The organism is Actinoallomurus vinaceus (assembly GCF_039542055.1).
GTDB lineage: Bacteria > Actinomycetota > Actinomycetes > Streptosporangiales > Streptosporangiaceae > Actinoallomurus > Actinoallomurus vinaceus.
The window spans coordinates 223,630-338,972 of record NZ_BAABHK010000001.1; the positions used below are offsets into that span (position 1 = coordinate 223,630).

97 protein-coding genes and 2 pseudogenes (2 of these 99 only partly in view) are annotated in these 115,343 nt (G+C 69.7%); 52 read left to right on the forward strand and 47 right to left on the reverse strand.

Features of this window, described 5'->3' with window-relative positions:
- From ABEA24_RS01055 to ABEA24_RS01065, 3 genes are all read right to left on the reverse strand, one after another.
- Positions 1-351, reverse strand: partial view of a WD40 repeat domain-containing protein gene (locus tag ABEA24_RS01055; protein ID WP_345428373.1) — the 5' portion only. The gene continues 1,032 nt to the left of window position 1, outside the view; only the first 351 of its 1,383 coding nucleotides appear in the window; its start codon is at positions 349-351; its stop codon lies off the left edge, out of view.
- A gap of 134 nt (positions 352-485) precedes the next feature.
- Positions 486-653 (reverse strand): hypothetical protein, encoded by a 168-nt coding sequence (locus tag ABEA24_RS01060; RefSeq protein ID WP_345428375.1) that lies wholly within the window; start codon positions 651-653, stop codon positions 486-488.
- A gap of 286 nt (positions 654-939) precedes the next feature.
- Positions 940-1,854: a cupin domain-containing protein gene (locus ABEA24_RS01065; protein ID WP_345428377.1), complete on the reverse strand. Its 915-nt coding sequence runs from the start codon at positions 1,852-1,854 to the stop codon at positions 940-942.
- A gap of 66 nt (positions 1,855-1,920) precedes the next feature.
- Between ABEA24_RS01065 and ABEA24_RS01070 the strand changes: the two genes are divergently transcribed.
- Positions 1,921-2,487, forward strand: coding sequence for a TetR/AcrR family transcriptional regulator (locus tag ABEA24_RS01070; RefSeq protein ID WP_345428379.1), 567 nt, complete (start codon positions 1,921-1,923; stop codon positions 2,485-2,487).
- A 499-nt stretch (positions 2,488-2,986) separates the two neighbouring features.
- Positions 2,987-3,409: a spore-associated protein A gene (locus ABEA24_RS01075; RefSeq protein ID WP_345428382.1), complete on the forward strand. Its 423-nt coding sequence runs from the start codon at positions 2,987-2,989 to the stop codon at positions 3,407-3,409.
- Positions 3,410-4,313: 904 nt separating this feature from the next.
- On the opposite strand, the gene ABEA24_RS01080 is transcribed toward ABEA24_RS01075, so the two are convergent.
- Complete coding sequence (locus tag ABEA24_RS01080) at positions 4,314-4,709, reverse strand: hypothetical protein (RefSeq protein WP_345428384.1); 396 nt, start codon at positions 4,707-4,709, stop codon at positions 4,314-4,316.
- A gap of 27 nt (positions 4,710-4,736) precedes the next feature.
- Positions 4,737-5,201 carry a DNA-processing protein DprA gene (locus tag ABEA24_RS01085; RefSeq protein WP_345428386.1) on the reverse strand — a complete coding sequence of 155 codons (465 nt, stop codon included), beginning with the start codon at positions 5,199-5,201 and terminating at the stop codon, positions 4,737-4,739.
- 108 nt (positions 5,202-5,309) lie between these two features.
- Here ABEA24_RS01085 and ABEA24_RS53370 point away from each other — a divergent pair.
- Positions 5,310-5,498 (forward strand): annotated as a pseudogene (locus ABEA24_RS53370) (helix-turn-helix domain-containing protein); the annotation flags it as partial.
- Positions 5,499-5,807: 309 nt separating this feature from the next.
- On the forward strand, positions 5,808-6,545 hold the full coding sequence (locus tag ABEA24_RS01090) for a hypothetical protein (RefSeq protein WP_345428389.1): 738 nt from the start codon (positions 5,808-5,810) through the stop codon (positions 6,543-6,545).
- Between the two features lie 139 nt (positions 6,546-6,684).
- On the opposite strand, the gene ABEA24_RS01095 is transcribed toward ABEA24_RS01090, so the two are convergent.
- Entirely contained in the window at positions 6,685-6,900 is a 216-nt protein-coding gene (locus ABEA24_RS01095) for a hypothetical protein (protein WP_345428390.1), read from the reverse strand.
- Between the two features lie 469 nt (positions 6,901-7,369).
- Between ABEA24_RS01095 and ABEA24_RS01100 the strand changes: the two genes are divergently transcribed.
- Together ABEA24_RS01100 and ABEA24_RS01105 are read left to right on the forward strand one after the other, a co-directional pair.
- Positions 7,370-7,498, forward strand: coding sequence for a hypothetical protein (locus ABEA24_RS01100; protein WP_345428392.1), 129 nt, complete (start codon positions 7,370-7,372; stop codon positions 7,496-7,498).
- A gap of 3 nt (positions 7,499-7,501) precedes the next feature.
- Entirely contained in the window at positions 7,502-8,674 is a 1,173-nt protein-coding gene (locus ABEA24_RS01105; protein WP_345428395.1) for a methyltransferase domain-containing protein, read from the forward strand.
- A 93-nt stretch (positions 8,675-8,767) separates the two neighbouring features.
- On the opposite strand, the gene ABEA24_RS01110 is transcribed toward ABEA24_RS01105, so the two are convergent.
- Positions 8,768-9,367, reverse strand: a complete 600-nt coding sequence (locus ABEA24_RS01110; RefSeq protein ID WP_345428396.1) for a hypothetical protein — start codon at positions 9,365-9,367, stop codon at positions 8,768-8,770.
- 257 nt (positions 9,368-9,624) lie between these two features.
- Here ABEA24_RS01110 and ABEA24_RS01115 point away from each other — a divergent pair, with 257 nt between their 5' ends.
- Positions 9,625-10,788 carry an acyl-CoA dehydrogenase family protein gene (locus ABEA24_RS01115; RefSeq protein WP_345428397.1) on the forward strand — a complete coding sequence of 388 codons (1,164 nt, stop codon included), beginning with the start codon at positions 9,625-9,627 and terminating at the stop codon, positions 10,786-10,788.
- 49 nt (positions 10,789-10,837) lie between these two features.
- On the opposite strand, the gene ABEA24_RS01120 is transcribed toward ABEA24_RS01115, so the two are convergent.
- The 3 genes from ABEA24_RS01120 to ABEA24_RS01130 all read right to left on the reverse strand — a co-directional run bounded on the left by ABEA24_RS01120 (position 10,838) and on the right by ABEA24_RS01130 (position 12,405).
- The gene (locus ABEA24_RS01120; protein ID WP_345428399.1) at positions 10,838-11,092 is read right to left on the reverse strand and encodes a hypothetical protein; all 255 of its coding nucleotides are present in this window, start codon (positions 11,090-11,092) and stop codon (positions 10,838-10,840) included.
- Positions 11,093-11,204: 112 nt separating this feature from the next.
- Positions 11,205-11,693 (reverse strand): hypothetical protein, encoded by a 489-nt coding sequence (locus ABEA24_RS01125; protein WP_345428400.1) that lies wholly within the window; start codon positions 11,691-11,693, stop codon positions 11,205-11,207.
- Positions 11,694-11,733: 40 nt separating this feature from the next.
- A complete protein-coding gene (locus tag ABEA24_RS01130) occupies positions 11,734-12,405 on the reverse strand; it encodes a DJ-1/PfpI family protein (RefSeq protein WP_345428402.1) in 672 nt (223 codons plus the stop codon).
- Between the two features lie 185 nt (positions 12,406-12,590).
- Between ABEA24_RS01130 and ABEA24_RS01135 the strand changes: the two genes are divergently transcribed.
- On the forward strand, positions 12,591-13,538 hold the full coding sequence (locus tag ABEA24_RS01135; RefSeq protein WP_345428405.1) for a GlxA family transcriptional regulator: 948 nt from the start codon (positions 12,591-12,593) through the stop codon (positions 13,536-13,538).
- A gap of 156 nt (positions 13,539-13,694) precedes the next feature.
- Here ABEA24_RS01135 and ABEA24_RS01140 read toward each other — a convergent pair whose 3' ends face one another.
- Entirely contained in the window at positions 13,695-16,403 is a 2,709-nt protein-coding gene (locus ABEA24_RS01140; RefSeq protein WP_345428407.1) for a D-alanyl-D-alanine carboxypeptidase, read from the reverse strand.
- Positions 16,404-16,626: 223 nt separating this feature from the next.
- Between ABEA24_RS01140 and ABEA24_RS01145 the strand changes: the two genes are divergently transcribed.
- A complete protein-coding gene (locus ABEA24_RS01145; RefSeq protein WP_345428409.1) occupies positions 16,627-19,422 on the forward strand; it encodes a SpoIIE family protein phosphatase in 2,796 nt (931 codons plus the stop codon).
- A gap of 21 nt (positions 19,423-19,443) precedes the next feature.
- On the opposite strand, the gene ABEA24_RS01150 is transcribed toward ABEA24_RS01145, so the two are convergent.
- The 7 genes from ABEA24_RS01150 to ABEA24_RS01180 form a co-directional block, all read right to left on the reverse strand.
- On the reverse strand, positions 19,444-20,199 hold the full coding sequence (locus ABEA24_RS01150) for a hypothetical protein (RefSeq protein WP_345428411.1): 756 nt from the start codon (positions 20,197-20,199) through the stop codon (positions 19,444-19,446).
- 198 nt (positions 20,200-20,397) lie between these two features.
- Positions 20,398-22,557 (reverse strand): glycoside hydrolase family 65 protein, encoded by a 2,160-nt coding sequence (locus ABEA24_RS01155; protein ID WP_345428414.1) that lies wholly within the window; start codon positions 22,555-22,557, stop codon positions 20,398-20,400.
- A 204-nt stretch (positions 22,558-22,761) separates the two neighbouring features.
- Positions 22,762-23,445 (reverse strand): response regulator transcription factor, encoded by a 684-nt coding sequence (locus ABEA24_RS01160; protein ID WP_345428416.1) that lies wholly within the window; start codon positions 23,443-23,445, stop codon positions 22,762-22,764.
- Positions 23,442-24,689, reverse strand: coding sequence for a sensor histidine kinase (locus ABEA24_RS01165; protein ID WP_345428418.1), 1,248 nt, complete (start codon positions 24,687-24,689; stop codon positions 23,442-23,444). The genes ABEA24_RS01160 and ABEA24_RS01165 overlap by 4 nt, the downstream gene beginning before the upstream one ends.
- 103 nt (positions 24,690-24,792) lie before the next feature.
- Entirely contained in the window at positions 24,793-26,994 is a 2,202-nt protein-coding gene (locus tag ABEA24_RS01170; protein WP_345428421.1) for an MMPL family transporter, read from the reverse strand.
- Positions 26,995-27,177: 183 nt separating this feature from the next.
- Entirely contained in the window at positions 27,178-27,387 is a 210-nt protein-coding gene (locus ABEA24_RS01175; protein WP_345428423.1) for a hypothetical protein, read from the reverse strand.
- Between the two features lie 184 nt (positions 27,388-27,571).
- Positions 27,572-27,775 (reverse strand): cold-shock protein, encoded by a 204-nt coding sequence (locus ABEA24_RS01180; RefSeq protein ID WP_345428425.1) that lies wholly within the window; start codon positions 27,773-27,775, stop codon positions 27,572-27,574.
- A gap of 598 nt (positions 27,776-28,373) precedes the next feature.
- On the opposite strand from ABEA24_RS01180, the gene ABEA24_RS01185 reads away from it, so the two are divergent.
- Positions 28,374-28,754 (forward strand): STAS domain-containing protein, encoded by a 381-nt coding sequence (locus ABEA24_RS01185; RefSeq protein WP_345428427.1) that lies wholly within the window; start codon positions 28,374-28,376, stop codon positions 28,752-28,754.
- 103 nt (positions 28,755-28,857) lie between these two features.
- On the opposite strand, the gene ABEA24_RS01190 is transcribed toward ABEA24_RS01185, so the two are convergent.
- From ABEA24_RS01190 to ABEA24_RS01210, 5 genes are all read right to left on the reverse strand, one after another.
- Positions 28,858-29,676, reverse strand: a complete 819-nt coding sequence (locus tag ABEA24_RS01190; protein WP_345428428.1) for a dienelactone hydrolase family protein — start codon at positions 29,674-29,676, stop codon at positions 28,858-28,860.
- 170 nt (positions 29,677-29,846) lie between these two features.
- On the reverse strand, positions 29,847-31,262 hold the full coding sequence (locus tag ABEA24_RS01195) for an FG-GAP repeat domain-containing protein (RefSeq protein WP_345428429.1): 1,416 nt from the start codon (positions 31,260-31,262) through the stop codon (positions 29,847-29,849).
- 81 nt (positions 31,263-31,343) lie between these two features.
- Positions 31,344-31,979, reverse strand: a complete 636-nt coding sequence (locus tag ABEA24_RS01200; protein WP_345428431.1) for a DUF1579 family protein — start codon at positions 31,977-31,979, stop codon at positions 31,344-31,346.
- 29 nt (positions 31,980-32,008) lie between these two features.
- Positions 32,009-32,836 (reverse strand): NAD(P)H-binding protein, encoded by an 828-nt coding sequence (locus tag ABEA24_RS01205; protein ID WP_345428432.1) that lies wholly within the window; start codon positions 32,834-32,836, stop codon positions 32,009-32,011.
- An 8-nt stretch (positions 32,837-32,844) separates the two neighbouring features.
- Entirely contained in the window at positions 32,845-33,249 is a 405-nt protein-coding gene (locus ABEA24_RS01210; protein ID WP_345428433.1) for a hypothetical protein, read from the reverse strand.
- A 302-nt stretch (positions 33,250-33,551) separates the two neighbouring features.
- Here ABEA24_RS01210 and ABEA24_RS01215 point away from each other — a divergent pair, with 302 nt between their 5' ends.
- The 15 genes from ABEA24_RS01215 to ABEA24_RS01285 all read left to right on the forward strand — a co-directional run bounded on the left by ABEA24_RS01215 (position 33,552) and on the right by ABEA24_RS01285 (position 48,371).
- Positions 33,552-35,228 (forward strand): helicase-related protein, encoded by a 1,677-nt coding sequence (locus ABEA24_RS01215; protein WP_345428435.1) that lies wholly within the window; start codon positions 33,552-33,554, stop codon positions 35,226-35,228.
- A 65-nt stretch (positions 35,229-35,293) separates the two neighbouring features.
- Entirely contained in the window at positions 35,294-35,857 is a 564-nt protein-coding gene (locus tag ABEA24_RS01220; protein WP_345428436.1) for an RrF2 family transcriptional regulator, read from the forward strand.
- Entirely contained in the window at positions 35,857-36,279 is a 423-nt protein-coding gene (locus ABEA24_RS01225) for a cupin domain-containing protein (protein ID WP_345428438.1), read from the forward strand. Before ABEA24_RS01220 ends, ABEA24_RS01225 begins: the two co-directional genes overlap by 1 nt.
- Positions 36,276-37,163, forward strand: a complete 888-nt coding sequence (locus ABEA24_RS01230) for a DsbA family oxidoreductase (protein WP_345428439.1) — start codon at positions 36,276-36,278, stop codon at positions 37,161-37,163. Before ABEA24_RS01225 ends, ABEA24_RS01230 begins: the two co-directional genes overlap by 4 nt.
- A gap of 387 nt (positions 37,164-37,550) precedes the next feature.
- Positions 37,551-39,089 carry an ABC transporter substrate-binding protein gene (locus ABEA24_RS01235; RefSeq protein ID WP_345428441.1) on the forward strand — a complete coding sequence of 513 codons (1,539 nt, stop codon included), beginning with the start codon at positions 37,551-37,553 and terminating at the stop codon, positions 39,087-39,089.
- A gap of 43 nt (positions 39,090-39,132) precedes the next feature.
- A complete protein-coding gene (locus tag ABEA24_RS01240; RefSeq protein ID WP_345428442.1) occupies positions 39,133-40,140 on the forward strand; it encodes an ABC transporter permease in 1,008 nt (335 codons plus the stop codon).
- Between the two features lie 2 nt (positions 40,141-40,142).
- The gene (locus ABEA24_RS01245) at positions 40,143-41,030 is read left to right on the forward strand and encodes an ABC transporter permease (protein ID WP_345428443.1); all 888 of its coding nucleotides are present in this window, start codon (positions 40,143-40,145) and stop codon (positions 41,028-41,030) included.
- Positions 41,008-42,021, forward strand: coding sequence for an ABC transporter ATP-binding protein (locus tag ABEA24_RS01250; protein WP_345428445.1), 1,014 nt, complete (start codon positions 41,008-41,010; stop codon positions 42,019-42,021). The genes ABEA24_RS01245 and ABEA24_RS01250 overlap by 23 nt, the downstream gene beginning before the upstream one ends.
- Complete coding sequence (locus ABEA24_RS01255) at positions 42,018-43,004, forward strand: ABC transporter ATP-binding protein (RefSeq protein WP_345428446.1); 987 nt, start codon at positions 42,018-42,020, stop codon at positions 43,002-43,004. The genes ABEA24_RS01250 and ABEA24_RS01255 overlap by 4 nt, the downstream gene beginning before the upstream one ends.
- The gene (locus ABEA24_RS01260) at positions 43,001-44,077 is read left to right on the forward strand and encodes an LLM class flavin-dependent oxidoreductase (protein ID WP_345428448.1); all 1,077 of its coding nucleotides are present in this window, start codon (positions 43,001-43,003) and stop codon (positions 44,075-44,077) included. Before ABEA24_RS01255 ends, ABEA24_RS01260 begins: the two co-directional genes overlap by 4 nt.
- 16 nt (positions 44,078-44,093) lie before the next feature.
- Positions 44,094-45,158, forward strand: a complete 1,065-nt coding sequence (locus ABEA24_RS01265; RefSeq protein ID WP_345428449.1) for an LLM class flavin-dependent oxidoreductase — start codon at positions 44,094-44,096, stop codon at positions 45,156-45,158.
- Positions 45,159-45,210: 52 nt separating this feature from the next.
- Complete coding sequence (locus ABEA24_RS01270; RefSeq protein ID WP_345428450.1) at positions 45,211-45,360, forward strand: hypothetical protein; 150 nt, start codon at positions 45,211-45,213, stop codon at positions 45,358-45,360.
- Between the two features lie 17 nt (positions 45,361-45,377).
- The gene (locus tag ABEA24_RS01275; RefSeq protein ID WP_345428452.1) at positions 45,378-46,115 is read left to right on the forward strand and encodes an alpha/beta hydrolase; all 738 of its coding nucleotides are present in this window, start codon (positions 45,378-45,380) and stop codon (positions 46,113-46,115) included.
- 43 nt (positions 46,116-46,158) lie between these two features.
- Positions 46,159-46,713, forward strand: coding sequence for an NADPH-dependent FMN reductase (ssuE, locus tag ABEA24_RS01280; protein WP_345428453.1), 555 nt, complete (start codon positions 46,159-46,161; stop codon positions 46,711-46,713).
- Between the two features lie 206 nt (positions 46,714-46,919).
- Positions 46,920-48,371, forward strand: a complete 1,452-nt coding sequence (locus ABEA24_RS01285; RefSeq protein ID WP_345428454.1) for a WGR domain-containing protein — start codon at positions 46,920-46,922, stop codon at positions 48,369-48,371.
- A 107-nt stretch (positions 48,372-48,478) separates the two neighbouring features.
- Here the strand turns inward: ABEA24_RS01285 and ABEA24_RS01290 are convergent, their stop codons facing one another.
- From ABEA24_RS01290 to ABEA24_RS01300, 3 genes are read right to left on the reverse strand one after another with little or no spacing between them, the layout of a single operon-like run.
- A complete protein-coding gene (locus tag ABEA24_RS01290) occupies positions 48,479-51,127 on the reverse strand; it encodes a hypothetical protein (RefSeq protein ID WP_345428456.1) in 2,649 nt (882 codons plus the stop codon).
- Between the two features lie 16 nt (positions 51,128-51,143).
- Positions 51,144-52,205 carry a hypothetical protein gene (locus ABEA24_RS01295; RefSeq protein WP_345428457.1) on the reverse strand — a complete coding sequence of 354 codons (1,062 nt, stop codon included), beginning with the start codon at positions 52,203-52,205 and terminating at the stop codon, positions 51,144-51,146.
- Positions 52,192-53,742, reverse strand: coding sequence for a hypothetical protein (locus tag ABEA24_RS01300; RefSeq protein WP_345428459.1), 1,551 nt, complete (start codon positions 53,740-53,742; stop codon positions 52,192-52,194). The genes ABEA24_RS01295 and ABEA24_RS01300 overlap by 14 nt, the downstream gene beginning before the upstream one ends.
- Before the next feature lie 474 nt (positions 53,743-54,216).
- On the opposite strand from ABEA24_RS01300, the gene ABEA24_RS01305 reads away from it, so the two are divergent.
- Positions 54,217-55,758 (forward strand): DUF4407 domain-containing protein, encoded by a 1,542-nt coding sequence (locus ABEA24_RS01305; protein ID WP_345428460.1) that lies wholly within the window; start codon positions 54,217-54,219, stop codon positions 55,756-55,758.
- Complete coding sequence (locus ABEA24_RS01310; protein ID WP_345428462.1) at positions 55,755-57,446, forward strand: protein kinase domain-containing protein; 1,692 nt, start codon at positions 55,755-55,757, stop codon at positions 57,444-57,446. Before ABEA24_RS01305 ends, ABEA24_RS01310 begins: the two co-directional genes overlap by 4 nt.
- Positions 57,447-57,474: 28 nt before the next feature.
- On the opposite strand, the gene ABEA24_RS01315 is transcribed toward ABEA24_RS01310, so the two are convergent.
- The gene (locus tag ABEA24_RS01315; protein ID WP_345428464.1) at positions 57,475-58,227 is read right to left on the reverse strand and encodes an SDR family NAD(P)-dependent oxidoreductase; all 753 of its coding nucleotides are present in this window, start codon (positions 58,225-58,227) and stop codon (positions 57,475-57,477) included.
- Positions 58,228-58,584: 357 nt separating this feature from the next.
- Here ABEA24_RS01315 and ABEA24_RS01320 point away from each other — a divergent pair, with 357 nt between their 5' ends.
- Positions 58,585-59,478: a LysR family transcriptional regulator gene (locus ABEA24_RS01320; protein WP_345429599.1), complete on the forward strand. Its 894-nt coding sequence runs from the start codon at positions 58,585-58,587 to the stop codon at positions 59,476-59,478.
- 15 nt (positions 59,479-59,493) lie between these two features.
- On the opposite strand, the gene ABEA24_RS01325 is transcribed toward ABEA24_RS01320, so the two are convergent.
- Entirely contained in the window at positions 59,494-59,616 is a 123-nt protein-coding gene (locus ABEA24_RS01325; protein WP_345428465.1) for a hypothetical protein, read from the reverse strand.
- 492 nt (positions 59,617-60,108) lie between these two features.
- Here ABEA24_RS01325 and ABEA24_RS01330 point away from each other — a divergent pair, with 492 nt between their 5' ends.
- Positions 60,109-60,834, forward strand: a complete 726-nt coding sequence (locus ABEA24_RS01330; protein WP_345428466.1) for an SDR family NAD(P)-dependent oxidoreductase — start codon at positions 60,109-60,111, stop codon at positions 60,832-60,834.
- Between the two features lie 79 nt (positions 60,835-60,913).
- Here the strand turns inward: ABEA24_RS01330 and asnB are convergent, their stop codons facing one another.
- Both asnB and ABEA24_RS01340 read right to left on the reverse strand, forming a co-directional pair.
- On the reverse strand, positions 60,914-62,749 hold the full coding sequence (asnB, locus tag ABEA24_RS01335; RefSeq protein WP_345428468.1) for an asparagine synthase (glutamine-hydrolyzing): 1,836 nt from the start codon (positions 62,747-62,749) through the stop codon (positions 60,914-60,916).
- Positions 62,750-62,886: 137 nt separating this feature from the next.
- Complete coding sequence (locus ABEA24_RS01340; protein ID WP_345428469.1) at positions 62,887-64,116, reverse strand: carotenoid oxygenase family protein; 1,230 nt, start codon at positions 64,114-64,116, stop codon at positions 62,887-62,889.
- Between the two features lie 313 nt (positions 64,117-64,429).
- Here ABEA24_RS01340 and ABEA24_RS01345 point away from each other — a divergent pair, with 313 nt between their 5' ends.
- Both ABEA24_RS01345 and ABEA24_RS01350 read left to right on the forward strand, forming a co-directional pair.
- Entirely contained in the window at positions 64,430-65,137 is a 708-nt protein-coding gene (locus tag ABEA24_RS01345) for a TetR/AcrR family transcriptional regulator (RefSeq protein ID WP_345428471.1), read from the forward strand.
- Positions 65,128-66,054 carry a helix-turn-helix domain-containing protein gene (locus ABEA24_RS01350; protein WP_345428472.1) on the forward strand — a complete coding sequence of 309 codons (927 nt, stop codon included), beginning with the start codon at positions 65,128-65,130 and terminating at the stop codon, positions 66,052-66,054. Before ABEA24_RS01345 ends, ABEA24_RS01350 begins: the two co-directional genes overlap by 10 nt.
- 261 nt (positions 66,055-66,315) lie before the next feature.
- On the opposite strand, the gene ABEA24_RS01355 is transcribed toward ABEA24_RS01350, so the two are convergent.
- Positions 66,316-66,453, reverse strand: a complete 138-nt coding sequence (locus ABEA24_RS01355) for a hypothetical protein (protein WP_345428474.1) — start codon at positions 66,451-66,453, stop codon at positions 66,316-66,318.
- 315 nt (positions 66,454-66,768) lie between these two features.
- Here ABEA24_RS01355 and ABEA24_RS01360 point away from each other — a divergent pair, with 315 nt between their 5' ends.
- Genes ABEA24_RS01360 through ABEA24_RS01370 form a run of 3 tightly spaced genes read left to right on the forward strand, consistent with a single transcriptional unit; the run spans position 66,769 to position 73,709 of the window.
- Entirely contained in the window at positions 66,769-72,666 is a 5,898-nt protein-coding gene (locus tag ABEA24_RS01360; RefSeq protein ID WP_345428475.1) for a type I polyketide synthase, read from the forward strand.
- Positions 72,663-73,145, forward strand: coding sequence for an acyl-CoA thioesterase (locus ABEA24_RS01365; RefSeq protein ID WP_345428477.1), 483 nt, complete (start codon positions 72,663-72,665; stop codon positions 73,143-73,145). The genes ABEA24_RS01360 and ABEA24_RS01365 overlap by 4 nt, the downstream gene beginning before the upstream one ends.
- Before the next feature lie 6 nt (positions 73,146-73,151).
- Entirely contained in the window at positions 73,152-73,709 is a 558-nt protein-coding gene (locus ABEA24_RS01370) for a flavin reductase family protein (RefSeq protein ID WP_345428478.1), read from the forward strand.
- Between the two features lie 18 nt (positions 73,710-73,727).
- Here the strand turns inward: ABEA24_RS01370 and ABEA24_RS01375 are convergent, their stop codons facing one another.
- Positions 73,728-79,190, reverse strand: a complete 5,463-nt coding sequence (locus tag ABEA24_RS01375) for an ATP-binding protein (protein ID WP_345428480.1) — start codon at positions 79,188-79,190, stop codon at positions 73,728-73,730.
- Positions 79,191-79,470: 280 nt separating this feature from the next.
- On the opposite strand from ABEA24_RS01375, the gene ABEA24_RS01380 reads away from it, so the two are divergent.
- A complete protein-coding gene (locus ABEA24_RS01380) occupies positions 79,471-80,787 on the forward strand; it encodes an ABC1 kinase family protein (RefSeq protein ID WP_345428482.1) in 1,317 nt (438 codons plus the stop codon).
- 53 nt (positions 80,788-80,840) lie between these two features.
- On the opposite strand, the gene ABEA24_RS01385 is transcribed toward ABEA24_RS01380, so the two are convergent.
- The 3 genes from ABEA24_RS01385 to ABEA24_RS01395 form a co-directional block, all read right to left on the reverse strand.
- Positions 80,841-81,713, reverse strand: coding sequence for a DinB family protein (locus ABEA24_RS01385; RefSeq protein ID WP_345428483.1), 873 nt, complete (start codon positions 81,711-81,713; stop codon positions 80,841-80,843).
- Positions 81,710-82,552 (reverse strand): SDR family NAD(P)-dependent oxidoreductase, encoded by an 843-nt coding sequence (locus tag ABEA24_RS01390; protein WP_345428485.1) that lies wholly within the window; start codon positions 82,550-82,552, stop codon positions 81,710-81,712. The genes ABEA24_RS01385 and ABEA24_RS01390 overlap by 4 nt, the downstream gene beginning before the upstream one ends.
- A gap of 223 nt (positions 82,553-82,775) precedes the next feature.
- A complete protein-coding gene (locus tag ABEA24_RS01395; protein ID WP_345428486.1) occupies positions 82,776-83,777 on the reverse strand; it encodes an NADPH:quinone oxidoreductase family protein in 1,002 nt (333 codons plus the stop codon).
- 110 nt (positions 83,778-83,887) lie between these two features.
- Between ABEA24_RS01395 and ABEA24_RS01400 the strand changes: the two genes are divergently transcribed.
- The 7 genes from ABEA24_RS01400 (at position 83,888) to ABEA24_RS01430 (ending at position 90,419) form a co-directional block, all read left to right on the forward strand.
- A complete protein-coding gene (locus tag ABEA24_RS01400; RefSeq protein ID WP_345428488.1) occupies positions 83,888-84,514 on the forward strand; it encodes a TetR/AcrR family transcriptional regulator in 627 nt (208 codons plus the stop codon).
- A 96-nt stretch (positions 84,515-84,610) separates the two neighbouring features.
- Positions 84,611-85,246, forward strand: coding sequence for a carboxymuconolactone decarboxylase family protein (locus ABEA24_RS01405; protein WP_345428490.1), 636 nt, complete (start codon positions 84,611-84,613; stop codon positions 85,244-85,246).
- A gap of 14 nt (positions 85,247-85,260) precedes the next feature.
- Positions 85,261-86,136: an SDR family NAD(P)-dependent oxidoreductase gene (locus ABEA24_RS01410; protein ID WP_345428491.1), complete on the forward strand. Its 876-nt coding sequence runs from the start codon at positions 85,261-85,263 to the stop codon at positions 86,134-86,136.
- A gap of 160 nt (positions 86,137-86,296) precedes the next feature.
- The gene (locus ABEA24_RS01415; protein ID WP_345428493.1) at positions 86,297-87,553 is read left to right on the forward strand and encodes a styrene monooxygenase/indole monooxygenase family protein; all 1,257 of its coding nucleotides are present in this window, start codon (positions 86,297-86,299) and stop codon (positions 87,551-87,553) included.
- 103 nt (positions 87,554-87,656) lie between these two features.
- Positions 87,657-88,295, forward strand: coding sequence for a winged helix-turn-helix transcriptional regulator (locus tag ABEA24_RS01420; protein WP_345428495.1), 639 nt, complete (start codon positions 87,657-87,659; stop codon positions 88,293-88,295).
- A gap of 172 nt (positions 88,296-88,467) precedes the next feature.
- On the forward strand, positions 88,468-89,916 hold the full coding sequence (locus tag ABEA24_RS01425) for an MFS transporter (protein ID WP_345428496.1): 1,449 nt from the start codon (positions 88,468-88,470) through the stop codon (positions 89,914-89,916).
- An 86-nt stretch (positions 89,917-90,002) separates the two neighbouring features.
- Positions 90,003-90,419: an SgcJ/EcaC family oxidoreductase gene (locus tag ABEA24_RS01430; protein ID WP_345428498.1), complete on the forward strand. Its 417-nt coding sequence runs from the start codon at positions 90,003-90,005 to the stop codon at positions 90,417-90,419.
- Between the two features lie 61 nt (positions 90,420-90,480).
- Here the strand turns inward: ABEA24_RS01430 and ABEA24_RS01435 are convergent, their stop codons facing one another.
- Positions 90,481-92,028: a GMC family oxidoreductase gene (locus tag ABEA24_RS01435; RefSeq protein WP_345428499.1), complete on the reverse strand. Its 1,548-nt coding sequence runs from the start codon at positions 92,026-92,028 to the stop codon at positions 90,481-90,483.
- Between the two features lie 9 nt (positions 92,029-92,037).
- Positions 92,038-92,874: an SAM-dependent methyltransferase gene (locus tag ABEA24_RS01440; RefSeq protein WP_345428501.1), complete on the reverse strand. Its 837-nt coding sequence runs from the start codon at positions 92,872-92,874 to the stop codon at positions 92,038-92,040.
- Between the two features lie 247 nt (positions 92,875-93,121).
- Between ABEA24_RS01440 and ABEA24_RS01445 the strand changes: the two genes are divergently transcribed.
- The gene (locus tag ABEA24_RS01445; protein ID WP_345428502.1) at positions 93,122-94,666 is read left to right on the forward strand and encodes a GMC family oxidoreductase; all 1,545 of its coding nucleotides are present in this window, start codon (positions 93,122-93,124) and stop codon (positions 94,664-94,666) included.
- 67 nt (positions 94,667-94,733) lie between these two features.
- Here the strand turns inward: ABEA24_RS01445 and ABEA24_RS01450 are convergent, their stop codons facing one another.
- The 3 genes from ABEA24_RS01450 to ABEA24_RS01460 all read right to left on the reverse strand — a co-directional run bounded on the left by ABEA24_RS01450 (position 94,734) and on the right by ABEA24_RS01460 (position 98,075).
- Positions 94,734-96,101, reverse strand: coding sequence for a cytochrome P450 (locus ABEA24_RS01450; protein ID WP_345428504.1), 1,368 nt, complete (start codon positions 96,099-96,101; stop codon positions 94,734-94,736).
- Positions 96,098-97,078 (reverse strand): DUF1702 family protein, encoded by a 981-nt coding sequence (locus tag ABEA24_RS01455; protein ID WP_345428505.1) that lies wholly within the window; start codon positions 97,076-97,078, stop codon positions 96,098-96,100. The genes ABEA24_RS01450 and ABEA24_RS01455 overlap by 4 nt, the downstream gene beginning before the upstream one ends.
- A gap of 106 nt (positions 97,079-97,184) precedes the next feature.
- The gene (locus tag ABEA24_RS01460; RefSeq protein ID WP_345429600.1) at positions 97,185-98,075 is read right to left on the reverse strand and encodes a helix-turn-helix transcriptional regulator; all 891 of its coding nucleotides are present in this window, start codon (positions 98,073-98,075) and stop codon (positions 97,185-97,187) included.
- A gap of 263 nt (positions 98,076-98,338) precedes the next feature.
- Here ABEA24_RS01460 and ABEA24_RS01465 point away from each other — a divergent pair, with 263 nt between their 5' ends.
- The 4 genes from ABEA24_RS01465 (at position 98,339) to ABEA24_RS01480 (ending at position 105,311) form a co-directional block, all read left to right on the forward strand.
- Positions 98,339-100,252 (forward strand): NAD(P)/FAD-dependent oxidoreductase, encoded by a 1,914-nt coding sequence (locus tag ABEA24_RS01465; RefSeq protein ID WP_345428507.1) that lies wholly within the window; start codon positions 98,339-98,341, stop codon positions 100,250-100,252.
- 141 nt (positions 100,253-100,393) lie between these two features.
- Positions 100,394-102,376 carry a CRTAC1 family protein gene (locus tag ABEA24_RS01470; protein ID WP_345428508.1) on the forward strand — a complete coding sequence of 661 codons (1,983 nt, stop codon included), beginning with the start codon at positions 100,394-100,396 and terminating at the stop codon, positions 102,374-102,376.
- Entirely contained in the window at positions 102,373-103,398 is a 1,026-nt protein-coding gene (locus tag ABEA24_RS01475) for an enediyne biosynthesis protein (RefSeq protein ID WP_345428510.1), read from the forward strand. The genes ABEA24_RS01470 and ABEA24_RS01475 overlap by 4 nt, the downstream gene beginning before the upstream one ends.
- A 305-nt stretch (positions 103,399-103,703) precedes the next feature.
- Entirely contained in the window at positions 103,704-105,311 is a 1,608-nt protein-coding gene (locus ABEA24_RS01480; protein ID WP_345428511.1) for an FAD-binding oxidoreductase, read from the forward strand.
- Between the two features lie 48 nt (positions 105,312-105,359).
- On the opposite strand, the gene ABEA24_RS01485 is transcribed toward ABEA24_RS01480, so the two are convergent.
- Positions 105,360-106,112 (reverse strand): PP2C family protein-serine/threonine phosphatase, encoded by a 753-nt coding sequence (locus ABEA24_RS01485; RefSeq protein WP_345428513.1) that lies wholly within the window; start codon positions 106,110-106,112, stop codon positions 105,360-105,362.
- 403 nt (positions 106,113-106,515) lie between these two features.
- Between ABEA24_RS01485 and tatA the strand changes: the two genes are divergently transcribed.
- The 5 genes and pseudogenes from tatA (at position 106,516) to ABEA24_RS01510 (ending at position 110,634) form a co-directional block, all read left to right on the forward strand.
- On the forward strand, positions 106,516-106,764 hold the full coding sequence (gene tatA / locus ABEA24_RS01490) for a Sec-independent protein translocase subunit TatA (RefSeq protein WP_345428515.1): 249 nt from the start codon (positions 106,516-106,518) through the stop codon (positions 106,762-106,764).
- A gap of 85 nt (positions 106,765-106,849) precedes the next feature.
- On the forward strand, positions 106,850-107,170 hold the full coding sequence (locus ABEA24_RS01495) for a sec-independent translocase (RefSeq protein ID WP_345428516.1): 321 nt from the start codon (positions 106,850-106,852) through the stop codon (positions 107,168-107,170).
- A 269-nt stretch (positions 107,171-107,439) separates the two neighbouring features.
- Positions 107,440-107,616, forward strand: a pseudogene (locus tag ABEA24_RS01500) (DUF5999 family protein); the annotation flags it as partial.
- 104 nt (positions 107,617-107,720) lie between these two features.
- Entirely contained in the window at positions 107,721-109,652 is a 1,932-nt protein-coding gene (locus tag ABEA24_RS01505; protein ID WP_345428518.1) for a glycoside hydrolase family 15 protein, read from the forward strand.
- 193 nt (positions 109,653-109,845) lie between these two features.
- Complete coding sequence (locus ABEA24_RS01510) at positions 109,846-110,634, forward strand: polysaccharide deacetylase family protein (protein WP_345428519.1); 789 nt, start codon at positions 109,846-109,848, stop codon at positions 110,632-110,634.
- A 299-nt stretch (positions 110,635-110,933) separates the two neighbouring features.
- Here the strand turns inward: ABEA24_RS01510 and ABEA24_RS01515 are convergent, their stop codons facing one another.
- The 6 genes from ABEA24_RS01515 to ABEA24_RS01540 form a co-directional block, all read right to left on the reverse strand.
- Positions 110,934-111,320: an SCO5389 family protein gene (locus tag ABEA24_RS01515; protein ID WP_345428521.1), complete on the reverse strand. Its 387-nt coding sequence runs from the start codon at positions 111,318-111,320 to the stop codon at positions 110,934-110,936.
- A 74-nt stretch (positions 111,321-111,394) separates the two neighbouring features.
- Entirely contained in the window at positions 111,395-112,225 is an 831-nt protein-coding gene (locus ABEA24_RS01520) for a metal ABC transporter permease (RefSeq protein WP_345428522.1), read from the reverse strand.
- Positions 112,222-113,100 (reverse strand): metal ABC transporter permease, encoded by an 879-nt coding sequence (locus ABEA24_RS01525; protein WP_345428524.1) that lies wholly within the window; start codon positions 113,098-113,100, stop codon positions 112,222-112,224. Before ABEA24_RS01525 ends, ABEA24_RS01520 begins: the two co-directional genes overlap by 4 nt.
- Positions 113,097-113,975 (reverse strand): metal ABC transporter permease, encoded by an 879-nt coding sequence (locus ABEA24_RS01530; RefSeq protein ID WP_345428525.1) that lies wholly within the window; start codon positions 113,973-113,975, stop codon positions 113,097-113,099. The genes ABEA24_RS01525 and ABEA24_RS01530 overlap by 4 nt, the downstream gene beginning before the upstream one ends.
- A 10-nt stretch (positions 113,976-113,985) precedes the next feature.
- Entirely contained in the window at positions 113,986-114,753 is a 768-nt protein-coding gene (locus ABEA24_RS01535) for a metal ABC transporter ATP-binding protein (RefSeq protein WP_345428527.1), read from the reverse strand.
- A gap of 2 nt (positions 114,754-114,755) precedes the next feature.
- Positions 114,756-115,343, reverse strand: the 3' portion of a protein-coding gene (locus ABEA24_RS01540; RefSeq protein ID WP_345428529.1) for a metal ABC transporter substrate-binding protein. 363 nt of this gene lie beyond the right edge of the window; 588 of the gene's 951 nt are visible here — the last part of the coding sequence; the start codon falls outside the window, past its right edge — the gene reads right to left on this strand; it ends in the stop codon at positions 114,756-114,758.

Sequence of the window (115,343 nt, forward strand, 5' to 3'; positions counted from 1 at the left end):
GCCGTCGCGCAGGTGGTAGAACATCCCCAGTTCGTCCCACTGCTCATCCGTCATCGGATGGTTGCGCGTGGCCACCCGCTCCACGCCCTCAATGAACCACCGGGCGTTGGCCGCCACCCAAGCCTCGTCCATCAACGGCTTGTAGTCGAAGACCCGCGCCAGCGGGCGCGGGCGGCCGTACTCCCTGTCCGCGAAATCCCACAGCAGCCGCAGGAAGAACACGGCGTCCTCGGGCAGCGGGAAGCCTCCCTCGATCGAGGGCTCGTAGTAAACGACGAACACCCGCAACCGAAGGCTCCGCCGGTCGCCGGCGATGCCGAGCACGCGGGCACCATACAGGTCGGTGGACATAGGAACTCCCAGTTCACGCTCGGGATCGGTGCCGGAAGGCGCAGGGTCAAGCTTGGCGGCAGGCACCGACATTCCGCCCGGAAACGATCACGTTGGACGGGAGCACGACGGGTCGCGGTTCCCGGCCGAAGACCTCAGATCTGTTCCGGTCCGCCGAAGAGGGGGAGCGTGGAGCGGTACGACCTCACCGCGTGACCGCCTCGGCCACTCAGAAGAAACCACTCCCGTCGTCGTTTCTTGCCCTGGCTGCCGCAGCGCATCGCATCGCCGACGAACTCACCACAGACGAACTGCGGCAGCATCCCGCCGCACGGTTCCTGTTCCAAGCCCGTAACGGCCGGCTCGACCAGAACGGCCTGGCCAGGCAGACAGCGACCATTCCGACTCCGTACCCCTGGTCACATCTCTCCGGCACCGGCCCAAGGATCCACATCCGTCGAGCAAAACCATGCCCACCCTGACGACAAGTAACGACAAATGCGGCTATTTCGGACGTCCACGTCGTGGGCATGCTCAATAACGTGATCACGGCCCGTCACACCACTGCTCAAAAACGTGATCGCCGACCGTGCTCAATTAGCTGATCACCTACAGCCGAGGCCGCTCTTCGTACGTGATGCCGTACTTGGCGGCGATGGGGTTCAGGCTGCGCGCGTCGAGCTCCCCGTCGGTGGTGATGTGCCGCCTGGCCTCGATCAGGTCCTCGATGAAGCACTCCCAGCCGCCGGGCGAGGAGATCTGAAGCACCCGCGGCGGCCGGCCGGAGCCGGGACGCATGGTGTGCGGGACGCCATACGGCAGCAGCACGAACTGCCCCGGCGTGGCCCGGTACGTCCGGTCGACGAACTCGACGACCAGTTCACCGTCGAGGACGAAGATGCCCTCGTCCGCCCGGTGATGGACATGGCGTGGGATCTGCTGGGCGACCACCATCTCCAGCAGCGACAGCCGGTCATCGGTGTCGGTCGAGCGGACCTTGGAAGCGAACGCGGGCGGCACCCGCAGTCGGCCGGGTCGTACGTCGCCCTTGCCCAGAAGGTAGAAGCGGCTCTTGTCGCCCTTCTCCTCGACCTCGCCGTTCAGGGCGGTGAACTCGTCGACCTGCACCCGGTCCCGGGCGCCGTCCTCGGCCGGCAGGGCGTGCCCGGCCTCGGCGTCCCCTGGGCTGCCTGGCGAGGACAGGCACAGCACGTGCACGGGCGTGTCGGACAGGCCGCGCATGGCGTGAGTGACGCCGCTGGGCAGGAACGCGCACATGCCCTCGGTGAGCCGGTGCGTCTCGCCGTCGAAGTCGATGCCCAGTTCGCCGTCGAGCACATAGACGAACGCGTCGGAGGTGCCATGGACGTGGGGCGGGAGGCCGCCCCGGCCGCGGTACTCCATCAGCGTGAAACGGCCCTCGGTGTCGTCGACGCCCGCCTTGACGGTCGTCCCCGGCGGAAGCGAGACGCGGGTGGGCCGGGACGCGTCGGCGTCGAGCAGGATGAAGCGATCTTCGGACATGAGCTATCCTCCGATATACGGATTCGGATTCCGATTCCGCTTAGTCTAGGTAAGGGAACGTTCCGGATGTCAAACGCCGCGTCCCGCAGGCCCCGCACCGACGCCGAACGCAACCGTGGCCGTGTGCTGCACGCCGCCACCGAACTGTTCGCCCAGCACGGCGATCAGGTGCAGATGGCGGACGTGGCCAAAGCGGCGGGCGTGGGCGTCGGCACCGTCTACCGGCACTTTCCGACACGCCAGGCGCTCATCGAGGCGGTGGCCGAGCAGCGCTTCGCCGAGATCCTGCGGTACGCACGCGAGGAATGCCTGGCGCGCTCCGACACGCGCCAGGCCCTGGCCTGCTTCTTCGCCCGCATCGGCCGGGTGCACGAAGAAGGCCGCGGGGTGTCCGGCGCCATCGAGGCCGCCCTCGGGGACACCGAGCCGCGTGGCCAGGTCGGCGCGGACCTCCTCGCCATCGGCGAGGAAATGCTCGACCGCGGCCGGTCCGACGGAACGCTGCGCGCCGACGTCAAGGTCGCCGACCTGTACATGATCGCCGGTGCGGTCGCCGCGATCAGCCGCAACGCCGTGGGCGACTGGCACCGCTTCATCGACATCGCCCTCGACGGCCTCCAGCCTCGCCCGTGACCCCCGGGCATCGTCCTAGGTGGTCTTACGAACGGTTCTCGGCCCCACCCGGCGAGCTGGGTTCGGCCCCATCGTGTAGCCGGGCGGTTACGGTTTAGCGAGTTTTGGCCCCATCTGAGGTGTTTGCAGCTCGCCCGGACCCGCAGGCCGCGTCCGCCGCTTGGGCCGATCGGCCTGCGGTCCATCACCGAGAGGAAGGTCCTGGCTGGTCATCGCCTCTCTGCTCGTTGCCCATTCTCTCCCCGCTCGCGCCAATTAGAGAAATTAATCCTCTTGTGTCCCATTTCGGCTTGACGTGGAGGGGTCTGCGGGTCGGTCACCGCAGGGACTTCAACGGCTGTGGGGCGGGAAGAGTGATCATGATCACGCCCCATTCCGGAACGCCTTCGGTGTTCAATGCGTCAATCTTGGCGTTCACAGTTCCCGGCTGGAACGGCAGGGGCGTGTCCCTAGCACCCCCTTGCCAGTCGCTGCCCCGACATCACTTGGAAGGAATCTCTTGCGCAAGTCTGCACAGCGAGCAGTACTCGCCCTCAGCGCGGCCACCGCGGTCGCCGGATCCGTGTTCATCAGCAGCCCGGCGATGGCGGCGTCGTCACCGATCGCGGCATGCGGCGGCGGCAAGTACCACGTTGTCGGCCATCACGATTTCAAGAAGAAGGGCAAGAAGGTGGCGACCACCTTCCTGCTGTATAACGGCAAGACCAACTGCGTGATCACGTGGAAGGCGCACCCGGACAAGAAATATGTCTCTGCAGGAATCGCCAAGTACGGTGACAAGAACTGGACGTGGCAGCACGGCCACTTCTCCACCTACGCAGGCCCGGTGAAGCGCTCGGCTCGCGGAGCGTGCATCGTCTGGGGCGGCGACTACGACCACAGCCGCCGCTGGACGCTGAAGTGGGGACACTGCGGCAAGTGACCTGCGCCTGAGCTGAAGGGGCGTGGTGGGGCGAGAAGGACGTCGACCCGCGACGGCCAACCCACCCGCCCCTACGCCGCATGCCCGACCCGGGCGGGCCCGCAGGGCGGGCACTTCAGTGAGATCACCAAGACAGCCACGATTGCGCCGGACCTCGGCGCGAACGGCGAGAAGCTCGACGAGTTCAAGGCCGACTTGCGCACACAGGCCACGAACTGACCCGGCCGGCACGGGAAACTTGTGATGTCACGGCCCTTTCAACGGGCGGACCGTCAGCCCATCCGCCCACGCTCCGTTCGGCATTCTGGTTCTACGGACACGTGCCGGTCGAAAAGCTCTGCGAACTTCTCATATTCGCTCCACGACTGCTCGATCAGAACTGCATCGGCCGCTGTTCCTGGCGGATCGGCGTGCAGTAAGGGGGAGGCGGTCAAATCCAGCTCCGTCCAGGTCGGCATTCTCTGGCGTCAGCCAAGGCGCGTGACATGGTTACCCCTACTACCCGAAGCCTCGCGGACGGTTCTCGGGACCTGCGCCACGGCGCCTCTACGGCCCCGCACTCCTATCTCGACCGCACCAAGGCGACGGACGCTGAAACTTCGCGTTAGCGCAGGTCGGCGATATCCGTTGGTTTTTCCGCCAGGACTACCGGGACCCCGACGAGGAGCAGGTCAGCGTGGAGCGCCCGGAGCGAAGCGAGGACGAACGACGTTGACGGGCGACGAGCGGAGGCCATCCTCGGCGACGAGGTGGGGCCAGAAGGCGCCCGGCTAGGCTCCAGCGATCAGAGCGTTGTGCATGTGGTCGTCCAACTCGGCTACGAACCGCTCGTTACGCCAGGCACTGAGAGCAAGGCGCGCCTCGCGTATTCGCTGGGCGGGTACCCGTCCGCGTGTGCTCGCCGTCAGGTCCACGCGCTCGTGGAGCTGGTACCGCTCGTCAGCGCGCCGGCCACCAGATTACGAAGCTCCGACATCCGTGCTGCCTCGATCCCGTACAGGGCGAACACGGTCATGAGTTGATCGAAATCCGAACCGGGGCCGAGGGCCGTCGTCCCGCCCTGATCGGCATAGACGCGGGCCAGCAGGAGTTGATAGCGCTCGCCAGGACGTACCGCCTCGTTCTCCCAGCGCGCGATGGTTCGCTGAATGGTGCTTAGACGGGCCTGGGCGACGGTGGGCATACGAAGGCGGCGGGCGGCATCCCTTAACGCGCGAGCCTGGTCGAGCAGGGACCAGCCTCTGCCCAGACGCAAGGTACGCAGGCGCTGGGCGGCTCGCGTCCTCTCCGGTGACGTCACGGCACCAGTACAACATGTAACTGTCGGTTAGACAGGCACAATGAGGCGAGGCTTTCCCTGCTCGGCTGCGTAGTTCGCCGTGTACCAGGTTCCGCGCGTTTGATCCACGCCATGCGGGAACGCGATCACGAACTCACTACGGTCCACCATCCAACGATTCCGGTGGTGATAAGCCTCGGCCGAGGGATGTCCCGGGTGCCGTAGCTCGATCAATTCGCTTAGCCGTCCCTTGTCCTGCGCGGTCGCTATCGCCTGGCGCGCTTCGGGGGGCTGATCAGCGGCCGTACCGGGCACTGCCACCGTGATCTTTGACCTTGCCTCGCTCACGAGCCAGAGAAGGGCAAGGGAGTCGATGCCGATTGCGCCTCCGAGGTAGAAGTGCGCTGCCTGGTCGGCGAATGGCGCAAGGTACTCAGCGAATACCGCGTTGTACTCACCGAGCGGCCGGTGTCCCGTCGCGCGGGTGCCAGTGATCGTGATCGCTGCTGGCATGCCATGCCCTTCTGTCTAGTCGCTTGAGACAGGTTCCGAGCAGCGGTCTTTTCCGTCTGCGCGGCGTACTCTGGCCGCAGGGTCACCGCTACTCGTTGGGAGTCCCCCGTGTCCGAGACTCTTCCCCCTGAGCTGACGCCTGGCGAACGTATCCGTGTCCTCCGTGAGCGTCGGGGCCTGTCCCGCCCGGTGCTCGCCAATCTGGTCGGCCGTGGTCCGGATTGGCTCAAGAAGATCGAGAGGGGCGAACGGGAGCTACGCGATTACACGCTCCTCGTGCGGCTCGCCACAGCTCTCCGAGTCAGTGATCTGTCCGTCATCACCGGTGGAACGACGCCGGTTCCGGTCGACGTCGCCTCGCGTCTCGTGCTGCCGTTCGTCGGTGAGATCCGCGATGCCGTGCGGGGCTCGTTGTTCTCGTCTCCGTCACAGGACGATCCGCCGTCCGTGGACGTACTCCGAGGGCGGGTGTCGGAGCTGTGGCGGCTGTGGCATTCCTCGCGTTTCCAGCGCTCGGAGGTCGGCCGGATGCTGCCTTCTCTCATCCGGGATGCTCAAGCGTCAACGCGCCACTTCGACGGGCCGGAGCGACGTAAGGCGTACGCGGTGCTCGCTGACGTCTACCACCTGGCGCAACAGGCGCTCGCCTACGCCTGTGAGCCGGAGCTGTATTGGATCATCGTCGACCGTGGCCGTTTCGCCGCACAGGAGGCCGACGATCCGGTGAGCCTTGGCGGGGCCGCGTGGACGTTCGGCAACGGGCTCCGAGAGACCGGGTATGCCGAGGAGGCCATACGCGAGGTGGAGATGGCCGCGAATGGACTCGCCCCTCTTCTGGAGGACGGCTCCAATGACCTGCGGGCCATGTACGGTGCGCTGCATCTGCACGCTGCGATCACCTACGCGCGGGAGGGAAGGGACGGCGACGCGTGGCGTCACTGGGACGAAGCCAATCGGGCCGTCGAGCGGCTTCCCGCTAACTACGCGCATGCTTGGACCGTCTTCGGGCGGGCGAACGTCGACATTCACGGCATCTCCATAGGAGTGGACCTCCGCACGCCCGGTGCGGCTCTCCAACGGTCTGAGGAGATGGATCTAGACACCGTTCCATCTGTTGAGCGGCGGTCGCGTGTCCTCGTCGAACTCGCTCGGGCACAGCACCAACGCCACGACCACGCGGGCACTCTCCACTACATGAACCGTGCGCACACAGCGTCGCCGGAGTGTGTCCGTTATACGCCTCTTGCCCGAGGACTCGTGTCGGACCTGGTACGAGAGGCACGAGGACCGCTGAAGAGCGACGCGGTCGCACTCGCTGACGCCGTCGGGGTCCTCGCGGGCTAGGGGTACAGCGTGTCCCCCTCTGGTCACTCTGTGCTTCCTACTGTTCCGGACCATGACAGGAGAGGGAACACGGCCAGAAGCTCCGGGGGACGCGCACACGGTCGCTGACGGTCTGGCGCGGGCCTGCCGGACGGAGAGGTTAAGCGCCGAAGCGCTCAGCCCAACGCGGGAACAGCACGAGCGCGAGATACGTCTCCTGACCGATCTGGTCCGGGAACTGGTCGGCTTCGGGTTCCAGGTCGGGATGAGTGACGCGGGTCCCGCTGTGTTCATCCGCTCGGCCACGGGGCGGCTCGTCGTCGTGATCGCGGTGAGCGGTGACTACTTCGAGTGGAAGTCGGGCGATGACGGTCACCTGGTGACGGATCCGGCTGGTGCGGCTGCTGCCATTGCCGCACAGGTCTGGACACGGGCAGGTGAGGCATGCGCGGCCCGACGGCCTGGGAGTCCGGGCGGTGCGCCGTGAACCTCCTGACCTCCAATCCCGCGGCGGTGGCGATCTTGACGCACCGCTTCCCGGGGGTGCCGCTCTGGTTCGGTGAGGCAACCAGATCCTGGTGGGCGCTCGCGCGAGTGTCGTGGGGCTGGCGCTTGGTAGAGGCGGCGGATGTGGAGGAGCTGACGCGGGCGATCATTCAGGCGGATACCTGGCCGCGCCCGCCCGTCCACCCTCGGCAGACGGTCCGTTACCTGGCGCGCGGTTTTCATCTCCCGCCGGACGCCGAGTCGACCCGGGCTGACCTTCCTGCGCTGAGGTGGCCTTAACGGCCATCGATCCGTACCAGCGCCTCAAAGGCGCAACGAATCGGAGATGGGAGGTGAGCATGGGCAGACACGGTGGAGGCAACAGCGACAGCAACACGCCGACGGACGGCAACAACCCGCAGGGCGGCAAGCGCGGCACCGGCGGCGACACCAACGACAACCCGAGCGACGGCAAGAGAGGTAAGTGAGCGATGACATCCCCTGACCCGCGTGCACGCGCCGAAACCCTCGCTGACCTGCTCGCGGGTCAAGGGGACCTCACCGATGAGCGGTGGCGGCAAGCGCTGGTGGAGGTGCCCCGGCACCTGTTCGTGCCCGATGTCGCCTGGGCGAATCCGGATGGTCCTGCCCCTGGATACCCGGTCGACCGGACCGGTGACGAAACGACCTGGTGGGAGGCCGTTTACTCCGATGCGTCGTTGGTGACACAACGCGACGACGGTGGCTCCGACGTGCTGGGCGACGGGCTGGCCAGCTCGTCCTGTTCGGCTCCGGGAGCGGTCTTCGCGTTCCTGGAGTCGCTCATGGTCAAGGATCACGATCGGGTCCTGGAGATCGGCACGGGAACCGGCTGGACGGCGGCGCTGTTGTCGCATCGCATCGGCGACCGGAACGTGACCACCATCGAAATCGATCCGGTGCTGGCGGAACAGGCGGCGGCGAACCTCAAGGCGGCCGGATACGCGCCTCGCCTGGTCGTCGGTGACGGTGCCGACGGGTGGCCGGACGGTGCGCCCTTCGACCGTGTCCACGTGACATGTGCGGTCGCGACGATCCCGTACGTCTGGGTGGAGCAGACCCGTCCGGGTGGGCTGATCCTCACCCCGTACAGTCCCGGCTACGGGTACGGCTGGCTGGCTCGCCTGGCCGTCATCGGCGACGGAACGGCAGTCGGGCGGTTTCCGAGTTCAGCCGGGTACATGCTGATGCGCTCGCAGCGCCCGGCACGCGGGGCCGCGTTCGACTGGGTGCACGAGTCGGATGACCGGGCCGAGTCGACGACCCGCCTCGACCCGCGACAGCTGCACGACGACACCGACGCGGACCTGTTCATCTGCGTCGGCGTTCCCGGCGTGCACAAACGCCTCTACTACGACGAGGAGACGGACTCCGGGGAAGCGACATTCTGGGTGCTCGACAACGCCGGGCACCACGGGTCCTGGGCGTCGGTGGACTACGTGCCCGGAAAGACGGAGTTCCTGGTCCAACAGTATGGGCCGCGCCGCCTGTGGGACGAAGTCTCCGAGGCGTACCTCCGGTGGCTGTCCCTCGGACGTCCGGCCCGCGATCGGTTCGGGCTGACGGTCTCACCGGAAGGCGAACGCGTGTGGCTTGATGACCCGATCGACCTGGTCGGAACGTAGTGGGGGCACCTTCCACGGAGGGGTGGGCGGGATCTTTCGCCTGTGTCCTGCCTTGGAGCGGGATCCGCCCACCTCACCCGCGCGTACCGGCGCTCAGAACCCTGGGCTGATCCAGTGCGCCATGACTACGGTGCGTCCGTCGTCGTTGCTGGCGACGGATGCGTGGCCGGCCTGCCCGATGCGGGACGCGTGGAGCGTCAGGACGTCCCCGGCGGCGAAGATGTGCGCGAACGTCTGCCCGGCGCTGGCCTGGAGTAGCTGATTCGGGCCGGCGATGCCGGTCACTGCCTCACTGCTGGGGATACGCGCGCCGTTCCTGAACAACGCTGTGCGGACGTACAGCGGCGCGTTCGTCGTGGGTTGAATGATCGGGCGGGCGTGATAGGAGACCTCCCACACGCCGGGAAAGGGAATCTTGAGTGCCGGGACCTCGGAGATGTGCTCGTCGGCGCGGTCGGCACCGGTGAGGGCGTGGTTGAAGGTGAGCGGGTCGGTCTGGATCCATGCCGAGCCTCCCGATTGGAAGGTCGCGGTGGCCGTGGATGTGCGGGCTTTGCGGTAGACGTTCGGCGTTCCGCCGGCGTGGGCCGGTGCGGCCATGAGGGCCGTCAACAGGGCGCTGCCGACGGCCGCGTTGACGACGGCGATCGACCGTCTGGATCGAGAGTGGGTTCGTGTGGTTGCTGCTCGCATGGAGATCTCCATATCTGTCTGCGCCGACGAACCCGGCGTACGTCTGCCGGATACTCTGCGTACTGGATCATCTACCATCCGTAACTGAGTGTGTCGATCACCAGGCCCATGTCGGTGCGGCGTTGACCCAGAAACGTTGCTGCTGGAGTGCTGCCGCCCGCCTTGGGACACCTGAACGATGCTGACCCGTCCGACTCCCGCAACGGCTGCCATGCTTGCGGCTCGGTAGGCGCTGAGGCCGAGCGAGGAGAAGGGGCATGAGCACTGTGGAGCTTCTGCCGGAGGACGAGCGGTTCATCGTCGGCACCGTGCGCGACTTCGTCGACCGGGACGTCAAGCCGGTCGTCCGGGAGCTCGAGCACACGAACACCTACCCCGAAGCCCTGATCGAGCAGATGAAGCGGCTCGGCGTCTTCGGCCTGGCCATCCCCGACGAGTACGGCGGCACCCCGGTCTCCACGCCGTGCTACGTGTTCATCACCGAAGAGCTCGCACGCGGGTGGATGAGCCTGGCCGGCGCGATGGGCGGGCACACCGTGGTCGCCAAGCTGCTCCTGCACTTCGGCACCGAGGAGCAGAAGCGGCGCTACCTGCCGAGGATGGCCACCGGCGAGGTCCGGGCGACCATGGCCCTGACCGAACCCGGCGGCGGCTCGGACCTGCAGGCCATGCGCACCGTCGCCCGCAAGGACACCGGCGGCTACCTGGTCAACGGGTCCAAGACCTGGATCACGAACTCGCGCCGGTCACAGCTGATCGCCCTGCTGTGCAAGACCGACCCGGACGCCGAACCCGCCCACATGGGCATCTCGATCCTCCTCGTCGAGCACGGCCCCGGGCTCACCGTCTCCCGCGACCTGCCCAAACTCGGCTACAAGGGCGTCGAGAGCTGCGAACTGGTCTTCGAGGACCATCGCGCGGGCCCCGACGCCGTCCTCGGCGGCGTCGAGGGCCGTGGGTTCGCGCAGATGATGAAAGGACTGGAGACGGGACGACTCCAGGTCGCCGCTCGCGCCCTGGGGGTGGCCCGGGCCGCGCTGGAGGACTCCCTCGCCTACGCCCAGGAGCGCGAGGCGTTCGGCAAGCCGATCTGGCAGCACGAGTCGATCGGCAACTATCTCGCCGACATGGCCACCTCCCTGTCGGCGGCGCGGCAGCTCACCCTGCACGCCGCCCGCGAGGCCGACGCCGGACGCCGCGTCGACATGGAGGCGGGCATGGCCAAGCTCTTCGCGTCCGAGACCGCCATGCGGATCGCGCTGGACGCCGTCCGCATCCACGGCGGATACGGGTACTCCACCGAGTTCGACGTCGAGCGCTACTTCCGCGACGCGCCGTTGATGATCGTCGGCGAGGGCACCAACGAGATCCAGCGCAACGTCATCGTCCGCCAGCTCATCGCCCGCGGCGGCCTGGACTGACGAACGACTCGCCAGGGCTTTTCGTCGGTAAGCCGTGCCGGACGGGTTCTCAGCGGGCGAGGTCGTCATGGATGCCTTCGTGCGGAGCGAAGTCCGCAGGATCTGCCGGCGTACTCGGCTTCGGAGGATGTACGTCGGTGCGGCCCAGGGCGCGGAGTGCGAGCATGCCGCCGATGCCGGGGATGACGGCAAGCACCGTGATTCCGGTGGTCCGGTTCGGGTCGCGCCAGGTGGCGACGATGCCGAAGAGCCAGGCGATGCCGTGGATGGGGCCGACCATCGCGGCGATCCCGTGAACGTCCACGGTCGCCATGTTGCCGAGCAGGATGGCGAGGCTGACCAGTTCGACGGTCGCGGAGACGCGCAGCGGCGTGCGCGTAGGCCGTGGTGTCGGTGTGGTGGTCGCGGCGATGGGGTCACGCTCCCGTGGTGGAGCCGGGGCGGACGATCATCAGGATGGTGACCGTGGCCCACAGCAGGTTGAAGGCGCCGGTCAGCATGGCCAGCCGCCGGATCTGGGCGGGCTCGAGGCGTGTCGCCGCCGTCTCGGTATCGGCGCCGCTGCCGCTCAGGCCGGCGATGGCGATCTCCTGAGCCGGAAGGACCAGCAGCGCGAGTACGAGCGCGGCGACGCCGGTCAGGACGATGGAGACGATCAACCAGGGGCTGCCCAGGACGTGCATGCTGCTCGCGGTCGCGAAGCCGAAGACGGGGACGGCCAGGCCGACGAGGGCGTAGACGCGGCAGATCTGGTGCAGCAGCCGTACGGCGGCGACCGGTTCAGGCCTGTCGGGTGCCGCGGCGGCCCTGCGGACGGCAGAGGGGAACATGCTGCCCGCGACCGTGACCGGGCCCACGGCGATGACCGCCGCGAGTACGTGGAGGATAAGGAGGATCTTGCTCATCGCCGGGTGCGCGCTTTCGTCGAAGGGACGGGGGAACGGGTCAGGCGCTGACCGGGGCGGGCCCGTGGTCGCGCCAGGCGACGCCGCGGCGCTCGTGTTCGAACAGCTGCTCCACGGCGAGTGCGACCTTCGGCCCCACTTCCCGTTCCAGCAGGTACAGGCCCAGGTCCAGGCCGGAGGTGACGCCGCCGGCGGTGACCAGGTCGCCGTCGTCCACGACGCGGGCCCGGGTGACGTTGACGCCGCCCATGCCGAGCACCTCCAGGCCCTGGTGGTGAGTGGTGGCGCTGCGGCCGTCGATGAGCCCGGCCATCGAGAGGATCAGCGAGCCGCCGCAGACCGTGGCCACCGTGGTGCCGGGCGCGGCCAGGGCCTTGGCCAGCAGCCCCGGGAGCCCGGTGGTCAGGGTCCGGCCGAGGATGGCGGGGATCGTGGCCTCCCGCTCCGCGTCGCTGAGGTCGCTCTCGCCCTGGGGGAGCGACCTGCCGGCGGCGCCGGGGACGACGATCAGGTCCGCGCGGTCCGGGTCCAGGTCGGCGGTGGCCGTCAGGGAGACGGCGGGGATCCCGCTGCGGACCTCGCCCGGGCCGTCGGCGGTGACCAGTTCGACGCTCACCAGGTCGGTGAATGCCTTCGCGGCGCTGAAGACCTCGAACGGGGCGACGACATCCAGCGGGTCGAAGCCATCGAAGAGGACAAACTGGGCGAGCATCGGTGCCTCACATCCGTTGTTCCGTCACGGCCACGCTCACGTTAGGAGACGTGGCGGGTGCGGGCCATTGGCTGAATCGACATATTCCAACGGGTTCTCGCCAACGCGCTGACCTGGTCGATCATGCATACCGCTGAGATAGCGCACGACTACGCATTGGCCGGAACTCGGCGTACGCTGCGTTCGTGCATACGGTGGCGATCCTGGTGCTGGATCAGACGGTTGTCTACGACATGGCCATTCCGGTCGAGGTGTTCGGCCGTGTCCGCCTGCCGGACGGGCGCCGTCCGTACCGGGTGCGGACGTGCGGGCCGCAGCCGGAGGTGCCGACCGAGACCTTCACCATTCACACCCCGTGGGGGTTGGAAGCCCTCGCGGACGCCGACACGATCATCGTGCCGGGCCGCAGTGAGACCGCCGGCCCGCCGCCTGTCGAGGCCCTGGAGGCGCTGCGTGACGCGGCCGCGCACGGCACGCGGATCGCCTCGATCTGCGGCGGTGCCTTCATCCTGGCCGCCACCGGTCTGCTGGACGGTCTGGCCGCGACCACGCACTGGATCGCCGCGCAGCAATTCGCCGAGATGTTCCCGAAGGTCGACGTACGGCCCGACGTGCTGTACGTGGACAACGGGCAGTTGCTCACCTCGGCCGGCGCGTCGTCGGGACTGGACCTGTGCCTGCACATGGTCCGTCGCGACCTGGGCTCGGCCGTCGCAGCCGATGCCGCCCGGCTGGCCGTCGCCCCCCTGGAGCGTGAGGGCGGCCAGGCCCAGTACATCGCCCACGAGCAACCGCCGGTGCCCCGCGGCTCGCTACTGGAGCCGACGCTGACCTGGATCGAGGACCACCTGAAGGACGACCTCACCCTCGAGGACATGGCCGCCCGCTGCGGCATGAGCACCCGCACCTTCAGCCGCCGCTTCCGCGAGCACACCGGCACCACACCGCTGCAGTGGCTGCTGCGCGCTCGGGTCAGGCGGGCGCAGTACCTGCTCGAGCACACCGACCACTCCGTGGAGCGGATCGCCACCCAGGCCGGCTTCGGATCCGCGACGGCCTTCCGCGAACGCTTCAAGCGCGTCGCCGGCACGACCCCGCAGGCCTACCGAGCCGCCTTCCGCGGCTCCCGCTGAACGACCACGCCCCCGATCAGGCGAGAGCAGGCACGATCCGCCTCGTGGCTGCGGTGATCAGGGACATGGTGGCCGTTGTCGTCGTCGTCCGGGAACGTGGTTGCCGTAGGCCGACGCCGTGATCGGGACGGCCGCGCGGCCGGCCGGGGAAGTGGCCTAGCGAAGGCGCAGCAGCCGCTTGAGGATGGACGGTGGCTTCAGTTCGCGGTCGAGGGCCAGGGGGATGGTCGCGCTGCCCGCCGTCACGGCGCCGAGCCGCGTGCCGCCGGAGGCGTGGCGCGGCGGATCCCCGGTGACGCGGACCGGCACGGTGAGCCCGCCCCAGCCGACCACCGTGACGGGGGCGGTCGCGCGTAGCGGAGTGCGCCCGCCCAGACCGTCGTCGACCAGTCCGACCCGCGCGCCCGTCGGGGCCAGCGTGACCGAGGTCAGAGCGTTCTCGGCGGCGACGATCAGCGGCTGCGCGGCCTCGATCGCGCCCATCGCGCTGGGGGACTGCTGGCCCATGACCGCACCGACGATCAAGGTGGTGACGTGTCCCGTCCGCTTGCGGGCGGCGAAGACGAAGTTGCCGCCCGCCGCGTCGGTGTAGCCGGTCTTACCGCCGACCACTCCATGGTGCCCGACCAGGACGTTGCCGGCGGTACGCGGCGGCCGCCCGTCGTTGGGTACGTAGGAGCGGAGGCTCACGGCCTCGGCGAAGGCCGGGATCTTCATCGCCGCGGTCAGCAGCTTGACCTGGTCGGCGGCGGTGCTGACGGTGCGCGAGTCGTACCCGCTGGGATCGGTGTACGTGGTGTTGGTCATCCCCAGCGATCGCGCGGCAGCGTTCATCTTCTCGACGAACGCCTGCTCATTGCCCACGTCCCAGCGGGCCAGCTCGTGCGCGACGTTGTTCGCCGACACGAGCAGGAGCGCCTCCAGCGCCTTGTGCTCGGTGAACGCCTGCCCCGCGACGACCTCGACGAGCGACTCGCCCCGCTCCTTGCGCATCGGAAGCCGGGCGGCCTCCTGCCGGGAGATCCGGTACGTGGGGCCGTCCGCGCCCCGCTGCAGCGGATGGTCGCGCAGGAAGACGTACGCGGTCATCACCTTCGCCACGCTGGCGGTCGGGGTGGGCGCCTCCCCGCCGGACGACCCCATGGACCCCAGCCCGTCCACGTACAGGGTCGCCTGCCCCTGCCCCGGCCACGGGAGGGCGGGAGCGGCACCGTCGAAGGTGTGCCGGGTGGCCGTCAGCGTGAGACGGACCGTCGGCTTGGGCATCGGCCGTACGAGCTGGCCGGTCACCACCCCTGCCAGCAGCACCATCACCACCACGGCGACGATCCAGCCGGTACGCCGCCGCTTGCGCCGCGGCTCCTCAGCGGGCGCCTCCGCCGGAGCCCAGGCAGGCGCCTGCGCGGGCGCCTCAGCCGGGGCCCAGGCGGGAGTCCGCGTGGGCGCCTCCGCCATGGGCGGCCGGACGGTCGCAGGCGGGGGCATCACGGTGGCGGGGGGCATCGTCAGTGGCGGTGCCTCCGCCATGGGCGGCCGGGCCGTCTCAGGCCGCGGTGTCGCGATGGTGGGTGGGATCGTCAGCTGCGGCACCTCTGCCACGGGCGGCTGGGTGCTCTCGGTCGGGGGCTTCGTGATGGTGGGTGGCATCACCGGCGGCGGTGTGGCCCTGTACGCCGTCGTCGCCGCCGGGGGCGGCGAGACGATCGGCAGGCCGTCCCGCTGCGTCGTACTCGCCAATCCGCCGCCGCTGATCGGACGGATCTCGGGGAGCGCCTCTTCGACCGTCTGGGGAGGCGGCGGGTACGCATTCGCGGGCGGGTGTTCCGGGCGGCTGAACCACGAGGAGGGCTCCGGTGCTCCGCGGTCCGGGGCGGGAGGAGCGCTCGTGGTGTCCGCGGCGGGCGATGGCGCGATCGGCTCCGTCTCGCCCTTGGTGCCTCCCGAACTCGACCATGGGTCCCATTCCGGGGCGGACCGCGTGGGCTGCGGCTCTTCCGCGGAGGGACGGTGAGGCGCGGGCGGCCCGGCTTCCGTGCCGGCCGGCCGTTTCTTGGGAAACGCCGAACGGGGCAGGTCCGAGACCGTGATGTCGGACGCGGCGGGCAGGTGCAGCTTGGGAGGAAGCCGGAATTCGGCGGTGACCGCCCGTCCGTCCTCCTGGTCCTCCTCGCCCGAGCCGGGCCCGCCCTCCTCGGTGCCGGGTTCGGGCTCTTCCGGCTCGGACTCCGGCTCGGGCGTCGCGTCGTCGGAGGGCGCCGTGGCGTCCTCAGGGCTCGCGGGCTCTGGCGCCGGGGCGTCCTCAGGGAGCGCGGTGTCGCCGGTGGTCGCCGTGTCCTCGGTGTCAGGGGAGGCCGGGGCGTCCTCAGGGACGTCCGTGTCGTCGTCGCCGTCGGAGGCGGCGTCGGCCGGGGCGACTTCGGCGGAAGCGGGTTCAGCCGCGCCTTCATCCGGATCCGGTTCAGTGCGTTCGTCCGGTTCAACGCCTTCATCCGGTTCGGCGCGCTCAGCTGGTTCCGCCGGCTCAGCGCGTTCGGCGGACGGCTCGGGACGTTCCTGGTCCTCCTGCTGCTCGTCTTCGGCCTCCGCCGTCTCGTCCTCTTCTTCCTCGGCCCTGGACGCCTCGGACGGACGGTCCGGCTCCGCCTCCGCTTCGGCCGCCGTCTCGGCCTCGGACTCGGGGGCGCGCTCCGAGGATTCCTCCTGGTCGGAGGCGGGCTCGACCCGTGCGCCGGAGTCGGTGTCCGTGCCTTCCTCGGCACCGGCCTCCGTCGGGGATTCGGGGCCGGGCGCGGGATCGTCCTGCGGGGGCGTCCCGGAGGTCTCGTGCTGTGCGTCGTTGTCCGGCTCACGTGACGCACCGTTCACGGCGCGACCTCCTCGACTTCATGACCAGGCAGGTGGACGAGACGACCGGGCCGGCGGTCGCAGACGATCTCACCGACGCCCCTCGTACGCCTGTGAAGATGCGCGGCTCGGCGAAAAGGTTCACGACCTAAAGCGATCTTGATCTGATCGTTGGACGGGGCCGGTCTCCCGGAATCCGGAGCGGGTACGTCTGGGCAGGTAGAGCGGGTGTTATGAAGGGGACATGAAGGCATCTCTCCGGCGATACCGGACGCCACCCGGCCGTCCGTTCGCCGGACGCCCACCTGATCACCGTGTGGCCCTGCTGAACCCGCGCAGTGTCGCCGGGCAGGTGTTCCTTCTCCAGGCCCTGATCGTCGTACTGCTGGTCGCGGCCGCGGTGACGATGGAGCTTCTCCAGTCGGCGTACGACGCCCTGCGGCAGGGGCGTCGAGAGTCGGTCGTCGCGGCCCAGGCGTTCGCGAACGCGCCCGGCCTGGTCCAGGCGCTGCGCAGCCGGAACCCGACGGCGGTGCTGCAGCCCCGCGCCGAAGCGGCCCGGAAGAGGGCGGGCGTGGACTTCATCGTCGTCATGAACACCCAGGGGATCCGCTACACGTACCCCTACCCGGAGTACATCGGGAAGAAGTTCGTCGGCGACATCCGGCCGTCGCTGCAGGGCCGCACCCTCATCGAGCAGGCAGGCGGGCCACCCCTGCCGGCGGGCCGGGGAACGGACGTCCAGGCGGTGGTGCCGGTGACCGATGACAGGGGCGCGGTCGTCGGCGTGGTGTCCGCCGGGCTCACGGCCAAGAACGTGGCGAGACAGTGGTTGCCGCAGGTGCCGATCACCCTCGTCAGCGGTGCGGCCGCGCTGGCGATGGCCGCCGGCGGGACGGCGCTGGTGTCCCGGCGGCTCCGGCGGCAGACGCACGGCCTGGAGCCGGCGGAGATGACGCGGATGTACGAGCACCACGACGCGGTCCTGCACGCGGTGCGGGAAGGGGTGCTGATCATCGACGCCGACCGGAGGCTGGTGCTGGCCAACGACGAGGCGAGACGGCTGCTGGGCCTGCCCGCGGATTCGGAGGGACGGCAGGTGCGGGAGCTGGGGCTGCCGGACCAGATATCGCGCTTGCTGGTGTCGGGAGAGCCGGTCACGGATCAGGTGCATCTGGCGGACGACCGGTTGCTGGCGGTGAACAAGCGGCCGACGTTCCTGAACGGTGTTCCGGGGCACAGCGTGGTGACGTTGCGGGACACGACCGAACTGGCGGCGGTGTCCGGGCGGGCGGAAGTGGCGCGTGAGCGTCTGAAGCTGCTGTACGAGGCGGGGATACGCATCGGAACGACGCTGGACATGGTGCGTGAGGCCCAGGAGCTGGCTCAGGTGGCCGTACCGCTGTTCGCCGACGTCGTCACGGTGGACCTGCTGGACGCGGTGATGCGAGGGGAGGAGCCGACGGCGGAGGGACGGCGGCGGCTGCGGCGTGCGGCGACCACCGGTGAGCTGCCGATGCTGCGCTCAGTGGGCCAACAGATCGCGTTCTCGTCGGCGGCGCCGCAGGCACGAGCGTTGCAGCAGGGCCACGGGCTGCTGAGCGCGGACCTGCGGCAGGAGCGGGGGTGGCAGGAGCAGGATCCGGACCGTGTCGGAAGGGCGCTGGAGCAGGGGGCGCACTCGCTGGTGAGCGTGCCGCTGCAGGCGAGGGACGTGCCGCTGGGCGTGGTGAGCTTCTACCGGGTGGGGGACACGCCGGCGTTCGAGCACGAGGACCTGCTGGTCGCGGAGGAGCTGGCGGCGCGGGCGGCGGTGGCCATCGACAACGCGCGCCGCTTCACCCGGGAGCACGCGATGGCGGTCACGCTGCAGCGGAGTCTGCTGCCGCGGGGGCAGCCGGAGCAGGACGCGCTGGAGGTGGCCTGGCGGTATCTGCCCGCGGAGGCGGCAGTGGGCGGGGACTGGTTCGATCTCATCCCGCTGCCAGGGGCGCGAGTGGCGCTGGCGATGGGCGACGTCGTCGGTCACGGACTGCACGCGGCGGTGACGATGGGGCGGCTGCGCACCGCGGCGCACAACTTCGCCGCGCTCGACCTCCCGGTGGACGAGGTCCTCGCGCACCTGGACGAACTCGTCGCGCGTATAGACAGCGAGGAGAGCACCGACGACACAGCGGAAGGTCACCGCGGATACGAGGTGACGGGAGCGACGTGTCTGTACGCGATCTACGACCCGGCGACAGGGGTGTGCACGATCGCCCGTGCGGGACACCCCGACCCGGTGGTCGTGGACCCGAACGGAACGGCCACCTGCCCGGACGTCCCGGCCTCGCCCCCGCTCGGACTCGGCGGATACCCCTTCGAAACCGCCGAGCTGCGCCTGCCGGAGGGCTCCCGACTGGTGCTGTACACCGACGGGCTGGTCGAGGACCGGACCCGCGACCTCGACAGCAGGCTGGCCGAGCTGCGCCGGACGCTGGAGCGGACCGCGGGACGTACTCCGGAGGAGACGTGCCGGACGGTGATCGACACGATCGTGCCGGCGCATCCCGTCGATGACATAGCGCTGCTGGTGGCGCGGACCCGGTTGCTCCCGCGGTCGCGCGTGGCCGAATGGGACGTGCCGGCCGAGGCGGCGGCGGTCGGCACGGTGCGGGCGCGCTGCGTGGAGACGTTGCGCGAGTGGGGCCTGGAGGAGATCGCCTTCACGACGGAACTGATCCTTAGCGAGCTGGTCACGAACGCGATCCGGTACGGATCTCCGCCGATCAGGGTGCGGCTGCTGCACGGCCGCCATCTGACCTGCGAGGTGTCGGACCGCAGCAGCACCTCACCGCGGCTGCGGCGCGCGGCGACCATGGACGAAGGCGGGCGGGGGCTGTTCCTCGTGGCGCAACTGGCCCAGCGATGGGGGACGCGGTACACCGCCGGTGGCAAGGTCATCTGGGCCGAACAGACCCTTGACGACGACGCGTCCACCGCCACGGGCGGCACGCTGGCCGACGTTCTCCTCGAGCAGTTCGACGATGCCGCTCACTGAGCGGCGGATGGCGGCGCGGGCCTACCGCTTGAACACGTTGGTCGGCACGGCGACCTGGAACGGCTGGTCGTACTCCGTGAAGTTCAGGGTTCCGGTGCCCTTCTTCGTCGGCGCGAGGCGCAACGGGTACGGCTTGCCCGTGGTCGCCACGTACAGCCAGCCGCTCTGATCGCGGATGCCGATGGCCGGCCGGCCCGCGATGGTCGTCGGCTTGCCTTTGACGAGCCGCCCCGACGGCTTGATGATCTTGGCGAACCCGGCCGGAGTGAAGTCCAGTCCGTGCGCGGACGCCTCGCTGGCCGAGCCGAGCGGAATCCATTTGCCGCCGACCGCCGAGGCCGCGCTCGACCCGACCGTGGCCTGGACGAGCTGCCGGCCCTTGCCGTAGACCTTGCCGCCGGCCCGCAGCACCGTGAACGCCACCGTACGGCCGCCGCCGATCGGGCCGCGCATGTTGCCCTTGAACCCGACGGGTCCGGTCCGCATGTCGATGGTGACCAGATCCGTGCCGCTGCGCACCTTGCCCTTGAGATGAACGGACTTTGCGGCGCGGAGCGCGGCGAGCGAATCGGACACGATCCGCGACGCCGACTTCGCCGCCACGCCGTTGTTCGCGGGCGCCGAGGAATGAGCGGGCGATGAGGGAGGAACCGCGGGACGGCTGGACGAGGCCGAGCCTTTGTCCGACCCCATCGGGTTGTTGCACGCTCCGGTCAGCATGACGGCCGACGTCGCGGCCAACGCGACGCCCCGTCGACCAGGGGATGTCCTCGGCACGGCCACTCCATCGGTAAGAGATCGTCTTCCGTGAAATACGCCAGGGAAGCCTAGTGATCGACGGAGTACTACATCAGGAAATGCCGAGAATGTCGCAAAAGATAGTTGAGCTGGTCGCGTGAACAGTTTCAGCATCTATTGGAAAACACCGTTCACGACGAGCCCGGGCGGGGGGAGAGCCCGCCCGGGCCCTTCTCTTCAGATCGCCCGGCTGAGGCCCTCCCAGCGCACCCGCCAGCCGTCGGCGGGGAAACCCGGAGCGTTCCGATCGGCTCCGCCGTCCCATCCCGCGCACATCAGCGCGACGGCGTACAGCAGTCCGCCCGCGCTGGGGAAGTACGGCGAGGGCACCCCGCTCCTGCCGCTGGCCGGCAGCCCCTGCTCGGTGAAGCCGAACTTGGGATGCAGCAGGAAGTCGACCGCGCGGCCGGGGTCGCCCAGCCGGGCGGCGTTCATCGCCAGCAGCGGGAAGTCCCAGGCGTACAGGTCGTCGACCGGCCAGCTCCGGTACATCTGCTGCGCCGTCGCCCGCATCGTGGGCACGTCGACGCCGTCGCCGGGCAACATCGCGTACGGGGCGATCGGGTCCGGGTGGTCGGTCGCGTGTTCGGTCCACATGTCCTGGACGCCCTCGTACAGCACGTACTTGCCGTCCTGGACCGGGAGGGGCGCGAGCCCGGCCAGGACGTCCGCCCACTCCTTCCGGGGAGGGAGGCCCAGCCGCCTGCGCCAGACCCCGGCGACCCGCAGCCCGAAGCGCCAGTAGGAGGTCTCCACGATCGGGTTCTTGGTGACCAGAGGGTCGGAGTGCTCGTTGGCGGGGATCGCCGGCGGTCCGAGGATGTACCGGCCGCTCACCGGGTCGCGGAAGGCGAAGGAGGCCAGGAAGTCGGCGGTGGCGAAGACGATGTCGCGCCACTTGCGCAATGTCGCGCGGTTCGGATGCGCCCGGTAGTCCAGCTCCGCGAAGAAGATCGGGTGCGGCTGCTGCCACAGCAGCAGCCCGTTCTGCAGGCCGGGGGACTCCCGCCCCTCGGGCCCGGTCATCTTGGGCCAGCGGGCGCCGCCGAAGCCCTGTTGCCGGGCCCGCTCCAGCGCGGACGGCAGGAAGTCCCGGTAGACGTCGAGGCTGCGTTCCAGCAGCGGCCAGCGGTTCCACAGCGCCAGGTGCGCGCTGTGCCACACCACCATCTCCAGGTGGAACTTGCCGTACCAGCCGTTGTTGACCAGCCCGGACTCCTGCGGCGGGTACTGCCCGCTCTCGTTGACCGCCAGGGAGTACTGGCTGCGTACGATGCGGCGCTCCAGCTCCTCCCAGCGGGGGTCATCGCTGCCGGACAGGTCGACGGCGCCGCCCGAGCGCCAGAAGGCCGGCCACCACGCGGAGGCGACCTTCGCCACCGCCTCCGGCGGCGGGGCGACCGCGCGCGCGTCCTCCGGCGTGAACAGGCAGGTCAGCTCCAGCTGTCGGCCTCGGGCGCCGGTGAGGGTGTAGCGGTGGACTCCGCCGTCGCCGCGCCGCAGCTCGCCGCCCTCCCGGTTCCAGGTCAGCGCCGTGTGGTACGTGGTGGCGTCCATGCGGTGCGTGATGCGCGCCCGCGACGGCCCCTGGACGCTCAGCTCGGTGACGTGCGCGTCCGGGCGGTCCCAGGTCCCGACGAAGGGCGCGCTGAACTTGCCCTGCCCCTTGGCGGTGGCGTAGGGGAAGTCCACGTACACCGTCAGCCGCCCGGTCTGGACCAGCGGGGAGTCGACGCGTACGGCGATCGCGTCCAGCGTGGGGTGGCAGGTCGTCTCGACCGTGACGGGAGCGCCGTCGAAGGTGAACCGGCTGTGGAGCGTTCCCGTCCACAGGTCGAGTCGCTGGCGCCGGTCGGTGAGGTCGGCCTCGGTCGCCTCGCGCCCGGCGGCGGTGCGCAGCGACAGGCCGATACGGGCGAGGTTGATCTTGTGTGGGTTCTCCCTGAGCCAGTTGTACAGCTCCGGCTGCCCCGCCTGGTCGGTCCAGTAGGAGACCTGGCGGCCGTGGGTGTCCCACGGCGTGCCCTTGTAGTCCTCCAGTTTCCTGCCCTCGGGCAGGGCGTCCTCATGCCAGCCCCACTGGGCCATCGTGGCGAACGGCAGGAACGTCTGCAGGCCCGTGATGTCGGCTCCGAACGCGAGGTTGCCGTTGCCGACCTGGAGCGGCAGTTCCGGATCGCTGGAGGTGCGCTCGATGGCGTGCCGTGCCACCAGCGCCTCGCGGTCGATGGGTCCGCCGTGTGAGGCCTGGGCGGCTCGTGCCGCCGGGTCGCCGAGGAACATCGACGTGGCGGCGGTGCCGACCGCTCCCTTGAGTACCGTCCTGCGCTTGATCAACGAGTCCTCCCTCGGCGGGCCGGGCCTGCCCGGCATTCGGCTCTGTGGACATCTGGATCCGGGACGACGGACCGCCCTCCGGGGCGGGGAAAACCTTTTCCCATCTTGCCAACGGACACGACAACGAACTTGGTGGTCATCGTAGACCGAGAAACCGCTTTCTGAAACCGCTTTCTCGGGGGCTTCTCGCGAAGCCCGGACGGTTCAGCCGGTGCCGTCGGGCGCGGTGCGGACGAGGCCGGACTGGTAGGCGATGACGACCAGTTGCGCGCGGTCGCGGGCGTGCAGTTTGGCCATGGCCCGGTGGACGTGGGTGCGTACGGTCAGGGGGCTGACGACGAGCTTCCCGGCGATCTCCTCGTTGGACAGCCCCTGGGCGGCCAACGCCATCACCTCGCGTTCGCGGTCGGTGAGGGCGACCAGGCGTTCGGGCGGTGCCAGGTGGGCATCGGGCTCGGGGGCGGCCAGGAAGCGGGTGATGAGCGCGCGGGTCGCCGCCGGGGAGAGAAGGGCCTCGCCGGCGGCCACCGTGCGGATGGCGGCGAGAAGATCCGCGGCGGCGGCGTCCTTGCCGAGGAAGCCGCTGGCGCCGGCGCGCAGTGCCTGGGCGACGTACTCGTCGATCTCGAAGGTGGTGAGGATGAGGACGCGCGTTCCGGCCATGTCCTGGTCGTCGCAGATGGCGGCGGTGGCGGTCAGGCCGTCGGTGCCGGGCATGCGGATGTCCATGACGACGACGTCGGGGCGGTGGGCGCGGGTCTGTTCGACCGCCTCCGCGCCGTCGGCGGCCTCGGCGACCACCGTCATGTCGGTGCACGAGTCGATCAGGATGCGGAAGGTCTGCCGCAGCAGGGCCTGGTCGTCGGCGAGCAGCACGCGGATGGTCATGGGATGCGTTCTTCTTCCCGTGGTGCGGGGAGCAGCGGGAGCTCGGCGGTGACCTGGAAGCCGCCCTCGGGACGGGGGCCCGCCCGCAGACGTCCGCCGACGGACACGGCGCGCTCGCGCATGCCGATGAGGCCGAAGCCGCGACCCGAGGCCGGCGCGACGCCCGCCGCGCCGCCGCCGTCGTCGGTGACCGTAATGGTCACCTGGTCGCGAGCGTACTCGAGCCGTACGCGCGCCGCCCGGGTGGCCGCGTGCTTCGTGACGTTGGTGAGGGCCTCCTGCACGATCCGGAACGCGGTGAGGTCCACTCCCGGTGAGAGCGGCAGGCGTTCGCCCTCGGTGTCGAGGGTGACGTCGAGGCCGGCGGACCGGAAGGACTCGGTCAGATCGGGCAGCTGCGCGAGTCCGGGGGCCGGGTCCACGGGTGCCTCCGGGTCATCGGCCTGGCGCAGGAGGCCGACGGTGGCCTTCAGCTCGCGTACCGCCGACGTGGTCGTGACGGACAGCTCGGCGAGGATCTTCTCGACCTGCTCGGGATGGGTGCGCAGCAGGTGCGCGGCGGTTCCGGCCTGCATGTTCGCCAGGACGAGGTGATGGGCGACGACGTCGTGCAGTTCGCGGGCGATGCGCATGCGCTCCTCGGTGACCCGGTGCCGTGCCACCTCCTCGCGGGTGCGCTCGGCGTGCTCGGCGCGGGCCTTGACCTCCTCCAGGTAGGCGCGCCGCAGCCGTACCGCGCTGCCGAGCACCGGCGGCAGCAGCACCCAGGCGGCGGGGCCGATGCCCTTCAGCAGCAGGATGGACATACCGCCGGCCGCCGGCGCGTCCAGCGGCCGGCCGTAGGGGCCCAGGAAGAGGTCGGCGGCCACCAGTGGCCCGGCGGACAGCAGGGCGTAGACCCGGGTCGTGACCCGGTCGGTGCGGACGGCCAGCGAGTACAGCGCGACCATGACCGGCCCCAGCAGCAGGACGGTCATCAGATAGCCCAGCAGCGCCATGACCACGGCGCAGACGGTGGTCACCGCCACCGTGGCACGAGGACGGCTGCGGTGCCACAGCAGGGCGGTGCAGGAGACGCCCGCCAACAGCACCCCGGGCCACCAGGAGACCGGCACGTGGTGGCCGAGGGGGCCGAGCAGGCTCCCGGGAAAGGAGCACGCGAACAACAGCAGAGACGCCACCACGTCCACGGATCGGACGTCGGCGCGCAGGGATCCCAGGTGTCGGCGGCGGCTGATGAGCATGATCGAGTTCCTGTTCGGGTGCTCTGACCAGGGTGGACGATAATTCGAAAGGAGCCAAATGCCGCGCACGGCCACCTTCCGGAGGTGGCCGTGCGTTCGTGCGTCAGGGCACGAGTGCGGGCTGCGGATCGGCCGGCTCGGGGGCGGGGACCCGGTGCGCCAGAGCCTCGCCCTCCACGTCCAGGCGGGGCAGCAGCCGGTCCAGCCAACGCGGCATCCACCAGGCCTTGTCACCGAGCAGGGCCAGGACGGCGGGCACGATGGCCATCCGGACGACGAAGGCGTCGAACAGGACCGCGATCGCCAGGCCGAAGCCGATCATCTTGATCATGGATTCGGTGGCGCCGACGAACCCGGCGAAGACCGCCATCATGATCAGCGCGGCGGCGCCGACCACGCGGGCGCTGTGCCGGAACCCCGAGACGATCGCCGGGCGGGAGCCCTCCCCGTGGACGTACGCCTCCCGCATCCGCGAGACCAGGAACACTTCGTAGTCCATGGCCAGGCCGAAGACGATGCCCACCAGGAAGATCGGCATCAGGCTCATGATCGGGCCGGTCTGCTGGACACCGAGGAGACCGGCGCCATGGCCGTCCTGAAAGACCGTGACGACCGCGCCGAGGGACGCCAGCACCGACAGCAGGAAGCCCAGCGCCGCCTTCACCGGCACCAGCAGCGACCGGAAGACCACCATCAGGAGGACGAACGCCAGTCCGACCACGACGGCCAGGTAGGGGATCAGCGCGTCCTGGACCTTCTGGGCGACGTCGATGTTGAGCGCGGTCGTGCCGGTGACCTCGAAGTTCGCCCCGGCCTGGGACTCGACCGCGGGCCGTTCGGCGCGGATGGTGTGGACCAGATCCTTGGTCCTGGCGTCGGTGGGGCTGGTGGCCGGGACGGCGGAGAAGATCGCCGTGTCATGGGCGGGGTTGAACCGGGCCGGGGAGACGGAGACGACCCCGTCGGTGGACGCGATCCGCTCGGAGACGGTGGTCACGGCGGCCGCCGGGTCCTTGGCGCCCTTGGCGTCCACGACGACGACCAGCGGACCGTTGAACCCGGGCCCGAAGCCCTCGGCGAGCGCGTCGTAGGCGCGTCGCTCGGTGGCGGAGGTGGGCTTGGACTCGTCGCCCGGCATGCCCAGCTGCAGGTGCCTCATCGGCAGCGCGAGCACCACCAGACCCGCGACGCCGACCAGCAGCACCGGGACGGGCAGGCGCAGCACCAGCCGTGCCCAGCGGCTGCCGCCGTTGTTCTCCGTGCTCTTCTGAGCGTGCCTGGAACCCTTCCGGACGCCGCGCGAGAGCACGGCGTCGGGCCACAGGCCCAGGATGGCCGGGACGAGGGTCAGCGAGATGAGCACGGCGACGACGACCGCGCCGGCGGCGGCCAGGCCCATCTTGGTCAGCATCGGGATGCCCACGATCGACAGGCCGGCCAGCGCGATGACGACGGTCAGCCCGGCGAACACGACCGCCGACCCGGCGGTGCCGGTCGCCAGCCCCGCCGCCTCGCGGGGCGGATGTCCCTTGGCGCGCTCCTCGCGGTAGCGGGACACCACGAACAGGGCGTAGTCGATGCCGCAGGCGAGCCCGAGCATCATGGCCAGAGTGCCGGTCGTCTCCGACAGCCCGAACGTGCTGCCCAGGGCCAGGATCGACGCCATGGACACGCCGACGCCGAGGATCGCGGTCAGCAGCGGCAGCCCGGCGGCGGCCAGCGAACCGAAGGTGATCAGCAGCACGAGCGCGGCGACGGCGATGCCGATGCCTTCGGACGGCCCGCCCGCGGCCGGCTTGGTCGCCAGCACGTTCCCGCCGACCTCCACGGTCAGGCCCGCGGCCCGCGCCTGATCGACGGCGTGCTCCAGGGACTTCTTACTGGCATCGGTGAGGTCGTCGGCCTTCACCTTGTACGAGACGGTCGCGTACGCGGTCGAGGCGTCCCGGCTGACGGCGTGGGCCTGGAACGGGGAGACCGCGCCGGCCACCTGCGCGTCATCGGCCGCCGCGGCCACGACTCCGTCGATCGTCTTTCGGTTGCCGGCCGCGGTGACCGTCTGCCCGTGCGGGGCGACGAACACGATCCGGGCGGTGGCCGCGTCGGCCGCCGAATCCGGAAAGCGCTGTTGCATCAGATCGAACGCCTTCTGGGATTCGATGCCCGGCATGGACCCGTCGTCGGGCGCCTGGGACGCCTGGGTGGCGCCGAACCCGATGGCGCCCAGCACCGCCACCCACAACACGACGACCGGCCAACGTCCTCGAAAGGCCAGACGGCCTAGCCGGTACAGGAAAGTAGCCACAGCGGACCTCCGCATCTGATCTCGGATACCGCCATAGCCTGGCCAAACGACCCCCCGCCCGTCGTCGTGCGGCTGCCGACACTTCGACTACTGAGATCGCAGTACGCCCGCCCGCGCGCCTAATGCCGACGCAGACGCCCGCCCTTTAAAAGGCGCCTCTCCCGCCGGATCGTCTTCGTCTACTCAGAAGGTGACACCTCTACCGCGTGTGGTGGCCACGACGCGGGCGGCGACGACGAGAGAGAAGTTGACGAGCAGCGTGTGGGGTTCATTGCTTCCCTGCTCGACGACCAGAAGCCGGGCGACGGCTCCGTTCTGCATCCACGTCGCCAGCTGATCTTCGGAGGGCGGCTCGTCCTGGAGCAGCAGCTTCCAGTCCATGGTCTGCCCCACAACCCGAAGATGAAGTTCGGCCGAGAGCTTCGAGTCACGCATCTCGATCCCTGCTCTGGGCGATTGAATCGAAACGATCACTACTTGACAGTCTATGACCCGTACACGAAGGCAGGGCCGTCCGTCGAACGGCCGACGGGGCTCGCGTCTCGGACGCGAGCCCCGTGACAGACTGCGGTGATGCTCAGGCGGGAATGATGTTCTCCGCCTGCGGGCCCCTCTCACCCTGCGTGACGTCGAACTCCACCTTCTGGCCCTCCTTGAGCTCACGGAAGCCCTGGGCGGTGATGTTGGAGTAGTGGGCGAAGACATCGGTGCCGCCGTCGTCCGGCTGGATGAAGCCGAAGCCCTTATCCGCGTTGAACCATTTAACGGTGCCTTTGGCCATTATCTTGTCCTTTTTGGGGTGCCGTCAGAGCCTGCGCCGTGCGGGCTCCACGTCGCCGAAATCGCCCCCGACCGGATAAGCCCGGAAAACAAAAATGCGCCTGAGGTCAGAGCCGGCAGGCGCACATAGAGTCTATGGGAACCACAACTGCAACTGCTCAGGACGCTACCACGGAAATAGTGTCGGTAGTTTACGGCAGATGCAAGAATTCATCCTTCGCGAAGAATTTCTCGGTCACCCTCCGGTACATGGAGTATGGTCGGTGGTAGCCGTGGAGTGTTCGACGTCGGCAGTCGAGTCGGCGTCACCCCGGTGTCTCACAGCTTGGGCCCCTCGTACGGGCCAAGACAGGTCGGCGAGCATGACGCCTCACCTCACCGCGGGTTGTTCCGCCATGGCGGTCCGGCCCCAGCGGTTCGGCCCCGGCGCGCGCTCTCAGGAGAATCGACTCGCCCGCGATCCGGCTGCCTAGCCGTCATCCAGCCGACCCCAGCGCGATCAGCGCTACACCTCGAGCTCTCGACGAGGAGCCAGACCGCCTGGTCACTCACTCTCGTTACGGCCGAATTCGGCCGCACCTCGGATCGGAGATCCACCCATGGATCACAACAACGTACGTGTCAGGCTGGTCAGCCGCCGGCTGCCCGGCCATACCGTCATCGCGGTACGCGGAGACCTCGACATCGCGACCACCGCGACCGTCCGCGACCGGATCCTCACCCTCCTGGAGGACACGACGACGCCGCTGGTCATCGACCTGTCAGGCGTGTCCTTCTGTGATGCCTCCGGACTGGCGATGCTCGTCGGCACGAAACGCCGTGCGGGGTCGCAGGGACTCACCGTCTCCCTCGTCGCGCCCTGTCCCACCGTGCGCAAGCTGCTGCGCATCACCGGCCTGGACCGCGCCTTCGCCATCCATCCCACTCTCGCGTCCGCGCAGGTGGGCCGTGCGCAGCCGGATCACATCAGCGCGGCATGACCCGTGGCCGGCCTGCCGGAAATACGTCCATTGCCGGCAGGACCGCCGGGCTCACGGCCGGTCTACGGATGCTCACCATGAAGGCACGCCCATGGCCCGGCGGTCACTCGCTGAGCAGGCGTGCTCTGAACAGTTCGAGTACCTGGTCGAGCGCTTGCCGGGTCGGTTGGCCGGGTTCGTCGATGAGATGCTCCGTGAGCACCGAGTGCGGTCTCATCAGCCCGTCCGGGCTGGCGTCGGCGTCGCCGAGTTCGACGGCGACGAAGGCGTCGCCGAGTTCGCGGCGCAGAAAGTCGAAGCGCTCGTCGGGGACCAACCGGTCGCTCCGGAAACGCAGCCCGAGGACCTGGAGTCCGGCCGCGCAGCGGTCCTTCACGATCTGGAGATCGTCGGGTGAGATGTCGATCGCGGCGCGTTTCCTGCGGGTGATCGGCAGTGGCAGTGAGGGCTGTGAGAGCACCGGGGCGAGAAGCCGGTCGTCGGTGGCCATGGCCAGCGCGAACCCTCCGGTGAAGCACATCCCGACGGCGCCCACCCCCGGTCCGCCGCAGCTGTCGTGCTCGTGCGCCGCCAGTGCGCGGAGCCAGGTGATGATCCGTGAGGTCCTGCCCGTCGCGAGGATGACGAACTCACGGCGTACGCACAGCGGGAGCATCGCTCGCGCGGCGGTGCGCGCGGTACCGAGCCGGCCGTGCGCGTCCGGGCTCGGGTCACGGCCGGCGACCCCGAACAGATCCGGCAGGACGACGGTCAGGCCGAGATCACGGACTCGCCGGGCGAACGCGGCGACCTTCGGCGTGATGCCGGGGATCTCCGCGAGCACGATCACCGCCGGGCCGGTCCCCGACCGCCATACGTCGAACGTTAGATCACCATGGGTGAAGGAATCGCGGGCGAAATCGACCAGATCGTCATCGGGCATCGTCAGTCCCTTACTCCGGTCTCGATTCCTCACCTGGTCAGAGCGACGCTATGGAAAATGACCGCCTGACACAACACGAGATGGCCGATACCGGAACGAAAAGGCGCCGTGACAAGTGCCGCCCGGCGCCGATGCCGGGCGGCAGGCCGACCGCGATCGGTCGCGGTGGGTCAGTAGTCGAGCAGATACTCGCCGAACTCGTGCAGCTCGCGGCCGGTGATGCCGAGCTGGTCGGTGTCGACGCGCTGGCCGCCCTGGAGGGAGACGCCCGAAGAGGTGCCGCGCAGCAGGTGGATCCGGCCGGCCGAGGCCTGCTCGCTCAGGTTGTCGTACGGGAAGCCGATCAGGAGGTCGGCCCGCCGGTCGCCGGTGAAGTCCGCGAGCTTCAGACCATCACCGAAGGTGTCGCCGTTGAACCTGGACGGGATCGCGTAGCCGAGGCTCTGGCGCGTGATGCTGGGGCCGCTCTTCGGGCTGAGGCCCTTCGCGGTGCCCGGACGAACGCTGAGGGTCCCGATTTTGTAGTTCCCGTCCTTGTCCTCGTGCCGGTCGATGCCGACGACGTCGGCCTTGCCGTCGCCGTTGAGGTCCCCGACGGCCCGCGGCATCCAGCGGTCGTTGTACGTTTTGGCGGCGCCTAGGCCGGTCTTGGTGCCGAGGAGCACGTTGTAGCCCTTGGGCCCCTTGTCGTCGAGCGAGCCCCGCTGGACGATCAGGTCGGCCTTGTGGTCGCCGTTGACGTCGCCGACCAGGCCGAGGTCCTGGCCGGCCCAGCCCTTGCCGAAGACCTTCTTGGCGCCGAGCCCCTTGCGGGTGCCGAGGCGCAGCTCGGCCCACAGGGCCACCGGGTCGTCGTCCGGGCCTTCGGCGTCCACGAAGACCGCGAGGTCGGTGCGGTGGTCGCCGTTGAAGTCGCCCGCCGCCGTCTTGATCTGCCGGTAGGTGCCGGCACCCGTCACCGCGGTGGTTGTACCGGCGACCGCGCGTTTCCGGACGTTTCGGAAGGTGACGAAGCCGCTGCCGGCCGGGGTCACCAGATCGGTGACGCCGTTGGCGTCGAAGTCGCCGAGGGTGATCTGGCTGGCGAACCAGCCGGCGCCGCGTGCCTTGAGGAAGATCGTGCGGGACGAGAGCCCGCGTTCGCTGCCGTAGACGATCACGATGCCGTTGTGCCCGTGGGTGGTCGCGGCGAGGTCGGCGTAGCCGTCCTGGTCGAAGTCGGCGGAGGCGATCGCCATGCCGAACAGGTCACCGCTCTTGGCGGCCCCCGGGACCCCGGCGCTGTTCTCCGAGATGATCTGCTTCTTCTTCGGGTCGAGCCCCTTCGTGCCGCCATAGACGACGGAGATGAAGCCGGCCTGCTGCGTGTCGCCCACGTTTCCCTCGGGGCTGGCGGCGACGAGGTCGCGGCGGCCGTCGCCGTTGAAGTCGCCGGCCACGGCAGGCCGCTTCGGCTTGGCAGCGGCGGACGCGGTGGCGGGCGACGCGTTCGCGGCGGTCTCCTGGGCGACAGCGAGAGCCGTGACGGTGCCGAGCACGGTGATGGCGGCCAGGGCACCGGTGAGTGGCTTGAATGGGATCTTCACGGGACCTCTAATCGGGCCGGGAATGTCACATTCTGGACGCTCCAAGATCATCACCGGTTTACCCGAGTGTCATCGCCGGGCCTACTTGAGCCTTCGGGTGTAGACGACGCGGTCGACGAGGCGTTCGGGCTGGCCGGGCGGGGTGAAGTAGAGGTCGAACGTGGGCTTGCCGCTGAGGGTGACGACGGTGCGCATCGGGATGGTCTTGCCGAGGTAGTCGGGGCCGAGGACGCCCGGGTCGGTGAACTCGCCGGGGATGGACAGCACCGACGTGACCGCGGTGACGGGGGCGCCGCGGTAGGTCATGGCGGTGGGGGTGACGCTGTCGAAGGTCGTCCACTCATAGCGCCGGTCGATGGTGGAGAAGCCGAGGATTCCCAGCCGGTAGTAGCGCTTCCCGGCGAGGGTGCCGTCGGTCTTCTCCTGCAGGAAGCGCCCGCCGGTCTTGCTGATCCAGTTCACCTTGACGGTGATGTCGCGGGAGACGACCGGCTTGCCGCCGGTCCCCAGAAGGTAGTTGGTCTTGACCGCCTTCCAGGTGCCGACCAGCGGGTTCAGCGCGCGGTGATACGGCCCGGGGTTGAGGTTGTCCGCGGGGGAGGACGCGGCGGGTCTCGGAGCGCTCGCGACGCCGGTCGTACCAGCCGCACCGGCCACGCCGGTCAGGCCGAGGACGGCGGCGGCCGCGATGACCGGCAGCGAGATCTTCTTGATCAAGGTTGTTCCCATCGACGAGTGGGGGCTTGTCAGCGAAAGTCGTCGGCGTGCGCGTACGCCCAGTCTTCGAAGGTGCGGGGCGCGCGGCCGGTGACCTCCCGAACGGTCGGGTGGACCGTCGACTCGTCGAGCGTGCCGTCGACGTAGAAGTCGAAGAACGCGTCGACGTACTCAGGGGGCGTGCTCTTCTCCAGCTCGGTGCGCGTCCCCTCGTCCGACAGGCCCACGAAGCGCAGGTCGCGGCCGAGCACCTTGGCCAGCACGGTGAGCTGGTCGGCGGGCAGCAGCGCCTGCGGGCCGGTCAGCTCGTGGATCCGGCCCTCGTGCCCGCTGCCCGTCAGCGCCCGCGCGGCCACGGCCGCGATGTCACGAGGGTCGATGCACGCGGCCGGGACTTGGGGGAACGGCACGCGCACCGTGTCCCCCTCGCGCAGCTGCGGCACCCAGCGCAGCGCGTTGGACATGAACGCCCGCGGTCGCAGGAACGTCCATGCCAGCCCCGAGTCGCGTACGGCCCGTTCGGACAGTGTCATGTAGCGGGAGATCGCATTGCCCATGTCCTCGAGCGCGGCCGATCCGCCGGACATCAGCACCACATGCCGTACGCCCGCGTCCCGCGCCCGAGCCAGCAACCGGGGCATGTCCGGATAGCCCGGAAGCAGGAACATTCCGCGTACGCCCCGGAGCGCCTCGGTCAGGCCGTCCGGTTCGTTGAGGTCGCCGAGGACGGGCTCGGCGCCGTCCGGCACCGCGGCGTCCGGCCTGCGGACCAGTGCGCGCACCGGTGCGCCGGCCTCGAGCAGCGCGGCGGCCAGCTCTGAGCCGACGTTGCCGGTTGCGCCTGTGACCAGGAACATCGCTTCTCCTACAGTTCTCGGATGAGTCCGGCCGACAGCGCGATGAGCGCCACGGCGATCAGCAGGGCGCCGACGCGTGTCAGCGTCGTGCCGGCGGATCGGGCGCCCGCCCGGCCGACCCCGAGGTGGACGAAGAACCCGCCCGACTGGGCCAGCACACCGACCAGGAGGATCACGCCCCAGGCCCATTCCAGGCCGTTCGAGTAGTCGGCGCGGGGGAGGTAGAGGAAGTAGACCAGGGTCAGCACCAGCAGAACCCCGGCGTGCGCGTGCCCGGCGCGGAAGAAGCGCTCGCGCAGTTCGCCCAGCCGGTCGCGGTCGGTGGTGACGAACCGCAGGAGCGCGTGACCACCGAACTCGACGGTGACGATCGACAGGAGCGACACGACCGGCAGGACCTTCGTCGGCTCCATCAGCCGCGCCTGCCTTCCGCTCCAGGCGGTGCGACCGTCTCAAATGATCGTTTCTTCACGAAAGGATGCTGGCACCGGGGCTGAATGCCTCGGTAGTGTCCCCGTCATCAGCCGGGTGTGAATTTGTCACGGTTCTCAGGGAGATCTGTGGAGCGGGCTCCCGACGACCTGTCGCTGCGGCCGGCCCCGGGCCTGCGGACGGTCGTCCCCTAGCGGGATATCCAACCAAGATCCACATCGCGCTCCGAAAATGTCGGCACGCATCGCTACCTTGGGTGATCAATCGAACACAAGGAGGAAGCGTGGCGAATCGGGATCTCGCACTCGAGCGACGCCAGGCCAGGCAGAAGGAAGCGCGCAGGCTGCGCGGCTTGGAACGTGAGGCGGCGGCACGGGCCCGGGTGCGCCTCGCGGCGCGGACGACGCCGCCGGAGCGGGTGGTCCTCCACCTGGGGCCCACCAACTCCGGCAAGACCCACGATGCGATCGAGTTCCTCGTCGCACAGGCCGAACGGGGGCTGTCGGGCACGTACGCCGCTCCGCTGCGGATGCTGGCCCGGGAGGTCTACGAGAGGCTGTGCGCACGCCTTCCCCGCGAGCGCGTCGGTCTCGTGACCGGTGAAGAGCGGATCAACCCGCAGGCCGACGTCGTCTCCTGTACCGCCGAGTCCGCGCGCACCTGCGGCGACGTGCTCGTGATCGACGAGGCGCATTGGCTCGCCGATCGCGATCGAGGCCATGCCTGGACCCGGCTCCTGCTGTCCGGCTCCCACCGTTACATCCATGTCGCGGCCGCCTCCGAGGCCGGCGCCGTACTGCGCACCGCCCTCGCCTCGGCGGGTTGCCTCGAGATCGCGAAGCACTCCCGATACGCCGAGCTCACCCATGCGCCCGCGATGCGCCCTGGAACGATCCCCGCCCGCTCGGCCGTGGTCGCGTTCAGTCGCAGGGCGGTGCTGGCCCTGCACCGCGAGCTGATCGATCACGGTCGCAGCGCCACCGTCCTGTACGGAGCCATGCCGCCCGGTGCGCGCCGAGAGCAGATCCAGCGACTGATCATCGGCGAGGTCGAAGTGATCGTCACAACGGACGTCATCGGACACGGCATCAATCTGCCGCTGCGTGCGGTCGCCTTCGCCGAGACCGGCAAGTTCGATGGCAAGGAGCGTCGTCGGCTGCGCTTGTGGGAGGCGGCCCAGATAGCGGGACGAGCCGGACGACGCGGCCTCGCCGCCGGGGAGGGCCTGGTCGCGGCGTACGCCGGCGGCATCCCCGGGTTCTCGCCGGACGCCGGGCTCGTACGTGCCGCCGTCGCCGTGGCGAACGGCGCGCCGTCCGACCTCTCGATCACCAAGGCGAGCCTGCGCCCGGACTGGTGCGAGCTCGGCGACCCCACTCCCGCCGAGATCCCGCATGCGCTGAGCGGTTGGCGGAAAGCGGCCCGCCGTGAGGCATCGGACCATCCCTGGCTGCGTCCCGCGCCGATCGACACCCTGCTCGCGATGTGGCAGGCGGCCCGTGCCGCGGTCGGCGCCCGCGCCACGGTGGACGCCCCATGGCCCGGCGACGGCCCAACGGTGTGGCGGCTCATGACCCTGCCCGTGGACGCGGACGGCGCCTTTCCCGAAATCGCCTCCGCGGTGCTGACGGACCGCTCCCTCCGGAGGCTGCTTCGCCCCGATTCCGTCATCTCCCGGATGAGCCTCGACGAGGCGGAGCGCCATGCCGCGATCATGCGAGATTTAAGCTCGGCCGGCCGGTCCTTCGGCGTCGTCGGCGGCGTGTCTCCCGAAGAGGCCTCGGCCGGTGAGGAGACGGCGTCCCGGCGCATCGTCGAACTGGTCGCCCGGCGCAAGCCCCTCACCAATGCGTCGCTCTGCGCGTCATGCGGTCGGCCATGCGCCCCGTGGTTCCAGCGATGCGACGACTGCCACCAGGCCAGGTTCGACTGGTACGACGACGATCCGTTCACGTGGTGACCACGCTCGGACCGGTTCCCCCCAATAGATACCGGAAGGTGGCTAATTTGATAGCGTAAGACACCATGCGAATCTCGGCGCGAGCGGACTACGCGATCCGTGCGCTCCTGGAGCTGGCCGCCGACACCGGCCGGCCGCTCACCTGTGAAGCCATCGCCCAGTCGCAGGGCATCCCGCACCGGTTCCTCAAGGCGGTCTTCCGCGACCTGCGACAGGCCGAACTGGTGCGCAGCCAGCGCGGCTGCGAGGGCGGGTACTGGCTGAGTCGCGACGCGGCCTCGATCTCGCTGGCGGCCGTCGTCGCCGCGGTCGACGGCCAGCTGATGACCGTGCACGGGGAGAGCCTCGGCGACCAGAGTTACCCGGGCCCGGCCGCCCGGCTGTCGGAGCTGTGGGCCGGAGTGCGGAAACGGTTCGAGGACATCCTGGCCGGCGTGAGCCTGGCCGACCTGCTGGCGGACGATCCACCCGAGCCGGCCGTGTCGTTGCTGCGCGACGCGGCCCTCGGGCCTGTCTCGAAGTCCCCGTCCGTAGCGAGCGGTGTCCAGGCGCCGCCTGGACACCGCGCAGTAGGACAGCGGGGCTTCGAGACAGGCCCTAGCGTGACGACACCGATGGGAGCCCTCTGATGGCGGACGACTGGCACGGCGAGCTGCGGCACATCCGCGGTGCGCAGCTGACCGGGGACACCGGTCAGACCATGGGCATGACCCGGCTGGAGGCCATCTCCGGCAAGACGGTCGGCTCGTCGAAGCTCTGGACGGGCAAGACCCTGGTGGCACCCGAGACCAACTCCGGCGACCACCATCACGGCGACACGGAGACCTCGATCTACGTCGTGTCCGGCAACCCGGTGTTCGTCTTCGCCGACGGTGACACCGAGGTGCGCCTGGAGACCGAGCCCGGCGACTTCGTCTTCGTCCCGCCGTACGCTCCGCACCGCGAGGAGAACCCCGGCGACACCGAGGCGGTCGTCATCATCTCGCGCAGCAGCCAGGAGGGCGTCGTGGTGAACCTGCCCAGTCTGTGGTCGCCGGTCGACCGGTCATGACCGCGGACGGCCCGCTGACCGTCGTGGAGTTCACCGACCCCGCGTGCCCGTGGGCGTGGGGTTCGGAGCCGAAGTTCCGCTGGCTCCGCGCCGCGCTGGACGGCGTGGCCGCCTGGCGCCGCGTCTACGGGATCCTGTTCGACGATGACGACGATCCGGCGCCGGACCCCGACGCGGAGGCCGCCTGGTACCACCGCTACATCGCCGGCATCGCCGCGCACACCGGAGCGCCGTACGCCTCGCGGCTGCGGTGGGTGGCGCGGAGCAGTTGGCCCTCCTCCCTCGCGGCCAAGGCGGCCGAGGCGCAGGGCGCCCAGACGGCCGCCTTCGTCCTGCGCCGGCTGCGCGAGACCACCTTCCTGCTGGGCGCGCCCGCCGACGACGTGGAGGGCGTGCTCGACGCGGTGACCGGAGTGCCCGGCCTGGACCATGCCCGGCTCGTCCGCGACCTCGTCTCCGACGACGTGCGTTCCGCGGTCCGCCGCGACTGGACGGAGACCCGGGAGCCGTACCCCGAGGTGCTCACTGTGGAGGGGGCCGGTCCGCATCCGGGTGCGGCGAAGGAGGTCGGCGGGCGGTACCGGTTCGCCCTGCCCACCCTGGTGTTCACCGGCCCCGCCGGACGGGCGGTGGTGCCGGGCTGGCGGGAGCTCGGCGAGTACGTCGAGGCGGCCGCGCGTGTGGCGCCCGGGCTGTGCCTGGAGGTCCCGCCCCGTACCCCCGAGGAGCTCCTGGAACGCCACCGCAGCCTGACCGGTCCGGAGCTCATCCTGCTGGCCGGCTCGGCCGCTCCGCCGCGCGGCGCCGTCCGGTTCGACGGTGCCGGCGGGCCCGTCTGGCTGCACCCGGTGGAGGCCGCCACCCACCCGGTCTCCCGCCTCTGACCTCCGCCTCGGAGCGCATGAGCGCAGGTCGCATATAAGACACATCTAGGTAGCTATTGACAGGATTTCCTACCAAAGCGACCATATAGGTATGACTTCGACGCATCCGGGCGTGGTCTGCCGCTTCGTCGACTACCGGCGTACCTCCAGCGCCCTGTGTCGGTAGCAGCGGGCCCCGGGGCCACCGCCGTCGGCGGAGCCCCCTCCCGCGCGACCGCTCCGCACGCCGGACTTCTCCCTCTCTCCTGATCTCCCCACCGCCGCGGAGATCCCCCTCTTCTCACGACTCCTCCGGAGACCGCCACGCGCCGTCCCCGGGACATCGCCGCGCGACCCGCCGTCCCTCCGGTACCCCCGACCGTTCGCGAAAGGTGGACTCGACCCCCCATGAACACCGCTCTCTCCGAACCCAGCAGACGCTCCTTCCTGGGGCTCGGCCTCGCCACCGGCTCGTCGCTCCTGCTCGCCGCCTGCGGCTCCGGCGGCGCGGCGGGTTCCGGCGGGGCCTCGGCCGACACGCTCAAGTGGGGCTGGGCCCTGCCCACGTCGTGGGACCCGGTGACGTCGTCGGCGGGCTGGGACGTGCACGCCCTCTCCCTCGTGTACGCCGGGCTCACCAAGCACGACTCGCAGGGCAAGGCGGTCCCGGCCCTCGCCGAGTCGTGGGCGTACAGCGAGAAGGGCAGCCGCGTCACGTTCAAGCTGCGGCCCGGCCTGAAGTTCAGCGACGGCACGACGCTCGACGCGACCGCGGTGAAGAAGAGCATCGAACGCGGACGCGACGCGCCCAAGTCGCTGATCGCCGCGCAGCTCGCCGACATCAAGACCGTCAGCGCCCCGGACCCCACGACCGTCGTCATCGACCTCAGGTCACCGAACTACCAGATCCCCAGCCTGTTCGCCGGCAAGACCGGCATGGTGGTCAACCCGGCGGCGTTCGAGCGCAACGCCGCCGGACTGGCCACCAAGCCGGCCGGCGCCGGCCCGTACACCCTGACCTCGTACGTCGAGAACTCCCAGGCGACCCTCAAGCGCAACCCGAACTACTGGGACGCCGCCTCGATCAAGGTGGCGAACTTCCAGCTCTTCCCGCTGCCGGACGCCGCCACGGTGATCGCCGGGCTGCAGTCCGGCCGCTACAACGTCGCCCAGATCCCGGGCAGCCAGGTCGCCGCGGCCAAGGCCGCCGGGCTCGAGGTCCAGGTGATCCCGTCCCTCGTGGTCTCGGTGCTGGACGTCAACGTCACCAAGCCGCCGTTCGACGACCCCAACGCGGCGCTGGCGCTGAAGTTCGCGGTGGACCGCGCGGCGCTGCTGAAGACCCAGCAGTTCGGCGTCGGCGAGGTCTCCTACCAGCCGTTCCCCAAGGGCTACGTGGGATACGACCCGGAGCTGGAGGGCGTCTACGCCTACGACCCGGCCAAGGCCCGCCAGCTCCTCGCCAAGTCCAAGTACGGCATCGGGGCACCGGTCACCATCACCGCCTCGGCTCCCGGCAACCTCCCGCAGCAGCTCCAGGCCCAGCTTCAGGCGGCGGGATTCAAGCCGACGATCGAGACGATTCCGCAGGCCGAGGCCACGCAGATCATCTACATCCAGCATTCCAAGGCGCTGGCCGTGGACGGGTTCGCCGGCCGCGACTCGACCGCGCAGACGTTCCAGGTGCTGTTCGGCTCCGAGGGCCTGATGAACCCGGGCCGCACCACGTCACCGGAGCTGACCGCGGCGGTCCAGAAGATCGTCCAGACGCCGCTGGACGATCCGAAGTACCCGCAGGTGGTGCAGGCCGCGACCGCCGTGGCCGTACGCACGATGCCGAACGTCTTCCTGTTCACGACGCCGCGGATCCTCGCGCACACCAAGTCGGTGTCGCCGCTGCCGAAGGACACCGTCGTCCAGCGGTTCGAGGGGGTCACGGTCACATGAACGCCCCGGATCGTCACGGGAACGCCCCGGATCGGAGCACCCGATGAGCGCCGTCGTCGCGGTGCCGCGGCCCGGTGCCGCGGTCGCCGAGACCCGGTGGCTGTCCGGCTGGGCCCGCAAGGTGCTGCGGATGCTGGTCACCACGGCCACGGTCTTCCTCATCACCTCGTTCGGCACGTACGCGCTCGGCGCGCTGTCGAAGACCAACCCGGCCGCGGCCGTGCTCGGCGAGACCGCCACCCCGGCGGACATCACCCGCATGAACCACCAGTTCGGGCTGGACCGGCCGCTGGTGGTGCAGTACGCGACCTGGCTGGGTCACGCCTTCACCGGCGACCTCGGCACCTCGTACTTCACCTCGATCCCGGTCGCCGCCAGTATCCGGCAGGCGCTGCCGGTGGACCTCGGCATCACCGGTCTGGCCGCGCTGTTCGCCGTGCTGATCGGCGGTACGGCCGGGATCGCGGCGGCGCTGAACGGCGGCGGGCGGCTGGACCGCTCGGTCACCGCGGTCTGCTCCGTCCTCAGCACGATCCCCGGGTTCGTCATGGGCATCGTCCTGATCGTGGTGTTCTCGGCGACCCTGCGGATCCTGCCGGCCGGCGGATACGTGAGCTTCGGCACCGACCCGGTCCAGTGGTTCCGGTGCCTGCTCATGCCGTCCTTCGCGCTGAGCCTCACCCTGGCGGCCCACGTCGCCCGGCAGTTGCGGACCTCGCTGGTCGCCACGCTGCGGGAGAACTACGTCGTCGGGGCGACCGTGCGCGGTCTGTCGCGCCGGAGGGTGCTGCTGCGGCACGCGCTGCGCAACGCCTTGGGACCGGCGCTGGGCATTCTGACGGTCGGCGTGCCGGCGCTGCTCAGCGGCTCGGTGCCCACCGAGCGGATCTTCAACCTGCCGGGCGTCGCGCTGCTGACCCTCCAGTCGTCGGAGCGGCACGACATCCCGGTGATCCAGGGGACGCTGCTGGTGACCGTGACCACCGTACTGGTGTGCAACCTGGTCCTCGGCGCCCTGCTCGCCCGGTTCACCCCGCAGGCGAGGAGGTAGCCGTGCGTACTCTCCGTCGCGCGCTGCGGCTGCGGTCGGCCCGGCTGTCGGCCGTCGTCCTGGCCGTCGTCGCGGTGGCCGCCGTGTTCGGCCACTGGCTCGCGCCCCTCGACCCGCTGGCCCAGGACTCGGCGCACGTGCTGTCCGGTCCGAGCGCCGGTCACCTCCTCGGGACCGACGGAATCGGCCGGGACGTGCTCAGCCGGCTCGTCGCCGGCACCTCCTCGTCCATCGTCGCGACGCTGGAGGCGGTCGGCACGGCGCTGCTGGTCGGGATCGTCCTGGGCATCGGCTCGCTCTGGCTGGGCCGGGGGTACGAATGGGCGTCGCTGCGGTTCGTCGACTCGCTGCAGACCCTGCCGTACGTCGTGTTCGTGGTGGCCGTGGTCGGTGTGCTCGGCAACGGCCTGACCCAGGCGATGCTCGCCATCGGGCTGCTGTACTCCCCGATCTTCTTCCGGGTGAGCCGGGCCGCCTCGCTCGCCCTGCTCCGTGCCCAGTACGTCGAGGCGGCCGAGCTCTTCGGCGCGAGCCGGCTGTGGATCCTGCGCACGCACCTGTGGAGCAAGATCCTTCCGACCATCGCGGTCACCGCGGCGCAGGCGAGCGCCGAGTGCCTGCTCGCCGTGCAGTCACTGAGCTTCCTGGGCATCGGGGTGCAGCCACCGGCGCCCACGTGGGGCGGCATGCTGGCCGACGACCTGAGCTTCCTGGCTCAGCAGCCGTGGGCCCCGTTCATCCCCGCCCTCACGATCATGATCACGGTGGGCGCGCTGAACGCCATCGCCGACGCGATCAGCGACAGCGCCGACCTGCCCGTCGTGGACTCCTCGCCGACCCAGCCCGGCTCCGTCCAGGAGGTGCCCGATGCCGCCGTCGCCGTCCGCTGAGACCCGAGCCGAGCCCCGGCCCACCGCCGCACCGGCCACTCCACTGCTCCGCGTCGGCGGCCTGCACGTCACGGTCGGCGACGGCGCCGCCGAGGCCGTCCGCGACGTGTCCTTCACCGTCCGACGCGGCGAGTCCGTCGGCCTGGTCGGCGAGTCCGGCAGCGGCAAGACGCTGACCTGCCGCTCGATCCTGGGCGTGCTGCCGAAGGGCTGCGCGGTCAGCGCCGGGACGGTCGACCTGGCCGGCGTCGAGCTGACCGCGCTGACGCGCCGCGAGTGGGACGGCGTACGCGGCCGCAGCCTCGGCGCGGTCTTCCAGGACCCCGCGTCGTACCTCAACCCGTCGATCACGGTGGGCCGCCAGCTCACCGAGTCGCTCCGGGTGGCCGCCGGGCTGCCGAAGGACCAGGCACGTAGCCGTGCCGTCGAGCTGCTCGACTCGGTCGGCCTGCGCGACCCTGACAGGGTCTATCACCGGTACCCCGACGAGCTGTCCGGCGGAATGCTGCAGCGGGTTCTCATCGCGATCGCGATCGGCGGAGAGCCGGACCTGCTCATCGCCGACGAGGCGACGACCGCGCTGGACGTGGTGGTCCAGGCCGAGGTGCTGGACCTGCTCGCGCGGCTGCGGGCCGAGCGCGGCCTGTCGCTGCTGCTGGTCACGCACGATCTCGCCGTGGTCGCCGAGACCTGCGACCGGGTGCTCGTGTTCTACGCCGGGGAGCTCGTGGAGTCGGGCCCGACCGAGCGGGTGCTGCGGTCGCCGGCCCACCCGTACACCGAGGCGCTGCTGCGGGTCGCCACGCCCGGCTCGGTGGAGGTGCTGCCTGGGCAGCCTCCGGCGACCGGCGCGGAGCTGCCCGGCTGCCGCTTCGCCGACCGGTGCCCGTACGCCGAGGACCGGTGCACGGCCGGACCGGTGGCGCTGCGCCCGGCGGGCGCCGGGCGTGCGGCCCGGTGCGTACGGATCGACGCCGGGGAGGAGTCATGACCCTGCTGGACGTCGACGGGCTCTCGGTCTCGTACGGCCGCCGGTCCGGCCGGGTGCTGTCCGACGTGAGCCTGAGCGTACGGCCCGGGGAGATCGTCGGCGTGGTCGGGGAGACCGGCTCGGGCAAGACGACGCTGGTACGCGCCGTGGTCGGCCTCGCCCCGGCGGAGGCGGGGCGGGTCACGTTCGACGGCACGGAGGTGACGGCGCTGCGGGGGCGGCGGCTGCGCGCGTTCCGCCGGGCGGGCGGGATCCAGCTGGTCTTCCAGGACCCGTTGCGTTCCCTCGACCCGGACCTGACCGTGGCGGCGATCGTCGCCGAGGGGCTGACCGTCGCCGGCGGCCTCACGCGGTCCGAGCAGGCCGAACGCGTGGACGAGGCGCTGACCCGCGTCGGCCTCGACCCCGCGCTCGGCTCCCGCCGGCCCGGGCAGATCTCCGGCGGGCAGCGCCAGCGCGTCGCCCTGGCCCGTGCCATCGCGGTACGCCCGAAGCTCCTGCTGTGCGACGAGCCGGTCAGCGCCCTGGACGCCTCCAGCCGCAACCGTGTCCTGCTGCTGCTGGACCGGCTGCGCCGCGAGCTCGGCGTCGCGATCGTGATGATCTCCCATGACCTGACGTCGCTGGCCGGGGCGGTGGACCGGGTCGCGGTGCTGTTCGGCGGGCGGCTGGTGGAGCAGGGCCCGGTCGGCGAGGTGTTCGGCGACCCCGCCCACCCGTACACCGCGCTGCTGGTCGCCTCGGCCCCGAGCATCGGCGAACGTCCGCTCGGCCGGCCGGCCGCGAGCCTGCGCCCGCCCCTGGACCGGGAGCCGTGGCCGCACGGCGACGGGTGCCGGTACGCCGCGCTGTGCCCGTTCGCCACCACCGAGTGCGCCGTCGAGCCGCGGCGCGAAGCACGTACGGGTGGCCGGGCCGTGGCCTGCCACCACGCCGACACCTGGCCCGACCTGGTCGGGCGGACAAGAGGAGCACTGACATGAGCATCGAGTTCATCGGCATCGCCGCCACCCAGGCGCACACCGAGACCGAGGTCGAGAAAGCGGCCGACGGCCCGGTGGTGAACGCGGAGTACCTGCGGGCGCTCGCCAAGGCGCACGAGGACGCGGGGTTCGACCGGGTGCTGGTCGCGCACTCGTCGGCCAGCCCGGACGGGTTCATCGTCGCGGACCAGGTGCTCACGGGCACCGACCGGCTCGGCGTGCTGCTGGCGCACCGGCCCGGCTTCGTCGCGCCCACCCTGGCGGCGCGCAAGTTCGCCACCCTCGACGCCTTCCATCCGGGCCGCGTCGCGCTGCACGTGATCACCGGCGGCGACGACGCGGACCAGGCGCGGGACGGCGACATCAGCGACAAGCCGACGCGCTACCGGCGTACGGACGAGTTCCTCGACGTGCTGCGCCTGGAGTGGGAGTCCGCCCGGCCGTTCGACTACGACGGGGAGTTCTACCAGGTACGCGGCGGATTCACCCACTTGCGCCCGGACGGCCGCGTCCCGGTCTACTTCGGCGGCGCCTCCGCGGACGCCGTACGGGTCGGAGGCAAGCACGCCGACGTGTACGCCTTCTGGGGCGAGCCGCTGGCCGGCATCGCCGAACGCATCGCCGAGGTACGCGCCGCGGCCGCCCCGTACGGGCGCGACCCGCGGTTCAGCGTCAGCCTGCGGCCCATCCCGGCCGCGACCGAGGCCGAGGCGTGGGAACGGGCCCGCGACATCCTCCGGCTCACCAAGGAACGGGTCGGGGAGCTGAAGAAGGTCTTCAACATCGACGGCTCCGCGCAGGAGGGCAGCCGGCGGCTGCTGGACTTCGCCGACCAGGCCGAGGTGCACGACAAGCGGCTGTGGACCGCGATCGCCAAGGAGACCGGAGCCGCCGGGAACTCCACCGCCCTGGTCGGCAGCTACGAACAGGTCGCCGAGTCCCTGCTCGACTACGTCAATCTCGGCGTCGGCACCCTGCTGATCCGCGGGTTCACCCCGCTCGCCGACGCCACCGACTACGGGAACCTCGTCCGCCTGGTCCGCGAGCAGACCCTGACCGGCGCACCCGCCTAGAGAAACGGAAGCAGAGATGACCTTCGAACTCCTCGGCATGGTCGGGACGCGCGACGCGTCCGAGACGCACGGCGACTACTTCGGCACCATCGACGCCGACTACCTGACGAGGTTCGCCCAGGCGCACGAGGCCGCCGGCTTCGACCGGGTCCTCATCGGGTACGGCGCGACCGGCCCGGACGGGTTCGCCGTCGCCGCGCACGTCCTGAACGCCACGACCCGGCTCAAGGTGCTGATCGCGCACCGGCCCGGCTTCGTCGCCCCCACCCTCGTCGCCCGCAAGCTCGCCACGCTCGACCACCTGACCGGCGGCGGCCGGGTCGCCATCCACCACATCACCGGCGGCGACGAGGCCGACCAGAAACGCGACGGCGACTTCGCCGACCACGACCGGCGGTACGCGCGGACGGCCGAGTTCATGAGCCTGCTGCGGCGCGTGTGGGAGTCGGACCGGCCGTTCGACCACAGCGGCGAGTTCTACCAGGTGGAGAACGCCTTCAGCACGGTCAAGCCGGCCACACCGGAGGGCATCCCGCTGTACTTCGGTGGCGCTTCGCCCGCGGCGATCGAGGTCGGCATCCGGCACGCCGACGTCTACATGCTGTGGGGCGAGCCGCGGCAGCTGATCGCCGAACGGATCGCCGCGCTGCGCGAGGCCGCCGCCGCGCACGGCCGTACGCTCCGGTTCAGCCTCTCGGTCCGGCCGATCATCGCCGACACCGAGGACGCGGCCTGGGAGCGGGCCGAGCGGATCCGCGCGCTCACCGCCGCACGGACCGGTGAGGACCACGCGTTCCGGATGTCGACCTCGGTGGGCTCGGCCCGGCTCCAGGAGCAGGCGGCCGAGAGCGAACGCCACGACGAGCGGCTCTGGTACGGCATCACCGCGCTGACCGGCCCGGGCGGCAACTCCACCGCGCTGGTCGGCACGGCCGAGCAGGTCGCGGAGGCCCTGGACGGGTACCGCCGGGTCGGCATCGACACGATCCTGATCCGCGGCTTCGACCCGCTCGAGGACGTCGTCGACTGGGGACGGCGCCTGGTACCGCTGCTGCGCGCGAACGACGCGGCGCTGGTCTGACCAGGTGACCGTCCTTCGGCACCCACGCGGCCATCACCGCAGTCGAGCAGCCGTGGCGCTCGTCGGCGACAACGGACTGATCAGTAACAACGCCCTGCAACGCCACTACCGGGACGTGCTGTGCTCCCGAGTCCACACCCCACAGGACGACGCCATCACCGCCGCGGCCGGCCGCACGGCACTCGCCCGTGTCGCCCCCTGACAGCTGAGGAACCGACCATGACCGAACCCGGCACCCTGCCGGCCGTACGTACCTGGCTCCCCGCGCCGGAGCTGCACCAACGCGGCACCGTGGTGCTGTTCCCCGGCCGAGGCGAGCACAGCGGCGTCTACGAGCGGCTGGGCCGACGGCTGTCCGCCGACGGCTACGCCGTACACGCCGCCGACAGCACGCCCGGCGACGACCTCGACCTCCTGACCCGGCTCGTGAGCGAGACGCCCGTGACCGGCCCTCTCGTCGTGGCCGGCTCGGACACCGGTGCCCTCCAGGCCCTCGCCGTGGCCGCCGCGTCGGCCCGCCCGCCGGCCGGCGTCATCCTCGCCGGCCTCGCCGACCTGGGTACGCCGCCCCGGCTCTCGTGGGACGACGAGCTCGAAGCGCGTACCGCCTGCCCCACGCACCGGCGACGGCTGACCGAGGACGACCGCTTCGTCCGCGGCGCGCTGTCCGGACCGTTGCCGCCCGCGTTGTTGTCCGCGGAGCTTCCGCTCGACCGGATCGACCTGCCCGTACTCCTCCTGCACGGCGACGCGGACCCGGTCACCGCACCGGAGATCGCCCGCTCGATCGCCGCCCGGCTACCGGGAGCCGAACTGGGCGTCGTACGCGGAGGACGGCACGACGTCCTCAACGACATCGACCACCGCAGTGTCGCCGCCCACATCGTCCAGTGGCTCGAACGCCTGCGCTCCGGCCCGGACCAAGCCCCTGTCGTCACCGTCGAGACCCTCAGCTGAGACCGATTCCCGTCCCACCTCCCGACAACGAGGCGAGATCACCATGGCCAGCATCCTGACCGTCTCCGGAAGCCCGTCCGCCACCTCCCGCACCGCCCGGCTCCTCACCCACGTGGCGGAACGGCTCACCGCCGACGGCCACCAGATCACCACCCTGGACGTCCGCACCCTGCCCGGCGACGCCCTGCTCGGAGCCGATTTCGGGCACCCCGCCATCGTCGCGGCCACCGCACTGTTCGACCGCGCCGACGGGGTCGTCATCGGCACACCCGTCTACAAGGCCGCCTACTCCGGCCTGCTGAAGTCCCTGCTGGACCTGCTCCCGCAGTTCGCGCTGACGGGCAAGACGATCCTGCCCCTGGCCACCGGCGGGTCCACGGCACATGTCCTGGCCATCGACTACGCCCTGCGCCCCGTACTGACGTCGATGGGCGCCGACCACATCGTTCAGGGCTGGTTCGTCCTGGACCGCGACATCACCGTGCACGAGGACGGGACGACCACCATCGAGACGAGCACCGATGAGGCCCTCGGCCGCCTGATCGACCAGTTCTCCACGGCCACCGGCCGCGCCCCACGACTGGCGAAGGCCGGCTGAGCACCCGACCCCGTCAGCGACGACGGCGCCGACGATCAGCACGGCCCGGCTGCCGGACATCGCGGACGGGCTCCCCTGAAAGGGTCCTCAACCCCGGAAAAATGTCATCCCCGGCTTGTACGGTTTGGGCTGTCGATGCGGAAGGCGACGTTTATCCGCCTTCTCGGCCCTCGTCTCCCGAATCCCCGTTGGAAGGCCCGAAAACCGTGCAAACGACCCAAGAGACCACCTATCTCGAACTCTCCCAAGAGGGCGATGGAGCGCACAAGTTCTATGAGGTCACGGTCGACGGCGCGACGATGACCATCCGGTACGGCCGGATCGGCGACGCCGGGCAGAGCAAGACCAGCACGTTCCCGGATGAGGCAAAAGCGAGAGAGACGGCCGCGAAGAAGATTGGGGAAAAGGTCCGGAAGGGCTACGCCCCCGCCGTACGCGGAGCCCGAAAGAAGCGGGGCATTTCCCGTGGCCAGGCCATGAGCGCCCATGGCGGGTCGGCCCCCGCCCGCCGCGCGGCGACGCGGCGGGCTCCGGTCCTGTGGCGATACGCCTCGGGCTCCGCCGCGTTCGGGATCTTCATCGACGACCGGCTGTGCATGGTGGGCAACGAGGCCGGTCTGATCACGTCACTGACGCATGATGCCCAGGTCGTGCAGCAGGTTCGGCTGCCCGACGGTGTGAAGTGCATCGTCGCCGACGACGCCTGGCTCTACGCGGGCTGCGACGACGGCAACGTCTATGACCTGTCCGGAAAGGTGCCCAGGCTGGCTTACCAGATCTCCCCGGACATCGACATCTACTGGCTCGACATCCACGACGGCATCCTCGGCGTGTCCGACGCCCGCGGTGGCGTCGTCGCGATCGACCACGAGGACGAGTTCCTGTGGCGCCGGCAGGGCCGCGGGACGCAGGGCTGGATGGTGCGTTGTGACGCCGCCGCCGTTCACCACGGTCACAGCGGCGGCGTCACCAGCTACGACTGGCGTACCGGCAAGGAGCTGTGGCACCAGTCCACCGGGCCGGTGCTCTTCGGCTGGCAGGAGCGGTCGACGGTCTACGCGGGGACCACGACCCGGACGGTGGTGCGGCTGCGCAAGGACGGCGGCCGGGAGCGGACCTACGACTGCGACGCACCGGTCTTCTCCTGCGCGACCGCGGAGGACGGCCGGTACGTCTTCGCCGGGGACGGCCACGGATCGATCTACTGCTTCGACGAGACGGGCACCCGGCTGTGGAAGCTCGGCACCGGCTGCGGCGCCGCCTACTCCATGCAGTACCACGACAAGCGTCTGTACATCGTGACCACGGACGGCTCGCTGGCCTGCATCGATGCGAGCGAGGAGGCCATCAGGGCGGCGGAGCAGGGCTCGGTCCCCGACGTCGTCGACGTCAAGGCGCCGGCCGCGGTCGAGACGGTCACCCCGTCGGCCACCGTCGACGTCGTCCATGACAGCAGCGGCGGCATCGTCGTGGAGTGCTTCGAAGAGCACGGCCATCTTCGAGTCCGCGTGGTCTCTCCCGGCTTCGACCAGAGCTGGCGGGTTCAGTTCCCGAAGGGGATCCGCGAGCGCGGCGCCCGTTACGTCGTCAGCGAGGTACGCGAGTCCGGCCGCGGCGGTTTCTACCGCGCCTACGGCGACATCCACCGCCTCGCCTGACGACGCCCGGTCGACGAGCGGGGTGATCCGGTCGACGGCGAGCCGGGAATCCCGCTCACCCGCGGCCCGTACACCCCGCGCGGCGGCGAGGCCGTCGGGGTTCGAGGTCAGATCCGGTCGTCGCGCTCCGGATCACCGGCATCGCCACGACGCAGGATCGCCGGGCGCCGCGCCCACCGGCTGCCCGTCTGCGTCGACTTCTTGAGCATCAGATCCGTATGGTCCCGGATCTCCTTGAGATGGCGGCGGTCGTCGTCGGTGAGGTCCAGCGGCCGCTCCATCCCCTGGTCGGCCACCGTGGCAATGAGATTGATGCGGAACATCGCCTCGAACAGGCTGGATCGCCTGACCTCACGGTGGAAATCGGCGGCGACCTCCTGTCCGAACTCTCCCCCCACGACCCGGTCGGCCAACGCCATCGCCCAGTCGTACGCGACCTCGCGCGGTGTGCCGAACGTGATCAGGCCGTCGTACAGCCTTCCGACGACCTGGAGCGCGCTCGTCCCCGACGCGATCGCCTGCGTGCGTGCGAGACCGTCCAAGACCCATTCGAACGGCTGCCCGTGGTGAAACGCGGCGATGCAGCGGCCGACGACGGTCTCGACCTCGTCCCCGAGCCGTGCCGGGGGATAGAGGGGCGGCGCCGCGGAGCCGTGGGGCCGCACCGGGGGCGGCTCCATGAACTTCGTACGGGGCACGGTCTCCGGCGGATATTGCCGGCGCATCCGGTCGAGCCAGTCGCGGGCGTCCGGATCGGAGGTCAGGTCGGGCGCCTCCGAGAGGCTGGTGACGAGAGCCTGAATGAGCTGGGCGGCGTCCTGGGGAGCAGCGCGCTCGGTCAGCCGTTCGGTCAGGGACAGGACGTCATCGGCCCGGCCACTGTGGATCTGCCATCGCATCCCCCGCAGGTACGTGCTCATCCCGGAGAGCAGGTGGGCCCGGTTGCCGGGGTTCCAGACCTCGATCTCCCAGTGGTTCACGAAGCCGTCGGCGTAGTGGGCCCAGTCCCTGGTGGCCACGTTCATCATCGCGTTCGGGAGTGCCGCGGTGGCCAGACGGAGCACGTCGAGGGCCCCTCGCATGGCGGGGTCATCCGGATTGAGATCACCCAGACGTTCGGCCCAGTAGCTCTGTTCGTCCGGTCTTAGGGGACCCCGGGTGTTCAGCCATTCGATGAAGGGCTGCAGGACCAGGTGCAGCCGGCGCCTGTGGCACGCCGCGCCCAGTAGTGCGCGGACGCAGTTGCGGCCGTACCCGGCCAGTATCTCGATGTCGCCACGGCTTGGGGCTCGCGGAGAGCGGGCCAGCACCATGTGAAAGGGGTGCGTCAACTCGGGCTTGACGGGCGTCAGCCAGTCCAGCCCGGAGCGCAGATGCGGAGCCCGGCCCTCGGCGAGCCGGGCGATCAACTCACAGACGGCTGCCGGGTTCTGCGAGAGAGCGACCAGGCTCTGGCCGTACTCACTGGTCTGCCCGGTGGCGATGACCTCCTCGTAGAGCATCTCGGCGAGGCCGTACAGGCCACCCTCCAGATCCTCGCGGCGGGCGGGCGACAGGATCAGGCCGGCCAGGAACCTGTCGGTGCACGCGAGACGCTCGGCCCAGACCAGGTAGTGCCGTACCCGCCGGCTGCTCGGCGCCCACAGCAGCCGCTTGGCGGTATCGATCAGACTGTCGACCAGCAGCGCCGGATCGCCCTTCGCGATGATCGGCAGCCAGTGTTCGATCCGCGGAAAGTCCTCGTGCTCGCCCAGGCCGATGAGATAGCCCAGGGCCTTGCGGCGGTCGTCCGGCTCCAGGTCGATGATCTGGCCGCTGTCCAGCAGCTCGCGTACTTCGGCGGGATCACCGTCGTCCGCCCGGATGCGCTCGATCACGAGACGTGGCCGTTCGAGCCGTTCCAGTGCCTGTACGGCGTGCGTCGAATCCTCGAACCGTCTGGGCTCGATCTCGGCCGCCAGCCGGCCGATGATCCATGACGGCTCCCGGCCGCCGGTCAGCAGCGCGTCGAGCCGCTCGAGGTAGGCGAACGCGGCCGCCTCATCGTGCGGTACGTGGCCCGAGCCTCGCCAGATGACCGGCTGAGTCTCGTCCCGTGCCCGTCTGGCGAACGACAGCCTGATGCGGTGCCGCGTGGCGCTGTTGGTCCACGTGGAGGCCGTGAACCTGGTGCGGTAGCCGTACGGCAGCAGCGAGATCACCGCGTCCAGGAACCGCAGCCGTTCGAGCAGCTTCGTCTGCTCGGCCCGTACGACGCAGACCGCGCGGCGAGGGATCAGCAGCAGGGCCGCCGTCTCGCGTACGGTCTGCTCGCCGAGCGCCGCGATGTCCGCGGCGAGCCGTCCGGGGTCGAGTTCCGGCACCTGAACGCGGATCGGCTGAGAGCCGTGGTCGCGCGGTGACAGGTCCTTCAGCGCCTCGTACAGCTCGACATAGGACACCGGGTGCGCGCTGAGCTGCCGGTACGGCACGCAGAAGTACCTGGTCTCGGCGATGTCCCGGCCCACGCCGTCCTTGTCCCCGGTCCACGTCTGTATCGCCAGCCCGAGGTGGGCGTCGTCATTCGCGCCGACCCAGCTGAGCGTGACCCGGGGCAGCGCCTCCGGCGAGTCGGGAGTGCCAGGGGTGAACCGCGCGATGATCTCCTTGAACTGAGCGGGCTGGTAGCGCCCACGGCTGGCGGCCGTGACCGAATAGTCGTCCCGCTCTCCGGGCGGCTTCCCCCAGAGCGCCCACTCCGCTTCGATCCACGCCATCGTTTCTCTCGCCCGCTCAGTAGGTCGTGGGGCCGGCGAGCTGCTGGCCCAGCCACAGCAACGGCTCCAGCACGTTGATCGGGTAAACGGCGCCCCGGATCTTGTGGCCGCCGTGTCCGTCGGGCACCACGTTCTGATAGTCGGCGGCTCTAAAACGGACCGCCTTTCCCAGGTAGAAGCCGACCGAGGAAGTCGCGAAGTAGCGGACCCGGCTGTCGTGGAAGTAGCGCTTGATGCTCTTGCGTACCAGGGCGGCGCTGCCGGTCGGCGACACCTTGCACAGGTCCTCGAAGAGATCCTCGGCGTTGTCCTCGTGCACCCGGGGGAACATGTGGTCGTCATCGACGTCGACGGTCAGATAGCCCCGCCGGTTGGCGGTCTCGTAGACGCGCGGCTCGTCGAACTTGGTGATGCAGACCGCCAGATGATGCGGCAGATGGGGACCGTCGAAGCGGCGATCCTGCAACGCCCGCCGGGCGATCTGCGCCAGCGTGCCCTGGAAGTACTTGTACGCGTCGCCCTTCTCCTTCTCCCGGACCGGGTCGTAGAGATAGACGATGCCGTCACAGGCCGCCAGGTTGTCGATCAGCCGCTCGGTGTCCGACCGGGACTCGTCACCGCTCTCGTCCTCGTCAAAGCCGAGATCCTTGAGCGTCGCCGCGTCGTCGTCGGTCCTGGCCTCGCTCTTGAAGTTGTCGCCCGGCGCGTCGAGGAGGTCGACGTGGAACTGCAGCGGCACCTTCACGATCTCCTTGCGCCAGCGCCCGCCCGTACGGACCTCGCTCTCCGACATCATCACCCAGCTCAGCTCGGCCATGCTCTCGGTGGCGCGGGGAAAGCGGCGCCGATCGGTGAGTGCCGAGGTGCTCTCGGTCAGGAACGCGACGGAATCGTCGTTCACCCCGACGAGTGCCCAGTCCTGCCGGCTCTGGGTCACGGCCACGTTGAGCGCGGCGAGAAAGGAGGTCTTCCCGCTGCCGGGTGCGCCCCACAGCCCGATACGTCGCATCACCCGCTGCGGGCCCGGCCGGCCTGGGGGCGTCTCGCGGAGGGTCACCATCGCCTCATTCCTGGTCATCCTGGTCGAGCAGTGGGAAGGGAAGTCTCTGGACGCGTGGCACGAGCACGCCGATGTCCACGCCGAGCCGACGGGGTTCGGCCTCGGGCAGCTCGTGCAGCGCCTTGGCGCCCAGCCGGAGCCACGTCGACCGGTCCTGCGTGTTCAGCCGGTCGACAACGGCGATGCGGGAGACGTCGGTGTTCCGCTCCAGCATGCGGAGCAGCTTGCTCCAGTCACGGCCGTACGGGCAGGGCAGCACGCTGTTCTCGTTGGCCCTCGGCGGGTGCGGCGGGCGACCGCCGACGGTCATCAGCACGGTCTTTCGCTCCCCGGCCGTGGGCACGATGCGGCCGACGGCCTCGAAGAGCATGTCCTCGACCGGCGCTGCCTCGTGATATTCCGACTCGACCGCGCGTAGCCGCGTCAACGTGGTGAGCGCCTCTGCGGCGGGGGCCAGCCACGCTCCGTGGACCACTCGGCGGTCATCCAGCCGCGAGTCGAGCGCGTGGTCGCCGTAGCCGAGGATCGCGATCCGGAGCAGGTCGGGCTCTGGGCACTCCTCATCCAGGAGCTTGATCAGCTCACGGATCAGGCGGAGCCGGGCGTCCACCGCCTCGCGGCCACCGCCCAATTCCACCCCGCAGACCAGGTCCACGGCTGCCACGGACGGCTCGAGCCGCTGGGGGATCAGGCTCAGCAGCTCCGACCATCGCCGTTCGTCCGGTGCCACGCCCGCAGGTTCGACGAACCGGACGCGTGCCGGCCCGTCCAGCACCGCGCGCAGCCGATACGTCCCCGGGCGCAGCTTGACCGACTCGGTGGACAGCAGCCGCGGATCGCCGTCATGCCAGGTGACGGTGGCGAGCACGGTGCCGTTCTCGTCGGACGAGACGCAGCGCACCGGCAGGACGGTCTCGTCGCCGGGCCGCGCGCCCACCGCGAAGAGCTGGCGGGACTGCAACATCACCTCGCGGCTCGTCGGATGCACCGCGGCGACCACGAGTTCGTACGGCTGGTGCAGTACGGAGTCCTCGACCAGCCGCCCCAGCAGCGGGCCCAATGACATCGACGAGCCCCGCACCGACGACGCCGGCTCGTGCCGGCGCGCCAGGAACGCCACCGCCCACTCGGGCAGAGTCCAGCCGGACACCGTTGAGACGATCACGACAGGCCGGCCCACCTGGATGAGCGCGGCGAGTGCGCGTTCCAGCGTGGCCCACAGCTGCTCGTGCTCGAACGCCGCGATGCCGCCGGCGAGCTGGAAGGACCGTACGACCGGGTCCGGGGAGAGCATCGGCAGCAGGTCTTTCCAGTCGGCCAGGTCGCGCGCCGGCATGACCTCGAGCCATCCCAGTGGCCCGACACCCACCTGCGTGGTGCCGACGCCCTTGTCGGTCACCTCGATGACGGTCAGCCGGTCGGAGCCGTTCAGCGTGGCCACCGCCTGGTGGAGGATCTCGGCCGGCACACCCTCCGGAGCGACGTCGGGACGCGCGGCGCGTACGGCCCGTTCCCATTCGTCGCGGTCCGGAATGCCGCCGCGGATACACGGCATCCGCCGCCCACTCTCGTCCGGGAAGACCCGTGCGGCCGCGATGGCGTCGAAGGCGCGACGTGCCGCCTCAAGCTCGCCCTCCCCGCCGGTACCCGGAGGACGACGGGCCCACCCGCAGGCACGGCAGATCGGTTCGCCGTCCCACGGTCGCCCACAGACCGGACACCCCGGACGGCTTGGTCCCCCCTCGGAACCCGCACCACCGCCGGCTGGATCGCTTGGGCCACCGGCCGAAGCCGCAGGGGTGGAGTCATCTTCGGGGTCTACTCCACACCAGGCAAGAGGTCTATTTTCGGGCATTTCGGACAACGATCCTCAGGTTGGCCTTGATCATTGAATCCGTTTCGGACGTGCCGACGTCGAATGTGAGGGAGTCCATCCTGGGGCGATCATACGGATATGATCATACAGACAAGTGTGTCTTTCTGCACAGATGACGCACAAACCGCGAGGTAGCCTCATGGACTCGACCGGATGCAGCCCGGTCATCGGGAGAGCCATCCGCCCCTACCCCGAACGACACTCGGCATATGCGACGGGTGTTGGGCATGGTCTTCGCGTCCATGGCCTCGCCCATCAGAGAGAGTGCACGTGAGACGTTTTCTGATCTGGCTTTCCGGGGCCCGCCCCGAGGTCTTGGCCCGCTGCCCCACCGACTACGGAAAATACGAAGGCATCGGCAGTGCCGTGCTCATCACATCGGTGATGGCCGGCATCTCAATGACCTTCGCACTCAACACCGCACTCATGGTCGCACTGCCCATCGCGATCGGCTTCGGTCTGGCGTGGAGTCTGGCGATCATGAGACTCGACCGGTGGCTCGTGACTTCTATTCAGCGACGCGAAAGCGCGTGGAAGAATTTCATTCCAGCCCTTCCGCGACTCGTGCTCGCGCTGTTGTTCGGGTTGGTCATCTCCACGCCGCTGGTCCTCCAGATATTCAAGCCGGAGATCGATGTACAGATCGTCCAGATCCAGGAGAACCAGGCCAACGCCTTCAACAAGGATCAAGTCAACGGCGCCGTCGGAAAAGAGATCACTGCGCTTCAGGGGCAGGCGCAGCGGCTGCAGCATGTCATCTCCTCGGGCGGTGATGATCCGATCGACCCGGCCTCCGATCCAAAGGTCGTCGGGCTCACCAAGCAGCGCGATGCTCAGGCGAAGACGGCCAACGCGCAGTTCAAGGACTGGCAGTGCCAGCTCTATGGCCCGTGCAAACCGGTCGGTGACGGCCCGTTGGCCAAGGCCAAGGAGACGAGCTATCGGCGGGCGCAGAGCGACCTGGACGACCTCAATAACCAGATCGAGGCCCGCAAGCGCGAGCTCACCGCCACCGACAGCAACGGCAGGCAGGCACGGGTCGCCTATGCGCGCTCGGCGCTCCCGGGCGTACAGCGGCAGCTCCAGACCCTCCAGCAGCAACAGCAGGCCCGTCAGCGGGCGTACGACGCGAGCAACAAAGCGTCCAAGGGGCTGCTCATCAGGCTCCAGGCACTCGATCAGGTCGCCAAGAAGAACGGCACGCTGCGTTCCGCGCAGATACTGCTGTTCCTGTTCATCACGGCGATCGAATGTCTGCCCGTCATCGTCAAGCTCCTGCACACCTTCGGCCCGCCGAACAGCTACGAGAAGATCCTGGCGCTGGAGGAAGACGTCCTGGTAAGGGTGGCCACTGAAAAGCTCAAGAAAGTGCACCTTCAGGAGCTGTCCGGCGACGTGGACGGGGACGACGTCAGCCGGATCTGGGACAGCGGGCCACGATCGGGCACCGTCGAAATGCCGAGCGAATCGCCCTCCGTGAGCGAACCTCTCGACCACGCACAGGTACGGCCCATACCGCGGCCGCCGGACACCTGGGAGCACCGAAAGCTGTGGAGCATACGCGACACGCCGATCCGAGGTGACGACTCATCGTTCGTCCCGGCGCGTCCCACCACGCCGGACGAGACCGTGCCCGAGACCGGTGAGCTCTTCCCCGACGACCCGGACTTCCCGGGCGACGAGCGCGCCGGATGAGAGGCCGCCCCGGAAAGGTGATCGCCGGGCGCTATCGGCTCACTTCCAAGCTCGGCCAGGGTGGGATGGGCGGCGTCTGGCTCGCCCACGACGAGATCCTCGACCGCCGCGTAGCGCTGAAGGAGATCGTTCTTCCGCACGGCGGTGGCGCCGAGGAACGCGACCAACTGAGAGTCAGAGCCTGGCGCGAGGCGGTGGCAGCCGCCCGCCTCCAGCACGGCGGCATCGTACGGATCTACGACGTCCTCAAAGAGAATGGGGACCCGTGGATCGTGATGGAGTACGTCGCGGGACACTCTCTCGCCGATCTGATCCAGAAATCGCCCGAGTCGCTCACCGAGCGCTACATCGCCGAGATAGGTCTGCGCGTACTGGACGCACTGCGTGTCGCCCACGCCGAGGGCGTGCTGCACCGCGACGTCAAGCCCGCCAACATCCTCATCGGCCGTACGCCGGACGAGGTGATGCTGGCGGACTTCGGGATCGCGACCATCGAGGGCCACAGCCCCATCACCCGTGAGGGCTCCGTGATCGGCACGGTCGCGTACATGGCCCCGGAACGCATCATGGCGAGCGGCAAGGTCGGCCCCGCCTCCGATATGTGGTCATTGGGCGCAACGCTCTACACGGCAGTGCAGGGACACTCGCCGTACCACCGCGACAAGGACATCGCGATCATGCTCGCGATAACCTCCGAGTCTGAGGCCCCGGCGCCCCTGACCGGCGCACACCGCCTCCGCCCGGTGATCGAAGGCCTCCTCAGGAAGAAGTCCAACGCACGGATGGCTGCGGACGAGGTAGCGCAGCTACTAGGCCGAATCGTCGCCGAGAGCACGTCGGTCTACATCTGCGGCCTACCGCCCCGCCCCGAACCGCCGAAACCGGACCCCGGCCGTCCGGACCCGGGCCACCAGAGGCCCGAGCCGGGACTCAGCGCGCCCGAGCAGCCGATCCGGCCGGGAGGCCCAGCGCCGGCCGAACCCGACGGCCGGAGCGCTCCCTTGTCGCCCTTCGCCGTCATGGCAGCCGGGGAACCGACACGAGCCGTCATGATCATGGCCAGGATGGGCCCGCGCGCCGCCGGCGGCGTCCTGGACGACATGGCGTCCGAAACCACGGCCGCCGCCCGCATGATGAGCGCGATGTCCACCGAAGACGCCGCAGGCGTACTGGATCACGCACAGCCCAGGACCGCCGCGGCCGTACTGCTGGCGCTACCGTCGACCCGAGCCGCCGAGATCCTGTCCCGGATGGCGCACAAACCCGCCGGAGCCGTGGTCGGAGCGATGTCCGCCCGCATCCGCCCCACCGCCGCTGTCATCCGAGCGATGCCCAAAGCCGAGGCCGGCCGGGTGTTCAACAACGTGCCGCCAAGAGTCGCGTCGAGCGTGCTCCTCCAGTTGAAGCCCCGACCGGCCGCGGCGGTGCTCGCACACATGGCCGTAAGGCCGGCGGGAGCCATAGTCGAAACAATGTCCGCGAAGGTCCCGGCAGCGGCAGCAGTGGTCCGCGCGATGCCCATCGAACAGGCTCGGGGCGTCCTGACCCACACTCCGCCCAGAATGGTCGCCTCAATCCTGTCGGTCGTGGAGGCCTCCTGGGCCACCCAGGTCCTGGCCGAAATGGACCAACCAGTCTCCGTGCAGGTCATCCGCCACCTGAACGAAACCCCGAGCACCGGGAAATGACAATTCGGTGTCCCGCCGGCTGTGTTCGTCAGACGGCCGTACGGCCACCGTCCACGGGCAGGACCGCGCCTTGGACGTAACTCGCCGCGTCGCTCACCAGGTAGGCGATCGCCTCGGCGATTTCCCCTGGTGCGGCCGGGCGGCCGACCGGGGCCTGCGCCGCAAGGGCATCGAGATCGTCGCCCATGCCGGCGGTGGTCTCGGTACGGGTAGGGCCAGGTTCGACCGCGTTGACCCGGACCCCCTGTGGGCCGAACTCGGCGGCCCACGCCTTGGTGAGCAGGTTCAGCGCCGCCTTGCTCGACCCGTACAGCGCCATGCCCGCGACACCGTACTCGGCGACCATGGTGCTGACATTCACGATCGCCCCCTGACCGCGCTCGGCCATCGCCGGGGCGAGGGCCGCCACCAGGTGGAACGGGGCCTTCACGTTCAGGTCGTAGACGGCGTCCACATCGCTCCGCGACGTCTGCTGCGTCGGGCCGAACGGGTAGACGCCCGCGTTGTTGACCAGGATGTCCACCCGTCCGCCGCCCAGGTCGACGGCCTCCCGCGCGAGCTGCCGCACCGACTCCGCGTCGCGCAGATCGGCGGCGACGAAGTCGGCCCTGCCGCCCCGGTCACGGATGGCGGCGACCACGGTCTCGCCACGGGCCTGGTCCCGGCCCGCGACCAGCACGTGCGCGCCTCGCTCGGCGAGCAGCGCCGCGGTGGCGGCGCCAATGCCGCTGGTCGCCCCGGTCACCAGGGCTACGCGTCCGGCCAGATCAAAAGAACCCATGAGATCGTCCTTCACATTCGGAAATTGAGGCGCTCCAGCGAGGACCTGGATGCCGGTCACACCGTGTGATGGTCACCGCGCTGAAGTCGGCCCCCATGAGCCGTGATTGGTTACGCCGTGTACAAGAGCCCAGTGCGCCGGCTGCTTCCCACTGGATCGTTCGCGTACCCGTTGGCCGCTATAAGGCGCCGTTAGACCCGTGGGCGCCCTCGGCAAGTCCAAGCGGCGAGACCGCTTCAACGGTCGCCGGCGCCGGACCCGAATAACCCCTGGCAAGCGAGGCTGGAACGGACGCAAGCCACGCGTATGGCCGTGTGGCGCCGCGCTGACCAGGCGTGATTCGATCGGCGTGTGGACATGCGGGAGATGCGGGCGTTCGTCGCGGTTGCCGAAGAGGGTAGTTTGTCCGCGGCCGCGCGCCGGCTGCATCTGAGCCAGCCGGCGCTGTCCCAGACGGTCAGCGCCCTGGAACGGGAGCTCGGGGTGGAGTTGCTCGTGCGCAGTTCCACCGGAGTGCAGGCCACTGAGGCCGGCCTGACTCTGCTGAACGAGGCCCGTGCCGTCCTGGCCCGCCACGACCAGGCGCTGGCCGCTCTCGCCCGGCACACCGCGACCGGCGGCGGCGTACTGCGCATCGGCATCCCGCTGGAGCTGCCGCCCGACCTGCTCACCCGGCCCCTCGCCGATCTGGCAGAGGCCTATCCGGCCACCCGGGTACGGGCCTACCATCTGTCCACCGCCGCGCAACTGGCCGCCTTGCGCGCTGACGAACTCGACGTCGGCCTGGTGCGCGAGCATCCCATCGGCCCGGACCTGGACGCTGTCCAGGTCGTTGAGGAACGGCTCGGCGTGCTGATATCAACCGATCACGCCGCGAAGATCGCCGGCTCTGACGGCATCCGCTTGGACGCGCTCGCCGGATTGGACTGGGTGAGGTTCCCCCGCTCGGGCAGCCCTGCCTGGTACGACGAGCTCACCGCGATCCTGCGCGGTCATGGCCTTGACATGGGGCCGCCCGCGCCGGAGGGGCAGGCGCTGATCGCGCCGGTCAAACTCGCCGCCGTCGCCGCCGGGAACGCCTTCGCCTTGGCGCCGCCGGACTGGCCCCGGCCGGTCCCCGACGGCATCACCTGGTCCCCGCTGGTCGGCCATCCGCTCGTCCGGCGTACCTGGGTCGCCTGGAAGACCGAGTCCCGTCGCCGTGACCTGGGCCACCTCATTGTCGCCCTCGACCCGTCGAGCTCCGCATAAGAACCCGGCGCAGCGCTACGCCGGAGCCCTCGTCGTCACTGCGGCCGAGCTGCGGGCTCGGCTCCACGGTGCGGTCGGGAACCACAGGTAGTTCAGCCGGCCGAGTATCCGCACGTCCCAGTAGAGGATGGTGAACACGCCCGCCACGAGGAGCGAGCACGCCGTCAGCACGGCGGCTGACGACTCACGTCCTGACGGCGGAGGAGTCCGTGCCGCAAGCGTCCCCCTTGGGACTTGTCCGGACGGATTGTCCAGATTCGGCAGTCTCAGAGTACCGCTCGATCGAGAATTCCCTGCTTATCTCGGCGTACTTGATATGGGATTCCGCATTCTGGGAGAAGCGGCGCCGTGCCGTGTCCGGATCGAACGCGCGGCCTACCGCGAGTAGTCATCCAACGTTCCCCAGATTTCTTTGTCGGTCGATCAAGTTTTCCTTGACCCGCGCCACATGCCATGGCACGATTTGTTGGTCTCGCGATAAAGAAAGCCGATCAAAGGAGGACTTGCCTGCAAGTCCGCATCGGCGAGCAGGTGCAGGACCGGGACGACTGTCAGGCTGTCCGCTCACCACCGCGAGCCTGAGCCCGGCGCCGTGACCCCGCCGATCACTCAGACAACAGGAGTAGCAACATGACCATCGAAGGCAAGACCGTGTTGGTGACCGGGGCCAACCGCGGCATCGGGCGGGCGCTGGCCGCCGAGGCCCTGGCCAGGGGCGCCGAGCAGGTTTATGCCGGCACCCGCCAGCCCCTGACTCACCCCGACGAGCGGGTCACCCCCGTGACGCTGGATGTCACCGACACCGCACAGGTCCAGGCAGCCGCCGACCAGGTCGGATCGCTGGACATCCTGATCAACAACGCCGGCATCATGCTGCCCGACCTCCCGTTCGACCCCGCCGTGCTCGAACGCCACCTGGCCGTCAACTTCTATGGCGCCAATGCCGTGACCCAGGCATTACTGCCTGCGCTGATCCGCTCCCGCGGGGCCGTCATCAACATTCTGTCGGTGATCGCGCTCGCTCCCTTGCCGCCCTTCCCGTCTTACTCGATCTCAAAGGCGGCCGCGTTCTCCCTGACTCAGACACTGCGCGCACTCCACGCCGGGCAGGGGGTCAGATTTCACGCGGTCCTGGCCGGCCCCATAGACACCGATATGGTACGCGAACTCGAGGTACCCAAGGCCTCCCCCGAATCTGCCGCACGGGCCATCTTCGACGCGGTGGAAAAGGGCGAGGAGGACATTTTCCCCGATCCCGCGTCAGCGCCTCTGGCGGAAATCTGGAACGGCGGAGCGGACAAGATCCTCGAGCGCCAGTTTGCACAACTCGTGCAAGGAGGGCCCCCCGCGCCATAAGCAACCTGTGCAGGTCAGGCCCGAGTTGTCAGGTAATGGCAACTCGGGCTTTGATCGTTGGAAACCGTGGCGACCGGCGTTATGGAAGCTTGAGTTCGGGGTGGTAGACGTCCATCCACACGGCGAGGTCGAGGGTCCGCTCCAGACCCAGCCGCGTCAGCCGGTCCATCGCGGACGAGTCGCGCTCCGTCGCAGCCTCGAGCCAGCCCCGGTCCACCAACTCGAACACTTCGTGGTTCCGGCGCGTCAGCAATTCCTTGCCCTGATGCTGGAGCTCCCGACTGTAATAGGGGTCCTGAGTCGACGGATAAGGGCTCTTCGGCCGCCAGGCGACCGATTCTGGAAGCATCTCTTTGGCCGCTCCGCGCAGCAGGCTCTTCTCCCTGCCGTCGTACGTCTTCAACGACCAGGGTGCGTTGTAGACGTATTCGACGAGCCGGTGGTCGCAGAACGGCACCCGGACCTCCAGCCCGACCGCCATGCTCATTCGGTCCTTGCGGTCGAGCAGGTACCGCATGAAGCGGGTCACGTGCAGATAGATCATGACCCGCATGCGGTACTCGAAGTCGTCGTCGGAGTCGAGCCGTTCGACTTCCCCGACGGCGCTGTCGTACCTGTCCAGCCGGTACTCCTCAAGCTTCAGCTGTGACACCAGCTGCGGGTTCAGCCCGGTGGCGTCCTTGTCGAAAGGGCCCACGTTGACGGCGATCCACGGAAACACGCGTGCGCGCTGGATTTCGGGGACGTGCATGTGCTTGTACCCGCCGAATATCTCGTCCGCCGATTCGCCGGACAGGGCGACGGTCGATTTCTCGCGAATCGCCGTGAAGAGCAGGTACAGCGAGAAGTCCATGTCGCCGGCCCCCACCGGCACCTCTCGCGCGATGAGCGCGGCCTTGCGGACGTCGGGGTCGGCCAGCGTCTTCGGGTCGAGCACGATGTCGGTGTGCTCCGAGCCGACGTGCTCGGCGACGGCGTGGATGAACGGTGTGTCCGGGGTGTCACGCAGGTCGTCAGGCTTGAAGTTCTCCGCCTGGCCCATGAAGTCGACAGCGAACGTCGGCACCCGCTCGCCGCCGAGATGGGCCGCGGCCAGCGCGGTGAGCGTGCCGGAGTCCAGCCCGCCGGACAACAGCAGGCAGCGTGGCACGTCGGCGACGAGCTGCCTCCGCACGATGTCGTCCAGGAGCTCGCGAACCCGTCCGACGGAGGTGTCCACGTCGTCTGTGTGCGGCCGGGTCTCCAGCCGCCAATAGGTGCGCTCGCGCACGCCCGCGACGTCGACCGTGACCACTGTGGCCGGCTCGACCTGTCGTATGTCCGCCCAGATCGCGTGTCCCGGTGTAAAGGCGTACGAGAGAACTTCGCGCAGTCCGTCTGCGTCCACCACGCGTTTGACGAGCGGGTTGGCCAGGATGGCCTTCTGCTCCGAACCGAAGAGCACGCCGTCAGGCGTTCGGTAATAGTAGAGCGGCTTGATCCCCATCCGGTCGCGGATCATGACGAGCTTCTGGTCCCGCGCGTCCCAGATGGCGAACGCGTACATGCCGTTAAGCCGGTCGGCGAGCGCCGCCCCCCAGCGCAGGTATCCGCGCAAGACCACCTCTGTGTCGCTGGACGTCGCGAAACGCTCGCCCTGCCGGGTGAGCTCATCGCGCAGTTCGACGAAGTTGTAGGTCTCGCCGCTGTAGACGAGTGTCACATCGCCCTGTTCCGTGTGAACGGTCATCGGCTGCGCCCCGCCGACCAGATCGATCACGGCCAGTCTCCGGTGGCCGAGGGCCGCGTGCCGGTCGACCCACGTGCCGCAGGCATCAGGACCCCGACACGCCATGGTCTCGGTCATCGCGTCCAGGACCTTCTGCTCATGTGTGAGGTCGCGGTCGAACGAGACCCAGCCGGTGATTCCGCACATCTGCCCGCCTCCTGTGGCAATCAAATAGGTTCGCTCTTGTCCGGAACTCGCAATCGAATGAGAACAAGCATTACGCGATCACAGGTAAGAGGTCTTCTTTCCTCGTGCTCAATGCCGCACATACGGCGCATGCGGGATCACCATGGATTCTCGACGAGCCAGCAGGCGGAGGACTCCCGCGGGCCGACGGTGGGCAGTTCGATCACGGCCACGGGTGGGCCGGCGAAGTCGGTGGTGTCGATGACGACGGCTTCGTCATGCCCTAACGCCGTGTTGTGCGCGAAGACCAGCACCCAGCCATCGCCTTCGCCGGCGGAAGGGGAATCGGGGACGAACACGGGGGCGCCGAGGTACCTGCCCGGTTCGGCGTGGTGCAGGCGGGACGTGCCCTCAGTCAGATCGTGGCGGATCAGAGCGGTGCCGCTCCGTCCGTCGCCGGTGAGCAGCCGGGTGACAGCGTGACGGTAATACGAGCCTTGATAGCGGGGGTCGACGGTGGGCAGATCCTGGGCGCGGGCGTCGACGAGCTCGTCGCGAATGACGCCGCGTTCGGGATCCACTCGCCGGCGCCGCAGGCTCGGTGTCCGGTGGCCGTCGTCACGCACCAGGTCGACCACGATGGCGCCGTCGCGCAGCTCGAACGCGTTCACGGGCCGATCGGCAGGCCCTGACCGGGCGCGCCTGGTCCAGGGGCAGCCGGGGACGGCGCCGACCCACATGACGTCCTCCCGACCGCCCTCCCGCGGTAGCACTCCGATCTCGTCCGGCCCGAGGAACAGGGCGTACCGTTCGGTCAGTGCGAACGCGTATCGCGTCGGGTCGTCCGACACCGGTACGGGCTCGTACTTGCGGACGCGTCCCCGGATGTCCACCGCGACGTATCGCAGAGCCCGCCGACGGGGGACGGCGACGGCGGCGAAGAGCTCGCCGGTCAGCGGATCGTGGATCGGGCGGGACGAGAACCCGGAAGGCAGCGTGTCGTCGAAGTCGCAGCGGGCCTTGGTGCGTAGATCCGGTGTCAGTTCATAGGGGAGTACGCCGTCGCCGAGCGCGAGGATCTGCCGGCCATGGCGGATGACGGCCTCGGCCGTGTTGTCCGATGAGCAGCGGCGCGGGCCGGGGGAGGGGAGCTCGCCGGTCTGCCGACACACGGCATCGGTGCGGACCCGGCGCGTCAGGTACCACTCTGCACGGCCCTGCCGGATCCGGAGGGCACCGACGTAGGGCTGGCCGGTGCCGGGCCGGTCCCCACAGCCGTCCGGGCTGATCCGGAACAGGGTGCCGTCGAGGTCCGCGGGGAGCCGGCCCTTGACGGCGAGAGTGGAGCAGTCGATCTCCCTCGGAACGCGCAGGTCCGGATGTGCCATCGAGTTCACCGTTCGGGCATATCGGTGTTACATAACAGTGTTGGTCAAATGTCGGCGGGGGCGTCGGTGGATGTCAAGGGTGAGTCCTCGCCCGGCGCAGGCCGCATGGGCGGGTAGCCCAGCGCGTACGGACCGATGCTCGGCAACGCCAAAGAAGCGGCCGGCGTGTCGCGGGTCCATATTTGACGCATATGTCACGTATCGCCGACCCCGACTTCTGGAGGGCGCGCCTGTGCGCGGAAGACCGAAAATGCTAATTCCGGTTACATAACAATGTTCGTCCAATATCGACGGGGGTTTTGGGATGTCAAGGGTGAGTCCCCGCCCGGCGCAGGCCGATCTGCGCAACGCCCTGATGGAAGCCGCCGCCCGCGTCCTGGCGCAGGACGGCCCGGTCGGCCTGAGCACCCGCCGACTGGCCAAGGAGGTGGGGACCTCCACGATGGCCATCTACACCTACTTCGGGAGCATGGACGATCTGGTGCGGGCCGTGGTGCATGAGGGCTTTGCCCGGCTGAACACCAGCATGACCGCCATCGGCGACTCCGCGGACCCGGTCGCAGACGTCGTGGCACACGGCCGGGTCTACCGCTGGAGCGCGTACAAGAACCCGGACCTGTACCAGGTGATGCTGGGCGCACTGAACATCGCGAGCTTCTCCCTCACCGACGAGGATCGCCGGCACGGACGCTACGTGCTGGACATCCTGATCGGCTCCGTGCGGCGGTGCATGGCCGCGGGGCGGTTTCCCGAAGGCGACGCCGAGCTGGTGGCACACCAGTTCTGGACCGCTCTGCACGGCATCGTCACCCTCGAGCTCGGCGGCTACCTGTTCGCGCCCTACGACGCCGACGCGTGCTTCGACGCCCAGGCCCACAGTCTGATCGTGGGCAACGGCGACGACGGCGCGCGCGCCTGGGCCTCGATGCGTCGCTCGGCCCGGATTGCCGAACGGGCGCTGCGCGCCTCCGGAGAGCTGACCGGCTGGGATAAGCCCGAAGGGTTGAGACAGTGGATCTGACAAAGTACGCGATCAAGCACGCCATCGCCATGATGTGGGACAGGTATAACGAGCCGCTGTCGCTGGACGATATCGCCGATTCGGCGATCATGAGCAAGTTCTATTTCTCTCGGACGTTCCGGTCGATGACCGGGACCTCCCCCGGGCGGTTCCTGTCCGCCATCAGGCTGTTCAAGGCGAAACATCTGCTGTTGCAGACCCCGTCGAGCGTGACCCACATCGCCTACATGGTGGGCTACAACAGCCTTGGGACGTTCACCAGCCGATTCAGCCGCAGCGTGGGTTCCTCGCCGGGGGTCTACCGTGCGAAGTCGCAGGCGGGCGGGCACGCGCTGGTCGGCAGAACCCGGCCGGAGTCGACCGGCCGGGCCGGCGAGGTGGCCGGCTGCCTGGTGGCCCCGCGGGCGGAGTACCACATTCCGACGCGGACCTATGTGGGCCTGTTCGCCAGCCCGATGATCGAGGGCCGGCCCGTCGCGTGCGACATCGTCGACGGCTCCGGCCCGTACACCTTACGCGACGTGCCCAGCGGAACCTGGTACGTCCGGGCCGTAACGGTCGACACGCGCGAGGTCGACCCGCGCCCCTGGGCCCGCCGGCCGCGATTCCTCGGCGTCGGTGAGAACGTGACCGTGCGCCAGGACGGGAGCTCGGTCACGCAGGACATCGACCTGCGCAAGGCAACGCCCTTGGACCTGCCGATCCTGCTCGCACTCCCCGAGCTCGACAACTTCGACAGCTACGACGACCCGGTCCTTCGGCTCCCCGATCGCGACTGTCGCGATCCGGTGGCGGCCGCGTTCGACGGTGCCCGCGCGCTGGCGAGGGTGGCGCACAGGCGACGCGGGGGCACAGACGGCTTCAACGCGCCGACTCGTGCGGCGTTCGGAACGGTCCCGCAGCCCGGTTCCGGGTAAAGGCTCCATCGGCGACGTAGCGCGCCCGGCGGGCACGGGAGTCGGGATCGAGCCCCGCCGGTTCGTCGGTGTCGCCGGGAAGCGGGTGGAAGGCCCACCAGCCGACCCACCGCGCCGACGGGTGAGGCGCCGGGTCATCAACGTCACGGCCGACCGGTGGTCCTTGATCCAGTCGCCCTTGCCGACCTCGTACGGCGTCAGCGTGGTCGCGGCGACGAGCCATTCAGAAGCCGGGGCCTGGTCCCGGCTCCTGGCGCGTGATCAACTCGAACCGGCCTCGCCGGTGATGACCTCCAGGGCCCGGCCCTTGGTCTCGATCCCGATGCGCCAGAACGCCACCATCGCGGCCGCGAGCGGGATGGCGCCGATCACCGCGGTCTGCGCGATCGACGGCACCACGGCGCCCGCGACTCGACGGCGGTGTAGCCCAGGCGCTGGATGTTCGTGGGCACCCATTGCTGGAATCCCCGCTTCTTTCAACGTGCTCGGTCCTCGAGCACGCGCAGGGCACGGCTGGAGAAGCAGGCGCCGCGCGCCACGTCGAATACTCGTTGCATCGCGGGCCTTACCGAGGTGTCCGGCAGCGCGCATCGCTGACGCCCGGGAACGCCAATGCCTCGAGGAACCGCATTCAGGCCCATGGAGGGAGACCACGGTGTCGCCGATCGCACACCACACCACGTCGGCCTGTCACGGGGAAGAGGAGGTCGCGGGATGAACGGCACCCGGATCGCCGTGGTCGGGATCGCCCTGCGGTATCCCGACGCCTCTTCTCCGGACGAGCTGTGGTGCAACGTGCTGGCCGGGCGGCGGGCCTTCCGCCGGCTGCCGGAGGAGCGGATGCGGGCCCAGGACTACTACTCGCCCGACCCCGCCGCGCCCGACCGGCACTACCTGCGCATGGCCGCGGTCCTGGAGGGATTCGACTTCGACCGAGTCGGCTACCGCATCGGCGGGAGCACGTACCGGTCCACCGACATGACGCACTGGCTGGCGCTGGACACCGTCGCGCGCGCCCTGCAGGACGCCGGCCTCCCCGGCGGCGAAGGTCTGCCAAGGCAGGCCACCGCGGTCGTGATAGGCAACACCCTGACCGGTGAGTTCAGCCGCGCCAACCTGATGCGGCTGCGCTGGCCGTACGTCGAGCGCACCGTGGGCGCCGCGCTGCGCGAGCGGGGCTGGGACGACGCGGCGCTCGGGGACTTCCTGGCGGACCTGGAGGCCCGCTACAAGGCCCCGTTCCCGCCGATCGACGAGGACAGCCTGGCCGGCGGCCTGGCCAACACCATCTCCGGCCGGGTCTGCAACTACTTCGACTTCGGCGGCGGCGGCTACACCGTCGACGGCGCCTGCTCCTCCTCGCTGCTGTCCGTGGCCGCGGCCTGCAACGCGCTGGCCGCGGGTCAGATCGACGCCGCCGTCGCAGGCGGCGTGGACCTGAGCATCGACCCCTTCGAGGTCATCGGCTTCGCCAAGACCGGCGCGCTGGCCACGTCGGAGATGAAGGTCTACGACAAGGGCTCCAACGGATTCTGGCCCGGCGAGGGCTGCGGCATGCTCGTGCTGATGCGCGACGAGGACGCCGTGCGCCAGGGCAGGTTCCGGTACTCGACCATCGTCGGCTGGGGACAGAGCTCCGATGGCAAAGGTGGTATCACCCGCCCAGAGGCCGCCGGACACCGGCGCGCGATCAGCCGCGCCTATGCCGCCGCCGGCTTCGGCGTCGAGACCGTCGGCTACTTCGAGGGCCACGGCACGGGCACCGCGGTCGGCGACGCCACCGAGCTGGAGGCGATCAGCGGCGCCCGCCGCGCCGCCACGGGTCCGCATGCGGGCACCGCCGCGATCAGCACCGTCAAGGGCAACTTCGGCCACACCAAGGGCGCGGCCGGCGTGGCCGGCCTGATCAAGGCCGTGCTGGCGGTGCGGCACCAGGTCATCCCACCGGCCACCGGGCATCATGACCCGCATCCGGTGCTGCTGGCCGAGGACGCGGCGCTGCATGTGCCGGACGGCGCCGAGCTGTGGCCGGACGGCGCGCCGGTCCGGGCCGGCGTGTCCTCCATGGGATTCGGCGGTATCAACGCGCACATCGTGGTGGAGCATGCCGACGGTGCCCGGCGCCGCTCGGTCGGCGAGATGACCGAGCGCCTGGTGCGCTCGCGTCAGGACTGCGAGATCCTCCTGCTGGACGCGGTCGGCGTCGCCGAGCTGCGCGGCCGGGTGGCCCAGCTGGTCGGCTTCGCGGCCCGGCTGTCGTTCGCCGAGCTCGGCGACCTGGCCGCGACGCTGTCCGGGGAGCTGGCCGGCCGGCCGCTGCGCGCGGCGGTCGTCGCCGGCTCGCCGGAGCAGGCCGAGGAGCGGCTCGGGCGGCTGCTGGCCCTGCTGGACTCCGGCGCGCGCCAGGTCCTCGACGCCGCCGGCGGGGTGTTCCTGGGCACCGCGGGCCGACCGCCGCGCATCGCGTTCCTGTTCCCGGGACAGGGGGCCGGGCGCCGCGCCGACGGCGGCGCGCTGCGGCGCAGGTTCGCCTCCGTGGCCGAGCTCTACCGGGGCCTGGCCCTGCCGGCCGGCGGGGACCAGGTGGCCACCGCGGTGGCCCAGCCGCGCATCGTCGCCGGTTCGGTGGCCGGGCTGCGGGTGCTGGCGGCGCTGGGCGTCACCGCGGCCGGCGCGGCCGGGCACAGCCTCGGCGAGCTGACGGCGCTGCACTGGGCCGGCGCCATGTCCGAGGACGCGTTGCTGGCCCTTGCCGCCGAACGCGGCCGGGTCATGGACGACGCCTCGGCCGGCGGCGGCACCATGGCCGGGATCGCGGCCGTCGCCGCCGAGGTCGAAGCGCTGCTGGCCGGAGAGTCTGTTGTCATCGCCGGCTACAACAGCCCGACGCAGACCGTGGTCAGCGGTCCGGTCGAGGCCGTCGAGCGCGTGATGGCGCGGGCGCGGGCACGGGGTCTCACCGCGACCCGGATCTCCGTTTCGCACGCGTTCCACTCCGAGGCGGTCGTCCCGGCCGCCGAGCGGTTCGGGCGGCATCTGGCCGAGCAGGACTTCCAGCCACTTCAGAGCACAGTGGCGTCGACGGTGACCGGTGCGGCGCTGCCGCTCGACACCGACGTAACGGATCTGCTGACCCGCCAGGTGCTGGCCCCGGTGCGGTTCCACGAGGCCGTGGCCGCGCTGGCCCGGGACTGCGACGCCTTCATCGAGGTCGGACCAGGGCGGATCCTGCGGGGCCTGGCCGCCGAGATCGCGCCGGCGGTGCCGGCGGTGTCCATCGAGTCCGACGGCATGTCGCTGGCCGGACTCTTCCACGCGGTCGCCACGGCGTACGTGCTCGGCGCCCCGATCGAGCACCGCGTGCTGTTCGACGACCGCTACGTCAAGCCGTTGCCGCTGGACAAGGAGTTCGTGTTCCTGGCCAGCCCCTGCGAGGCCGCGCCCGAGGGCGACTTCGCGGTGGTCAAGGAGGCGATGACGGACCGGCCCGCCGAAACGGACGCCGCATCGGCCGCGGCGGCGTCCGGGGCCGAGGGCGGGGCGGACGCGCTGACCGTCCTGCGCCGCCTGGCGTCCGAACGGGCCGAACTGCCGCTGGACGCGGTGCGCCCGGACAGCAACCCGATCGACGAGCTGCATCTGAGTTCGATCACTGTCGGCCAGATCGTCACCCAGGCCGCGCATGAGCTCGACGTCAACGCCGTGCTGGCGACCTCCGCCTATGCCACCTCGACCCTGGTCGAGCTGGCCGAGATGCTCCAGAGCCTGGCCGACACCGCGCGGACCGACGACGGCGCCGCCGAGCAGGTGGCCGGCGTCGCGCCCTGGGTCCGGGCCTTCACGCTCGACCTGGTGCCCACCGGCTCGGTGCCGCCGGCGGCGCTGGGGCGGCCTGCCGCGCAGTGGGAGCTGTTCGCGACCGACGGCCACCCGCTGGCCGAGCCGCTGTGCGACGCGCTGAGCGTCACAGGCATCGGCGACGGCGTCCTGCTGTGCCTGCCGGCCGAAGCCGACGAGGACCACGCCGACCTGATGATCTCCGCGGTCCGCGCGGCGCTGTCGCGGGTGCGGCACGCGCCGGTGCGGTTCGTCGCCGTGGGCGGGCGCAAAGGCGCGGCAGGCCTGGCCAAGACCCTGCACCTGGAGGCCCCGGCCGTCACCGCGACCGTCGTCGCGCTGCCCGATCCCGAGGGGCTGCCGGCCGATGAGATCGCCGGGGCCGTCGCCCGGATCACCGCCGACGCCGTGGCCACTGCGGACTTCGCGGAGATCTGCTACGACGCCGAGTGGGTGCGCGCCGTCCCGGTCCTGCGGCCGCTCCCGACCACCGGCGCCGGGGCCGAAGGCGCCCGGCCGGCGTTCGGACCCGGAGACGTTCTGCTCGCCACCGGGGGCGGCAAGGGGATCACCGCCGAGTCGGCGCTGGCCCTGGTCCAGGACACCGGTGCCGCGTTGGCCCTGCTCGGCCGCTCGGACCCGGCGACAGACCCTGAGCTGGCGATGAACCTGGAACGCCTGCGCGGGCAGGGGATCCCGTTCCGCTACGTCCACGCCGACGTGACCGCCGCCGACGAGGTCAAGGACGCGGTCGAGGAGGTCCGGCGCACGCTTGGCCCGGTCACCGCCGTGCTGCACGGCGCCGGTCGCAACGAGCCGCGCTCGCTGGTGGACCTGGACGAGACCACGTTCCGCCGCACCCTGGCCCCGAAGCTGGAAGGGCTGCGTACGGTGCTGACCGCGGTCGCCTCGGACCCGCTGAAGCTGCTGGTCACCTTCGGCAGCATCATCGGCCGGGCGGGCCTGCGCGGCGAGGGCGACTACGCCACCGCCAACGACTGGCTGACCGACATGACGCGCCGCTACGCCGAGGAGAACCCCGAGTGCCGGTGCATCGCCCTGGAGTGGTCGGTCTGGTCCGGGGCCGGGATGGGAGACAAGCTCGGGGTCCTGGAGGCCCTGATGCGCGACGGGATCTCGCCGATTCCGGTCGCCGACGGCGTCGCCATCCTCAAGGCCCTGCTCGCCGACCCCGCGACGCCGGGCACGGTGGTCGTGACCGGCCGTGCCGAGCGCCTGGACACGATCACGCTGGAGCAGCGCGACCTGCCGCTGGGCCGGTTCCTGGAGCGGCCGCGTATCCACTACGCCGGCGTGGAGCTGGTGGTCGACGCCGACCTGTCGGCCGCCGACGACCTCTATCTCGGCGACCATCTCCTGGACGGCGACCTTCTGTTCCCGGCGGTGCTCGGTATGGAGGCGATGACCCAGGCCGCCTCGGCGCTGACCGGCCGCGTGGGCGCGCCGACGCTGGAGGGCGTGGAGTTCCTGCGCCCCATCGTGGTCCCGGTCGACGGCCGGACCACCGTACGGGTCGCGGTCCTGGCCGACGGCCCGGACACCGTGCGCGCCGTGCTGCGTTCCGGCGAGACCGGGTTCCAGGCCGACCACTTCCGGGCGACGCTGCGCTACGACCTGCCGCTGCCGGACGCCACGCAGTGCCCGGTGGCAGCGGATACGGATCCTGAGATCCCACTGGACCCCGGTGGCGAGTTGTACGGTCCGGTGCTGTTCCAGGGCGACCGGTTCCAGCGCCTGCTCGGCTACCAGGCCCTGGCCGCACGCGGGTGCGTCGCGCGGATCTCGAACGCCGCGCGCGACGACTGGTTCGGGCCCTTCTCCCCGCCGGGCCTCGTGTTGGCCGATCCCGGGACCCGGGACGCGCTGATGCACTCGATCCAGTGCTGCGTACCGGACGCCACGCTGCTGCCGGCCTCGATCGAGCGGCTGTGGCTCGCCGACCCGGCAGTGGCGCGGTCGTCGGCGGAGGTGACCTTGCACGCGGCCGAGCGGTCGCGCGACGGGGACACCTATATATACGACATCGAAGTCCGCGACAGTGTCGGAGCCCTGGTCGAGCGCTGGGACGGCCTGACCCTGCAGGCGGTGCGCAAGCGGGACGGGACCGGGCCGTGGCTGCCGGCGCTGCTCACCACGTACCTTGAGCGCAACGTCGAGCCGGTTCTGGGCGACACCGGTCTGCGCACCGTCGTGGTCCCCGACACCGTGGTCCCGGACGGTTCCGGCGCGAACAGCTCCACCGTCGCGGCCCGCCGCGGGCGAACCGACCGTGCCGTCGGCTGGGCGCTCGGCCGACGGACCGAGGTCGGGCACCGTCCCGACGGGATGCCGTGGGTCGACGGCTTCCAGGTGTCGTCCTCGCACAGTGCCGGGATCACGTTCGCGGTGGTCATGCCCGGCGACCGCGCGGCGGAATGTGATGTCGAGGCCGTGACGGCGCGCACCGAGGGCGAATGGGCGGATCTGCTCGGCGCCGACGGGGCAGCGCTGGCCGCGACCCTGGCCGCCGAACGCGATGAGGACTACTCGGTCGCGGCGACCCGGGTCTGGGGCGCCGTGGAGTGCCTGCGCAAGGCCGGACGGGCCCGCCCGGCCCTGACCGCGGACACGGTGGACGGCGCCGCGTCTGGACCGTGGGCGGCGCTACGCGGCGGCGACCGGCGGATCGCGTCGTTCGTCACCACCGTGCGGAACGTGGCCGAGCCGCTGGTGTTCACGATGTCGGCGGCCATCGACGGGAGCGAGGCGAAGTGATCGGGACACAGGACTATTACGAGTACCGGCACCTGGTCGGCTTCGAGGAGACCAACCTGGTGGGGAACGTGTACTACGTCAACTATCTGCGCTGGCAGGGACGGTGCCGCGAGATGTTCCTGCGGGAGCACGCGCCGGAGGTCGTCTCGGACATCCAGGGCGACCTGAAGCTGTTCACGCTCAAGGTGGACTGCGAGTTCCTCGCCGAGATCACCGCGTTCGACGAGGTGTCGATCCGGATGCGGCTGGAGGACCTCACCCAGACCCAGATCGAGTTCGCGTTCGACTACGTACGGCTGCGCGAAGGGATCGAGGACCTGGTCGCCCGCGGCCGGCAGCGGGTGGCGTGCATGCGCGGCCCGAACACCGACACCCGGCCCACCCCGGTGCCGGAACCGCTGCGCCGGGCCCTGAGCCGGTACACCATTCGCGGTGCGCGGTCCGCGGCGGTCCCGGTCCCGGCCCGGGGGAGGAGCTGAGCGGAGATGGCGACGGCCAACGGCATGCCGGCCGGGAACCCGGCCGGCACCTATGAGCCCCATGAACTGCGGCGCGTCTTCGGGCGCTTCGCCACCGGGATCACGATCGTGACCGCCGGCCGCGACGAGCCGCGCGGCATGACCGCGAACTCGTTCACGTCGGTGTCCCTGGATCCGCCCATGGTCCTGATCTGCGTGCTGCGCGACGCCGCGATGCACGAGACGATCCTGCGGCATCGCGCATTCGCCGTCTCCGTCCTGTCCGACCGGCAAGAGCGTGTCGCCCGGTACTTCGCCGACCGCGACCGGCCCCGCGGCCGGGCCGAGTTCGCGGCCGTGGAGAGCGTCACCGGGCCGCGCACCGGCTGTCCGGTACTGCCCGACGCGCTCGCCTGGTTCGAGTGTTCCCTGGCCGCCGTCTATGACGGCGGGGACCACTCGATCTTCCTGGGCGAGATCGCAACCCTCGGGCACGGCTCCGGCGAGGACGCGCTGCTGTTCTACGCCGGCGCCTACAGGCGTCTCGACGTCCCGGCCGACTGGCGCGACCAGATCCTCCTGTGAGGGCGCCGACGAGGGGTTTCAGACCCTTGTGTCCAGACGGCGCTCGATCGCTTCGATGATCTTCGGGCGCAGCTCGGCAGCCTTGACGATCTCGTCCACCGACCCGACCTCGACGGCGCGCTGGATGCTGTGCACGCGGTCGAACTCGGTGGCCACCTCGGCGAGCTTCTCGGCCCGCACCGATGCCCGCAGTTCGTCGAGTTCGGCGGCCAGCGCGGCGCAGTCGGCCCCGGATGCGGCGGTGACCCGGGCTTCCAGGTCGTGTACACGTGGGTCGTTGGCGGTCCGCGCGTTGACATCTCTGGAGAACACCACGGCTGCCGCCGGGGCGCCGCCGAGCACCGAGGCGAACGACGCCTCCAGCGCCAGTACCGTCATGTTCGGGTTCAGCGCCTTGGAGAACACCACGAACGCGCCGCCGTGGTACCGGGAGATCACGCAGAACACGATCGGCCCGGCGAAGTTCACGATCGCCCGGCCGATCTCGGCGCCGTACTCCAGCTGCAGCTTGCGCATCGACTCCGGGGAGCCGTCGAACCCGGACAGGTTCGCCAGCACCACCAGGGGGCGGTTGCCGCTGGCGGCGTTGATGGCGCGCGCCACCTTCTTCGAGGACTGCGGGAACAGCGTGCCGGCGGTGTAGGTGTCCGGGCCGTCGGTGGGCGGGAAGCCCTTGCGCGCCACCTGCCGCGACTCGATGCCGACCAGGCACACCGGCAGGCCGCCGAGGTGCACGTCGGCCACCACCGCGGTCTCGGCGTCGGCCATGCCGGCCCAGCGCTCCAGCACCGGGTGATCCTGGTCGGACAGGGCCCGCATCACGGTCCTGATGTCGAACGCCTTCTTGCGGTCCGGGTTCGCCGTCGCCGAGAAGATCTCCCCGACCGTCGCGAACTCCGAACCCGGGAAGGTGTGCGGGAAGCCGGAGATGTCGCGGTCGGTCGGGTCGTTCGTGGCGGCGCGGCGCGGGGCGTCCTCGCCTGGGGCGATGTACGTGTGGTCGTAGTGCGCCATCAGAACGTCCCACGCCGCGGCCAGGTTCGGTGCCCAGTACTGCGCCTGCCCGTTCGGCCCCATCACCCGGTCGTAGCCGCCGATGCCGAAGTTGTCCTCGGCCGAGACGCCGCCGGAGAAGTCCAGCGCCTGCTTGCCGGTGAGCACCATCGCCGAGTCCGGCGTCATCACCAGCACGCCCTTGGTGTGCATCAGCATCGTGGCCTCGGCGTTCCAGTACGCCTGCGCGCCGACCGTGATCCCGGCGACCACGACGTTCACCTCGCCGCCTGCCTGGGTGAACTCCACGATCCGCTTCAGTGCCGCGGCCACCCAGTCCATGTTCTCGGTGCCGGAGGTCATGGAGATCCGTGCGCCGGCCGACAGCGCGTACCACTCGACCGGGACCTTCATCTCCTCGGCCAGGTCCAGCGCGGCGATGACGCGGCGGCACTCCGGCTCGGACAGCGCGCCAAGGGACTTCGTCGGGTCGCCGATCAGCACCACGCGGGTGACGCCCTGGTGGTGCCGCCGGGTCCTGGTGGTGACCACGCCGGCCACCATCGCCGCCCTGTTGCGGCCCTTGGGCCGGTCCACCGGCACCAGCTCGTGCCGCTCGTCGAGGTCGCACTCGGTGAAGTCGCCGAGCAGGTCGGTCAGCTCGTACGGATACACCGTGTTCCGGCCGGCCGCGCGGAGCACCTTCAGCCGGTAGTCGTCCAGCGGCTCCACCGGGTCGAGCGTCGGCTCGCCCACACTCAGCGTCGGGTTCCCGGCCGTGTCGAACCGCACCCTCACCGCGATCTTGACCAGCTCGCCGGTCTTGCTCGAGCGCTGGCGCCCGATGAGCTCGATCTCCTCCAGGCCGGTGTTGAGAGTGGTCGCCATCACCCGGTCGGCGATGTCGAGAAGCTCCTGGCGTGCGAGGGTGATCGGCGGCCAGACGTAGGCCACGATCCGGTCGGTGGGAAAACGGCTGCCGGAAGGCCGCCGATACTGCGCGCGCCGGATCGAGTCGAGACACGCGGCGATCGCGTTCTCGGCCGTCGGCAGCGCCACCAGGCGGCCGTCGTGCTCCCGCAGTTCGGTGAGGTCACGAATCTGGGTGAAGGCGACGAGCCGATCGTCGGCCGGGTTGCCCCGGGCCACACACCGGTAGAGGTACACGTCCTCGTCGGAGGACGGCAGCCGGGTGAGGTCGAACCCGCTCAGCCGCTCCAGCTGCATGCGCTGGGCGATGTACGGGTGCAGACCCCGGATCAGCCGATCCTCGGTGAGCCCGGTCGCGGTGCGGCGGAACGTGAAGTGGTGGTGCATCGGCGCGTTCCGGCGTCCCGCGACGGTGGTGGTGACCCGGCGCACCTGGTTCGGCAGCGAGTGGGCGGCCATCACCTCCCGGAGCGCGGTCGCGGCCGTGTCGGAGTCGGGCTGGTCCTCCCACGACAGGTAGATGTCGGCGTCCAGCGCCTCGTCGTCGGCGGCGATCGCGGCAAGGCCGTCCAGCGCGTCGCCAAGCCGCTCGAACGGCGCCGCCGCCGAAACCAGACGCGACCCGTCGCGCTCGGCGACCACGAACGTGCACCCACCGACGCTCGCGGTCCGTACGCCGGTCAGGCCCTTGTTGCCGTAGTAGCGCCGGGTGAGCACTTCGAGCATGACCGAGTTGTCCAGGCCCGGGTGCGCCATGCGCTGCCCCAGCAGCCGCACCAGCGGTTCGGTGCTGCGGACCATCCCGGCGATCCGCTCGGCGCGGTCCGGAGCCTGCGGGTTCTCGTCCAGGTAACGCAGGTTCTTGCGGACCCTGGCGTAGACGCGGGCCCGGTTGCGGCGCAGCAGCGGCTGGCCGAACCACGCGTACACCACGCCGCGGGCCAGGTCGGCGACCGCGGGGTAGCGGGTCTGGGCGGCGGCGATCAGCCGCTCCAGCACGCGACCCGTGGGCTCGCGCGCCGCCACCGGCGGCAGCGGGTCGTTCAGCCACTCTCGAAGCACGGCGGCGACGATGGACACGTGTCGAGGCGCATGCTGCCGGGCCAGGAAGATACGGAACACCGCCGCCTCGAGCTCGGGGGTGCGCTCCAGACCGGTGACGCCATAGTGCGCGAACGTCCTCGCCAACGTGTTCTGGAACGTCTGCGGCAGTCCTGCGCGTTCGACGTCGAGGCTCTGCAGGTAGGTATGGAAGTACTCATGCGCGCTGTGCGCATGGTCCACACCGGAGGACCGGCCGTACGGTCGGCCGGCCCCGAGCTCGGCGACGTCCGCGAACACCTCGATCAGCCCGAGCTCGGCGGCCAGCCGCTCGTCGCCGCCCTCGTACGCGGGTCGCGCTGCGAGGTATTCCTTCAGGGCGCGGTCCTCGTCGTGCGGGTCCACGTCATAGCCCAGCAGGAGGCTGCGGAGTTCGTCGACATCCTGAGATCCGCCGCCCACCACGCGCGCCGGTCCGGTCGGCGGGCCCAGGTCGACGGGTTGCGCGGGCTCGGCCGCGGCGCCGTCCTCGCCGACCGGTTCCAGTCGCAGCAGCGGCGCACCGGTCTCCACCTGGCTGCCGACCGTGACCGTGAGCTCCTTCAGCCGGGCCTTGAACGGGGCGCGGAGCACCGTCTCCATCTTCATGCTCTCGAGCACGACGACCGGCGCCCCGGCCTCGACCTCGACGCCGACCTCCGCCGGGGTGGCGATGACCAGCGCCGGGGCGGGGGAGCGGACCATGCCGCCCTCGTCGCGGCTGACGCGGTGCGTGACGCCGTCCACCTCGACCAGGTGCACCGTGCCGTGGGTGGCGGTGAGCAGCCGGTGGTGCTCGCCGTTGACCACGATCCGGGCGGTGTGCCGGTCGAAGTGGTCCAGCTCGACGTCTGCCGTCCGAAGTTCCGCGCGTGCGGCTTCACCGGTGTCGATGCCGACCCGGAACCTCCGCACGCCGACCCGGGCGGCCCGTACCCGGTAGCCGACGCCGCGAAGCCTCATCTCCACCGGCGTGCCGCTCTCGTGCCGCACCCGCGGACGGCCTCCGGCGGCGGTGGACAGCAGGCGGTGCCGCTCGATCTGCTCCTGCTGCTCGTAGGCTTCGATCGCCGCGGCGGCCAGCGCCACCCCGGCGTGCCGGTGCGTGGCCAGGCCGCCGGCGGCGCGGACCCTGTCGATCCAGCCGGTGTCCACACTGCCGTCGATCATCTCGGGCTGCTCCAGCAGATCCAGCACGAAGCTCTTGTTCGTGGTGCCGCCCTCGATCACCACACTGGTGTCGGCCATCGCGCGCCGCAGGCGCCCCAACGCCTCGTTCCGGTCCCGGCCGTAGGCGATGACCTTGGCGATCATCGAGTCGAAGTCGGCCGGGATGGTGTCGCCTTCGCTGACGCCGGTGTCCACCCGGATCCCCGGCCCGGTCGGCAGGTCCAGGCGCGCGATGCGGCCGGGAGAGGGGGCGAAGTCCCGGTCCGGGTCCTCGGCATTGAGCCGGGCTTCGATGGCGTGCCCGCGCTCGACGGGCGCCACGCCCTCCAGCGTGCCGCCGGAGGCGACGTGCAGTTGGGCCTTCACCAAGTCGAACCCGGTGACCGCTTCGGTGATCGGGTGTTCCACCTGCAGCCGGGTGTTGACCTCCAGGAACGTGAAGCACCTGTCGCCGGGGTGGTAGAGGAACTCGACGGTCGCAGCCCCCTGGTAGCCGACGGCCAGGGCGAGCCGCTCTGCCGACGCCTTCAGGTCCGCGGCCTGCCCGGCGGACAGTACCGGCGAGGCCGACTCTTCGATGATCTTCTGGTTGCGGCGCTGCACCGAGCAGTCGCGCACGCCCAGCGCCCACGCCGTGCCCTGGCCGTCGGCGATCAGCTGCACCTCGACGTGCCGAGCGCCGGTGACCAGGCGTTCCAGGAACACGACCGCGGAGCCGAAGGCGCGCGAGGCCTCGGCCCTGGTGCGCTCATAGGCGTTGACCAACTCGCTCTCATCGGTGATCACGCGGATGCCTCGCCCGCCGCCGCCGGCGGTGGCCTTCAGCATCAGCGGGTAGCCGATCCGCTGGGCGGCGGCCACTGCGGCTTCCACGGTCTTCACCGCGCCGCGGCTCCATGGCGCCACCGGAACGCCGACCTCCTCGGCGATCAGCTTCGCCTCGATCTTGTCGCCGAGCCGGCGCATCGCCGCCGCGCTGGGACCGATGAAGGTGACCCCGATGCGCTCGCAGAGCTCGGCGAACGTCGGGTCCTCGGCGACGAAGCCCCAGCCGACCCACGCGGCGTCGGCGCCGGTGGCCACCAGCGCCCGCTGAAGCACCTTCAGGTCCAGATAGGGTCGCGCTGCGGCGGGGCCCAGGTCGTAGGCGGCGTCGGCTTCACGCACGAAGGCGGCGTCCCGGTCGCCGTCGGTGTGCAGGGCGATGGTCTCGATGCGCGTCGCGGCCTCGGCGGAGAGCTCCCGGACGGCGTGGATGAGCCGCGTTGCGGCTTCTCCACGATTGACGATGGCGACGCGACTGAACACCGGCCGGCCCTTTCTCGTGAGATCGGCCGGTCGCGGTGACGCGATGGGCGGCGACATGGGGCATTCACCGACGCCGTCGCTGCGAGGCCGACGGGATCACGGTAATCGGGTCGTGGCGGCGGAATATCTTCGTGCGTGCCCCATGACGTCCGACGAATCCGCGCTGGCCGCGAACCGCATCGGTGGGCACGCGGGAAGTAGTCCGAGCCGCGCGGTGGTCGCGACGATCGTCTCCACAGGCGGCGTCCCGCCGTGCGACCGATCACGATTGGGGGCCATCTTGAGGGAGATCACGGGCCGTATCCTGCGGGCGGCCGGCTTGGCGCTGCGTGCCGCGAGAGTGGGCTGCGTCGTGTCCGGCTACGGTCTGCTGTTCGGCGCGTCCGCGGCCGGTCGGATTCTCAGCCGAAGGCGAAGTGGCGGCGGCTTGGGCGACGGTGAGAAGTGGGTCAGGCTGCTCACCAGCCTTGGGCCGTCGTACATCAAGATCGGCCAGCTCGTGAGCACCCGCCGGGACCTGCTGCCGCCGGGGGTGACCGGACCGCTGGCTCGGCTGACCGATTCGGCGCCGCCACCGAGCAGACGCCGTGTCCAGCGGGCGGTCCGGGCCGCGTACGCCGGGTCGCACTGGCCGTTCCGCGAGTTCGCCTGGGAGCCGGTGGCCTGCGGCAGCATCGCGACCGTGCACGAGGCCGTGGCCAGGGACGGCCGTCGGGTCGCGGTCAAGGTGCGCCGGCCGGGCATTCAGACCGTGATGGAGCGGGACTTCGCGCTGACGCGCGCCGTGATGGGTGCGCTCGGCGCCGTACCGAAGCTGCGCAAGATGCCCTTCAAGGTGATGCACGAGCAGGTCGGTTCGGCGATCCTGCGGCAGTTGGACTTCCCGGCGGAGGCCGCGGCGCTGACCGAGCTGCGGGCGAACCTGTCCGGGTTCGGCAATGTGCGCATCCCCGAGCCGCTGCCCGGCCTGTGCACGCCCGAGATCGTGGTGATGGAGTACATCAGCGATCTGAAGCGCTTCGAGCCCGGTGACCTCGACGCCGACACGCGGCGCCAGGTGGTGCGCTCGGTGCTGGCGGCGGTCTACGAGATGCTGTTCATCGACGGCGTTGTGCATTGCGACCTGCACCCCGGCAACCTGTACTTCGACGAGCGGGCCGGCCTGGTCATGCTCGACGCGGGGTTCGTGATCCGGCTGCCGGACGAGGTGCGTCGTTCCTTCGCCGACTTCTTCATCAACATGGCGATGGGCGACGGCTGGACCTGCGCGCAGATCGTGATCGAGAGCGCCGCGCACATCGCCGACGACTGCGATTTGGAGGGCTTCCGCACTGGCCTGTCCGAGCTCGTCCAGGAGGCGTCCGGAGCCAGGTCCGGCCAGTTCGACCTGGCGCGCTTCGCCGGCCGGCTGTTCGATCTGCAGCGCCTCTTCGGCCTTTTCCCTGCGCCGGAGTTCGCCTTCCCGCTGCTGTCGCTGCTGGTCATCGAGGGAATGATCAAGGACTTCGACAGCGGCGTCGACTTTCAGGCCGAGGCCGTGCCGATCCTGCGGCGCCGCAACATGCCGCGGGACCGCGCGGTAGGGCTGCACCGGTGAAATCCGGGCGGATCCTTGCCGTAGAGGGCCGTCGGACCGTACCGGGACAGCGGTCAGGGCATCCGTATCTCGCGCAGAAAGGCCGGGAGCAGCCAAGGCCGGCGCCCTGAGGCGACCACCGCGCCGCTCAGCGCCGTGCGGGTCACGCTCGTTCGGTGGAACAGCATCAGGTTCAGGGCAGCGGGGCGGAATCGGATGCGCACGTCTGCCCGGCCGGACGGCTCCTCGGCGCGGAACACGCCGGTGTCCAGGACGAACGTCACCGGCACGGTGTGGGCTGAGCGGAATTCCACCGCGATGCTGCCGCGACGCACCGGGCGATCGTCGTGCAGGAGGACACCGGTGCCGTTCCGGATGATCTCGACGAGGAAGAGCTCGAAGAACAGCCCGGCCTCGTCGTCAGGGATCCGCCAGGGCGCCCCGGTGCCGCAGGCGATGTCTCGTCCGTGGATGTGCAGCTCGTTCATCAGGTGCGCGAAGACGCCGGCCAGCGGAAGCCGCGAACCGCCGAGCCATTCGACGGTTCCGCCCGGGTCCTCGTCGGCGGTGCGGGTGAGCATCTCGCGGACGGAGGAACGCAGCCGGGCGGCCAGTCTCGCCGGGTCGCGCTCCCGATAGGCGCGCAGTTGCGTGGGGTTGAGGCCGGCATGGATGTTGTCGACGGTGGCGGTCGGCATGTGCCGTCGGACTTCGGGAATCGGCAGAGGGCCGGCCGCGGCGGAGCCCAGGACCGTGTAGTTCCAGGCGATGCCGGTCACGTGCGCTGCGGTCTCGGCGACCGACCAGTGGCCGGTCGCCGAGACCGACGGATCGGGCGTGGACTCGATCAGAGCCGCGAACCGTTCACCACAGTCGCTGACGGCGGTACGAACGGACGTCCACTTCTCCTGGGTGACGCGGGTGGCCGCCGCTGTGCGTGCGCTCACGGTGTCGGGAACTGTCGCGCCACGAACCTGTCGAAGGCGGAGTCGGGGAGTAGTCGGCGCATGCCGAGAGCACTACGCGCGAGTGTCCCGACCGGGTAGCGGGCTTTCGGGTTCCGTGCCAGGACGGCGCGTCCGACCACCTCCGCCACCTGCTCCGGTGTCCTCGCATACCGGCCGGCGATGGTCTTGCCCTCGTGGACGTCGATGGCCCAGGCCGCCAGCTTGTCGTAGAAAGGCTGGTAGGCGCTGCCGGGTTGGCCGGCGAACTGCGTCAGCGCGGTCTCGAAGAAACGGGTGCGCACCGTCGCGGGCTCGATCAGCGCCACCCGGACGCCGAAGGGCGCGACCTCCAGCCGGAGCGCGTCGCTGTAGGCCTCCAGGGCATGCTTCGTGGCGTGGTACAGGCCGCCGCCGGGCGGCGAGAAGCGGCCCATGATCGAGGACACGTACACGATTCGGCCGGCACCCTGCTCGCGCATACCGGGCAGCACCATCCGGGTCAGGCGCAGGGCGCCGAACAGGTTGGTCTCGAACAGGGCGCGGGCCGTGTCCAGCGGCACGTCCTCGACCGCGCCGTACACGCCCGTGCCGGCGTTGCTGACCAGGACACCGACGGCACCGTGCTCCTCGACGACCTGCTTGACGGCCACGGCCGCCGACTCCTCGTCGGTGACGTCCAGTCGCAGGGGTCGGATACCGAGCGCGGCGAGATCCGCCAGCGCACCGATGTCCCGTGCCGAGGCGAATACCGGCAGGCCCGCGCGGTGCAGCCGGATCGCCGCGGCGCGGCCGATCCCGCTGGAACAGCCGGTGACCAGTACAGCGCGGGAGATCGCCATTGCCAGGTCCCTTCATCCGCAGTCGCCGGCGGCGACGGCCTCAGCCGTCAGTATGCGCACGGACATTGGACGCGGACCTCTCCTCGATTGCGGTATCCGAGCGACGCTCGGCACGTCGTGAGAAGAGCTTGTGGCGCACCCAGGGAACTGGTGGTGGCGAGCGGATCCGGCGTACGACCCCGTGCCCACGTGACCGGCCGAGCCGCCACGCGTCACGGTCTGCTCAGGGCAGCAGCGCCAGCTTGCCGACGGTGGCCCGAGCTTCCAGTTCCGCCAGCGCCTTCGGCCCGTTGGCGAGATCGTAGACAGTGGGATGGGCGGGGCCGAGCACCCCGGCCGCGAGGAGCCCGGACAGTTCGCCCATGACCTCGCCGAAGATCTGCGGCGCGAATTGGGTCAGGGTGCCGATGTTCAGGCCGATGACGTGGATCTGGTGCTTGAAGACCAGTTCCCAGTTGGTGATCGCGGCTTCGCCGCCGGCTAGGCCAGAGACGACGACCCGGCCGGTGACCCGCTTGGCCGCGGCCAGACTGGCGTCGAGGGTGGCGCCGCCGACCGACTCCAGCACCAGATCGGCGCCCGCGCCGCCGGTCAGCCGCAGGACCTCCGAGGCGATGTCGGTGCCGCGGGAGTCGATGACGTGGTCGGCGCCCAGCGCCCGTACCACCTCGTGCTTGCCCGGTGAGGCCGTAGCGATCACCGTCGCGCCGTAGTGCTTGGCCATCTTCACCGCGGCCTGCCCGGTCCCGCCGGCCGCGGCGTGGATCAGCACGGTCTGACCCGCGGTGACGCCGCCCAGTGGTCTGAGCGCGGCCAGCGCGGTCGGCCAGTTCACGACCAGGCCGAGCGCCTGCTCGTCGGCCCAGCCCGCCGGCACCGGCACCGCCCCGGCCGCGGACAGCACCATGTACTCGGCGAAGGCGCCGTATCCAACGCCGATGACGTGGCTGCCGGGCTCCAGGCCGGTCACCCCCTCGCCGATGGCGGTGACTTCGCCGACGCCCTCGATGCCCGCCAGGTAAGGCGGCTGCGGGCCGCCGCCGAACGTGCCGCCGGCCTGATAGATGTCGCAGTAGTTGACACCGGCGGCGGTGACGCGGATCAGGACCTCACCCGGGCCGGGCGTCGGCACCGGCGCGTCAGTGATCAGGCGCAGGTCCTGCGGGCCGTTCAGTGACGTTTGCTGCAGGGCGCGCATGGTCGCGGGAATGCTCGTCGCAGTCACCCGATGCAAGTTAGCCCGAACAGGTCGCCGCAGGGCACCGGCACGCCCGCTCCTTCATCGCATCAAAGTAAATTTGATCGAACGGAAAACAAGCAAGGAGACGTGTACAGGTGGCTACTCGCGGCAGGCCGCGCACGTTCGATCCGGACACGGCCCTGCGTCAGGCGCTGGAGGTGTTCTGGGAGCGGGGTTATGAGGGGACCTCGCTGAACGACCTGGTCGCGGCCATGGGTATCGCCTCGGCCAGTATCTACGCCTGCTTTGGCAGCAAGGAGGACTTGTTCCGCAAGGTCATGGCGCTTTACGGCACGACCTCGGGCGGGCCGCCCAGGCGTGCGCTGAGCGAACAGCCGACCGCGCGTGCCGCGATCGAGGCCATGCTGGGCGCCACCGCCGATGAGATCACCCGCCCCGACGCCCCGCGCGGCTGCATGCTCATCCTGGCCGCGCCCACCGGCGCCGTGGAGAACCACGCGGTCCGGGAATTCCTCGCCGGGTTGCGCCGCGGCATGCTCGGCGAGATCAGGGACCGGCTCGCCCGCGGTGTCACCGACGGCGACCTCACCGTGTCGCTCGCCGAGCTCGACGCCATCGCCCGCTACTACACCACCGTGGTGCAAGGCCTTTCCATACAAGCCCGCGACGGCGCCACCCGCGCCGAATTGGAAGCGGTCATCACCTGCGCGATGGCCGCGTGGGACACACTCACGTCCACGCCGTCACACGTCGGCGGTTGAGCCGAAGAGCACGCTTGGAGTAGTCGCTCACCTTTCCTTACGCCGACGATTTGCCTGTCCCCACTGCTCGCTGGCGGTCAAGGGAAAGGTCTGCAGATGGATTCGAACTCAGGGGTCCGCGTTCGCCTGATCGACGAGGCGGACGCGACGGGCCGTTTGGCAGAGCTCTACGAGCGGGCCAAGGAGGTGACCCGGCTGGACTTCGTGCCCGACATGTTCCGGCTGGTCTCCTCCCGGCCCGAACTGCTCGAGACCATGCTGGCCGGCTACAACGGCGTCTTCAATCACGGCCGGCTGCCGCGGGAGACCAGGGAGATGATCTCCGCCTGGACGTCGAAGGTGAATCAGTGCCCGTACTGCGTCGGCACGCACAACTTCTTCCTCCAGGTCTTCGGTGGCAGCAAGGAGCTCGCCCATGCCATCGAAACCGCGGAATCGCCCGACGACCTCCCGGTGGACGAACGCGACCGCGTGCTGCTGCACCTGCTGACCAAGCTCAGCCTCAGCGCCTATCGGATCACCGACGCGGACTGGCAGCGGGCACTGGACGTCGGCTGGACGGCGGATGACCTGCTCGAGGCGTTCTTCTGCGCGGCCCTGTTCAACTTCATCACTCGTCTGGTCGACGGCCTCGGGCTCGGCACCACGGTGACGAGGAGCCGCATCTCCCAGCAGGAACTGCCGGACGGCTCCGGATCGGCCACGGCCGCCACGGTCGCCACGGCGGACTGAGGCCGGGGCCGACCATGGAACCATCCCGTGCGGTTCTGATCACCGGTGTCTCATCACTGAGCGGCCTCTCATCGGGTACCGGCAGAGCTCTCGCGCTCCGGCTGCACCGTGCCGGATGGCCGGTCTACGCGAGCGGCCGGAGCCTGGAGGGTCTCAAGGATCTGGCGCAAGAGGGCATCACCACCCTGCGAGTCGACGTGACCGACGAGGAGTCGATGACCGCGGCGGTCGACCGGATCACCGCGGAGCACGGCGCGGTCGGCGTGCTGATCAACAACGCCGCGTACAGCCTCAACGGCACGATCGAGCAGACCCCGGTGGACGAGGTTCGCCGGCAGTTCGAGACGAACGTCTTCGGGCTCTCCCGGATGACGCAATTGGTCCTACCGGGCATGCGGGCGCAGGGGGCGGGCCGCATCGTCATCATGTCCTCGATCTTCGGGCTCTTCGCGACCCCGGGGCGCGGCTACTACGAGGCCACGAAACACGCGCTCGAGGCGATCGGTGATTCGCTCCGGCTGGAGGTACACCGGTTCGGCATCAAGGTCGTGGTCATCGAGCCTTCGCCGATCCTCGGCGCGTTCGTCCCGACCACCGTGGGCGATCTGGGGCTCACTCCCAGGTCCGGCGAAGATCCCTACGGCGATTTCTGGGAGCGCTTCGTCGTCTGGCACGGCGCCTATCGGGAAGTCGAGCATCCGAAGGGCCGGGGTCGGCTGTCGCTTCGCGCCGGCGACGTCGCCGCCCTCGTCGAGAAGGCGATCACCGTACGCCGTCCGCGGATCCGCTACCGCATCGGTATACCGGTGCGGCTGCTTCGACCGCAGCGCGTGCTCTTCGGGGAGCGGGCCTGGGAGAAATTCGTCCGCACGTTCTTCCCGACGCCGTAGCCGGTGCGCGCCGCATTATGGCGAAGCCCCATTCACCTGTTATGGGCAAAACGGGAGAAGACTGCAGCGCTCGATATGAGGACACTGAGCCATAGGTGACGTAGACGGGCCGTCGGCGGTCGAATTCACACTTCACGGCGGCAAGAGAGGGTGGCGCGTTATGCGCAGGATACTGATCGTCGGCGCTGGGCAGGCCGGGCTGCATCTCGCGCTCGGGCTGCAGCGGCACGGATACGACGTGACCGTGGTGTCGGCGCGGACGGCCGACGAGATCGAGCACGGCAACGTGATGTCGACGCAGTTCCAGTTCGACAGCACGCTCAAGTTCGAACGCGACCTCGGGATCTACTTCTGGGACGGACAGGCACCCCACACCCCGGACACCCGCTTCATGCTGGGCGCCGGCGGGCCCACTCCGGTCGTCGAGTGGGGCAGCCCGCTGAAGAAGCCGGGCGCGGACGTCGACCAGCGGGTCAAAATGTCGCGCTGGCTCCGGCTGTTCGAAGAGAACGGTGGCGACCTGGTCATCCACAAGGCCACTGTCTCCGACGTCGACAAGTGGGCGGGCGCGTACGATCTCGTCGTCGTCGCCGCGGGCAAGGACCGACTGGCCGAGATATTCGAGCGCGACGCGGCCCGTTCACCCTTCACAGAGCCACAGCGCATGCTCTCGGTCGTCTACGTCAACGGCTTCCAGCCCGATCCGGCAGGCCCCGGCGACCACTCGGTGGACTTCCACCTGCTGCCGGAACGGGGCGAGATGATCGTGATGCCCGCGCTGACCGTCTCAGGTCCCTGCCACATCCTGTTCTTCGAGGCCATACCCGGCGGGGAACTGGACGTGTTCAGCGACGTCTCCTCCCCCCAGCAGCACCTGGAGCGTTTCGTCGAGCTGCTGGAACAGCACGTGCCATGGGTGCGCGAGCAGTACGGCAAGCTGGAGCTCACCGACCCGGGCGGTACGCTGCGCGGCGGGTTCACCCCCACCGTCCGGCGGCCGGTCGCGACGCTGCCCTCCGGCGGTCGGGTGCTGGGCATGGGGGACGTCGTCGTGGCCAACGACCCAATCACGGGTCAGGGGTCGAATATGGCCGCCAAGTGCGCGGCCGTCTACCTCGACAGCATCCTGGACCACGGGGACCGGCCGTTCGACGACGCCTTCATGGAGCGCGCCTTCGAGACGTTCTGGACGCTGCACGGGCGCGCGACCACCGAGTGGACGAACATGATGCTGTCGCCACCGCCCCCGCACGTGCTCGAGCTCCTGGGAGCCGCGAGCCAGTTCAGCGCGATCGGCAACCGCTACATTGAGGGATTCGACGACCCCAACGACTTCGCCGAATGGTTCATGGATTCCGACAAGGCCGCCGCCTACCTCGCCGAGGTCGTCGGCGCCGCTGCCGGACCGGCTCGCTGAGACCCGTCAAGGGCCCGGGTCGGGCGCCGTGACCAGTACGGACTCGCGCTGTCGCGCTTTATCGTTTCTAGGTGCGAATAGTTGACGGAGTTATGGTGGCAGCATGGATAAAAAGCGCAGCTACAACGAAGGATGCGCGGTCTCTCATGCGCTGGATCTCGTGGGGGAGCGTTGGGCGCTCCTGGTGGTTCGCGAGCTCATGCTCGGGCCGAAGCGCTTCGGCGACCTTCGAGCCGGCCTGTGCGGTGCCAGCTCGAACATCCTGACGAGGCGGCTTCGCGATCTCGAGGAGATCGGTGTGCTGCGCAGGCACCGCGCGGGTGTACCGGTGAGCACGACCGTGTATGAACTGACCGACTGGGGCCGGGCCCTGGAGCCCGTTCTCTTCGCGCTGGGCAACTGGGCGGTGGTGTCGCCCTTCTGGGACCGGCAGGCCCCTTCGACCGTCGATTCGCTCCTGCTGGCGTTGCGCTCGATGGCCGGGATGATCTTTCCCGGTGGTGCTCCCGTCGCCGGCACTTGCGACATGCGAGTGGACGACGATCGGTTCACCATGCGCTTCGGTGACACCGGACTGAACATCGCCCGTGCCGCCGCCCACGAGGCCGACGCTGTCGTCCAGATCGACGCCGGCACCCTGAAAGCGTTGATCAACGGCGACGAGACGCTCGACGACGCCATCGACGCGGGGCGCGTGACGCTCGGCGGTGACGAGCGGTTGATCAGGTCCCTGATCAAGTAGTCGGAAATTGCGCTCTGATACTGACGTTCGATTTAGCGTGACGGTGTTGCACGGGCTCGGAGGCCTCTGTAGGCTCGCAGTGCAAAAATTGAAGCAGATGCTTGCAGAAAGTTCAGAACTCTAGTCAGCCTCGCCGCAGGCCTGCAGAGCCTCCTGAAGGAGTGAGCACACCATGGCATCCGCCGAAACCGGGGTGGCCGCACCCCATAAGGGCTGGACGCTGATCCTCAGCTCGTTAGGCGTCTTCATGGCCGCCCTGGACGCCCTCGTCGTGACCACGGCCCTGCCCGTCCTGCGCACCAGCTTCAAGGCGAACCTCGGCGACCTCGAGTGGACCATCAACGCCTACGTCCTCACGTTCGCCTGCGTCCTGCTGTCGGTGGCCGCGCTGGCCGACCGCTTCGGGCGCCGCAGGGTGTACGCGATCGGGCTCGTCATCTTCGCGGCGACGTCGGCGGTGGCGGCGCTCTCCCCGAACGTCGGTGTGCTGATCGCGGCCCGCGCCGGCGAAGGGCTGGGCGCCGCGGTCATCATGCCCGTCTCGCTCACGCTGATCAGCGACGCCTTCCCGGTCGAGAAGCGGGGCGCGGCGATCGGCATGTGGGGCGCGGTCTCGGGCTTCGCGGTCGCGGTCGGGCCGGTCTTCGGCGGTGCGGTCGTCAACGGGCTCAACTGGCACTGGATCTTCTGGTTCAACGTACCCATCGGCCTGGTGGCCGGCCTGCTCTCGCTGTCGCGGTTGACCGAGAGTTACGGACCGCGCCAGCCTCTCGACCTCTACGGGCTGGCCCTGGCCTGCGTCGGCTTCTTCCTCCTGGCCTGGGGGCTCGTACGGGTCAGCAGCGTCGGCTGGGCAAGCGCGCAGGTCGTCATCTCGCTGATCGCCGGAGCGGTCGTCGTGGCGGTGTTCCTCGTGGTCGAGAGGCGCAGGCGCACGCCGATGGTGCGCCTGGATCTCTTCCGCAACCGGGCCTTCAACGCGGCGAGCTGGGTCAACTTCTTCATGTACGCACCGCTGTTCGGTGCGCTGTTCCTCATGTCGCAGTTCTTTCAGTCCGGGCTCGGCGACTCCCCGCTCAGGGCGGGCCTGCACCTGCTCGCCTGGACGGGCGTGTCCATGTTCATCGGCCCGGTCGTCGGTCCCCTGGCCGACAAGTTCGGCAACCGTCCGTTCATGGCCCTGGGCATGGCCCTGCAGGCGATCGGGTTCGGATGGGTGGCGATGGTCGCCACGCCCGGCATCGGCTTCGGTGGGCTCATCGGCGCGCTGCTGGTCGCCGGAGTGGGCATCGGCATCGTCTTCCCGACCGTCGCGAACGGAGTGATGACCTCGGTGGGGCCGGACCAGACCGGCATCGCCTCGGGTACCAGCGCGACACTGCGCGAGCTGGGTGGCGTCTTCGGGGTCGCGCTCACCGCGAGCGTCTTCGCCCACCCGGGCAACTACACGTCCCATCAGACCTTCATCACCAACTTCAGCCACGCGCTCTGGCTGTGCGCGGCGTTCTCGGCGGTCGGCGCCCTCGTGTCGCTGGCGTACCCGGGACACGGCGCTCTCCAGGCCCAGCACCGGCCGCGCAGCCTCTCGGAAACGGCCATTCCGTCGACGGCCGACGGCTGATTCACATGGCAGAAAGGAGACGAGGCCGGCGCATACCTTCCCATTCCGCGTGATCCTTAGCACACGAGAGAAATGAGGGTACGAGCTTGACTACGCAAGAGCAGAAGCAGGAAGAGACCGCCGTCCTCGACGTCGTCAAGGGCGTCCACGAGGCCTGGAACAAGGCCGACCCGGACCTGTTCGTCGCCGATTACCTCGAGGACGCCAGCGCGACCCTGCCCGGCTCGTTCATGAAGTCGCGCGAGGAGATCCACGCCGCCATGGCGTTCTCGTTCAACGGGCCGCTGAAGGGCACGCGGGCGTCCGAGAAGGTGCTGGACGTCCGGTTCCTCAACGACGAAGCGGCCGTGGTCATCACCGAGACCGGCGTTCTGATCCCCGGAGAGAGCGAGGCCCCGCCCGAGCGGACGGCGTACGCGACCTGGGTGCTCACCAAGCGGAACGGCAAGTGGCTGCTCGCGGCCTACAGCAACAGCCCCTCGGTCGGGCCCGGCCAGCGGTAATCGCGGGCTGATATGACTGTGCCCCGTCCCGGGCCGCCCGGGACGGGGCCACTGCGTTGGGTCAGCGATCGCGCAGCAGCGCGGCCGCCCGTTCGCCGATCATGACGACGGTGAGGTGCGTGTTGGCGCAGACCATGCTGGGCATGATGGACGCGTCCACGACGTGGAGGTTCTCCGCCCCGTACACCGCGCAGTGCTGATCGACGACCGCCCGCGGGTCGCCGGCCGGCCCCATGCGCGCCGTGCCCACCGGGTTGTAGGCGCTGTCGACGGCGCTCTCGATGTAGCCGCGCAGGGCCTGGTCGTCGTCCATGACACGCTCGTCCACCGCGACCACCTGCTCGCCCTTGTCGAAGATCTTCGGTGAGCGGGCCAGCTCCCAGCAGCCCCTGACGCCGTCGGCGAGCAGGCCATAGTCGCGCTCGTCGGAGAGGTACCCCAGATCGACGGCAGGAGCGGCGTACGGGTTGGACGACGCGAGGGTGACCCGGCCGCGCGAGTGCTGCCGGCGGAGCACGACCATCACGCCGAACACCGCCCTGGCCCCGGCGACCCGCCGTAGTTCGGGGAAGTGGTGGGTGAGATCGAAGCGGTTGACCATCGCGTAGTACAGGTCGTTGAATCGGTCGGCGCTCGTGCGGGTCACGATCTGGCCGGTCGACTTGCCCTCGTTCTCGTAACCCGGCTTGGGAGTCATGAACACGCCGATGCGCGGCTGGTCGGTCAGCCCCGCGCCCACGCCGGGCAGATCCGCCCGCACGGAGACGCCAAGTGCCCGCAGGTCCGCTGCGGGCCCGATACCCGAGCGGAGCAGGATCGCCGGTGAGCCGACCGCTCCGGCCGCCAGGATCACGCGCCGCGCGCGGATCGCTTCGAACGAGCCGCCATCCGCGGACAGGACCACGCCCACCGCGCGCTGTCCCTCGAACACGACCCGGTCGACGATGGCGCGGGGCAGGATCGCGAGGTTCTCACGCTCCGCGGCCGGCCAGAGGTACGACATCGCCGTCGAGACGCGGATCCAGGGATCGCGCCGGTTCGACGGGATCGGCCCGACGCCGGTCGACTCGGGGTGGTTGTGGTCGTCGGCCCACGGGTGGCCGGCGGTGAGGCAGGCGTCGCGGAACTCCTGTTGCACCGCGGTCAGTTCCTCGGGGCGCCACCGCCGGATGGGCACCGGGCCGCCGCGGCCGTGGAAGTCGCGGCCGCCGAAGTCCAGATCATCCTCGAGGGCACGGAAGACCGGGTGCACGTGCTCCCAGGACCACAGGGGGTTGCCGTCCTTCGCCCACTCGTCATAGTCCTGCGGCGTGCCCCGGATCGCGACCGTGTTGCCCACTGCCGAGGAGCCGCCCGTGACCTTCGCGAGCGGGAACATGACGCGGCGGTTCCGCGTGAGCCGAGCCGTGAACCCCCAGCTGTGATCCACCAGCGACATCGTGTTGGCGTCGAGGAGGTCGTCCGGAGTCGTCCCGGTCGCCCGATAGTGCGGCCCGGCCTCGACCAGCAGCACCCGCCGGCCGGGGTCCTCACTCAGGCGGGCGGCCAGCACGGAGCCGGAGCTGCCGGCCCCCACGACGATGTCGTCAAAAGCCTCCGACGTCGACATGAGTGCTCCTCAACGCTTGCGGGCGAGGCCGGACCACATGGGCAGCGGCTTGGGTCCAGAGGCGCCCTGTGGCGGCCTCCACAGTTCCGTCTCCACGACCCCGGGCGGTACGACGTCCATGCCGTCGAAGAACCGCTCGACCTCGGATCGGGTCCGTCGCGTCACGGACTCGCCGGTCTGCTTGTCCATTTCCGTGAGCATCGCGTTCATCGCCGTGTCCGCGTCATCCTTGGCGAAGTGGGAGAGCGCCAGATAGCTGCCGGAGGGGACGGCGCCGAGCAACTCGTCCAGGATCCGCTGGGGCCCGTCGGAGTCGTCCACGAAGTGGAGCACGCCGAACAGGATGAGCCCGACGGGCCGGGAGAAGTCGAGCGTCGCGGCGGCTCTGCGGAGGATGTCCTGCGGATCGCGGAAGTCGGCCTCGAGGAAGACGGTGTCGGGGTCGGAGGCGAGCAGATACTGCCCATGGGCCGCGACGGAGGGGTTGCTGTCGACGTAGACGACGCGGCAGCCGGGCGCGACCGCGCGTGCGGCTTCGTGGGTGTTGCCCATGGTCGGCAGTCCGCTGGCCAGGTCCAGGAACTGCCGAATCCCGCACTCGCCCGCGAGGTGTCCGACGATACGCCGGAGGGAGTCGCGCGCCGCGTGGAGGTCGACACGCACTCCCTCGACACCACCGGTCTCGCCCGGCCAGTTGACGAACGCGTGGTCGCCGACGCCGCGGTCGGACGCGAAGTGCTGGGTCCCGCCGAGCAGGTAGTCCATGATCCTCGCCGTGTTGGGGATCATCGGGTTCACCCCGGCCGGTGCCTGTTCCAGATCCATCGTCGGTTGGTTCTCCAGCATGCTGCAGCCTCCTTCGCGCCGCGGCACCGGAGCTCGCGGCGTTGACGAGAACAGCGTGATCCCGCGGGCACGCCGGGGCTTCTCTCTCCGTGCCCGGCGCGCGAACAGCGCCGGGCACGGACGGAGTAGTCCGCCGCGCCCGCCGATGCGACGCTCGACAAGAGAGACGCGGAACTCCGTGTCCCGGAGGCGACGTACGACTGTTTCGCGTCGCGCTTCCCGCAGCCCAGGTCAGCGAGGATCATTTATGACGCCTCAATACGATGACATCGTCGTCGGCGCCGGGTCGGCCGGCGCCGTACTCGCCGCACGGCTGAGTGAGGACGCGTCGCGGCGCGTGCTTCTCCTCGAGGCCGGCCCTGACTATCTGACGCCGCAGGAGACACCCGGCGACATCCGCTCCGGCAACGCGATGTCCTTTCACGACCACGATTGGCAGTTCAAGGCCGACATCCGCGACGGGCGCAGGATCCGCTATCCGCGCGGCAAGGTGACAGGCGGCTCGTCGGCCGTCGGCGCCACGGTCGCGCTGCGCGGGATTCCCGCGGACTACGACGAGTGGGCGCGAGCCGGGAACCCGGCGTGGTCCTGGCAGGAGGTGCTCCCGTACTTCCGGCGCCTGGAGGACGACCTCGACTTCGGCGGTGAGTACCACGGACAGGGCGGCCCGTACCCGATCCGCCGCTGGCGCCCCGACGAGCTGGTACCGGGACAGGTCGCCTTCGTCGAGGCCTGCGTCGAGGCAGGCTTCCCCGAGGCCAAGGACCACAACCATCCCGAGGCCACGGGCGTGGGCCCGATCCCGTCGAACCGGCGTGACGCGGTGGACCGGGTCACCACGGCGATGGCCTACCTGACGCTGGCGCGCGGGCGCCCCAACCTTGACATCAGGGCCCATACGGTCGTCGACCGGATCGTCTTCGAGGGGGAGCGCGCGGCCGGCGTGGTGGCCGGCGCGGCCGGCGGCGGCTACGAGACGATCAGCGCGCGGCGCGTGATCCTGGCGGCCGGCGCCGTGGCGTCGCCGATGATCCTCATGCGGTCCGGCATCGGCCCCGCGGCGGAGCTGCGGCGGCTCGGCATCGACTGCCGCGCCGACCTGCCGGGCGTCGGGGCGAACCTTGTGGACCACCAGCGAACCGGCGCGTTCCTCACCCCGCTCGCCGGAGCGTGCGACCCGTCAGGCCCGTTCCTTCAGGAGATCCTCCGCACGACCGCGTCCGGCTCCGATGAGACGAACGACCTCCAGTACTACATGGTGAACCACTTCGACCTGGCACACTTCCCCGAACTCCAGATGCTCGCGGGGACGACGATGATCCTCGGCGTCATGGTGGTGTCGCAGCGGCCGCGCTCCCGCGGGACACTCATGCTGACCTCCACGGATCCGCTGTCGCAGCCGCGGATCGAGCTGAACTTCCTCGGCGACGGTGGTCGGGAGCTCGACCTTCTCGTGGAGGGTGTGCGCACCTCCTGGCGCCTGGCGAACCACCCCGGCATCCGCGGGCTGGGGCAGGGCTTCGTCATCCTCCGTGAGGCGATGATCGATAACGACGACATGATCCGGCAATACGTCAAGACAAGCCTCGACAGTGCGTACCATCCGGTCGGTACGGTGCGGATGGGGCCGGCGGAGGATCCCTCGACCGTCGTTGACGAGCGGTGCGCGGTGCACGGGCTGGAGTCCCTCTACGTCTGTGACGCTTCGGTGATGCCCAACACCGTCCGCGCGAACACGAACCTCACCTCGATCATGATCGGCGAGCGTACGGCCGACTGGCTGCGCGAATAGCCGGACGGCATGGACCGGCCGGGGCGGATCATCCGCCCCGGCCGGTTCCATGCTCGGCGGAACTCCGTCAGGTCACCGGGCGTACCGTCATCTGCAGGCCGCCGCGGATCCGCAGGGTCAACATCGCCTCGCCGGTCACCTGGTATCCGGGTGCCTTTGTCAGACGCAGGTCGCGGGCGACCGTCGCGAGCGCGACGGTGGCTTCCATCATGCCGAGGCTGTTGCCGACGCAGAACCGCGGCCCCGCGCCGAACGGGATGTAGGAGTAACGGTTCCTGCCCGCTGACGCGGCGGGGGTGAATCGCTCCGGATCGAAGCGCGTGGGCGCCGTCCAGAACGTCGGGTGCCGGTGCAGCAGGTACGGGCACAGCAGCACGTCGGCGCCGGCGGGGACGGGGAATCCGCCGATCTCGTCGTCCGCGCGGGCGATCCGCGGAAGCAGCCAGACCGGGGGATGCAGGCGCATGGTCTCTTCGAGGACCTGCGTCGTGTAGGTGAGCCCGCGCAGGCTCTCGGCGGTCAGCGGGCCGCGGCCGAACACTTCGACGGCCTCGTCGTGCAGCCGCCCCCATGCCTCCGGGTGCTCGTCGAGCAGGTGTAACGTCCAGGTCAGCGTGCTGGCCGTGGTCTCGTGCCCGGCGAGCAGCAGGGTGACCAGCTCGTCGCGCATGCGGATCCGCCCGGCACGCTGGTCGGGTTCGTGGCGGACCGACTCGATCAGCCGCGAGATGATGTCGTCGCCGGCGGGCCTGGCGGCGCGATCGGCGGCCAGCTTGTCGACGATGCGCTGAAGGTCCCGCCTGGCCCGCCGGAAGCGTGTCTGCAGAGGCAGCGGAAGCCAAAGCGGCACCGTTCCCAGCGTGATGGCGTCGAACATCGCCTGGTTCTGGACGGCCTCGAACGACCCGCCGATCGACTCGAACACGCCGAGGTCGGCGTCGACCAGCGTGCGCCCGAGCACGCCCAGGGTGAACGCGGTCATCTCCGCGCGCATGTCCACCGGGCCCTGGCCGACATGGGAGCGGAGCCGTGTCGTCAGCTGCTCGGCCTCGTCGGCGATGGCGCCGAGCTGACCGGCGATCCGTCTGGCCTGGAAGACCGGCTGGATCGTCTTGCGCTGCTTGCGCCAGAGCTCTCCCTCGCTGGTGAGCAGGCCGTCCCCGAGGGCGCGCCGGGCGTGGACCATGCCCAGGCCCTTGGTGTAGTTCTCGGCGTTGTCGGCCAGGACGTGCTTGGCGTAGTCGGGGTGGTTGAAGAAATAGAGCGTCTTAGGCCCGAGCCGCAGGCGGACCGCGTCACCGTACTCGGCGGCTGCCCACGTCATGACATCCAGACGGCTCCGCACCATCCTGGCCAGGACGGCCAACGTGGAGGTGAGGGGCGGCCCGGGCATCCGATGGCCGGTCCGCGCGGCCGGCGGACTCGTGGTCGTCACGGCGCGGTCCGCAGCTCGGCGAGCCCCGAGGCGATGCGTCGCCGCCAGAGCTCGTAGGCGGGGACGTCCGAGGTGCCGAAGGGCTCGGCGCGGGCCGCGTCGGCCAGGTCGGACGCCTGTTCCGGCGTGACGCCGCAGAGCAGGCCGGACGCCATCGTGGTGTGCGGCGTCACAAGGCCGGCGCGGAACCGGGCGGCGCCGGCGAACACACTGCCTTGCGCGACCTGCGGCAGGTGGTTCCGGCCGCGCCGCAGGAAGGCCCGCAGCTCCGCCTCGTCCGCCGCGCCCGCGTACGTCGCGGCCAGGCCGGCGCCGCTGTAGAGATCGGCCCGCCGGCTCTCGTCGAACGCGTCGATCAGGTCGGCGGCCACGTCGGGGTCGGCTCCGCCGACGAACCAGATCGCCCGCCCGATGCCCTGGTCGATCACCCGGCTCGCGTACCGGGCCGGGCCGCCGGCCGGCCAGGGGAAGTTCGGCTCCTGGTACTGCCGGCGCACGTACCGGTCCGTATAGAAGTAGGCCTGGTGGAATCCATAGCCGTCGAGGGCGAGCCAGCGCAGCAGCGGATCCGCCGCGGCGGCGGACGCCTTCGCCCAGCGGAACCGCGGCAGCCGGGCCATGGCCCAACCGATCCCGACGTAGACCATGTACACGTGGTTCCGGGCCCTGCCCTCGAGGAACCGGCTCACCTGGCGGCCTCCGAACGGGAGGCCGTCGCGTATCGCGAAGCCCATGCCGGCGCCCTCGTAGGCGAAACCGCGAAACTGCCACGGCAGCTCCTCGAGACGCTCCTCGGCCTCCGCCGGCTCGCGCGCCTCGGCGGCGTACGCGTATCCGGTGAGGAAGGTCTCGCCTATCGTCTCCAGCATCGTCCGCGCGGCAGGACCTTTCACGTGGAACCCGCGGACCGAAAGGTTCGCCTCCTTCATACTCGGCGTCAGAATTCGGCGTCTGAGCGCTCGCCAACCACTGGCCATTTTTCCTCTCCTCTCGGGGGATCGCCCGAAGGCCCGAAGATCCGAGCGGGATCTCGCAACCCGGCGTTCGGCGCGCCCACTCCCTGTTTGCCGACATGACGCCGCGTCAGTGCGACGCGAACTCCGGGTCCCACCGCACGGTCGGCACGGGCTCGGGAAAGAACCGGTTGTCCAGCTCCGGCAGCGCCATCAAGATCGGCAGGTCGGTCAGGTCCACGGCGCGCATCGGGATGCGGAGTTCGACGTTCTGGCCGTCCCGCATGACGACGGGCTCTCCCGCGCCCACGAAGCGGGGATTGCGGGCCCATGGTCGGGGATCGACGTCGGCCCAGCGCACCGCGACGGCGACGGCGCGGACGTACCACTCACCGACAGGCACCGAGCCGAGCCGGTACTCGCGCACGCGGCAACCGTCGGTGGGGCAGTCGAGGATGTCGCAGGAGACCGGCATCCCCTCGACGATGGGGCTGCCGAACGCACCGACATAGACGCGAAGCTCCGTGCTGCCCGGCGGCAGTACCACCGTCCCGTGCACCGCGCCGGACCGGCGGTACGCGTCCGTCTCGGGGGGCGAGAACGACGGCCGGTCACCGTGCAAGAGCGCCCGGAAGCGGGTCGGCGACACGCCGACACTCCGGGTGAATCGGGTGGTGAACGTTCCGAGGCTGTTGTACCCGACCTTGTAAGCGATTTCCGTAACGCTCAGCGACGTCTCCAACAGGAGGCTCTTCGCTCTGGAAAGGCGAATCGTGCTCAGGAATCGCCCCGGCGACGTGCCGGTGACGGACCGAAAGACCCGCGAGAAGTAGAACTTGCTCAATAATGCGGCACCGGCAATGTCATCCATGGACAGTGGTTCACTGTAGCGATCCCACATCGTCGTTATCGCGCGCTCCACCGCCACCCTGCACATCTCCTCCACTGGACCCCCATCCCCTAGATGCACCCGATTATGCGCACGTCTCCTGCGGCCATACTTCTTTGACGTTGCCTGCATCGGTGTGATCAGGCGCAAGCACGGCGACCGGCCCGGCTGAGAGCTCCATGCCGGCTTCTCCGAAATTGCGGTTAATTTGGAAGAAGCCACGCGCCGCCGAGGTCCCTAGGCTGATCAGGGTTACTGCGTACTCCCACCGCACGGGATCGAGGTGATGACGCAGGCGACGCTCTTCCACCGGAGCTGTGCCGTTGCCGAATTCTCACCAAGGCAAGGTAAGAGAAGACCGGTCGCGGAGCCCGGCACCATGCTGGTCATGGCGAGTGCAGGCGCTCTACAAGAAGCTCATCCACAGTCAATCGCGATTATGGGGAACCATGTTGACCAACCGATATGAAGTGGCAATCCTCGGATCGGGAATCGGTGGCTCGATGCTCGCGTGCATCCTCGCCAAGCAGGGGGTGTCGACTCTCCTGCTCGAGGGGGCGAGCCATCCGAGGTTCACCATCGGTGAGTCGTTGATACCGGAGACCGGCCTACGCCTGCGTATCGTCGCCGACAAGTACGGTGTCCCGGAGATCGGATGGATCGGCACGTTCCACAAACTGCGTAACCACGTCAGCAGCAATTGCGGCGTGAAGCGCTCGTTCGGCTTCATGTATCACCGTGCCGGTGAGGAGAACCGCCCCGAGGAGATCAACCAGTTCGGGACGCTGGCACCGCCCGTCGGCCCCGACTCGCATCTGTTCCGCCAGGACACCGACGCCTTCCTCGCGGCGCTCTCGGTCAAGTACGGGGCGACGTTCCACGCCCAGACGCGTATCTCCGAAATCAAGTTCGGGGACGACGAGGTCGAACTGCGCGCGGACTCCGGCCAGAGGTACCACGCCAAGCTCCTGATCGACGCCTCCGGCATGCGGTCGATGGTCTCGGACCAGCTCGGCATGCGCGACGAGGTGCCGCGCTTCCGTACCGACACGCGCGCCATCTACACCCACATGATGGGGGTCAGAAGCGCTGATCTGCTGCTGGACTCCAGGAGCAGGCGCCGGCTGATCTCGCCGCTCGGCCAGGCCACCATGCACCACGTCTTCGACGGTGGCTGGATGTGGGTCATACCGTTCAGCAACCACCGCGACGCCACCAACCCCCTGACGAGCGTGGGGCTGATGCTCGACCGGCGCAGGCATCCCGAGCCGCAGGGGACGCCGGAGCTGGAGTTCCGCCGGATCATCTCCGCCTACCCGACGATCGCGCGCCACTTCGCCGAGGCGAACGCCGCGCGGCCGTGGATCAGGTCGGGCCGCATCCAGTACTCGTCGCCGCACCTGATCGCGCCCCGCCTGATCCAGCTCCCGCACGCGGCCGCGTTCATCGACCCCCTCTATTCCAGCGGCATGTCGGTGCTCATCGTCGCGGTCGACCTGATCGCCGAGGCGCTGCTGAAGGCCGTCGCCGACGACGACTACGCCATCGAGCGGTTCCAGTTCGTGGAGGACGTGGTCAACCGCGGGTTCGACCACTACGACGCGATCGTGTCCGGGGCGTTCGACTCGTTCGCGAGCTACGACACCTGGAACGCGTGGAACCGCAACTGGGTCATGGGGAGCCTGCTCGGCACGTTCGGCCCGTTGTCGCTCTGGATGCGCTACCACAAGACGAAGGATCGCTCGTACCTGCAGAAGACGACCGAGCCGAGCCGCATGGGTGTGCTCGGTAGCCATCTGCCGGGCGTCGTCGAGGTGGTACAGGCCTCGCGTGCCGACATGGACGCCGCGATCGCCGGCGAGATCACCCACGCGGAGGCGAGCGAGCGCATCTTCGCACGGTTCCGCGACGTCGAGTTCCTGCCGCCGTACATGGGGTTCGGCGATCCCAAGAAGACCGCCACGGCGACGTTCACCCTGATCCCCGGTGCCCGCCACGTCACCTGGTACCGGCTCCACGGCGACGCGACGTACCGGGAGAACTGCACCTTCCCGCTGCTGACGTACGCGCGCGACGGCGCGGCCTTCGTACTGGGGGAGGCACGTCAGGCGTGGCGGCGTGGCTTCTCCGCCCTGCGTGACGTGTTCTTCGCGGACAACGGCGATTGGCACCACACGGCGCCGGCGCTGGCCGCACACCGAGACCTCGCGACGCCGATTCGGGCGATCGCCCCCTTCGCGGACGAACTGGCCGAGTTCGACCGCACCGAGAGTCCGCGGAGCGCGGCCTCATCGACCGGGGTCGGCTGAGCGTGCCGCGCCGCGGCCCAGGGCCGTGCGCGGCGGGATACGCCCGCGTGCTGTTCCGCCCCGCGCATGCGGCTGCCCACCCATGCCCATTCGATGAGACGCCCCACATTTTCATGAACGTCGTTTCGAGAGGAGATAGCAGTGAGGCTACGTGAGCGTCTCCGTCGGCTGGTGCCGGGAGTGCTGGTCGTCGTCGTCGGCACGTCGCTGTCCATCAGCGCGAACGGCGCGGTCGGGGTATCCGGCGGCGCACAGGCCGCCGCGAAGTACAAGTTCCAGGAGCTGCCCATCACGCTGCCACCTGGCTACGACAACCAGCACATGAACACGATCCGTGAGGTGAACCCGGCCTATTACAAGATCCGCTCCTGGATCTCCGCGGTCGGGGCCAGCATCGCCATCAACGACGTCACCGGTCACGGCCGCGCGGACGGCATGTGCGTCGTCGACACCCGGACCAACAAGGTGATCGTGACCTACACGCCCACAGCGCCGGCAGGCGACCGGTTCACCCCGTTCACCCTCGACGCGGCACCGCTGCCGTACGACGACACGATGGCACCGACCGGCTGTGCGCCCGGCGACTTCACCGGCGACGGCCGCATGGGCTTCCTCGTGACGTACTGGGGACGGACCCCGATCCTGTTCCTGCCGAAGTCGGACGCAAAGACACCTTCACCGAGCGCGTACGCGCCGCGGGAACTCGTGCCCGCACGATCGCTCGACGGCAAGTACCACGGCCCGCGCTGGAACACGGACGCCGTGTACATCGGCGATCTCGACGGCAGCGGGCACCCGTCGATGGTCGTCGGCAATTATTGGCCCGACTCGGACGTGCTGGACCCGAACGGCCTCAAGAACGTCGTGATGCCCAACAGCCTCTCTTCCGGGAACAACGCCGGCGGCGATCACGTGCTGCGCTGGGTCAGCGCGGCGTCGGGCACCGACCCGCGGGCCAACTATGTCGAGCAGGAGAACGCGATCCCGTTCCAGGTCTCCACCGGCTGGTCGCTCGCGATCGCCGGAGCCGACCTCACAGGTGACGCTCTGCCCGAGGTCTACATCGCCAACGACTTCGGCCACGGCCATTTCCTTTACAACAAGTCGACCCCGGGCCGCATCAAGTTCATCGAGGCCAAGGGGGTACGCAACCCGACGACCCCGAAGTCGTTCGCGCTCGGAAACGGCTCCTTCAAGGGAATGGGCGTCGACTTCGCCGACCTGAACGGCAAGGGCAAGTTCGACTTCCTGGTCAGCAACATCAACGTCCCCTGGGGCCTGCAGGAGAGCAACTTCGTCTTCGTCAACCAGGCCAAGAACGATGCCGAAATGGCGCGGCAGCTCAGCAGCGGGACCGCCCCGTTCACACAGGAGGCCCAGCAGTACGGTCTGGCGTGGACCGGCTGGTGTTGGGACGTCAAGACGGGCGACTTCCTCAATGCCGGCGAGCAGGACGTGGTCCAGACCGACGGCTTCATCAAGGGCAGCGTCAGCCGGTGGAACTGGCTGCAGGAGGCGGCCACGATGAACGACGATCTGCTGTCCAACCCGGCGATGTGGCCCAACTTCCAGCCCGGCGACGACGTTTCGGGCCACGAGGCCCTCGCCTTCTATGTCAGGAACTCCAGCGGCGCCTACGTGAACATCAGCTCCGCGCTGGGCCTCGCGGTGCCGACTCCGACTCGCGCGGTCGCCACCGGCGACACGACCGGCACGGGCACACTGGACTTCGCGGTGGCCCGGCAGTGGGGACCTCCGGCGTTCTACGCCAACACGGCGCCGCACCGCGGCAACGCCCTCGAACTCAAGCTCTACCGCCCGTCCACCAACCCGGCCGACGCGAGCAACGGCCTGGGGGCGATCCGCGCTCCCGCCTACGGCGCCACAGTGGAGATCACGACGCCGCAGGGCACCCAGATCTCACAGCTCGACGGTGGCGGCGGCCACGTCGGTTTCCGCAGCTTCGACGTCCATTTCGGGCTTGGTCCGTACGCCGGCCCCGTCTCAGTCCACATTCGGTGGCGTGATGTCAACGGAGCCCTGCACCAGCAGAAGCTCTCGCTCATGCCCGGCGTCCACAACCTCGTGCTCACCGGCACCGTTCAGGAGGTTTCCAGCCGATGACCGCCGTCTTGAAACACCCTGCGGGCGACAGCGCTCCGTCGAGCGCGACGGTCAGACCCGCGAAGCCGAAGCCGGATCCGCGGTATCTCGCACTGCGCAACTTCGCACTGTCGATCAGCATCTTCAACGTCTTCGGCTACACCCTCCTCGGCTTCGAGCAGCCCTACATATGGCCGATCATCGCCGTGCTGACGGGGTACACGACCGAGATCACGCTCGAATTGATCAGCGCGTGGGCGTACCGGCGACGGCCGCGGTTCCTGGGCGCGGGACCACGCGGCATGTACGAGTTCCTGCTGCCGTCGCACATCACGGCCCTCGCAGTCAACATGCTGATCTACGCCAACAACCAGATCCTGCCGGTCATCGTCGGCGTGTTCGTCGGTGTCGCGGGCAAGCACGTGTTTCAGGCACCCGTCGGCGGGCGGATGCGGCACTTCATGAACCCGTCGAACTTCGGCATCACGGCGGTTCTGATCTTTTTCAGCAGCTGGGTCAGCATCGCGCCGCCGTATGAGTTCACCGAGAACGCCAACACCTACTTCCGCGTGATGATCCCATTCATCATCATCACCGCCGGCACCGTTCTCAACGCCATGCTCACCCGCAAGGTGCCTCTGATCGTCGGCTGGATGGGCGGCTTCGCCATCCAGGCCTTCGTCCGGCACGGCATCTGGGACGTCGCGCTCTTCTCCGCGCTCGGCACGATGACCGGGGTCGCGTTCGTGCTCTTCAGCAACTACATGATCACCGACCCGGGAACGACGCCGACGAAGGCGCGCGCCCAGTTCATGTTCGGCAGTTCGGTCGCGGTCGTCTACGGGATTCTGATGGAGTTCAACGTCACCTACACCCTCTTCTTCGCACTTGTGATCGTCTGCAGCGTCCGCGGCCTCGGCTTGTGGGGCGCCCACTTCATCAAGCGTTCGCGCTCTCGGCGCATGTCCGACGCCACCCTGGTGACCGGAGAAGGACCGGTCCGGGTGCCGGAGGCGACGGATGTGGGGGCTGCGCAAGCATGAGCGAGCACCGCCCTGCGGCATCGATGCGGTTCGCCCTCATCGACTGATCACAAGCCGCCTCACCGGACTGGAGTGATCGCCACCCACGACAGGGGCGATCACTCCATCTTCGTCGGCGAACTCCTTGATATGGGCCGGCGGGCCTCCGCGGACACGGCCAATCGTGGCCAGAACTGACACCCAGGACTTCCAGCGTTCCTCGGCACGGTTCGATACTGTCAATGCGTCGCAAGTTCGCTCATTTGTGCAATACCGGGTGGGCTTGGGATATACGCCGGGGTGCTCGGAAAAGGGAGATCTCTGCCATGGACGAACAGGTAGTCGGCGGGTCGGCCGGTGAGATGCCCGACGACGCTGCCGGAGCCCATGTGTCGCCGGCGGCGTCCGTCACGCCCAACGATCCGCAATACGCCGACTGCGTGCGTGGCGGCAATCAGCGGTACATCGGCGCACCGGAGTCCGTTCGCATCGTCAACTCCACCGAGCAGGTCGTGCAGGTGGTGCAGGAGGCGGTCGACAACGACAAGCGGTTGACCGTCATCTCCAGCGGGCATTGCTTCGAGGACTTCATCTTCAGTCCGGACGTCCAAATCGTCATAGACATGTCGCAAATGGACAGAACGTACTATGACCCCGCACGCAACGCAGTCGCGGTCGAATCCGGCGCAACGCTCCTAAAAATCTACGAGACAATGTATAAGGAGTGGGGCGTCACCATTCCGGCCGGCTTGTGCTACTCGGTCGCCGCGGGTGGACACGTCAGCGGCGGCGCTTGGGGACCGTCCAGCCGCGACCACGGCCTCGTGGTGGACCACCTGTACGCGGTCGAGGTCGTGGTGGTCCGCGGGAACGGCCGCGCACACGCCGTTGTCGCGACGCGGGACCCGAACGACCCCAACCACGACCTGTGGTGGGCGCACACCGGTGGTGGTGGCGGCAACTTCGGGGTGGTCACCCGATACTGGTTCCGTTCGCCCGGCGCGACCGGAACCGATCCACGCGGCCTGTTGCCCCAGCCTCCCAAAGAGCTGCTGCTCAGCGCGATCGCCTGGTCCTGGAACGACATCGACCAGACCGCGTTCATGAACCTCGCCCGCAATTACGCCAGCTGGCACGTACACAACGGCGATGCGGATAATCCGCTGCGCGCCGTGACCAGCTATCTGATCCTCAATCACCGGTCCAACGGGCAGCTCGGCCTGATCACACAGGTGGACGCGACTGTGCCCGGGGCGGAGCAGATTTTCGCGGACTACCTGCGATACATCACCGACGGGGTGTCGGCGAAGACCGGTGCGCTCACCAACGCGATGACCGAGCACAGCCCCAAGCCGCAGTTCGCGGAGCCCATCCGGCTACCGTGGCTGGAAGCGACGCGGTTCAACGGCACCACCAACCCCGCCCAGAACGATCCGACGTACCGCGCCGAGTTCAAGTCGACATTCATGCGCGGCGTGTTTCCCGACCAACAGCTCGCTGCGCTCTACCAAGGCCTGAACGCCCCCACGATCAACAATCCGTTGGTCGGCGTGCAGTTCACGCCCTATGGCGGGCGGACCAGGGCGGTGGCGCCGACCGCGACTGCGTCGGTGCACCGCGGTGCGGCGTTCAAGATGCTCTTCTCGGCACAATGGCACGACCCGACCCAGGACGACGTGCACATCTCCTGGGCGAGGGACACCTATGGCTCGCTGTACCCCGACACGGGCGGCGTTCCGGTGCCCAATGACGTGACCGACGGCTGCTATGTGAACTACCCGGACGCCGACCTGTCCGACCCGCTGTACAACCGGTCCGGCACGCCCTGGTACACCCTGTACTACAAGGAGAACTATCCACGCCTCCAGCAGATCAAGCGGCGTTGGGACCCGAGGAACTTCTTCCGGCACCGGCAATCCGTGCAACTGCCGTAGCCGGGACTTTGGCCGGCCTGATGGGCATCCCTGATGCCACGCGGGCGATCAGGCCGGCGTCAGGCCGGCGTCGTGCTCGCCGAGGTCGACGACATCGGCGACGATGCAGGTGATGTTGTCGGGGCCGCCGCCGGCGTTGGCCGCTTCAACGAGGTCGCCGACCACCTGGTCAGGATCGGTGATGCCGGTGAGAGCCTTGTGGATCGCCTCCGGGGAGACCACGTCCCACAGGCCGTCGGAGCACAGCAGATACCGGTCGCCGACCAGCGCGCCGCGCAACTGCAGGTCGGGGGCGATGTCGGAGCGGCCGTCCAGCGCCTGCAGCAGCATCGAGCGGAAGGGATGCGTGGCGGCCTCCTCCTCGTTGATCTTCCCGTCGTCCAGCAGCGTCTGCACGAGCGTCTGGTCATGGGTGATCTGATAGAGGCTGTCGTCGCGCAGCAGATAGGCCCGTGAATCCCCGATCTGCACGAGTGCCAGCTGCGCCCCCGACCACAGCATCGCCGTCAGGGTCGTCCCCATCCCCTGCAGCGACGGATCGGCCTCGACCAGGCCATGCACCTTCTGGTTGGCCCGGCGGACCGCCTCCTCCAGCGTGGCGACAAGGTCGTCCTCGGGGACGTCGACGTCCACCGCGCGCAATTCCTCGATCACGGCCGCGCTGGCGATCTCACCTGCCGCGTGGCCTCCCATGCCGTCGGCGACGGCCAGGACACGCCTGCCCGCGTATGCCGAATCCTCGTTCTCCTCACGCAACATCCCGACATCTGACCGCGTGGCGTAACGGATCCCGATCGTCATGCGGGCAACCCTACAGATCACGCCCGATGGCGCGTTCGGACTTGCCGCGAGCCGCAGGACGGACGGCGACCGGGTGCAGACGGACGGCCGGCGGCTGCGATCAGCCGCAGCCCGGCCCGGCAGTTTGACATCCTCCGCTCTGCTTCCACGTTCGTCTGATTCCCTTCGTGATCAGCTTTCGGTGCCGCAGGCGACACGATCTCGGCGACCTGTATCGCGTCTTCGGTAAGAGATAGGCGCGTGGGTTACAGCGAAGACGCCGCTCTGCCGTCCAGTGGGACGACGGTCAGCGAGTACCTGCTCGTGACGGCGCGTACGGGGCCGTAACCTCGCGGTCTATCTCTCAGTGAGTGCATCCGCGCGTGCGCTGCAGGTGTCGGCACACACAAGAGGGGAGACCACGATGGGGGAGCTGTCCGTGTGGCACTGGCTGATCGTCGCGATTGCGGTACTGGTGCTGTTCGGGTCCAAAAAGCTGCCGGACGCGGCCCGTTCGCTGGGACGATCGTTGCGGATCTTCAAGTCGGAGGTCAGCGAGTTGAACAGCGACGATGAGCCTGCGGCGCGCAGCGTGAACGCCGCCTCGCAGACGGCGGTCGATTCCGATCTCGAACCGTTCCCGCCGCCGGAGCAGCGCGTACGACGAGACTGAACCGTCGCCCCGGGCGCCAGCGGGAAACGCTCTTGATCCGTGACGCCAGGGTCGGCGTGACGATCTGCCGAGGAAGATCCAGACCATGTTCGACATCGGGTTCGTGAAACTCGTGCTGCTCTTGGTGCTGGCATTGATCATTTTCGGCCCGGAACAGCTGCCAACGGTCGCCCGCAAGGCCGCGCAGACGCTGCGCCAGGTACGCCGGCTGGCCGAGGTCGCCACGGGCGAGATCAAGGCCGGGCTCGGACCTGAGCATGCCGACCTGAATCTCATGGACCTCCACCCGCGCCGCTTCGTCAAAAAGCATCTGCTCGACGATCTCGATGGTGATCGCCATCCGTACGATGACCGACCCCTTCTCCCGTACGGTGAGCGCCCGCCTTACGACACCGACGCCACCTGAGGCGGACGCTGACCGGGTCGCCATGGCGCCCGCGTGGCCGGTGTCGCGGGAACCCCGGCCGGTCATCAGGCCGACGAGACATACACCTCGACCGTCCTGCTCACCTCTTGGGGTGGATGTCATCGCATGTCCGCCTTCGCGGCCCTTCGGCCACAGAGAGGGGGGTTACGGCCGGCCGGGCCGCGTCTTCCGCTGTAACCAGCGCGCCTATCTCTCACTGAGGGCGCGATTCGGAATCGCCGATCGCCGAAGACCTTTGGAGGTACGCGATGTGCTGCCACCGACCACACTGCCCGCCGGCCGACGCCGTCGACCGGGCCGCCGCGCGCACCGTCGCCCGCCATCCCGAGCAGGGGTGGAGCCTGCTGTGCAACGGTGTCGTCCTGTTCGACGACACCAGAGAGTTCCTGCCGGACGGCGGTGCCGTCCCACCGCACCGCCCTTCCGACGTCCGCCGACTGCCCGTACCGGAGGCGCGGTCGCGCCGCATGGCGCGGCACGGTCCACAGCGGAAGCCGGCATGTCACTGCTGTGAGTGCGGAGATGCGGCGTGAGTACCCGGCCGATCAGCGATCACGGCCTGTTGTCCGACTGCCGCTCGGCCGCCCTGGTCACCTCCGACGGCTCGGTGGACTGGCTGTGCTCGCCCCGCTTCGACAGTCCGGCGATCTTCGCCAGGCTGCTGGATGAGGACGCCGGGCACTGGTCCATCCGCCCGTCCGGGCCCGCGGAGGTCACCCGCAGGTACCTGCCGGACACTCTCGTCCTGGAGACGACCTTCCACTGCCCGGGCGGCACGGTCGTGCTCGTCGACGCGCTGGCCTTGGGCGAACACGAACGCGGGCACGGGCTGGGTGTGTCCTCCCCCGGCGTCCTGCTGCGCGAGGCGATCTGCGTCGACGGGCGTGTCGACCTGGAGGTGACCTATGCGCCCCGCCCCGAGTTCGGGCTGGTCCACCCCCTGCTGGAACGCCGGCGCGGCGCTCTGATCGCCCATGGCGGCGCCCAGGTGCTCACCTTGTCGACGCCCATCGACTTTCAGGTGCGCGGTTCGACCGCGCACACCGCGGTCACGCTCAGAGCCGGGGACCGCCTCGGCATGGCCCTGGATGCCCGCCCCGTCTGGGAGACCGAGTCGGCGTGCTGGACCCCACGGCTCATCCACCGCCGCATCAGGGACACGATCGTGGGCTGGCGCTCCTGGTCCCGGCTGCACACGGATTACCGGGGACCCTGGCAGGACAAGGTCGGACACAGCGGACGGGTGCTGCGCGCCCTGACATTCGCCCCCACGGGAGCGATCGTCGCCGCGGCCACCACATCCCTGCCCGAACACGTCGGCGGACAGCGCAACTGGGACTACCGCTACACCTGGATCCGGGACGCCAGCATGACCGTGCAGGCCCTCACCACCGCATCGGCGTGTGAGAGAGAGCAGGCCGCGTTCTTCACCTTCCTCGCCCGCTCCGCGGCCACGCAGCTCGACCGTGGCGTGGACCTGCAGATCATGTACGGCATCGGCGGCGAATGTGACCTGACCGAACGGCCGCTCCCCCACCTGACCGGCTGGCGTGGCAGCACACCGGTGCGCGTCGGCAACGACGCATGGCGGCAACGACAACTCGACATCTACGGCGAGATGCTCGACGCGGCCCACCGGCTCTCCTGCGACGCGACCGAGCAGCACCTCGACGGGGTCACACGAGCCTTCCTCCGTGGCGCGGCCGAAACAGCCGCCCGTCGCTGGCGGGAGCCGGACCAGGGCATCTGGGAGACCCGCGGGCCGAGCCGGCACTTCCTGCACTCGAAGCTCATGTGCTGGGTCGCGCTCGACCGGGCGATCGCCCTGGCTCCCGTCCTGGGGGCCACCGCCCTCGTCGACGACTGGGGGCGTACCCGCGCCCAGATCCGCGACGCGATCCTCACGGAGGGCTGGAACCCGCGGACCGGCACGTTCACCCAGGCGTTCGGCGGCACCGAACTCGACGCGTCCGCGCTGACCATCCCGATCGTCGGATTCCTGCCTGGCGACGATCCCCGGGTACGGGCCACCGTCGCGGCCATCGCCACCCGGCTGGCAGACTCACGCGGGCTGATCCGCCGCTACGACACCTGCGACGGGATCGCGGGGAGAGAAGGCGCCTTCCTCCTGTGCACTTTCTGGCTCGCGCACGCACTGGCCCTCACCGGCCGGCGCGCACCCGCCGAGCAGGTGTTCCAGACCGCCGCTTCACACGCCAACGACGTCGGCCTCCTCGCCGAAGAGGTCGACTCCTCGACCGGAGAACCCCTCGGCAACTTCCCGCAGGCGTTCAGTCACATCGGCCTGATCAACGCCGCGTCCGCCATCCGCGACGCAGACGGCGGACGAACCCACGGCCACCGTCATTCCCGGCCGGACCCGCTCCTGACGCACCGACCACTGGCGCCTACGGCCGCGGACCGCGTGGGTGTCGGCGGCGCCGCCTTGGCGGCACGGTAAGGCTCTTCTGCGCGCGGCTTCCCCGCCCGGAGTGCGATGGTCACCGCTCGCCAGTAGCAGTGAGGAGCGCAGGTGCTGTTGGCGTGCGAGCGGCGGGTTACGGGCACACGGTGAGGGCACAGTCCGAACTCGTCGATGGACCGGGGAGTCCTAGCTGATGGATCAGTAGTCGTGTCGGTAGGTGGGGATCGGTATGAGGAAGCTGGACCGGCGTCAGGTGTTGCTGTCGATCGGTGCTGCGGGCGCCGGCTTGGCGGCCGGTGCGGTGCCCGAATTCCTCCGCGGCACCGACGCGACGACGACGCCGCGACACGTACGCAAGGCGGCCCACACCGTTCGGCCCGATCCCGGCTACGCGCACGGACAGCCGCTGCAGGCGCTGCGCCGCCCGATCCACAACCTGCACGACCTCCAACCGGCGGCGCCGCCGAACGCGGTGGCGTTGACCATCGACGACGGCCCGCATCCGGTGTGGACCCCGAAGATGCTGGATCTGCTGGCCGAGTTCGGCGTTCCGGCGACGTTCTCGCTCATCGGGACGCAGGTCACCGAAGAACCGCGGTTGGTCCAGCGGCTCGTCGCGGACGGGCATCAGGTGTCCGACCACACGGTGACGCACCCGTTGAACCTGCCCAACCTCGCGGCGGCCCGGATCCGGGAGGAAATCGGCGGCGCGCACGACAGGATCGCGCAGGTCACCGGTGTGGCACCCAAGTTCTTCCGCTCTCCGGGCGGCGCATGGTCGCAGCAGATCATCGACGTCGCAGCCGAACACGCCATGATCTGCATCGACTGGCAGGTCGACCCACGTGACTGGGCCCGCCCCGGCACGATGACGATCACGGACCGGCTGCTGCGCGCGCAGGCGGGCGACATTCTGCTCTGCCACGACGGCGGCGGCGACCGGTCGGAGACCATCCGCGCGCTGCGGACGGTCATCCCCGCGCTGAAGCAGCGCGGCCTCACCTTCGTCGCCCTCTGACCAATCCACCTCGGCATGACGCGGTGCCTGCTCCATTCCCTTCGACGCCGGGTATCAGCGGGCAACGCCCGTGTGATCAGATACGCCCCCGTCTTCCAGGTGGGGTGACGCGGTGGAGTTCCAGCGCGGTCGGTACGAGGGCGATTCCGAGGCTGCTTGCGGGAGGCCATCCGGGGTACGGCGAAGCCGCGCCGGACATGTGAACGTCCGTGGGCCGACCCCTTCCCCCAAGAAGCTCTGCCCGCGGACGTTCACCTTCATCGGCCTGGACTGAGATTCCAAGCTTCTGGGATGACGGGTCAGCAGTCGACCAGTTCGGGTTTTTGGTTGAGGATCTGGGCGCGGGCTGTGACGAACTCCCGGTATGCCCGGTCGGCGCCGGGGCGGAAGACGGCGACTCGGTGGCAGTTCTGGAACGCCAGTCGTACGTCGAAGTGCTTCTCGAGGGCGGAGCGCATGGCGTCGCTGGCCATCATCCGCAGGAGCTGGCCGCGGGCGGTCTCGTCCGGCGGCGGGGTCTGATTGTCGGCGAACTCGCCACCGCCGTCCCGTAGTTCGTCGACGAGGCCCGTGACGACCTGCCAGCCGTAGGGCAGGGACGTACGAATGCAGTCGACGAACGCGGCGTCGTCGACGTCGCCGCGATGGGCGTCCTGGAGCAGTTGCGGGGACACGGTCAGCGACATGGTTTCTCCTGTCGGATCGATGGGTCGCCAGGGACGGTAGATCGGACGGGCTGAACGGTCAGGTAGCGGTGGCGTCACAGACTCGTTGCCGGGGCAGGTGACGGGCAGGCCCGCCGTTGATCGGCGGTAAGGGTGCTGGTGGCGGCCGCCAGGGCGAACAGGGCGCCGCAGATGACGGCTGTGCCGGCGGCGGTCGCGACGCGGTAGTGCAGGGAGACGGCCAAGCCTGCCGCCCCGGAGGCGGCGCCGAGCAGGCCGCCGAGCAGTGTCGCGGGCAGGATGCGGCGGGTCCACAGCAGCGCCGAGGCGGCCGGGCCGATCAGCAAGGCCAGGGGGAGTGCCGCGCCGACGGCCGGTGCGGCGGTCATGACGGTGATGGCGAGCAGGGCCAGGAGACCGCTGTCGATGAGGCGGGTGCGGTATCCGAGGGCCCTTGTCGCGCCGGGGTCGAAGGCGGCGAGTGCGAGTTCTTTGTGTCCGAGCGTGAGGGCACCGGCGACGAGGGCGGCCACGACGGTCGCCATGGCGATGTCGCCGGTTCCGGCGGTGAGGGGCGAGCCGACGAGGGCGGCGGTGAGGTCCTTGCTGAAGCCCGGCCGGGCCGATATCAGCACGACGCCGAGCGCGAGGGCGCCGCTGACCATGACACCGGCATGCTGGTGATTCCGTCGGGACGCGATGCCGTGGCGGCTGGTCACGGCGACGGCGCACATGGCGGCCAGGCCGGCGCCGAGCTTGATGTCGGTGCCGGTGATGGTGGCGGCGACGATGCCGAGGAAGGTGATGTGGCCGAAGGTCTCGGTGAAGAACGCCAGGCGCCGCAGCACGACCTGCACTCCCAGGGCACCACAGACCGCCCCGGTGAGCACCAGTTCCAGCAGGGCCCGCTCGGACAGCCCGCTCATCCGGTCTCCTCAACGGTCTTCATCTGCGGCCCCGCGGTGACCGGGGTGGCCGGATCGGCTGCGGGCCGGCGGCCGCGTCGCGCGGTGACCGCGTTCCGGGCCGTCGTGGCAGCCAGGGACAGCGCGAAGAGGGTCCCGGTGACGACGGTGATGGCGCCACCGGCGGCGACGTCGTACGAGGTGGAGATGAGCACGCCGGTCAGCCCGCTGCCAGCGCCCGCGGCCACCGCGATGGCGGTCATCGCCGTGATGTCGTGTGTCCACAGCCGGGCGATGGCGGCCGGGGCGACGAGGACGGCGACGGCCAGGATCGCGCCGACGGCGGGCACGGCGACGACGATGACGGCCTCGACGGTGAGCAGCAGTGCCATGTCGATTGCGGTCGGCCGGTATCCGGCGGCCGCGTACGCGCTGGGATCGAACGCGCGGAAGGTGAGCTGCCGACCCGCGACGGCCAGGAGGCCGACGACGATGAGACCGACCACGGTCACGGCGAGCAGGTCGCTGTTCCCGACGGTGAGGATCTGTCCGACGGTGTAGGCGGTCAGGTCTTTGGAGAAGCCGTCGCGGGCCGACAGCAGGACGACGCCGAGCGCGAAGCCGGCCGACAGCATGATGCCGATCGCCGTGCTCGTGCCCTGCTCCGGGCGCCGGGACAGCGCCAGGACGCCCAGCACGATCAGGACGCCGAACAAGCCGCCGCCGGCGTAGAGGTTGATGCCGGCGATCGCGGCCAGGACGACGCCGGGGAAGGTCGCGTGTGTCATCGCGAGGGTGAAGAACGGCAGCCGCCGGAGCGTGATCTGGACGCTGATCAGGCCGCCGACCGTGCCGAGGAGCACGGCCTCGAGGATCGCCCGGCCGACGGCGGTCATGGCGCTCCCTGCGGTGCAGGGTGTGGCGAATGCCGCCGTCGCCGGGTGGTCGCGGCCGCGAGCGCGATCAGGTAGCAGGTGATGAGGACGAGGACGACGGTGCCGCCGGAGGCGAGTCGCAGCCCGTGGTGGATCGAGGCGTCGTAGCTGACGGTGAGTCCGGCCCACCCGGCCAGGGCTCCGAGGGCGGCGGCGATCGGCACGATGAGCGCGATCCGGTCGGACACCGCGCGGGCCGCGGCGGCGGGGACGATCAGCAGCGCGATGACCAGGATCGTGCCGACGGCGCGTACGGAGGCGACCACGACGAGCGCGACGATGGCGTTGGTGGCCAGGTCCAGCAGGCCGATCCGGTGTCCGGCCGCCTGGGCGCCGTCGGCGTCGAAGGCGCGGGCGAGCAGCGGCCGTCGCAATAGTACGAGCGCGGCGATGACCAGCGCGGTCACCGCGAGGGTCTCGGTCAGCTGTTGGGGGGTGACGGTGAGGATCCGGCCGAACAGGAAGGCCGTCAGGTCGGCGGTGTAGCCGGATTCGCGGGAGACGAGCACGACGCCGATGGCGAAGAAGGTGGTGAGCAGGACGGCGAGTGCGGTGTCCTCGGTGACGGCCCGGTTCCGGGTCAGGAGGGTGAGGAGACCGGCGGTGGCGGCCGCGGCCAGCAGCGCGCCCCAGAAGATCCCGCCCTCGCCGGCGAGGAGGTAGCCGATGACGACGCCGGGGAACACGGTGTGGGTCAGGGCGTCGGTCATGAAGGCCAGACGGCGCAGCAGGATGAGCACGCCGACGGTGCCGGCGAGCGCTCCGAGGATCATCAGCTCGGCGAGGGCCCGGGCCATGAAGGGGAACCGGAACGGTTCGATGAAGGTCTGGTACACGGTCGGCCCTTCAGGAGTGGGCGACGATGACGCGGTCGCCGCGCAGTTCCAGGGCGTGTCCGCCGTAGGTGGCGCGCAGCCGGTCGGGCGTCAGGGTCACGTTCGTGGGGCCGAAGCCGTACTGCCGGCGGTTGAGCAGGCAGACCTCCTCACAGGCGAGGTGGGCGAGCGCCAGGTCGTGGGTGGAGACGACCACCGCGGCACCTTCTTCCTTCAGCCGTGCGATCGCGTCCAGGAGGGCCTGCTCACTGACGGCGTCGACGCCGTTGAACGGCTCGTCCAGCAACAGCAGGCGCGGCTCGGCGGCGATGGCCCGGGCCAGCAGCACGCGCTGACGCTGCCCGCCGGACAGCGTCCCGAACCGGTGCCGGGCACGGTCGGCCAGCCCGACCTGCTCCAGGGCCCGGCGGGCGGCCTCCTTGTCCGCGGCCTTCGGCCGGCGCAGCCATCCGATCCGCCGGTAGCGGCCCATGAGGACGACCTGGCCGACCGAGATCGGGAACTCCGGGTCGAGCGTGTCGGCCTGCGGCACGTACGCGACGTCGCGGCGCGCTCGTGCGGGGGTCGTGCCGAGGACGGTGATCCGTCCGGAGGCGAGTGGGACGAGTCCGAGGACCGCCTTGATGAGGGTGGATTTGCCGGCGCCGTTCGGGCCGATCAGGGCGACGGCCTCACCGGGGGCGACCATGCCGTCGATGTTCTCCAGCGCGAGGGCGGGGCCGTAGGCGACGGTGACCTCGTCCAGGTCCAGCGCCGGAGGCGGGATGTCGGGTTCCACGGTCAGCCCTTCAGCGCGGTGACGATGGTGGTGGTGTTGTGCCGCTCCATGTCGAGGTAGGTGGCCCCGGCCGAGCCGGCCGGGCCGAGCGTGTCGCCGTACAGGGAGTCCTCGCCGGCCTCGACCTTCACTCCGGCCTGCTTCCCGATGGCCTCGGCGGTCTTGGGCGGCAGGGACGACTCGGAGAAGATCGCCTTGACCCCGGTCGCTTTGATCTTGGAGACCAGGGTGTTGAGCTGTTCGCCGGACAGTTCGGCGGAGGTGTCGAAGCTCGGGATGATCGAGCCGACGAACGTCAGGTGGTAGCGGTCGATGTAGTAGCCGAACGCGTCGTGGTTGGTGACCAGCTTGCGCTGGTCGGCGGGCAGGGTGCCGATCTGCTGGGCGATCCAGGAGTCCAGTTGTTGCAGCTTGGCGGTGTAGGAGGTCAGGTTCGCTTCGTAGGTCGCCTTGTCGGCCTGGTCCTTGGCCTCGAACGCCGCGGTGATGTTGCGGCTCATGATCTCGGCGTTCTTGGGGTTGTGCCAGATGTGCGGGTCGCCGGCCGCCTCCTCATCGCTGCCGTTGCCCTTGCGGACGGCCACGCCCTT

Bases quoted from the DNA above. Each gene is read 5' to 3' on its own strand.
- ABEA24_RS01060 (WP_345428375.1), bottom strand. From the start codon at position 653: ATGCTGCCGCAGTTCGTCTGTGGTGAGTTCGTCGGCGATGCGATGCGC.
- ABEA24_RS01065 (WP_345428377.1), bottom strand. From the start codon at position 1,854: ATGTCCGAAGATCGCTTCATCCTGCTCGACGCCGACGCGTCCCGGCCC.
- ABEA24_RS01070 (WP_345428379.1), top strand. From the start codon at position 1,921: ATGTCAAACGCCGCGTCCCGCAGGCCCCGCACCGACGCCGAACGCAAC.
- ABEA24_RS01085 (WP_345428386.1), bottom strand. From the start codon at position 5,201: ATGCCAGCAGCGATCACGATCACTGGCACCCGCGCGACGGGACACCGG.
- ABEA24_RS01100 (WP_345428392.1), top strand. From the start codon at position 7,370: ATGGGCAGACACGGTGGAGGCAACAGCGACAGCAACACGCCGACGGAC.
- ABEA24_RS01105 (WP_345428395.1), top strand. From the start codon at position 7,502: ATGACATCCCCTGACCCGCGTGCACGCGCCGAAACCCTCGCTGACCTG.
- ABEA24_RS01110 (WP_345428396.1), bottom strand. From the start codon at position 9,367: ATGCGAGCAGCAACCACACGAACCCACTCTCGATCCAGACGGTCGATC.
- ABEA24_RS01115 (WP_345428397.1), top strand. From the start codon at position 9,625: ATGAGCACTGTGGAGCTTCTGCCGGAGGACGAGCGGTTCATCGTCGGC.
- ABEA24_RS01125 (WP_345428400.1), bottom strand. From the start codon at position 11,693: ATGAGCAAGATCCTCCTTATCCTCCACGTACTCGCGGCGGTCATCGCC.
- ABEA24_RS01130 (WP_345428402.1), bottom strand. From the start codon at position 12,405: ATGCTCGCCCAGTTTGTCCTCTTCGATGGCTTCGACCCGCTGGATGTC.
- ABEA24_RS01145 (WP_345428409.1), top strand. From the start codon at position 16,627: ATGAAGGCATCTCTCCGGCGATACCGGACGCCACCCGGCCGTCCGTTC.
- ABEA24_RS01160 (WP_345428416.1), bottom strand. From the start codon at position 23,445: ATGACCATCCGCGTGCTGCTCGCCGACGACCAGGCCCTGCTGCGGCAG.
- ABEA24_RS01165 (WP_345428418.1), bottom strand. From the start codon at position 24,689: ATGCTCATCAGCCGCCGCCGACACCTGGGATCCCTGCGCGCCGACGTC.
- ABEA24_RS01180 (WP_345428425.1), bottom strand. From the start codon at position 27,775: ATGGCCAAAGGCACCGTTAAATGGTTCAACGCGGATAAGGGCTTCGGC.
- ABEA24_RS01185 (WP_345428427.1), top strand. From the start codon at position 28,374: ATGGATCACAACAACGTACGTGTCAGGCTGGTCAGCCGCCGGCTGCCC.
- ABEA24_RS01190 (WP_345428428.1), bottom strand. From the start codon at position 29,676: ATGCCCGATGACGATCTGGTCGATTTCGCCCGCGATTCCTTCACCCAT.
- ABEA24_RS01205 (WP_345428432.1), bottom strand. From the start codon at position 32,836: ATGTTCCTGGTCACAGGCGCAACCGGCAACGTCGGCTCAGAGCTGGCC.
- ABEA24_RS01210 (WP_345428433.1), bottom strand. From the start codon at position 33,249: ATGGAGCCGACGAAGGTCCTGCCGGTCGTGTCGCTCCTGTCGATCGTC.
- ABEA24_RS01220 (WP_345428436.1), top strand. From the start codon at position 35,294: ATGCGAATCTCGGCGCGAGCGGACTACGCGATCCGTGCGCTCCTGGAG.
- ABEA24_RS01225 (WP_345428438.1), top strand. From the start codon at position 35,857: ATGGCGGACGACTGGCACGGCGAGCTGCGGCACATCCGCGGTGCGCAG.
- ABEA24_RS01230 (WP_345428439.1), top strand. From the start codon at position 36,276: ATGACCGCGGACGGCCCGCTGACCGTCGTGGAGTTCACCGACCCCGCG.
- ABEA24_RS01235 (WP_345428441.1), top strand. From the start codon at position 37,551: ATGAACACCGCTCTCTCCGAACCCAGCAGACGCTCCTTCCTGGGGCTC.
- ABEA24_RS01240 (WP_345428442.1), top strand. From the start codon at position 39,133: ATGAGCGCCGTCGTCGCGGTGCCGCGGCCCGGTGCCGCGGTCGCCGAG.
- ABEA24_RS01250 (WP_345428445.1), top strand. From the start codon at position 41,008: ATGCCGCCGTCGCCGTCCGCTGAGACCCGAGCCGAGCCCCGGCCCACC.
- ABEA24_RS01255 (WP_345428446.1), top strand. From the start codon at position 42,018: ATGACCCTGCTGGACGTCGACGGGCTCTCGGTCTCGTACGGCCGCCGG.
- ABEA24_RS01260 (WP_345428448.1), top strand. From the start codon at position 43,001: ATGAGCATCGAGTTCATCGGCATCGCCGCCACCCAGGCGCACACCGAG.
- ABEA24_RS01265 (WP_345428449.1), top strand. From the start codon at position 44,094: ATGACCTTCGAACTCCTCGGCATGGTCGGGACGCGCGACGCGTCCGAG.
- ABEA24_RS01275 (WP_345428452.1), top strand. From the start codon at position 45,378: ATGACCGAACCCGGCACCCTGCCGGCCGTACGTACCTGGCTCCCCGCG.
- ssuE (WP_345428453.1), top strand. From the start codon at position 46,159: ATGGCCAGCATCCTGACCGTCTCCGGAAGCCCGTCCGCCACCTCCCGC.
- ABEA24_RS01290 (WP_345428456.1), bottom strand. From the start codon at position 51,127: ATGGCGTGGATCGAAGCGGAGTGGGCGCTCTGGGGGAAGCCGCCCGGA.
- ABEA24_RS01295 (WP_345428457.1), bottom strand. From the start codon at position 52,205: ATGACCAGGAATGAGGCGATGGTGACCCTCCGCGAGACGCCCCCAGGC.
- ABEA24_RS01300 (WP_345428459.1), bottom strand. From the start codon at position 53,742: ATGCCGTGTATCCGCGGCGGCATTCCGGACCGCGACGAATGGGAACGG.
- ABEA24_RS01305 (WP_345428460.1), top strand. From the start codon at position 54,217: ATGCAGCCCGGTCATCGGGAGAGCCATCCGCCCCTACCCCGAACGACA.
- ABEA24_RS01310 (WP_345428462.1), top strand. From the start codon at position 55,755: ATGAGAGGCCGCCCCGGAAAGGTGATCGCCGGGCGCTATCGGCTCACT.
- ABEA24_RS01315 (WP_345428464.1), bottom strand. From the start codon at position 58,227: ATGGGTTCTTTTGATCTGGCCGGACGCGTAGCCCTGGTGACCGGGGCG.
- ABEA24_RS01320 (WP_345429599.1), top strand. From the start codon at position 58,585: ATGCGGGAGATGCGGGCGTTCGTCGCGGTTGCCGAAGAGGGTAGTTTG.
- ABEA24_RS01330 (WP_345428466.1), top strand. From the start codon at position 60,109: ATGACCATCGAAGGCAAGACCGTGTTGGTGACCGGGGCCAACCGCGGC.
- asnB (WP_345428468.1), bottom strand. From the start codon at position 62,749: ATGTGCGGAATCACCGGCTGGGTCTCGTTCGACCGCGACCTCACACAT.
- ABEA24_RS01340 (WP_345428469.1), bottom strand. From the start codon at position 64,116: ATGGCACATCCGGACCTGCGCGTTCCGAGGGAGATCGACTGCTCCACT.
- ABEA24_RS01360 (WP_345428475.1), top strand. From the start codon at position 66,769: ATGAACGGCACCCGGATCGCCGTGGTCGGGATCGCCCTGCGGTATCCC.
- ABEA24_RS01370 (WP_345428478.1), top strand. From the start codon at position 73,152: ATGGCGACGGCCAACGGCATGCCGGCCGGGAACCCGGCCGGCACCTAT.
- ABEA24_RS01390 (WP_345428485.1), bottom strand. From the start codon at position 82,552: ATGGCGATCTCCCGCGCTGTACTGGTCACCGGCTGTTCCAGCGGGATC.
- ABEA24_RS01405 (WP_345428490.1), top strand. From the start codon at position 84,611: ATGGATTCGAACTCAGGGGTCCGCGTTCGCCTGATCGACGAGGCGGAC.
- ABEA24_RS01410 (WP_345428491.1), top strand. From the start codon at position 85,261: ATGGAACCATCCCGTGCGGTTCTGATCACCGGTGTCTCATCACTGAGC.
- ABEA24_RS01415 (WP_345428493.1), top strand. From the start codon at position 86,297: ATGCGCAGGATACTGATCGTCGGCGCTGGGCAGGCCGGGCTGCATCTC.
- ABEA24_RS01420 (WP_345428495.1), top strand. From the start codon at position 87,657: ATGGATAAAAAGCGCAGCTACAACGAAGGATGCGCGGTCTCTCATGCG.
- ABEA24_RS01425 (WP_345428496.1), top strand. From the start codon at position 88,468: ATGGCATCCGCCGAAACCGGGGTGGCCGCACCCCATAAGGGCTGGACG.
- ABEA24_RS01435 (WP_345428499.1), bottom strand. From the start codon at position 92,028: ATGTCGACGTCGGAGGCTTTTGACGACATCGTCGTGGGGGCCGGCAGC.
- ABEA24_RS01440 (WP_345428501.1), bottom strand. From the start codon at position 92,874: ATGCTGGAGAACCAACCGACGATGGATCTGGAACAGGCACCGGCCGGG.
- ABEA24_RS01445 (WP_345428502.1), top strand. From the start codon at position 93,122: ATGACGCCTCAATACGATGACATCGTCGTCGGCGCCGGGTCGGCCGGC.
- ABEA24_RS01455 (WP_345428505.1), bottom strand. From the start codon at position 97,078: ATGGCCAGTGGTTGGCGAGCGCTCAGACGCCGAATTCTGACGCCGAGT.
- ABEA24_RS01460 (WP_345429600.1), bottom strand. From the start codon at position 98,075: ATGCAGGCAACGTCAAAGAAGTATGGCCGCAGGAGACGTGCGCATAAT.
- ABEA24_RS01475 (WP_345428510.1), top strand. From the start codon at position 102,373: ATGACCGCCGTCTTGAAACACCCTGCGGGCGACAGCGCTCCGTCGAGC.
- ABEA24_RS01480 (WP_345428511.1), top strand. From the start codon at position 103,704: ATGGACGAACAGGTAGTCGGCGGGTCGGCCGGTGAGATGCCCGACGAC.
- ABEA24_RS01485 (WP_345428513.1), bottom strand. From the start codon at position 106,112: ATGACGATCGGGATCCGTTACGCCACGCGGTCAGATGTCGGGATGTTG.
- tatA (WP_345428515.1), top strand. From the start codon at position 106,516: ATGGGGGAGCTGTCCGTGTGGCACTGGCTGATCGTCGCGATTGCGGTA.
- ABEA24_RS01495 (WP_345428516.1), top strand. From the start codon at position 106,850: ATGTTCGACATCGGGTTCGTGAAACTCGTGCTGCTCTTGGTGCTGGCA.
- ABEA24_RS01510 (WP_345428519.1), top strand. From the start codon at position 109,846: ATGAGGAAGCTGGACCGGCGTCAGGTGTTGCTGTCGATCGGTGCTGCG.
- ABEA24_RS01515 (WP_345428521.1), bottom strand. From the start codon at position 111,320: ATGTCGCTGACCGTGTCCCCGCAACTGCTCCAGGACGCCCATCGCGGC.
- ABEA24_RS01520 (WP_345428522.1), bottom strand. From the start codon at position 112,225: ATGAGCGGGCTGTCCGAGCGGGCCCTGCTGGAACTGGTGCTCACCGGG.
- ABEA24_RS01525 (WP_345428524.1), bottom strand. From the start codon at position 113,100: ATGACCGCCGTCGGCCGGGCGATCCTCGAGGCCGTGCTCCTCGGCACG.